Source organism: Nitrospira tepida (assembly GCF_947241125.1).
GTDB lineage: Bacteria > Nitrospirota > Nitrospiria > Nitrospirales > Nitrospiraceae > Nitrospira_G > Nitrospira_G tepida.
Genome location: NZ_OX365700.1, coordinates 2,346,305 through 2,460,305, shown reverse-complemented (window position 1 = coordinate 2,460,305; position 114,001 = coordinate 2,346,305). Strand labels below are relative to the sequence as shown.

The 114,001-nt window shown below is 61.4% G+C and carries 106 protein-coding genes, 3 tRNA genes and 2 pseudogenes (2 of these 111 cut by a window edge); 46 read left to right on the top strand and 65 right to left on the bottom strand.

The features are described 5' to 3' along the window. On the bottom strand, window positions 1–875 hold the 5' portion of the coding sequence (locus QWI75_RS11680; RefSeq protein ID WP_289268750.1) for a Gfo/Idh/MocA family protein. The gene continues 109 nt to the left of window position 1, outside the view; only the first 875 of its 984 coding nucleotides appear in the window; the start codon lies at window positions 873–875; its stop codon lies beyond the left edge, outside the window. 206 nt (window positions 876–1,081) lie between these two features. On the opposite strand from QWI75_RS11680, the gene QWI75_RS11675 reads away from it, so the two are divergent. Both QWI75_RS11675 and QWI75_RS11670 read left to right on the top strand, forming a co-directional pair. Beyond that, complete coding sequence (locus tag QWI75_RS11675; RefSeq protein WP_289268749.1) at window positions 1,082–1,876, top strand: dienelactone hydrolase family protein; 795 nt, start codon at window positions 1,082–1,084, stop codon at window positions 1,874–1,876. Window positions 1,877–1,984: 108 nt separating this feature from the next. After that, a complete protein-coding gene (locus tag QWI75_RS11670; protein ID WP_289268748.1) occupies window positions 1,985–3,175 on the top strand; it encodes a hypothetical protein in 1,191 nt (396 codons plus the stop codon). 23 nt (window positions 3,176–3,198) lie between these two features. Here the strand turns inward: QWI75_RS11670 and QWI75_RS11665 are convergent, their stop codons facing one another. Next, a complete protein-coding gene (locus QWI75_RS11665; RefSeq protein WP_289268747.1) occupies window positions 3,199–3,594 on the bottom strand; it encodes a DUF423 domain-containing protein in 396 nt (131 codons plus the stop codon). Window positions 3,595–3,643: 49 nt separating this feature from the next. Between QWI75_RS11665 and QWI75_RS11660 the strand changes: the two genes are divergently transcribed. Continuing rightward, complete coding sequence (locus QWI75_RS11660) at window positions 3,644–4,192, top strand: hypothetical protein (RefSeq protein ID WP_289268746.1); 549 nt, start codon at window positions 3,644–3,646, stop codon at window positions 4,190–4,192. Window positions 4,193–4,224: 32 nt separating this feature from the next. Continuing rightward, on the top strand, window positions 4,225–4,542 hold the full coding sequence (locus tag QWI75_RS11655; protein WP_289268745.1) for a PilZ domain-containing protein: 318 nt from the start codon (window positions 4,225–4,227) through the stop codon (window positions 4,540–4,542). A 71-nt stretch (window positions 4,543–4,613) separates the two neighbouring features. Here QWI75_RS11655 and QWI75_RS11650 read toward each other — a convergent pair whose 3' ends face one another. From QWI75_RS11650 to QWI75_RS11635, 4 genes are all read right to left on the bottom strand, one after another. Next, window positions 4,614–5,381, bottom strand: a complete 768-nt coding sequence (locus QWI75_RS11650) for a hypothetical protein (RefSeq protein WP_289268744.1) — start codon at window positions 5,379–5,381, stop codon at window positions 4,614–4,616. A gap of 179 nt (window positions 5,382–5,560) precedes the next feature. After that, complete coding sequence (locus QWI75_RS11645) at window positions 5,561–5,926, bottom strand: response regulator (protein ID WP_289268743.1); 366 nt, start codon at window positions 5,924–5,926, stop codon at window positions 5,561–5,563. Between the two features lie 28 nt (window positions 5,927–5,954). After that, window positions 5,955–6,043: transfer RNA gene (locus QWI75_RS11640), tRNA-Leu, on the bottom strand. A 144-nt stretch (window positions 6,044–6,187) separates the two neighbouring features. Further along, window positions 6,188–6,439 carry a hypothetical protein gene (locus QWI75_RS11635; RefSeq protein WP_289268742.1) on the bottom strand — a complete coding sequence of 84 codons (252 nt, stop codon included), beginning with the start codon at window positions 6,437–6,439 and terminating at the stop codon, window positions 6,188–6,190. Window positions 6,440–6,800: 361 nt separating this feature from the next. Between QWI75_RS11635 and lgt the strand changes: the two genes are divergently transcribed. After that, complete coding sequence (gene lgt, locus QWI75_RS11630; RefSeq protein WP_289268741.1) at window positions 6,801–7,628, top strand: prolipoprotein diacylglyceryl transferase; 828 nt, start codon at window positions 6,801–6,803, stop codon at window positions 7,626–7,628. Window positions 7,629–7,661: 33 nt separating this feature from the next. Here the strand turns inward: lgt and QWI75_RS11625 are convergent, their stop codons facing one another. The 4 genes from QWI75_RS11625 to QWI75_RS11610 form a co-directional block, all read right to left on the bottom strand. Further along, the gene (locus QWI75_RS11625; protein ID WP_289268740.1) at window positions 7,662–11,123 is read right to left on the bottom strand and encodes a UvrD-helicase domain-containing protein; all 3,462 of its coding nucleotides are present in this window, start codon (window positions 11,121–11,123) and stop codon (window positions 7,662–7,664) included. Next, window positions 11,120–14,413: a PD-(D/E)XK nuclease family protein gene (locus QWI75_RS11620; RefSeq protein ID WP_289268739.1), complete on the bottom strand. Its 3,294-nt coding sequence runs from the start codon at window positions 14,411–14,413 to the stop codon at window positions 11,120–11,122. Before QWI75_RS11620 ends, QWI75_RS11625 begins: the two co-directional genes overlap by 4 nt. Window positions 14,414–14,514: 101 nt before the next feature. Further along, entirely contained in the window at window positions 14,515–14,673 is a 159-nt protein-coding gene (locus tag QWI75_RS11615) for a hypothetical protein (RefSeq protein WP_289268738.1), read from the bottom strand. Window positions 14,674–14,733: 60 nt separating this feature from the next. Further along, window positions 14,734–15,000, bottom strand: coding sequence for a glutaredoxin family protein (locus tag QWI75_RS11610; protein WP_289268737.1), 267 nt, complete (start codon window positions 14,998–15,000; stop codon window positions 14,734–14,736). Window positions 15,001–15,181: 181 nt separating this feature from the next. Here QWI75_RS11610 and QWI75_RS11605 point away from each other — a divergent pair, with 181 nt between their 5' ends. Next, window positions 15,182–15,343: a hypothetical protein gene (locus QWI75_RS11605; protein ID WP_289268736.1), complete on the top strand. Its 162-nt coding sequence runs from the start codon at window positions 15,182–15,184 to the stop codon at window positions 15,341–15,343. Here the strand turns inward: QWI75_RS11605 and QWI75_RS11600 are convergent. The 8 genes from QWI75_RS11600 to QWI75_RS11565 form a co-directional block, all read right to left on the bottom strand. Further along, the gene (locus QWI75_RS11600; protein WP_289268735.1) at window positions 15,334–16,191 is read right to left on the bottom strand and encodes a DUF6279 family lipoprotein; all 858 of its coding nucleotides are present in this window, start codon (window positions 16,189–16,191) and stop codon (window positions 15,334–15,336) included. The two genes, QWI75_RS11605 and QWI75_RS11600, sit on opposite strands and share 10 nt — an antisense overlap. Window positions 16,192–16,886: 695 nt before the next feature. Further along, window positions 16,887–17,288: a hypothetical protein gene (locus QWI75_RS11595; protein ID WP_289268734.1), complete on the bottom strand. Its 402-nt coding sequence runs from the start codon at window positions 17,286–17,288 to the stop codon at window positions 16,887–16,889. A 186-nt stretch (window positions 17,289–17,474) separates the two neighbouring features. Next, window positions 17,475–17,924: a hypothetical protein gene (locus QWI75_RS11590; RefSeq protein ID WP_289268733.1), complete on the bottom strand. Its 450-nt coding sequence runs from the start codon at window positions 17,922–17,924 to the stop codon at window positions 17,475–17,477. A gap of 158 nt (window positions 17,925–18,082) precedes the next feature. Further along, window positions 18,083–18,586 carry a hemerythrin domain-containing protein gene (locus QWI75_RS11585; protein WP_289268732.1) on the bottom strand — a complete coding sequence of 168 codons (504 nt, stop codon included), beginning with the start codon at window positions 18,584–18,586 and terminating at the stop codon, window positions 18,083–18,085. A gap of 113 nt (window positions 18,587–18,699) precedes the next feature. Further along, window positions 18,700–19,122 carry a hypothetical protein gene (locus tag QWI75_RS11580; RefSeq protein ID WP_289268731.1) on the bottom strand — a complete coding sequence of 141 codons (423 nt, stop codon included), beginning with the start codon at window positions 19,120–19,122 and terminating at the stop codon, window positions 18,700–18,702. 66 nt (window positions 19,123–19,188) lie between these two features. Continuing rightward, complete coding sequence (locus QWI75_RS11575; protein ID WP_289268730.1) at window positions 19,189–19,551, bottom strand: hypothetical protein; 363 nt, start codon at window positions 19,549–19,551, stop codon at window positions 19,189–19,191. Window positions 19,552–19,650: 99 nt separating this feature from the next. After that, the gene (locus QWI75_RS11570; RefSeq protein ID WP_289268729.1) at window positions 19,651–20,757 is read right to left on the bottom strand and encodes a DNA topoisomerase IV subunit A; all 1,107 of its coding nucleotides are present in this window, start codon (window positions 20,755–20,757) and stop codon (window positions 19,651–19,653) included. Window positions 20,758–20,764: 7 nt separating this feature from the next. Next, window positions 20,765–22,909 carry a DNA topoisomerase VI subunit B gene (locus tag QWI75_RS11565; protein ID WP_289268728.1) on the bottom strand — a complete coding sequence of 715 codons (2,145 nt, stop codon included), beginning with the start codon at window positions 22,907–22,909 and terminating at the stop codon, window positions 20,765–20,767. A 525-nt stretch (window positions 22,910–23,434) separates the two neighbouring features. Between QWI75_RS11565 and QWI75_RS11560 the strand changes: the two genes are divergently transcribed. Next, a complete protein-coding gene (locus QWI75_RS11560) occupies window positions 23,435–23,743 on the top strand; it encodes a GYD domain-containing protein (RefSeq protein WP_289268727.1) in 309 nt (102 codons plus the stop codon). 136 nt (window positions 23,744–23,879) lie between these two features. Here QWI75_RS11560 and QWI75_RS11555 read toward each other — a convergent pair whose 3' ends face one another. The 8 genes from QWI75_RS11555 to bamE form a co-directional block, all read right to left on the bottom strand. Then, window positions 23,880–25,472, bottom strand: coding sequence for a PAS domain S-box protein (locus QWI75_RS11555; RefSeq protein WP_289268726.1), 1,593 nt, complete (start codon window positions 25,470–25,472; stop codon window positions 23,880–23,882). Window positions 25,473–25,842: 370 nt separating this feature from the next. After that, window positions 25,843–26,019 carry a hypothetical protein gene (locus tag QWI75_RS11550; RefSeq protein WP_289268725.1) on the bottom strand — a complete coding sequence of 59 codons (177 nt, stop codon included), beginning with the start codon at window positions 26,017–26,019 and terminating at the stop codon, window positions 25,843–25,845. A 52-nt stretch (window positions 26,020–26,071) separates the two neighbouring features. Continuing rightward, the gene (locus QWI75_RS11545) at window positions 26,072–26,242 is read right to left on the bottom strand and encodes a hypothetical protein (RefSeq protein ID WP_289268724.1); all 171 of its coding nucleotides are present in this window, start codon (window positions 26,240–26,242) and stop codon (window positions 26,072–26,074) included. After that, a complete protein-coding gene (locus tag QWI75_RS11540; RefSeq protein ID WP_289268723.1) occupies window positions 26,239–26,475 on the bottom strand; it encodes a hypothetical protein in 237 nt (78 codons plus the stop codon). The genes QWI75_RS11545 and QWI75_RS11540 overlap by 4 nt, the downstream gene beginning before the upstream one ends. Before the next feature lie 367 nt (window positions 26,476–26,842). Then, a complete protein-coding gene (locus tag QWI75_RS11535; RefSeq protein WP_289268722.1) occupies window positions 26,843–27,406 on the bottom strand; it encodes a hypothetical protein in 564 nt (187 codons plus the stop codon). Window positions 27,407–27,464: 58 nt separating this feature from the next. Further along, window positions 27,465–27,911 (bottom strand): hypothetical protein, encoded by a 447-nt coding sequence (locus tag QWI75_RS11530; protein ID WP_289268721.1) that lies wholly within the window; start codon window positions 27,909–27,911, stop codon window positions 27,465–27,467. A gap of 21 nt (window positions 27,912–27,932) precedes the next feature. Next, entirely contained in the window at window positions 27,933–28,583 is a 651-nt protein-coding gene (locus QWI75_RS11525; protein WP_289268720.1) for a hypothetical protein, read from the bottom strand. Next, window positions 28,558–28,965 carry an outer membrane protein assembly factor BamE domain-containing protein gene (gene bamE / locus QWI75_RS11520; protein WP_289268719.1) on the bottom strand — a complete coding sequence of 136 codons (408 nt, stop codon included), beginning with the start codon at window positions 28,963–28,965 and terminating at the stop codon, window positions 28,558–28,560. The genes QWI75_RS11525 and bamE overlap by 26 nt, the downstream gene beginning before the upstream one ends. 301 nt (window positions 28,966–29,266) lie before the next feature. On the opposite strand from bamE, the gene QWI75_RS11515 reads away from it, so the two are divergent. Then, on the top strand, window positions 29,267–29,881 hold the full coding sequence (locus tag QWI75_RS11515; RefSeq protein WP_289268718.1) for a hypothetical protein: 615 nt from the start codon (window positions 29,267–29,269) through the stop codon (window positions 29,879–29,881). A 33-nt stretch (window positions 29,882–29,914) separates the two neighbouring features. Here the strand turns inward: QWI75_RS11515 and QWI75_RS11510 are convergent, their stop codons facing one another. Then, window positions 29,915–31,693 carry a TIGR03545 family protein gene (locus tag QWI75_RS11510; RefSeq protein ID WP_289268717.1) on the bottom strand — a complete coding sequence of 593 codons (1,779 nt, stop codon included), beginning with the start codon at window positions 31,691–31,693 and terminating at the stop codon, window positions 29,915–29,917. Between the two features lie 2 nt (window positions 31,694–31,695). Then, window positions 31,696–32,211, bottom strand: coding sequence for a TIGR03546 family protein (locus QWI75_RS11505; RefSeq protein WP_289268716.1), 516 nt, complete (start codon window positions 32,209–32,211; stop codon window positions 31,696–31,698). Window positions 32,212–32,480: 269 nt separating this feature from the next. On the opposite strand from QWI75_RS11505, the gene QWI75_RS11500 reads away from it, so the two are divergent. The 4 genes from QWI75_RS11500 (at window position 32,481) to QWI75_RS11485 (ending at window position 33,991) form a co-directional block, all read left to right on the top strand. Next, a complete protein-coding gene (locus QWI75_RS11500) occupies window positions 32,481–32,741 on the top strand; it encodes a pyridoxamine 5'-phosphate oxidase family protein (protein ID WP_289268715.1) in 261 nt (86 codons plus the stop codon). Window positions 32,742–32,747: 6 nt separating this feature from the next. Beyond that, the gene (locus tag QWI75_RS11495) at window positions 32,748–32,990 is read left to right on the top strand and encodes a hypothetical protein (RefSeq protein ID WP_289268714.1); all 243 of its coding nucleotides are present in this window, start codon (window positions 32,748–32,750) and stop codon (window positions 32,988–32,990) included. Between the two features lie 216 nt (window positions 32,991–33,206). Then, complete coding sequence (locus QWI75_RS11490) at window positions 33,207–33,647, top strand: VanZ family protein (protein ID WP_289268713.1); 441 nt, start codon at window positions 33,207–33,209, stop codon at window positions 33,645–33,647. Next, entirely contained in the window at window positions 33,644–33,991 is a 348-nt protein-coding gene (locus tag QWI75_RS11485; protein ID WP_289268712.1) for a PilZ domain-containing protein, read from the top strand. The genes QWI75_RS11490 and QWI75_RS11485 overlap by 4 nt, the downstream gene beginning before the upstream one ends. On the opposite strand, the gene QWI75_RS11480 is transcribed toward QWI75_RS11485, so the two are convergent. The 3 genes from QWI75_RS11480 to QWI75_RS11470 are packed head-to-tail and all read right to left on the bottom strand — an operon-like array spanning window position 33,988 to window position 36,287. Further along, complete coding sequence (locus tag QWI75_RS11480; protein WP_289268711.1) at window positions 33,988–34,650, bottom strand: TPM domain-containing protein; 663 nt, start codon at window positions 34,648–34,650, stop codon at window positions 33,988–33,990. The genes QWI75_RS11485 and QWI75_RS11480 overlap by 4 nt on opposite strands. Window positions 34,651–34,668: 18 nt before the next feature. Continuing rightward, the gene (locus tag QWI75_RS11475) at window positions 34,669–35,655 is read right to left on the bottom strand and encodes a TPM domain-containing protein (RefSeq protein ID WP_289268710.1); all 987 of its coding nucleotides are present in this window, start codon (window positions 35,653–35,655) and stop codon (window positions 34,669–34,671) included. Between the two features lie 29 nt (window positions 35,656–35,684). Further along, a complete protein-coding gene (locus tag QWI75_RS11470) occupies window positions 35,685–36,287 on the bottom strand; it encodes a LemA family protein (RefSeq protein WP_289268709.1) in 603 nt (200 codons plus the stop codon). 133 nt (window positions 36,288–36,420) lie between these two features. Here QWI75_RS11470 and QWI75_RS11465 point away from each other — a divergent pair, with 133 nt between their 5' ends. The 7 genes from QWI75_RS11465 to QWI75_RS11435 all read left to right on the top strand — a co-directional run bounded on the left by QWI75_RS11465 (window position 36,421) and on the right by QWI75_RS11435 (window position 45,652). Further along, window positions 36,421–36,807: a hypothetical protein gene (locus tag QWI75_RS11465; protein WP_289268708.1), complete on the top strand. Its 387-nt coding sequence runs from the start codon at window positions 36,421–36,423 to the stop codon at window positions 36,805–36,807. Window positions 36,808–36,909: 102 nt separating this feature from the next. After that, on the top strand, window positions 36,910–38,547 hold the full coding sequence (gene lnt, locus QWI75_RS11460; protein WP_289268707.1) for an apolipoprotein N-acyltransferase: 1,638 nt from the start codon (window positions 36,910–36,912) through the stop codon (window positions 38,545–38,547). A gap of 36 nt (window positions 38,548–38,583) precedes the next feature. After that, window positions 38,584–39,691 (top strand): peptide chain release factor 2 gene (gene prfB, locus QWI75_RS11455; protein ID WP_289268706.1). Its coding sequence is split into 2 segments (ribosomal slippage): window positions 38,584–38,652 and window positions 38,654–39,691, totalling 1,107 coding nucleotides; the frame shifts between segments, so codons are not numbered across the junction. Between the two features lie 58 nt (window positions 39,692–39,749). After that, the gene (gene lysS / locus QWI75_RS11450; RefSeq protein ID WP_289268705.1) at window positions 39,750–41,240 is read left to right on the top strand and encodes a lysine--tRNA ligase; all 1,491 of its coding nucleotides are present in this window, start codon (window positions 39,750–39,752) and stop codon (window positions 41,238–41,240) included. A gap of 2 nt (window positions 41,241–41,242) precedes the next feature. After that, window positions 41,243–42,514: a lipoprotein-releasing ABC transporter permease subunit gene (locus tag QWI75_RS11445; RefSeq protein WP_289268704.1), complete on the top strand. Its 1,272-nt coding sequence runs from the start codon at window positions 41,243–41,245 to the stop codon at window positions 42,512–42,514. 75 nt (window positions 42,515–42,589) lie between these two features. Next, window positions 42,590–43,273, top strand: coding sequence for an ABC transporter ATP-binding protein (locus QWI75_RS11440; RefSeq protein ID WP_289268703.1), 684 nt, complete (start codon window positions 42,590–42,592; stop codon window positions 43,271–43,273). Between the two features lie 930 nt (window positions 43,274–44,203). Beyond that, entirely contained in the window at window positions 44,204–45,652 is a 1,449-nt protein-coding gene (locus QWI75_RS11435) for a vanadium-dependent haloperoxidase (protein WP_289268702.1), read from the top strand. Between the two features lie 304 nt (window positions 45,653–45,956). On the opposite strand, the gene trpA is transcribed toward QWI75_RS11435, so the two are convergent. From trpA to QWI75_RS11390, 9 genes are all read right to left on the bottom strand, one after another. Next, window positions 45,957–46,769 (bottom strand): tryptophan synthase subunit alpha, encoded by an 813-nt coding sequence (gene trpA, locus QWI75_RS11430; protein WP_289268701.1) that lies wholly within the window; start codon window positions 46,767–46,769, stop codon window positions 45,957–45,959. A gap of 96 nt (window positions 46,770–46,865) precedes the next feature. Beyond that, on the bottom strand, window positions 46,866–48,059 hold the full coding sequence (gene trpB, locus QWI75_RS11425) for a tryptophan synthase subunit beta (RefSeq protein WP_289268700.1): 1,194 nt from the start codon (window positions 48,057–48,059) through the stop codon (window positions 46,866–46,868). Window positions 48,060–48,107: 48 nt separating this feature from the next. Continuing rightward, window positions 48,108–48,743: a phosphoribosylanthranilate isomerase gene (locus tag QWI75_RS11420; RefSeq protein WP_289268699.1), complete on the bottom strand. Its 636-nt coding sequence runs from the start codon at window positions 48,741–48,743 to the stop codon at window positions 48,108–48,110. An 18-nt stretch (window positions 48,744–48,761) separates the two neighbouring features. Further along, window positions 48,762–49,058 (bottom strand): hypothetical protein, encoded by a 297-nt coding sequence (locus tag QWI75_RS11415; RefSeq protein WP_289268698.1) that lies wholly within the window; start codon window positions 49,056–49,058, stop codon window positions 48,762–48,764. 61 nt (window positions 49,059–49,119) lie between these two features. After that, window positions 49,120–49,944: an indole-3-glycerol phosphate synthase TrpC gene (gene trpC / locus QWI75_RS11410; RefSeq protein ID WP_289268697.1), complete on the bottom strand. Its 825-nt coding sequence runs from the start codon at window positions 49,942–49,944 to the stop codon at window positions 49,120–49,122. A gap of 106 nt (window positions 49,945–50,050) precedes the next feature. Then, window positions 50,051–51,064 (bottom strand): anthranilate phosphoribosyltransferase, encoded by a 1,014-nt coding sequence (trpD, locus tag QWI75_RS11405; protein ID WP_289268696.1) that lies wholly within the window; start codon window positions 51,062–51,064, stop codon window positions 50,051–50,053. A gap of 38 nt (window positions 51,065–51,102) precedes the next feature. Further along, on the bottom strand, window positions 51,103–51,666 hold the full coding sequence (locus QWI75_RS11400; RefSeq protein WP_289268695.1) for an anthranilate synthase component II: 564 nt from the start codon (window positions 51,664–51,666) through the stop codon (window positions 51,103–51,105). A gap of 99 nt (window positions 51,667–51,765) precedes the next feature. Then, a complete protein-coding gene (gene trpE, locus QWI75_RS11395) occupies window positions 51,766–53,262 on the bottom strand; it encodes an anthranilate synthase component I (protein WP_289268694.1) in 1,497 nt (498 codons plus the stop codon). Between the two features lie 25 nt (window positions 53,263–53,287). After that, complete coding sequence (locus QWI75_RS11390; protein ID WP_289268693.1) at window positions 53,288–53,896, bottom strand: LysM peptidoglycan-binding domain-containing protein; 609 nt, start codon at window positions 53,894–53,896, stop codon at window positions 53,288–53,290. A 197-nt stretch (window positions 53,897–54,093) separates the two neighbouring features. Between QWI75_RS11390 and QWI75_RS11385 the strand changes: the two genes are divergently transcribed. From QWI75_RS11385 to ligA, 3 genes are read left to right on the top strand one after another with little or no spacing between them, the layout of a single operon-like run. Further along, window positions 54,094–55,035 carry an AAA family ATPase gene (locus QWI75_RS11385; RefSeq protein ID WP_289268692.1) on the top strand — a complete coding sequence of 314 codons (942 nt, stop codon included), beginning with the start codon at window positions 54,094–54,096 and terminating at the stop codon, window positions 55,033–55,035. Window positions 55,036–55,045: 10 nt separating this feature from the next. Beyond that, window positions 55,046–57,067, top strand: a complete 2,022-nt coding sequence (locus QWI75_RS11380) for a hypothetical protein (RefSeq protein WP_289268691.1) — start codon at window positions 55,046–55,048, stop codon at window positions 57,065–57,067. A gap of 2 nt (window positions 57,068–57,069) precedes the next feature. Further along, window positions 57,070–59,100, top strand: a complete 2,031-nt coding sequence (ligA, locus tag QWI75_RS11375) for an NAD-dependent DNA ligase LigA (protein WP_370693637.1) — start codon at window positions 57,070–57,072, stop codon at window positions 59,098–59,100. Here the strand turns inward: ligA and QWI75_RS11370 are convergent. The 9 genes from QWI75_RS11370 to QWI75_RS11330 all read right to left on the bottom strand — a co-directional run bounded on the left by QWI75_RS11370 (window position 59,097) and on the right by QWI75_RS11330 (window position 70,497). After that, window positions 59,097–60,392: a hemolysin family protein gene (locus tag QWI75_RS11370; RefSeq protein ID WP_289268689.1), complete on the bottom strand. Its 1,296-nt coding sequence runs from the start codon at window positions 60,390–60,392 to the stop codon at window positions 59,097–59,099. The genes ligA and QWI75_RS11370 overlap by 4 nt on opposite strands. Window positions 60,393–60,701: 309 nt before the next feature. Continuing rightward, complete coding sequence (locus QWI75_RS11365; RefSeq protein WP_289266904.1) at window positions 60,702–61,652, bottom strand: IS110 family RNA-guided transposase; 951 nt, start codon at window positions 61,650–61,652, stop codon at window positions 60,702–60,704. A gap of 195 nt (window positions 61,653–61,847) precedes the next feature. Then, entirely contained in the window at window positions 61,848–62,426 is a 579-nt protein-coding gene (locus QWI75_RS11360) for a septal ring lytic transglycosylase RlpA family protein (RefSeq protein ID WP_289268688.1), read from the bottom strand. 199 nt (window positions 62,427–62,625) lie between these two features. Further along, window positions 62,626–63,036 carry an ACT domain-containing protein gene (locus QWI75_RS11355; protein WP_289268687.1) on the bottom strand — a complete coding sequence of 137 codons (411 nt, stop codon included), beginning with the start codon at window positions 63,034–63,036 and terminating at the stop codon, window positions 62,626–62,628. A 2-nt stretch (window positions 63,037–63,038) separates the two neighbouring features. Continuing rightward, window positions 63,039–63,332 carry a cupin domain-containing protein gene (locus QWI75_RS11350; protein ID WP_289268686.1) on the bottom strand — a complete coding sequence of 98 codons (294 nt, stop codon included), beginning with the start codon at window positions 63,330–63,332 and terminating at the stop codon, window positions 63,039–63,041. Between the two features lie 143 nt (window positions 63,333–63,475). Further along, window positions 63,476–63,904, bottom strand: coding sequence for a hypothetical protein (locus QWI75_RS11345; RefSeq protein ID WP_289268685.1), 429 nt, complete (start codon window positions 63,902–63,904; stop codon window positions 63,476–63,478). 77 nt (window positions 63,905–63,981) lie between these two features. Continuing rightward, window positions 63,982–64,863, bottom strand: coding sequence for a universal stress protein (locus QWI75_RS11340; protein WP_289268684.1), 882 nt, complete (start codon window positions 64,861–64,863; stop codon window positions 63,982–63,984). A 25-nt stretch (window positions 64,864–64,888) separates the two neighbouring features. After that, window positions 64,889–65,383, bottom strand: a complete 495-nt coding sequence (locus tag QWI75_RS11335) for a hypothetical protein (protein WP_289268683.1) — start codon at window positions 65,381–65,383, stop codon at window positions 64,889–64,891. Window positions 65,384–65,853: 470 nt separating this feature from the next. Then, complete coding sequence (locus QWI75_RS11330; RefSeq protein ID WP_289268682.1) at window positions 65,854–70,497, bottom strand: adenosylcobalamin-dependent ribonucleoside-diphosphate reductase; 4,644 nt, start codon at window positions 70,495–70,497, stop codon at window positions 65,854–65,856. Between the two features lie 470 nt (window positions 70,498–70,967). On the opposite strand from QWI75_RS11330, the gene QWI75_RS11325 reads away from it, so the two are divergent. Beyond that, entirely contained in the window at window positions 70,968–71,261 is a 294-nt protein-coding gene (locus QWI75_RS11325) for a hypothetical protein (protein WP_289268681.1), read from the top strand. Window positions 71,262–71,280: 19 nt separating this feature from the next. Here QWI75_RS11325 and QWI75_RS11320 read toward each other — a convergent pair whose 3' ends face one another. Together QWI75_RS11320 and QWI75_RS11315 are read right to left on the bottom strand one after the other, a co-directional pair. Continuing rightward, window positions 71,281–72,528, bottom strand: a complete 1,248-nt coding sequence (locus QWI75_RS11320) for an AmpG family muropeptide MFS transporter (protein ID WP_289268680.1) — start codon at window positions 72,526–72,528, stop codon at window positions 71,281–71,283. A 146-nt stretch (window positions 72,529–72,674) separates the two neighbouring features. Then, window positions 72,675–73,076 carry a hypothetical protein gene (locus QWI75_RS11315; RefSeq protein ID WP_289268679.1) on the bottom strand — a complete coding sequence of 134 codons (402 nt, stop codon included), beginning with the start codon at window positions 73,074–73,076 and terminating at the stop codon, window positions 72,675–72,677. Between the two features lie 204 nt (window positions 73,077–73,280). Here QWI75_RS11315 and mtaB point away from each other — a divergent pair, with 204 nt between their 5' ends. From mtaB to QWI75_RS11300, 3 genes are all read left to right on the top strand, one after another. Then, complete coding sequence (mtaB, locus tag QWI75_RS11310) at window positions 73,281–74,618, top strand: tRNA (N(6)-L-threonylcarbamoyladenosine(37)-C(2))-methylthiotransferase MtaB (RefSeq protein WP_289268678.1); 1,338 nt, start codon at window positions 73,281–73,283, stop codon at window positions 74,616–74,618. A 13-nt stretch (window positions 74,619–74,631) separates the two neighbouring features. Then, window positions 74,632–75,981: a tRNA (N6-isopentenyl adenosine(37)-C2)-methylthiotransferase MiaB gene (gene miaB, locus QWI75_RS11305; RefSeq protein ID WP_289268677.1), complete on the top strand. Its 1,350-nt coding sequence runs from the start codon at window positions 74,632–74,634 to the stop codon at window positions 75,979–75,981. 595 nt (window positions 75,982–76,576) lie between these two features. Next, a complete protein-coding gene (locus tag QWI75_RS11300) occupies window positions 76,577–77,566 on the top strand; it encodes a hypothetical protein (RefSeq protein ID WP_289268676.1) in 990 nt (329 codons plus the stop codon). Between the two features lie 8 nt (window positions 77,567–77,574). Here QWI75_RS11300 and QWI75_RS11295 read toward each other — a convergent pair whose 3' ends face one another. The 4 genes from QWI75_RS11295 to QWI75_RS11280 all read right to left on the bottom strand — a co-directional run bounded on the left by QWI75_RS11295 (window position 77,575) and on the right by QWI75_RS11280 (window position 80,271). Further along, on the bottom strand, window positions 77,575–78,279 hold the full coding sequence (locus tag QWI75_RS11295; protein WP_289268675.1) for a 3'-5' exonuclease: 705 nt from the start codon (window positions 78,277–78,279) through the stop codon (window positions 77,575–77,577). Window positions 78,280–78,364: 85 nt separating this feature from the next. Continuing rightward, a complete protein-coding gene (mutT, locus tag QWI75_RS11290; protein ID WP_289268674.1) occupies window positions 78,365–78,778 on the bottom strand; it encodes an 8-oxo-dGTP diphosphatase MutT in 414 nt (137 codons plus the stop codon). Then, window positions 78,775–79,611, bottom strand: coding sequence for an A/G-specific adenine glycosylase (locus QWI75_RS11285; protein WP_289268673.1), 837 nt, complete (start codon window positions 79,609–79,611; stop codon window positions 78,775–78,777). The genes mutT and QWI75_RS11285 overlap by 4 nt, the downstream gene beginning before the upstream one ends. A 123-nt stretch (window positions 79,612–79,734) precedes the next feature. After that, window positions 79,735–80,271: an NUDIX hydrolase gene (locus tag QWI75_RS11280; RefSeq protein ID WP_370693636.1), complete on the bottom strand. Its 537-nt coding sequence runs from the start codon at window positions 80,269–80,271 to the stop codon at window positions 79,735–79,737. 33 nt (window positions 80,272–80,304) lie between these two features. Here QWI75_RS11280 and QWI75_RS11275 point away from each other — a divergent pair, with 33 nt between their 5' ends. Further along, window positions 80,305–82,341 (top strand): hypothetical protein, encoded by a 2,037-nt coding sequence (locus QWI75_RS11275; RefSeq protein WP_289268671.1) that lies wholly within the window; start codon window positions 80,305–80,307, stop codon window positions 82,339–82,341. 159 nt (window positions 82,342–82,500) lie between these two features. After that, on the top strand, window positions 82,501–84,900 hold the full coding sequence (gene lon / locus QWI75_RS11270) for an endopeptidase La (RefSeq protein WP_289268670.1): 2,400 nt from the start codon (window positions 82,501–82,503) through the stop codon (window positions 84,898–84,900). A 103-nt stretch (window positions 84,901–85,003) separates the two neighbouring features. Here the strand turns inward: lon and QWI75_RS11265 are convergent, their stop codons facing one another. Next, complete coding sequence (locus QWI75_RS11265; protein ID WP_289268669.1) at window positions 85,004–85,525, bottom strand: DUF4112 domain-containing protein; 522 nt, start codon at window positions 85,523–85,525, stop codon at window positions 85,004–85,006. A 102-nt stretch (window positions 85,526–85,627) separates the two neighbouring features. On the opposite strand from QWI75_RS11265, the gene msrB reads away from it, so the two are divergent. Next, window positions 85,628–86,038, top strand: coding sequence for a peptide-methionine (R)-S-oxide reductase MsrB (msrB, locus tag QWI75_RS11260; protein WP_289268668.1), 411 nt, complete (start codon window positions 85,628–85,630; stop codon window positions 86,036–86,038). Window positions 86,039–86,128: 90 nt separating this feature from the next. Here msrB and QWI75_RS11255 read toward each other — a convergent pair whose 3' ends face one another. The 3 genes from QWI75_RS11255 to QWI75_RS11245 all read right to left on the bottom strand — a co-directional run bounded on the left by QWI75_RS11255 (window position 86,129) and on the right by QWI75_RS11245 (window position 89,315). Continuing rightward, window positions 86,129–87,268, bottom strand: a complete 1,140-nt coding sequence (locus tag QWI75_RS11255; protein ID WP_289268667.1) for an alpha/beta hydrolase — start codon at window positions 87,266–87,268, stop codon at window positions 86,129–86,131. A 349-nt stretch (window positions 87,269–87,617) separates the two neighbouring features. After that, window positions 87,618–88,496, bottom strand: coding sequence for an NAD(P)-dependent oxidoreductase (locus QWI75_RS11250; protein ID WP_289268666.1), 879 nt, complete (start codon window positions 88,494–88,496; stop codon window positions 87,618–87,620). A gap of 12 nt (window positions 88,497–88,508) precedes the next feature. Then, window positions 88,509–89,315, bottom strand: coding sequence for a cyclase family protein (locus QWI75_RS11245; protein ID WP_289268665.1), 807 nt, complete (start codon window positions 89,313–89,315; stop codon window positions 88,509–88,511). 93 nt (window positions 89,316–89,408) lie between these two features. Between QWI75_RS11245 and QWI75_RS11240 the strand changes: the two genes are divergently transcribed. Together QWI75_RS11240 and QWI75_RS11235 are read left to right on the top strand one after the other, a co-directional pair. After that, window positions 89,409–90,584 (top strand): RuBisCO large subunit C-terminal-like domain-containing protein, encoded by a 1,176-nt coding sequence (locus QWI75_RS11240; protein ID WP_289268664.1) that lies wholly within the window; start codon window positions 89,409–89,411, stop codon window positions 90,582–90,584. 84 nt (window positions 90,585–90,668) lie between these two features. Further along, window positions 90,669–92,852 carry a B12-binding domain-containing radical SAM protein gene (locus tag QWI75_RS11235; protein WP_289268663.1) on the top strand — a complete coding sequence of 728 codons (2,184 nt, stop codon included), beginning with the start codon at window positions 90,669–90,671 and terminating at the stop codon, window positions 92,850–92,852. Window positions 92,853–92,950: 98 nt separating this feature from the next. On the opposite strand, the gene QWI75_RS11230 is transcribed toward QWI75_RS11235, so the two are convergent. Beyond that, a complete protein-coding gene (locus QWI75_RS11230) occupies window positions 92,951–93,586 on the bottom strand; it encodes a peroxiredoxin (protein WP_289268662.1) in 636 nt (211 codons plus the stop codon). Between the two features lie 206 nt (window positions 93,587–93,792). Between QWI75_RS11230 and QWI75_RS11225 the strand changes: the two genes are divergently transcribed. From QWI75_RS11225 to QWI75_RS11195, 7 genes are all read left to right on the top strand, one after another. After that, window positions 93,793–95,439 carry a tetratricopeptide repeat protein gene (locus tag QWI75_RS11225; protein WP_289268661.1) on the top strand — a complete coding sequence of 549 codons (1,647 nt, stop codon included), beginning with the start codon at window positions 93,793–93,795 and terminating at the stop codon, window positions 95,437–95,439. Between the two features lie 16 nt (window positions 95,440–95,455). Then, window positions 95,456–98,317, top strand: coding sequence for a sigma 54-interacting transcriptional regulator (locus QWI75_RS11220; protein ID WP_289268660.1), 2,862 nt, complete (start codon window positions 95,456–95,458; stop codon window positions 98,315–98,317). Window positions 98,318–98,744: 427 nt separating this feature from the next. Then, window positions 98,745–99,599: an OmpA family protein gene (locus QWI75_RS11215; RefSeq protein ID WP_289268659.1), complete on the top strand. Its 855-nt coding sequence runs from the start codon at window positions 98,745–98,747 to the stop codon at window positions 99,597–99,599. Between the two features lie 94 nt (window positions 99,600–99,693). Then, entirely contained in the window at window positions 99,694–100,224 is a 531-nt protein-coding gene (locus tag QWI75_RS11210; RefSeq protein WP_289268658.1) for a VIT domain-containing protein, read from the top strand. Beyond that, window positions 100,149–101,822 carry a marine proteobacterial sortase target protein gene (locus QWI75_RS11205; protein ID WP_306417609.1) on the top strand — a complete coding sequence of 558 codons (1,674 nt, stop codon included), beginning with the start codon at window positions 100,149–100,151 and terminating at the stop codon, window positions 101,820–101,822. The genes QWI75_RS11210 and QWI75_RS11205 overlap by 76 nt, the downstream gene beginning before the upstream one ends. Then, entirely contained in the window at window positions 101,819–102,403 is a 585-nt protein-coding gene (locus QWI75_RS11200) for a class GN sortase (RefSeq protein ID WP_289268657.1), read from the top strand. The genes QWI75_RS11205 and QWI75_RS11200 overlap by 4 nt, the downstream gene beginning before the upstream one ends. A 125-nt stretch (window positions 102,404–102,528) precedes the next feature. Next, window positions 102,529–102,891 carry a pentapeptide repeat-containing protein gene (locus tag QWI75_RS11195; protein ID WP_289268656.1) on the top strand — a complete coding sequence of 121 codons (363 nt, stop codon included), beginning with the start codon at window positions 102,529–102,531 and terminating at the stop codon, window positions 102,889–102,891. A gap of 377 nt (window positions 102,892–103,268) precedes the next feature. On the opposite strand, the pseudogene QWI75_RS11190 reads toward QWI75_RS11195, so the two are convergent. Then, a pseudogene (locus tag QWI75_RS11190) lies at window positions 103,269–104,612 on the bottom strand (IS1182 family transposase); the annotation flags it as partial. A 211-nt stretch (window positions 104,613–104,823) separates the two neighbouring features. On the opposite strand from QWI75_RS11190, the gene QWI75_RS22825 reads away from it, so the two are divergent. The 5 genes from QWI75_RS22825 to QWI75_RS11170 all read left to right on the top strand — a co-directional run bounded on the left by QWI75_RS22825 (window position 104,824) and on the right by QWI75_RS11170 (window position 108,134). Beyond that, entirely contained in the window at window positions 104,824–105,033 is a 210-nt protein-coding gene (locus tag QWI75_RS22825) for a BrnT family toxin (protein WP_370693635.1), read from the top strand. Window positions 105,034–105,103: 70 nt separating this feature from the next. Next, window positions 105,104–105,235 (top strand): hypothetical protein, encoded by a 132-nt coding sequence (locus tag QWI75_RS11185; RefSeq protein WP_289268655.1) that lies wholly within the window; start codon window positions 105,104–105,106, stop codon window positions 105,233–105,235. A gap of 347 nt (window positions 105,236–105,582) precedes the next feature. After that, a complete protein-coding gene (locus QWI75_RS11180) occupies window positions 105,583–105,765 on the top strand; it encodes a DUF1059 domain-containing protein (protein ID WP_289268654.1) in 183 nt (60 codons plus the stop codon). A 919-nt stretch (window positions 105,766–106,684) separates the two neighbouring features. Further along, on the top strand, window positions 106,685–106,936 hold the full coding sequence (locus tag QWI75_RS11175; protein WP_289268653.1) for a hypothetical protein: 252 nt from the start codon (window positions 106,685–106,687) through the stop codon (window positions 106,934–106,936). 610 nt (window positions 106,937–107,546) lie between these two features. Continuing rightward, a complete protein-coding gene (locus QWI75_RS11170) occupies window positions 107,547–108,134 on the top strand; it encodes a DUF8453 domain-containing protein (protein WP_289268652.1) in 588 nt (195 codons plus the stop codon). Window positions 108,135–108,440: 306 nt separating this feature from the next. Here QWI75_RS11170 and QWI75_RS11165 read toward each other — a convergent pair. Both QWI75_RS11165 and QWI75_RS11160 read right to left on the bottom strand, forming a co-directional pair. After that, window positions 108,441–108,517 (bottom strand) — tRNA-Arg (locus QWI75_RS11165). 484 nt (window positions 108,518–109,001) lie between these two features. Beyond that, window positions 109,002–109,078: transfer RNA gene (locus QWI75_RS11160), tRNA-Pro, on the bottom strand. Window positions 109,079–109,342: 264 nt separating this feature from the next. On the opposite strand from QWI75_RS11160, the gene QWI75_RS11155 reads away from it, so the two are divergent. Then, the gene (locus QWI75_RS11155; RefSeq protein WP_289268651.1) at window positions 109,343–110,017 is read left to right on the top strand and encodes a hypothetical protein; all 675 of its coding nucleotides are present in this window, start codon (window positions 109,343–109,345) and stop codon (window positions 110,015–110,017) included. On the opposite strand, the gene istB is transcribed toward QWI75_RS11155, so the two are convergent. Then, window positions 109,945–110,727, bottom strand: a complete 783-nt coding sequence (gene istB, locus QWI75_RS11150) for an IS21-like element helper ATPase IstB (RefSeq protein WP_289266911.1) — start codon at window positions 110,725–110,727, stop codon at window positions 109,945–109,947. The two genes, QWI75_RS11155 and istB, sit on opposite strands and share 73 nt — an antisense overlap. Further along, a complete protein-coding gene (istA, locus tag QWI75_RS11145) occupies window positions 110,724–112,061 on the bottom strand; it encodes an IS21 family transposase (protein WP_289266912.1) in 1,338 nt (445 codons plus the stop codon). The genes istB and istA overlap by 4 nt, the downstream gene beginning before the upstream one ends. A gap of 88 nt (window positions 112,062–112,149) precedes the next feature. Here istA and QWI75_RS11140 point away from each other — a divergent pair. Beyond that, window positions 112,150–112,986, top strand: a pseudogene (locus QWI75_RS11140) (transposase); the annotation flags it as partial. Window positions 112,987–113,650: 664 nt separating this feature from the next. Continuing rightward, window positions 113,651–114,001 carry the 5' end (the start) of a GSU2403 family nucleotidyltransferase fold protein gene (locus tag QWI75_RS11135; protein WP_289268650.1) on the top strand. It continues 723 nt past the right edge of the window, so 351 of the gene's 1,074 nt are visible here — the first part of the coding sequence; its start codon is at window positions 113,651–113,653; its stop codon lies beyond the right edge, outside the window.

Sequence of the window (114,001 nt, the reverse complement as noted above, 5' to 3'; positions counted from 1 at the left end):
GGTTTGTTGCAGGCGATGGCCTCCAGAAACGCCGAAAGAACTGCCGCAATCGTCGGCTGCTCCGGCTCGCTCCATGCGACCGGAGCCTGTCCGTCTTGCCGGACGATCAGATGATGCTTGACCCAGTCAACGGACAAACAGCCTGTTGGCCCCGAGGCCTCGGCTGTGCCAATTCGTTCCGATTGCGACCAGGCGACCAGCAGGTTCATGGTCAATCCCTCGGCTGTCGAAAGCCGGATGTCGGCCCTGGTCTCAAATCCGGCCAGCGGCAAACGATCCAATACACAGGCCTCGACCCTCGGACGAGAACCCGTCAAGTATCGAGCGAGATCCAGGACATGAATACCCAGGTCGAGCAGAACTCCCTTGCCACCAAATCCTGGATTGCCGGGCGGTCGTGGTCTGGTCGGCACGGCGAGCGTCATCATGAGGGTATGGATCGTCCCAAGCTCCGGCAGGCGGCCACGAAAGGCTTCCAGCGCGCGGTTGAAGCGGAGGGTCTGGGCGACCATCAACGGAACACCGGCCTTGCGAGCCCTGTCGACCATGTCCGCCCCATCTGTTTCGGTCGTGGCGAGAGGTTTTTCAACCAAGAGCGGCTTGCCCGCTGCGACGGCGGCCCGACAGATCAGGGGGGACAGTTGAGGTGGTGCGGCTGAGACCACCACCTCGACAGAGGGATGCTGCGCCAGGTCTGCCACCTGGTCCATGACTGCAATGGGATCGGGAGCTGAAAGCGGAAACCCTTGGCTCGCATCCTTGCGGCAGACGGCAACCAAACGGGCACCGGGCACATCCTCCAACAGATGGCGCGCATAGCGGAGCCCCTGCCGTCCCAGCCCGATCAAACCGACCCCGACCGGTGCCTGTTTCATCAGAGTCCTTTGCTGATGAGTCGTGGCCTCATCCGACATCCTCACCCATGGACTACACGGCCTGAATCCCACGGGCCTTCCGTTGACACCCTCCGAAACAGATCTTTATAGTACCGTCGGCCTGTCGCAAGGTCCCCCATAGGGATTCCCACAGGCGACGACGAACAGAACGACAACCATTACATGAACCCAGCAAGGATCCACCCATGACTGCCCATGTCTCGCCCTTCACTCCCCAGCAGATTGGCACAGGCGCCATACGCTTTCCAAGCGGCGCCACGATTCCGACGTACGCCGATGCGGCGGTCGATCCCTATTTCAAGACCCGGGTTCCCAAGGACATCCAGGTCGAGGCCATTTACTACTGGCCGCAGGAAAAAGGCGTGTACCCTGGCATCGTCCTGCTGCATGAGTGGTGGGGCCTGACCAGCCAGATCAAGGACGTCGCGCTCCGGCTGGCCTGCGAGGGGTATGGCGTGCTGATTCCCAACCTCTATACCAGATTGGGTGGAATGGTTACCGCCAGCGAAGAGGTCGCGGAAGCGCTCATGGGTCGGTTGAACGAGGCCGGCGTGTTGCAGGATATCAATTCCTGTTGCGAGTATTTCAACACGCGGGAATTCCTGAAGCGAAACATCCACGCCGTCGTCGGATTCGGAATGGGGGGCTCGCTGGCTATTCGTTTCGCCTGTCAACGCAAGCGGCTGCGAGCGGCCGTGGCTTATTATGGCCTGCTCAGAGGAGTCCAGAACCGCGTGTCCGAGCTGTACTGTCCGCTGCTCTATCACCAAGCTGGGGCCGACGCGCTGGTGCCGGCCGACGAGGTTGACCAGCTCCGCCGCACCGCCGCGTCTCATGGCAAGTCGGTGGAGATCAAGCAATATCCCGGGGCTGCTCACGGATTCAGCAACGAAATGCGGAAAGATGTTTTTCACTCCGATGCTTCGCAGCAGGCATGGGACGCCACGCTTGCCTTTCTTGCCGACCATCTCCGAGCCTGAACCGTCCCTTTCATCCAGTCGTGATCGTTCAGCGGATAGGCGCTGCCGGCGACCTGACCTTGCGATAGGTCTGGGGTTGTCGGACAATACACCATGGTAGGAACCGTCATGAGTCGGCATCGTTTCCCCTCCATCCTGTTTGCCCTGTGTATGGCCGGGAGCCTGTCTCCATGGGCTCCACCCCGGCTCGAAGCCGGCGAGCCGATCGAGGCAAATCAAGCCGGATCGTCGCTTCCCGATTTCCAACGCCTCCTCATCGATCTCGATAGCTCGCTCGCCGGGCTGACTTCTGCGCAAGAGATGGCCAAGGTCTTCGTGACGGCCGTGGCACCCAGGCTTGGGGTGAACGATGTGGCCCTGCTCCTCAGAGCCGGCGAACGGGCCCTCCCCCCTGGCGCAGGCCTGTCGCATCAGGACCTTCAAGCTTCGGCGATTCGCTTAGTTGGCGAGTTGAACCGCTGGCGCCTTGCATCCGGGCTTCGCGCCGTCGCCGAAGGAGACCATCAGAAGCCCCTGCAGGAATCCCTGGCGCCTCTCCTGGATCAGCTTCGAAAGCAGGCGTCGTTCGAGAAGGCCGCCACCAACGGAGACGCGACACTTCGGTTGATTGCCCTGACTGACACACTGCTCGCTGGTGCGGCTCTGCCTCAAGCACAGGATCGGCTCGCTCCATACGAGCACTATCAAGCGACAGTGGAGCAACGGTATCCTTTCATCGAGAATGGACGGATGGCATGGCCGCTCATCGAGGAGAAAGGCGCCGAGGCCCTTCGCACCAGATTGTTCGACAGCGATTTGATGCCCACGGTCGCCGAAGACGTTCGCGCGCAACTGGCCGGGCAGTATTTCGTCAATCGGTTGCTGCCGTATCTCCTGGCCCGGCTTGCGAAGGAAGCGGCGGCGGTTGAGCAGGCGGCCTCGCTCGCCGTGATACGGGAATGGGCCTGGGAAAAGGGGGTTCGCGACAGAGTGCGGGAGACCATCGGCCTCAAGCGGCTCTGCGGAACCTGGCAGTGGGTGGTGCACAACCACCGCAATCACTCGGACAGCAAGAGCGTCCTGACATTCGGTCCCGCAGGGCCGGATGGCTCGGATGCGGTCAAACCAGCCGAGGTGGTGGTGCTGGGGGATAGCGTCTATTTGCGATGGGAGTTCGGTGGCTCACAACAACAGGAAGACAGCCTGTTGTTCGTGGGGGAGGGACAGAGGCTGGAGGGATCGTTCGTCAACACGGCTGGCTCATGGGGCAGCATCACGGGCAAGCGGCTCAAGGCCTGCAAGCCGGAATCAACCCGATAGGCGGGCGCAACCCGTTTATGCACTTAACTAGGTCCCTTGCGAGCCGGCCCCCGGCGCGACCACGTATCCCAAGCGAGAGAGGCCCAGCCGCCGAGAAAACAGATCCCTCCGAGAGGCGTGAGGGCGCCCAGCCATCGGATCCCTGTCAGGGCCAGCATGAAGAGGCTTCCGGAAAAGACGACGATGCCGGCGGCAAAAAGGACGGCGGCCCGGTTCAAGTGACCAGACCAATCCTGCCGGCCCAAGAGCCCGACGGCCAGAAGCCCGAAGGCGTGATACAGTTGATATCTCACCCCGACTTCAAAGACCTGGAGCGATTCGGAGGTCAGGATCCCCTTCAGGGCATGGGCGCCGAAGGCTCCGGCTGCTACCCCGAGGAGAGCCAAGCAAGAGCCAAGCGGGAGTGCGAATCGTCTCATACGGTGTCGCCAGGCTATACTCTCTATCGAGCGAAGGGCCGTCAAGTCAATGGCTATTGAGTGTCCCCGTTGTCTGCTGAGCCATGAGGACCATACCTTGCGCTGTTCCTGCGGGTACGACCTCACGCTGCTGTTCGGACGGCAACGTTCGGCCCGGTCGTCCGGCTCCTCACCCCGAGCGGAGGAGACGAAAGAGATGGGGCGTGTGCCCTTTCTCATCGGGGTCGGGCTGATCTGGGGCCTGTTGGTAGCCGGGGAATGGTTTCGGGTGACCGGTTCCAACTTCGGCGCCATTGGATTTGAGGACATGCGATCGGTCCTCTTCTGGGCCTCGACCAGCATGGCAGGGGCGGTGGTAGTCGGCATGATCGGCTGGTTTATCGTGTGGATCTTTCGTTCCTACGAAGGGTTGGAACGGCGGCCCTGCGCCAAACGAATGACCTTGCTGGTCACGGGGATTGCCGCCTGCATGATGTTCCTCATCCGGTTTTTGAGCCCGACCACCATTGCCGGCTACCTGGTCCCCACCCTGTCCATCATCCTTGTCTCGGTGGTCTTCTATTTGGCCGGCACCAAGCATTGGCTGGGCCGGTGGTAAACTTACAGTCCAACCACCGGAACAGGACCACCATGTTCAAAAAACAGATCGATTTCCGTCACAACCCTCGCCATGAGGTCCACCTATCGGTTGAATTTACGGGCGATCAGGTCACGGGCAAGGGCTTGGTTTGCAATCTCTCGCGGTCCGGCTGCGGCATTAAGGGACAGACGCGGGTGCCCGTCGGAGCTTTCGTGGAGTTGATCATCAGCCTGCCTAGCGGGCTGGCGCCGTTGATGATCGATCTTGGCGTGGTTCGGTGGTCGGCGGGGGAGCGATTCGGAATCGACTTTCTTCAAATGCAGGAGCCCGAGACGCAGCGGTTGAAGCAGTTCCTCTCGACGCTCTGAACGCTCGGAATCTACCGCCCCATAAACCTACAGCCCTCAGGTGCTGTTCCAACCCGCTGTCGCGAAATGGATCATGCCGCCGCAGGCGAACCGGAGGGGAGGACCTTGGTGAGCCGGGCTTTTTTGAGCGACATCAAGCCCCGTTGGATTTCCGTCGGATACAACGGCCCGGTCTTCTTCTTCGCATAACGTTTCTCGAACTGGTCGATCACCGCCAAGGCGTCGCTGTGCCGGCGTTGAGCAATCAACAAGTCGGCCATCCTCATGAAGGAGGGCAACACACATTGAAGATCGCGGACCTGCTTGGCATGGTCGATGACATAGCGATAGCCCATAATGGACGTGTCGGGATTGCTCAGCTCATAGGACAGGGCTTCCAGCATATGGACCGAAATGCGGTCGGTTTCCGCGCTCACGCTCTGCTCCCAAGGCCCGTTGATCAGCCGCAACAACTCCTCATCATTTAATTTCACGGGCTTTCGTTTAGCCGTCCGGAGCCGCTCGACCAGGTGACGGCCTTCGGGCCAAGCCCCATACAATCCGATCAAGAGACAGCGGCATCCGCCAGGGTTGGTGCAATGGCCCTGCGACGGATTGCTCAGCCGTTTCGCGACCATGCTGGGAAGGAAGACCCGGCCGTGAAGGTCCTGGCAACCGGCACAGGTATCGTTGTTGGAAGGAGCGACATGGATATACATGCGGATGCCGGATCGATCAAAAATATCGACGGCCTGAATCCGCCCCTTCAGCACCAGGATCTGGTGATACTCCCAGACCACGAGAAGAGCTAGAAGACCCGCCAAGTACGGGACGATTTCCGGGACGATCACCCCACCCATCACTGCACGCCTCCGTTCTGATGCAGCCGGATACGTGAGGAAGTATAGCACCAGGCCTATGGGGACCCCTTGAAAAGGAGCTGCGACAGATTGAGAACGTGGGCACAGAAACCGGACGGAGAGAGGGTCTCAGATAGGCGGTCGAACGCCGTTTCACGGAGCCGGGGGCGGATCGTCCTTTAGGCAGGCTTCAAGACTTCCCGGATCGCCTGGAGGAGCTCTTCCATTGGGAAGGGCTTTTGGAGCACCTTCTGGGCGCCGAAGAGCTTGGCCACATCAAGAAAGTTGGTCTTCCCGCTGGCCCCTGTCATGGCGATGATCTTGGCGTCCGGATACTCTCGGGCGAGTACCAAGGTGGCTTCCAGCCCATCCGTGTCGGGCATCAAAATGTCGGTGACCACCACATCCGTGGGCGCCTGGCGATACAGCTCCAACGCTTCGCGCCCCCCTCTGGCTTCTTTCACCTGATAGCCGGCAGCCTCAAGGTTCAGGCGCAAGGCGGTCCGGACACCTTCGTCGTCATCGGTCAGCAAGATTGAAAACATCGTGTCTCCTTGATCCCTCCCCATGCAGTGGTGCCGGAGACCGGGATCGAACCGGTACACCCCTTTCGGGGTGAGGGATTTTAAGTCCCTTGCGTCTGCCTATTCCGCCACTCCGGCGTCAGCTACGCCGTAAGTAGAAACTGTAACATTGACGGGTATTTGAATCAAGACAAAGGGGAGGAATCGCGCCCGGGTCGAGACTCGGCCGTCTCGGACCCGGGTTCAAAAGGGAAGGAAACCGGTAACGAAGGAGAGGGTCCGCTAGGCCGCCTCTCCCATCTTGTGGGACTCGCGCCTGTCGGCCAGGGATTTTCCGACCTCCTGCGCGCCGGTCTTGAGCGCCCGTCCGACGCGGATGGCCTCGATCTGCACCCGCTTGGCGTACCGTACCATCGCTCGCCTGCTGTCAGTGCCTGCCTGCGGAGCCAGTAGCAGTCCCGCCCCGACACCGACCAACGCCCCCCCTGCAAACCACCCGGCCAGCTTGGCTGCTTCACGACCATTGAAAGACATGGGATGGCCCTCCTTGAAACAACAACAGGGTGAATAACCGAGCCTGTGCAAACCGTTCTGATCGGGCGCCCGAATCGCCGAGTACTCGCCCGTTGGCTCAGCATCATTCGTGCCACTTCCGGTTCCATGCGACTTTCAAGAATTCAGCGGAGTTCGTCTCGCATCGCTGAAGTCCCTGGCTTGAGGCTGGTCACATTTTCACCACAAGTGTGGCGACAGGGTTGCAAAAAATAGACAGGTGCCTTCAACCTCGGCAAAGCCGCTTCCTTGGCCGGTTGGCCGGCGTTGCAAGTCATCGGGCAATCACCTATGATGCGCCCATCACCTGCAACCAGCTCTAACCATCGTTTCAGATCACATCATGATCCCCTATCCCAATATCAGCCCGATTATTGTGCAAATCGGACCATTGGCCTTGCGCTGGTACGGACTGATGTACCTCATCGGTCTGACCAGCGCCTATTTTTTCATCCGCAACAGGGTGACGAAGCGGGAGCTTCCGATGACCGCCGATCATGTGTACGACATGATCGTGTTCGGCGCCCTGGGGGTCTTCCTGGGAGGGAGGCTCGGCTACGTGTTGTTCTACAATCTCCCGTACTACCTTCAAAACCCCTTGAAGATCGTGGCGGTCTGGGAAGGGGGCATGTCGTTCCACGGAGGCTTGATCGGGGTCTTGGCTGCCCTGATCTTCTTCAGCTACCGCCGAGGAATCCCCTTCATCACGATCGCCGACCTGGCGGCTGCGGCCACCCCGATCGGGCTGGGCTTCGGTCGGCTGGGCAATTTCATCAACGGCGAGTTGTTTGGCCGGCCGACTGATGTCCCCTGGTGCATGGTGTTTCCGGCAGGCGGCCCGGAGTGCCGACATCCATCTCAACTCTATGAGGCCATGCTGGAAGGCGCCCTCCTCTTCACCCTGCTCTGGTTGATCAGCCGGCGTCCCGTTCCTCCCGGAACCCTCTGCGGAAGCTTTCTCGCTGGTTACGGACTCTGTCGGGTCACGGTCGAATTCTTTCGGGAGCCCGACCCTCAGATGGGATTTATCTTTGACCAGATCTCAATGGGACAAGTGCTCAGCACCCCAATGATCCTGATTGGCATCGGGATCATCTGGTGGGCCTATTGGCGCCAGGGTCGTGGCCAATCCTCGATCGCCTCCGAGAGGAGCCGTGCACGACGCGCGTAACGTTTCCGGCCGGACACAGGCGCCCAGCCGCTGTCACCCTGCGATCATCAGCCCCTGCCGGAGAAAAATGAACTGAAAGCCCACCTGCTCAACGGCGAGGGCCTGTCGCACTGCAGCTCGATAGACCTGGGCCTGCCAGGCATAGCGGCCAGCCAGTTCCGGCAACTCGTGGTTCTCCGCCGCATCGGTCTTGTAGTCCGCGACCCAGACCTGTCCGTCCAGGCGATAGACCACGTCGATCGTCCCCGTCATCACCTGCAGCGAGGGCCGGTCCGTTCTTGATGCTCGGCCCTCTCCTGGTGCCCAGGGAATCGAGAACGGCACCTCGCGGCCGAGCAGTTCGGCCCTCTGTAACGACCGATAGGGCTCGGAACGGCCAAACGCCTCGAAAAGCCCCTCCAGTTCAGCCTGAATCTGCGTTCGATCCGCTTCGCAATCAGGGGGAAGCTGGGACCGGCAGAGGGTTGCGATCACGGAAGGGAACTCATCTAGGCTTGCCCCAAAATCCCATTGTTCGAGAAGGTAATGGGCCAACTGCCCGATCACCTGGCTGATCCGCCGGCTCCGCCCTTGGCCGCTCCCTCCTCCTTTCCATGGCCGGCTGACGCTCATGGCCTCCGTCATGCCGGATGGGGTCAGAAAACGAGGCCGTCCCTGAGCTGCACGCCATCGTTCCGTGCGGCCGGTCCAGCTTTCGATGACCGGTGAATCGCGATCGGCTGGTTTCAGCCCTCCGGTCCAGCCGACCCTCGGCAACTGGCCCGACGCCTGCGCGGGCGCGACCGTCTGCCCGATCACCGCATCGCCGATCGTGAGGCGAGAGACCGCGGGATCGCCGAGGCCGGATTCCACAATCTCCCTCAACAGGGAGAGCGTCGTATCCTGTCCGGTCCGGCGGGTCACCCCTCCCGACAAGACCAGTCGATCCTTCGCCCTCGTCATCCCGACGTACAATACGCGCCGCTGCTCCGCCTCTTCCCGTGCCTGCTGTTTGGACTGCACGAGCACACTGCCAAGGGTCTGGGCCCTACCGTCGGCCAGCCACAAACCATAGAGGCCGCTGGACCAATCATGGCCGATCAAGCGCGACCGGCCCTGGCCTCTTGCGCCCTGATGCAGGCCGGGCAAGATCACGACGGGAAATTCCAATCCCTTCGCCTTATGGATCGTCAGCACGTGGACTGAGTCGGGGGAATCCTCGGCCAGCGCGCTTTCCGATTCCTGGGGCTGCTCCTCCAGCCGTTTGATCATTTCTTCGACGAACCCGTTCAGGGTCAGGGATGGGCGATCGGAGAGCGAAGCCGCCATTTGTTGTACCTTCAAGAGATTGGCGACCGCCTGTTCTCCGTGCAAGGACGCCGCCGCCAGCTCGAGCAAGGGAAGGCGGGCAAAGACCTGTGCCACGGCTTCGGAGAGCGGCAGCCTCGGCGACTCGCGGTGCAACTGCCGCAGCTCGTGATACAACCGGCGAATCGCCTCGACGTGGGAACTGTCCCAGGAGTCCAATCGATCCGCCAGGCGATAGTCCAACGCCCGGCGGGAACCGAGTTCATAGAGGTCCCGGTCCGACAGGCCGCCGATGGACGACCGCAGCAGGCCGACCATCGCAATCGCATCGTTGGGGTTCTCGATCACGCGCAAGACATTCACCAAGTCGATCACTTCCTGACGCCGGTAGAAATGTTTTTCTCCATCGGTGACGTAGGAGATTCCGTGCCGGCGCAGGGCATCGAGATAGTCCTGCGCCTGGGTGAGCTTGCGAAAGAGGATCGCGACATGCCCCGGCTTCAGCGGACTTGCGGTCCCCCGTTCGTCCATGCACTGCTCCCGCGGCAGCAAGTCCTCCGCGATCCACCGGGCCAAGGACTCGGCCTCGGCCCTTGTGGCGGCGGCCGAGTCGAATTCTTCTTCCACTCCCTGCCCGGTGACCAGATGAAGTTCGACCCCCGGCTGTCCGACCAAGGGCGAGCGGTTCGGTTTGACGTTTAACCGCACGGGCGAGGGTTGCAGATGCGGTTGCGGGACGAAGGCTCGCTCGAACAGTTCGTTTACGACCGACAGCACCGAGCCGTGGCTGCGGAAGTTCGTGGTGAGGGTGTGCCGCTCCCCTCCTCCGCTCTCCAGCATCTCCACCACCCGGTCGAACGCCTCGATGTCGGCCCGCCGGAACGCATAGATGGATTGCTTGGGATCGCCGACGATGAAGAGCTTGCCCGGCTCCAACTCGATGTCCTGCCAAGCGCGGGCCTGTTGTCCGAGCTGCTCGGCAAGGTACAGGACCAGTTCATATTGCGCCGGGTCCGTATCTTGGAACTCATCGACCAGCAGGGCGCGATAGTCCCGCTTGAGCCTCTCGCGGACGAATGGATGGTCGCGGAGCAGGGCGCGCGCGCGGGCCGTCAACCCATCGAACGACAGCCAACCGGATTCGACAAACGACCGGCGGACCTCCCTGGAAAAGGGCGCCAACAACGCCATCACCGTCCCGGCGAGGTCGGTCTCGACCGTCAGGCAAGCCTTTGCGGCCCTGATTACGATCGCCGCAGTCTCGAAGGCCTGCTCGCCCATGCCCTTGGGGCGGCCGCCGATGTCGCGGTCCAGTTGTGCTCGATCCGGCTCCCCGAGGTGGCGAAGGCCGTCGGTTCCATGAGCCAGGAGCAGCCTGAACAATGAAGCCGACGCCTGAAGCATCTCATCGATCTTGAGCATCCTGGATCCCGCCCGTTCCGCCACAAGCGCCTCTGCGATCCGCGTAAAATCGGCAAGCCACTGTCGCAAGGGTTCAGGAAGTTGCGGACTGCGCACCTGGGCGATCAGCTCATCCAGCGAGACGAGTTCGCTACAGAGTTCACGCGCCAGCTCCTGCATTTGATCCAGCCGGAGTCGACCCAACACGAACTTCCACTGCTCATGCTGCGTTCCCTCCACTCCAAGTTCTCGATCAATCCAGACTCGCCAACAGGTGGTCACATGCTCGTCGAACCGCAGGCCGTCATCCTCCTGGAACAGAGGCGGGACCATACTTTCGAGCGGGTAGAGCCGGAGCAGATGGGCGGCGAAACTGTGGAGGGTTCCGATTTGGGCCTTTTCGATATCCTGAAGGGCGGCCTCCGCCCGGCGGACGATCTCATCCTCGGACAACCTGTACCGTGCCCGCAACTCGTCCACCTGACGGGCTGTTTCATTCTGCCCGGCTTCCGGTCGCGGCGCGGGAGCCTGCCATGGCAATCTGGCATTGGCGGCCGACGACACCAGCGCGTGCAGCCGGTTGCGCAACCGAATCTTCATCTCGGTCGCGGCCTTGTTTGAAAAGGTCAAGGCCACGATCTTGGTGATCGGGATCGAACCGGGCTCCCGCAACAGCAGATGCAGAAACCGATTCACCAGCAGGGTAGTCTTGCCGGTCCCGGCTCCCGCCTCCACGACAATGTTCCGGTCGAAGGTGGTTTCCGCCGCTGCGCGGGCCTCCGCATCGGATAACAACGGCTCGCTCATTCCGGCACCTTCTGCTTCCGCAGCGCCCGCATGGTCCGACCCTGGATCGAATGAAAGGCCCGGCTCCAGGTCGGTCCGTGTTGGAGGCGGCAGGCCGAGGCCAGCTCGCAATGCTCGCAGTAAGAGTCCGGCAGGATCACGAATTGTCCTTCGCGGATACCGCGGAGCCAGGTCTGAATCGTCCGCTGCAAGAGAGAACCGGCGGCTGATGTCCAAAGGGCCGCCGGGAAGGACGAGCGATCGATCCTGGGAGTCCAGTGAGGGGCCAGAAAGAGAAACTCCACGAGGTCCGGATACGAGAGACTGTCATCGGAGGCGCCGGTCTGGCTTTGAACCGGGATGCTCATTCGAGCATAGAGTGGTGGCTGCAACCGAGCACCGCGCAGGGCGGCGGTCGCGAGGTCCCGATCCTCTTTTTTCTGATTGAACCCCTGTTTGTACTTGTAATCGACGATGCGCAGGCTTGCATCCTGTTGCCGCTGATCCACGCGGTCCAAGCGGCCTCGAATCTTGATCACGGGCGTCTCCGGCGTCTCGCAGGCGGTGAGCCTCCCCTCGACCTCCAACTCAAACGCGACGGGACGATAGCCGGTTTGAAGGCAATCTTCCCGATCGGACAGAATCGCCTCCTGCACCAGGTCCCTGACAAGGTCCCATGCGAGGTTCCAGAGGAGCTGATATCCCGTGGCCATGCTCGCTTCATGGGCGTCAAAGACCTCATGGACTGCCGTGCGGATGATACCGGCCAGCGCGCTGCCGTCGCCAAGGGCATCGGGCCATCCCGCTGCCGTCAGCCGTTCGTAGCAGAGGCGCAGCGCATCATGGCAGAGGGTGCCGATAAGCCTGGGCGCCGGACCTTCTTCACGGTCCGGACGTACGGATTTGAGCCGCAGGACCTGCCTTCCAAAGTACTGGAAGGGACAGCGAGCATAGGATTCCAGCGCGCTCGGCGAGAATCCCGCCTCGAGCGCCCTCTTCCAATGGTCCGCCAGCGGACCGGTGAGCCCGTCATAGTCTCCGACCTGACTTGAACCGAATTCCAGCGGACGCAACGAGGCATAGCCCTGTTGAAACAGCTCCACGGGTCGTTCCATCGCCTGCAACAGATCGCCCGGATCCTGCTGTCGAAGAATCCGGTGAAGGATCACGGTCTGGATCGGGAGCAATCGGATCACCGATGGACGCCGATTCACGAGTTCCGTGAGCTGTCTGGGAACCGCTTCGTCCTGCTCCGCCGACAAGCCGTATCGACGGCGCGCCTCTTCCAGAAAGGTGGAGGAGGCGAGAAGCCGCCCTTCGACATCGGCCCGCTGATAAAACAACAACAACCGCGAGGTCGCCGCCTGACAGAGCAGCGAGAAGAGCAGGCGCTCCTCGTCATAGCCGGCCAGCTTTTCATCGATCTTGTAGCCCAACGTCGCGTCGAGCACCCGCCGAGACCGGTCGCGCAAGAAGGCATCTTCCCGGATCATACGGGGAAACACCTTTTCGTTCAGCCCGATCAGGCAGAGAGCCTTGAACGGCAACCCGCGGGCCGACATGGCGTCCAACACCTGCACACCCTCATGGTCGGCCTCTCCGATCGGGATCACTCCTCGTTCGAACACCTGCTGCAAGAGGACGGTCCATTCCTCCCACGTCCGCTCCAGTCCCAGGCGATCGAGTTGGCGCAATCGGTCAAACGCCTCCTGGAGGGCCGCTGCGACGGATGTCGCATGCTGATCCTTGAGCGTTTTCCCGTCCGACAGCTCGCCGTCCTCGGTCAATCCAGGGATGGAAAGGTGTCGGACAGCGAGCTCAAGAAACCGATTCGTCAGCTCCGCAACAGTCCCTCGATCCGGCAGCGAACGGCAATCCTCGATCAGCCGCGAAACCAATCGCCATAGGTGGTCATATTCACGACGGCCGACCTTGACCGGCGCCCGATCCTCCTCATCCGAATCCTGATCTCGTTCGTCCTCTTCGCCCCCGCTCAGCGGGTTGGCATTGCTCTCGTTCGTCTCCTGGCCGGCCTCGACCAAACGCCGCCACTCTTGTTCGCCCTTGGTGATACCCAGTTCCTGAATTGCCAGCCGCCAGAGATCCGGCCGCCACTCGAAGGCTGTAAGACCCGAGCCGTCGGTTCGATAGTAGGGTGAGCTCAACAGATCCAACAGGGTCGTGGCGTAGAAACCAGAGTTCCTCAATGAGGCCAATTGCCAGAGGGTCTTGGTCACAGGCTCGGCAAAGAGCAATCGGACCGCCGTGGATGTGAAGGGAATACGGTGCTGCTCGAACAGCCGCGACAGCAGCGGGGCATAGGGCTCCAATGTTCGGGCGACGACCCCGATTTCATCAAATCGATAGCCGTGCGTTTCGACGAGCGCGAGAATTTCCCGGCAGACGGCGGCCAGTTCCTCCTCCGGCCCGACCGTGTGTGTGATCTCTACGTCCAGGCTGTCTTGCCTATTCACAGTTCCCTGCCCCGTTCCCCCGGCGTTCGGAAGATCCGTGACCGGAGAGAAGGCCGTGGAAGCAGCCAGCGGCAGGAGACGCCGCTCATAAAACCTCAATGCAAACTTGAATTCCGATGTTTGAACAAGTGGAAAATAGACGGTGGTTTCCGTTCTTTGTGCGATGCGCTCCAGCAGAGACAGTTGGACCTGCGAAAGGTCGTAGAAACCGTAGTAGATGGCCTGCCTGAGGTGAGCCAGAAACGGGGAGTGGGGGATCCAAGGAAGAACGTCGGCCGCCAGGTCGTCGGCTGAGCCGATGCCAAGGACCCTGCTTCCCTCCAGGACTCCGGCATAGAGGGTGAACAGGGCCTCCAGCCAGGGACAGTCTTCCGAATCAAACTGCCCTTCCCGAACGGCCTGGATGGCGGCGGCAGGATCGACCGCGCCGTCCTTCATGTCGCGCAGGGTGGCCCAGAGCGCGGCCCAGGTGCCGGCGGCGGTCCCGAGCTGCTCCAGGGGTTCCATGCCGGACAATGGTCTCTCCAACACGATATGCCGCGCCAACTGCTCGAAACAGAAGTCGTCCACCGATGCCGGCGGCCGGGTCTCGGAATCATCGAAGGCTCGTTCCGACGTCAACTTCAGCACCAATTGATGGAAGGTCAGAAAGTGGACATTCAGCAGAGGCAACCGTGCGTCCAGCACGAGCAACCGCCGCAGCCGATCGATAAGCAACTGCGAGGGAACGATGATGGCGAGAGGGGCCAGGGGCTCGCCTGTCTTCAGGCGGCGCACGTCCTCGACGAGGGCTGATTCAAGCGTGGGATGGAAGGGGCCGGTGCAAACGCGGAGCATTGCGCGCGTGTTTCGTGAGGCGCGAAACGTGAAACGGAGAGGGCGGGTTCAGGCAGCGCCCTTGCTCGCCACGCTTCACGGGCGGCGAAGCACGTGAACGGCTACCCGGTCTCCGGGCCAAGCAGCTCGCCGTTGCAATCCACGCAGGCCCAGTCGCCGTCGATGAAAGACATGGGATCTCCGCAAATCGGGCAGTCGGGAGGCGGCCCCTTGTCAATCCGAGGGAGAATCGGCAACTCGATATCGTCTTCTTCGACCATGAGGACTCCTGTTCCCGTGGGGCGTCTGAAGGGTTTTGCGCCAGGTCCGGACGCTCTCCGTCAGCCCTGGCGCTGTTTGATTTTCTGTTCCAGCGCCTTTTCAGCGCTTTGCCGGCTGGGCACTCCGATAAAGGTCAGCCGCCCGTCAATGATCGTGGCCGGCACGGCCCGGATGGCATGGCGTTCGGCCAGCTCCTGTCCGTCCGGGGTGGTGATGTCCACCTCGCGGTAGCTGAAGCTGTATTTCACCCGCAATTCCTTCCAGAGGCTCTTGGCCGAGGGGCACGCGCCGCAGGAGGGAGAGACCAATAGGGTAATGTTCGGCATAGGGCGATTCCTTGATGAACGAGAGGGAAAATCTTAACACCCCGGAAAAAGCAGGCGCAAGGGCGACGCCGAGTCTATGCGATGGAAGCGGCGCGCTATACTGGTCATGACGGCGCCGTTGAGTCGCCGCGATGGAACGAGGGACAGGAAGCCCCTCGCAGGCGGGAGCCAAGGAGGGATCATGGGACAAACTGCCGCTTATTGCAGCGACTGCTATAACAAGGTCGCACGCTCCGAGGACGCGGGAGTCAAGGCTGCGGAGAACGAAGGCAAGACCCCGATGACCAAACAGGGGTCCTGCGCGAAATGCGGCAAGGCCGCAGTCGTCGTGTATTACGAGTGAGTCTCCGTCTCGAGGGCACGGATCTGCTCGATCAGTTCTTGGAGGCGGTGCGACACATGGTCCCGTTGGCGTGGCGTCAAGATCCTATCGATCCGAAGAGCCAGGGTCTTGACGCCGGCGCGCCAGTCGAGAACGGCGTCACGATACCAGGCGGGAGCCGTGTGAAGCTGGTGGATCAGGACCTCCCGCCACTCTCCGGTTGCCGTCGCGGACGTGAGGGGGCGGCGCAACAGCGCAAGCCATCTCTGTTGTTGTTCTTTCCGATAGCGAAACCACAGGGGCTCACTGTCGGGTAATACGCGGCTCCAGGCGCGAATCTGCGACCGTTGCTCCTTGGACAGGGACCCCGTCCAGTCCTGTACAAGCTCAACGGTCTGCTCACCTCGCTTCCGAATGCGATCCTCCACCGGCCCTTCGGCCAGACGGGCGGCCTTCTCGTTCTCACGCAATAAGACCGACTCCAGATGCCCCACTTGCGAAGGCGCCATCGAAACCAGCAACGGGCTGCCATCGGCCACCACCCGTTCCATGAGGTCGGCCCGCATCCGTTCGAGCACCTCGTAGAACCAGTCAATATCGTCGCCGGTCAATCCCCGTTCCACCCTGCTTCTGACCTCGGCCAGGAAACGTTCGTACTCCGGCAAGGCCTCTCGGCGATGACGAGACAGAACCGACTTGAGGCGGGTAATGAGTTCCGATCGTTGCTCGGAGGTCAGGTTGAAATAGTGATCGGCCTGCCAAGCAATCAGGGAATCTGCATGGCGATAGGCAAAGGGAATCGCCGCGCAACCGGCCGTGACTGCCACAACGCAGGCGACGATCCATCGTTTTAGATAACGAAATCCCACGCGGCCTCTGTGCAGACCATGGGAGGAGGATTCTCGTTCGTACTGCAGGAACGGGCTTCGATCATCTCACAGACCCCGCGTGGATGCCACCGGGCCGAGACGGAAGGGCCGGGACACGGCCTTTTCCGTCGGCTCGGGCGATCCGGACTGCCGCACAGGGCCACCAATCTCACCGGCATCATGCTCGGCCGTGGCGACCTTGAATCGATCGCTCAGCCAGTCGATGCCGTTGCTCACGGAGATGCGGCGGGCGCATGCGGCGGGTCCGGAATCGGCCGCGCAGGAGGCACGGTTGGCGGCGGAGCGTTCTTCTGCGAGAGTGGCTCGTCAAAAGGCAGTTCCGGCGCCGGTTGATCCGGCGGAACGCTGGCCTTGGGATTTGGAATGGTCTGCGGGTGAGATCTCATCTCCGGACGGACCCCCGGTGGTGGAGGAAGCGGCATAGCCGGCGGCGTTGTGCCGGAGTCTTCCCTTACATCGGGAGGCGGCGGCGGCATCATGTCGGCGGCCCATGACGGTTGAGATGCGGCCAGGAGCCATCCGGCCATGACGGCTATACGCGCCACGCCCCTGATGCCGTTCGAACAGGGCGAGCGGCCGGTCATACGTACTGTTTTGTCCTCCATGAGCCGACAATACCATCGGCCTGACGGCTGCCCCACTAGGGCGACCCCCAGCCTGCCTACAGCCTGTTGCTAACGCCTTGGTGTACCGGGAGGGACCGGCGTCGGCGGCGCTGGAACGGGGTCGGGCGGAACAGGATCAGAAGGACCGGGATGGGGAGTTGGTTGCGGGACCGGAGAATCTTTCAACGGCTCCCTGGTCGCGGGATTGATGGCCATATCAGGATCGACCTGGGGTGGAGGGACCACCGATTCGGGATTCGGAATGGTTTCAGGATACTGTTGAATGCCGGGATCGATCTCGGGCGGCGGCAGCGGCGGCATCAAGCCCGGTTGTTGAAGTGGTTCGCTCTGACGGCCAGGTCCTGACGATTGGGCGGACTTGCCTTTCCCTTCCGCGCCCGCATCCTGCGGCGAAAAGCCCAGCAGGCCCACGCTGAACGACAGAACGAACACCACTGGAACAACGGCCATCTTAACACCTCGCTCCGGATCAAGGTTTCCGACCATACGATTCACGGCCTCCCAGATTCTCTAAATACAGCCTACCCTTTAACCGAGATCCGCCCCACTGGGGTGCTCCCTAGCCAGGCGCGGAATCGGTTTATTGGCAGGATCGCTTCGGATGAGTTTGAACGAAAGCGGGTGGTTCGAACCGGCCTACTCGCAGCGACAGTTGGCTTTGTAGTCCGTGCAGATAGGGCCGAAGGACCGCTCGCAATCGCAACTGCACTTGGGTGTTTGTCCGGCCGGACAGGTGATCTTGCAGGTCTGTTTGATGCCCATTCCGCAAGAGATGATTTCGCATCCGTTAGAACCTTCCGCCATGAGCAGCGGCGGTTCGGCGGCACAGACTTTCGCCCCGATCACCCGCTCTCCGGTTTCATCCATTAACGGCAGGCGGACGGATGTGCTTCCGTTCGCAGCGGGGATACGGACAATGAGATTCTGCTCCCAAGGAGAGAGCCCGAGCGGCAAGCGGCTCGGGGCGGCAGCATGAGGCTCGATTGAAAAACTCTGAGCCACGCCAATGGAGGGATGAAGCGGCATGGTCAGGAGCAAGGCAAGCGATAGGAGAATCGCCAAGCGAGAGGCTGGACCGGACTGCATCGGCATTCCCCTCCCGGTGAGCAGCGGGCACCAGGATAGGCGCAATCCTGTACGAAATCAAGCGGAGCCTACAGGGCGGTGCCGGTTCAATGGAACTGAGACCGACACCGCCAAGGTCGCTGCCGGCCGATCATGCCGCATCAGGCAGCCGCCGTCCGTCACGACCGACTCTTGCGCTTCCCCCCTCCCCGTGCCGAGGCATCTGTTTTGGAGAATAACTGCTCCCGCCGCTTCATGACCTTGGCTCCGAGAACGTCCCAATCGATGTCGGCCTCCTCGGCCTGAGGCAACATTTCACCTTCCTCTTCCTTAATGTGATGCTTGACCAGCTCCCCGAGCACCTTGAACTTGGCGTCGAATTTCGCATCACCAGGCTTGAGCTTCTTGAGCTCTTTGATCGACACATGGACCAGATGATGTTCCTCGATCGCTTCGTTCATTAGCGCATCGTCGTCAATCGCCTCGCGAACAGCGGGATAGATGAGCTTCTCCTCCAGTTCCGCATGCACCTCCAGGTCCTGAAGCGCGGTTTCGGCGATATCCTGCTTTCGGCTGGAGTCGGCCTCCTCATACTCCGCGAACAATCCCTTGACCTTTTCATGGTCCTCCTTGAGCAGCTCGACCACGGAGTTGGCGACCGCCTGTGATGGTGTGTGGGCCATAGATCCTCCTTCAACTTGGAACATGGATAAAAGGGTGATGGAGCCCACACGGTACCATCAGGTCCTGGCGAGACAAGCTGGACGAACCCCTAGCGTGTGAACTTGGGCTAGCGTCAACAGGGAATGTCGAGAGCCGGATCGCAAAAGAGCGGACCGATCACAAGAGGACGCATATATTTGGAGGAAGGATCCTGCGCGCCGTTCGGCGAGGTCAGGGGAGGCCCGCCCGGCATGCCTGGCAGGCCCTGCCCAACCGTGCCGAACGACTTACGGTCGCTGGAACTCCCGGTGGTGCCGACTGTGGGAGCGGGGGCCGGTTGCGCGCTGGGCGTGATCCCGCCAGCCCCGGTCACAACCGGTTGCAAGGCCGGTTGGAGACTCGGTGTCGATGGAGCCGGCGTTGGAGAAGGGGCGGGAGACACCTGCGCGCCGCAAGGAAAGGCAAACGCAAGCAGGCCGATGGCCGTCAGCGCATGAACCCAGGAACAGCCTCTCATGCCGACTCTCTCTTCAATTCCCATCAATCCTATCTTCATCTTGCCCATCTTCATCTTTGCCCCTCTGGCGGCGATGCGAAGCACTGATCCAGACAGCCGCAAAGATTACTCCCAGCCTTGAATCTGATACCCGCGCGCTGCGAGGCACCGTTCAATGGCTTCTCGATAAGCAGACTGGGAGGACCAGACTCGATGCGGTGGCGCGACGGTGCCGAGCACCACCGTACCGACCGGGCTGCCGACCGTGCCGATCGGCGGAAGGCCCAAGGGTTGGATCGTCAAGGGCGCTTCCTGGTTCACCTCATGACGACAAGCCTGAAGATCCTGTTTTGCATCGTGCGCGTCCGCCGCTCCAAGCTCGGCTCGGTACAGCATGATCGGTTGGGGGATTGGACGGTCCGGCTGGCAGGCCGTAAGAGCAGCACAGGCTAAGGTCAGCGATACGAAATTAAGAATGAGAGGTTTCATACAACCCCCTTAAGAAGATTGTACGCCTCCAGGCTTGGCTCAGCAAACCCGCTCTTGCCGAACCGCAGACTCCAATCGGTGCATCGATGCCGAGTCAGGCTAATCTAGCCAATCCTTCTCCTTGAGCTTTCTGGGAAGATATTTCTTCGTCAGGTATTGAAAGTCCTTGTTGGCCAGCGCATCCAGCTCGTATTTGAGCCCGCTCGTAAGCATCCGCTTGATTTCCTGTTGCCAGGCCGGTTTCTGGAACCAGGGGTAGTTCATCAGTTCGCGCGCCCTGGTCGTGTCCTTGTCGTTGAGCTTGATGCCGACATTCCGCGGCAGCTCATACCGTTCCGGATCGGCGCTGGAGAGGCCGATGAACTTGGCCTTCGGGATCGCCATGCGCTGGCTTTCGAAGGCCAGATTGATCGAACCCTGTTTGATCACCGAGTAGATATAGTAACCCCAAGGATCGTTATCCACGAGCACATAGACTGGCAGCCGGTGCTCTTCGTGGAGCCGCCGGGCCAACCGGCGGACGCCGCGCGGGGGCTGCCCGTTGCCGGTCAGCAGCACGCAGTTATACCGCCGCCAAAACTTGTCCTCCGAGAGCCGGTTCCATTGGGTGCCCTTTTCGACCAGCAGCACGAAGTCGGCGGTGCAACGCCGGATCTCCAAATACTCCGGCTCGACGATCGAGGGCACGGAATAGCCGCCCTTCCCGAGCTTCGCGCAATCCACCCGGTCTCCGTCGTCCCCCAGCACCAGCGGTCCGACGACGCTGCCGCCGTTCTCCGCGCGCACGTGCAGCTCTTCGCGCAGGGCCGTAAGCGACACTTCCAGGTCCTCGATGATCGGGTCCGATTCATCCTGGGTGTCGAACGTGTTCTCGTGCGAGTTCTTGATCGTGTGCTTGGTCCGATAATAGATCTCTCTGAGCGAGGTTGTCAGGTCCGCCCGTTGGAGCTCGGACAGCGCGTCGGCCACCAGCATGGTCTGCATGAACTTCTTGGCCATGCCGACGTTGAAAAACGAGCGAGCCTGTTTCTTGTGGCCCATCTCGATCAAGCCCTTCCGTTCGTTGAACGAGACGTTCGAAAGCGCGCGGATCGGAATCGCAAACGTCGGGTCCTTGGACCGATCCGCGGCGGCGATGACCACATCGGCCAGGCCGACAAGTTTCTTCTCCACCACTTCGTTCTTCTTTTGCTTCGTTGGTGCCATGCGATTCCTACTTCCCTTTGCGCGGAGACCGATTGGCTCCGCGAGTCTTGCCGGATTTGCCGGTTGCGAGGCTAGTCCGTTTGCCGGTCTGTCCGTCGCCGGAGAAGAGAGGCAATTGCGCTGCCTTGCCCTTCAGCTTTGCGGCCTTCTTGTCCCTACCCGGGACGGGGTTTGCACCCTTCCGGCTTGTCTTTGGCTGCGACACTTCCGTCGCAGCTTCCTCTTCATCTGGGCCGACCTCGGTAGATGGGCCAGGGGAGCCTGATGGGGCCGGTTCCGTCGCCGCAGCCGCTTCGTCCACCACGGAGAGTTCCCCTTCCACCCCTTCCGCCGTCACGACGATCGAGTGGGGCAACCCTTCTGGTCCGGCGCCGGTCTTACCGAGGACCTCATCGGTCTTGGTTCCACCGGTGCGAGACGTGGCGATCTTCTGGAGCTGAGCTTTGAGTTTCTCCTTGGGCAGCTTCCCGCCTTTGAGCCGGTTACAGGCTTCGACGACTTCCTCGATATAGAGTTCGAAGATGTTGCGCCGCCGGAATTCGCTCTCGGCCCGATCCCGGCGCCGCATGAACAAGCCGAGCCGCCGGCCGCATTCGCGCAGGGCCAGCGTGATTTCCTTCCTGATCTCGTCGTAATCGGCGATCGCCTCTTTGGATTCGCTGGTAAACGGGACCCACACTGAGGCCATGTGGACGAAGATCACCATCGGCCCGGCTGGGAGCGCCCCGCGGGACTGAGGGATGCCGTAGTTGCGCCAGGTCGTGTCGAGCACTGCCTTGAAGGTGGCGCAGGCCGACTGTTGATAGAGCAATGGCACGCGGTTGGCGTACCGGATCACCCGGGCCAGTTCCTGGTCCTCGTCCTGATGCTCCCCTTCCGCGCGCGGCTGCTCGACGGCCTTCTGGGCCTTGGCTGCTTCTTCCGGTCCCCGCCCATAGGCCAAGCCCGCTTCGATGATGAAGGGATTGCCCCGGTACACGGCCGGCGGCCGGCTGACCGCCGTATAGAACTCGCCCTTGATCTGCTTATACAGGCCAGACAGAATCGCCTTCTCGCCGATAGGCGAGAGGCAGTTGGTCGGCGGCGCCATGATCTTGGTCGTCTGAATCGTCTTGTACAGAATTTCCGCCGCATGGCCGTGAATGGACCGGGGCTTGGCGTCGGGCGAGACCTTCGCCGTCTTGCAGATCTCCTCGGCCAGCGCGGGCGACACCCGGCAGAAATCGCTCGCGAGAAAGCCGGCCACCGAATGGCTTTTGGTGTCGTGGAGCATCTTCAGCATCATCCCGAACTCGATGCCGTAGGGATGCGGCTTGATCTCGCGGGGCGAGGGCGGCAATTCGTGATACGTCCGGGGATAGGTTTTCGACTCCCCTTCCGGCGTCAGATATGTGAGCTTCACGTGTGGGTTGGCGATGATCGTCTGCTCCACATATTCATCGACCGACGCCCGTCCCTTTTGGTAGCGGCCTTCGACCTCCAACGTGACCTGCGTGCCGCGGGGCTGGTCCCAGTCAATCTGCTTTTTCTCCAGAATCAGCGGCTCGTTCTTCTTGGTGTCGATCTGCACTTCGAAATAATGCGCGGTCGAACGAGGGCTGGTGCGGGAGATGATCTTGACCGGCTTCCCGGTGGTCAATTGTCCGTACATGCCGGCCGCGGAGATGCCGATGCCCTGCTGGCCCCGGCTCATGCGCAGGCGGTGGAACTTCGAGCCGTAGAGCAGCTTGGCGAAAATTTTTGGGATCTGCTCGCGGACGATGCCCGGCCCATTGTCAGCGACGGTGATCCGAAACCGAGTGGCTTGGCTGGCCGGCGGCGGCGGTTCCCCGTGCGAGGCCACTTCGATCTTCACCAGCACGTCGGGAAGAATCCCCGCTTCCTCGCAGGCGTCCAGCGCATTATCGACGGCTTCCTTCACGCAGGTCAGCAAGGCCTTGCGCGGGTTGTCAAATCCCAGCAGGTGCCGATTCTTCGTAAAGAACTCGGAAACGGAAATCTCGCGCTGCCGCGATCCCATCTCCACCGCCGTCACGGCCTGGGCCGTTCGGCTCGCGGCTGGCGCGGACTTCTTGGCAGCGGTTGGGGCAATCGGAGATGTGGATATCGATGCGGAGGCGGAGGGTGATGCGGGCGGCTTGCTCTTGGCCATTTAACCTCTCATGGGTTCGGACAGATTGCGTCCCTTCCGCTTCCTGAGCGGGTCAGTGGGACGCTCTCCGATTGGTCACGGTGGACACGAAGGATGGTACAACCAGCGTCACACACCAGATGCAGCGATGCGGTTAAGGTGGGAGGAGGACGCACCTACCGAGAGCTTGTAGGTACGGCGGAGATCTTGGTGAGACATTAGGCTTCCCAGTCGAAGCTGGGCTTGCACACCGTCCTCAGCGCTCGACCCCCTGGTGATCCATATTCCCTCGGGGCGTTAACTCCTCCCACGCGGGTACGATATGCCCCTCGCGCGCGCGAGTCAAGAGAGTCGTCATACCGAGCAGGCAACCTTCGTCGACGATCGGCGCCGATCGTCTGGAGCCCGGTGTACATGGTCGCGGTTGAGCCGTTCTTCCTCCCGTTTCGACTCTCTCCCCACTTGTGACATTTTCTTAAACGGCCTAAGATGTTTCCGGACTTACATCACCATGCCGTTGCTCCTCACTCGCCAAGGAGGTGCGCCATGCCGACCTACGTCAGTCTCGTGAAGTTCACGCAGCACGGGCTCCAATCCATGAAGGACAAGGGCGTCGAGCGGGCCGAGATGGTCAAGAAAAATGCGCAGGCGCTCGGCGGCAAACTGGTCCAGGCCTATTATTGTCTCGGCGAGTATGACGTGGTCGCCATCTGGGACTTCCCTGACAACAAGACCGCCATGAAGGCGGCGGTGCTTAACGCGTCGCTCGGCCATATCCAGATCAAGACGATGCCGGCGGTCAACCGCGACGACTGGAAGAAGCTCTTGCAGGAAACGATCGGCAAGCTTAAGTAACGAGCCCGCGACAGACCGGTGTTCGAGGCCCGCTACAGGAAGGGGGCTGGATTCCTGTCTGGTCTTTTGCGGGTGTTGTCCGGCGCCTATCTTCGGCGAGCGGGCCGGCAGCGAACAGGGACCGGAGCGGTCACAATCACGGCGGCATGGAGCCGTCCCCACATCCACTCTGGTTTCCGGCCCGCGGAATGATGCGGACGATTGAGGCGGCAACCTGGAATCCCTCGGCCGTGGCCAAGGGAGCTAAGCCGATCTCGACGGGAAACTCGGTGCCATCTTTTCGCAATCCCATCAGCACACGGTCGCGGCCCATCCGACGCTCGCCGGGATGGGCGAAAAACGCCCGCCGGTGCTCGGCGTGCTCGGCTCGGACCCGCTCGGGAACGAGCAGGTCGACGGACTGGCCGAGCAGTTCCCGCTCGTCGTAGCCGAACAGCTCGGCCAGAGCGGCGTTGGCGAACACGATCTGTCCCTCCCGATTGACCAGCGCGATCCCGCCCGGCGAAGACTCCGCAAGAATTCTGAGGCATTCCTCGCTGGCTTGCAGGGCCGCTTCCGACCGTTTCCGATCCGTAATGTCCTGGGCAAAGACCAGGACACCGAGCACCGTTCCGTCGGCATCGCGATAGGGGACCTTGTCGGTCTGCACCCAGCGCTTTTCCCCCGATCCCGTTCGGTATAACTCAACGATCCCGAGCTTCGGTTTGCCCGAAACGATCACCTCCAGATCATCCTGGTGATACTTCTCCGCTTCGTCCGGGTAGAGGTCGTAGGTGGATTGGCCTTCGATCTCGGCCACCGTTTTGTTGATGGATTCGGCCGCGCGGCGGTTGGCCCGCAGAATCCGGTTATGCGCGTCCTTGTACCAGACCATCGCGGGGATCAAATCCAAAAGCGCCTGCTGCTCAATTTGTTGGCGGCGGAGATCTGCCTCCGCCGCCTCACGGGCGGTCACATCCCGAAGAATGCCGCAGAAAAAGCGCTGGTCGTGAGACGTCCAACTGCTCAATGAGAGTTCAATGGGAAATTCCCGGCCGTCCTTCCGCAGCCCACGCATCTTGATCGCCGTCCCCTTGTACCGCAGCTCGCCGGTCACCCGAACATGCTCCAAGGCACGCAGATGATCGTCACGATAGCGCGCCGGCATGATCATGGTGAGCGGTTGGCCGATGACGGCGGCTGCCGGATAGCCGAAGAGCGACTCGGCCGCGGCGTTCCAGGACAGAATCCGGCCCTCCGCATCGGCCAAGACAATGGCGTCAGGCGCGGTCTCCACGACCTCTCGAAACCGCTCCTCGCTGGCCGTGAGCGCCTGTTTCGCCGCGGCGGCCTCACCGGAGAGATGCTTGACGCTGACGGCCCGCCGAACGAGGGCTTTCAATTCTTCCGTGTCGTAGGGCTTCGCCAAGTACCCGAAAGCCCCTTCGCTCAACGCTCCGTGTTTGGTCGAGACGTCGGCCACCGCGGTCACCATGATGACCGGCAGGGTGGGATCGATGCCTCGAAGCAGAGGCAGCACGACGAGCCCGTCCATATCCGGAAGCATGATATCCAGCACGACCACATCGAAATTCCTGGATCGAGCTTTGGCTACGGCCTCGGCGCCCGTGTGCGCCACCTCCACCTGATAGCCGACGTGGGCGAGCAGGTCGTGCAAGACCAACGCGATATCGACATCATCGTCAACGATCAAGACGGAAGGCGACTGCACCGACGACGGGTGGGGCATGATCTTAGGTGCTCCGGAACATGGCCGCGGCCAAGATGCGCGCATGCCATTCGGCGGCCGGTTCGGCAGGAGGGGCAGAGGCAAACACCGCGACAGGCATCACCACTGCGAGTACCTCATCAGGAGAAGAGGGGGAGATGTCGTATAGTCTACGACAAGGTCTGGCCCGAAGAAAAGGCCGTGGCCTCTGGGACTGGACCGTTTCAAGTCCGGCCGAGAGCCGGCGAATGCGGCTGAGGTTACCAGCCCTGTGGTATGACGGAGAGACTGCGTAGATCATCCTGCCGCGGTTCACCAGGATCGTCCGAATCGTGTTGACTTCACTCGGCGAAGACCGGAGACCCATCGCCGCCGTGACCGGCGCGCACAGTCACTTTTTCCGATAGACGTTCAGCCCGACTTTCTCCTGTCGGTTCGGAATCGTCACGTTCCCCTCGGTCGACGCAATAATGATAGTCTTCCCGGAGGCCGACGGACCAAACTCCTTCGACAAATCCACCTTGATCGTCAGCATCGTCCCTTCCACGGCCATCTCGACATTCTTCATGGTCTGATCCTCTCAATTTTCTCGACGTAGAAACCCTTCGCGTGTCCCCGGATCACGGCTCTTCCTCCTCGATGGCTTCAATCGACTGCTTGAGCGATGCGACGAAGGCCGCCGGGTCTGCCAGGTCCTGTTCGGTCAGTTGGAACTCCGAGACCAGCGCGCCGTCCTTGTCCACCACTATCAAGCGATACCCAGCTTGCACCGTGAGTCCCTTTCTCGTCACGCCCACAACTTGAGCCAGACATAGGGCGTCAGACAGTAGGCCAAGGCTGACACCATCACCGCCAGGGCGACTCCCAACAATCCCATGATCGAAAGCCCGACGAACGGGAGCAAGAAGACGATCAGGATCATCACGATCGCAATGGGTTTGTGGTCCTCATAGAATTCCCGGCGGACGTCACTCTTCAGGGAATCAACGAAGGACAATTCGGACGATTCCGAACGACGCGCCATCAGAAAAGTATAGTCCGATCGCGAAACGGAGATAGCAGGTGAGCGAAGCCGCTTTGGCACACTGGCATCCTAACGCCGAACGAGCGGTCTAGAACCGTTACATTACCTTCCGGGAAACACCAGCCTGACTCCGGCATCACTCGGGATGCCACTGTTTTCCTCTGGTGGCTCTGAATTTGATTCGTCCTTCCTTCACCTTCCCTCAGACGCGATAGACCGGCAGGCATGAACGAGTCTCGGGAAAACATCCCTGCCACAGGTGTCGGCTTCGGTGATCATCATGAATCCGGGCTCCAGCATACCTACTTTCACGTAACGGGACAACGGGGCTGATCGGATGGGTGTGGAACAGCGGAACCGGACAGGGCTACCGCAGCATCTGTCCCTGAACGAAGAGCGATTGCCCCAGAGTCCGGAAGAACTGTTGGTAGGGTTCGGGGGTTTCAACGGCCCGGAGATAGAACTGAGCGCTGGCCCGCACCACGAGTTGGGATTGGTCCCGCGCGCGTACCGTGACGGTGAGCCGCACAAGATCGCTGCGGTGCCAGAAGGGCCCCCAGGTACGGTAGTTTCTGGTCAGAAACAGCAGCGTATCAGGACGGTAGAGCAGGTAGGACGGGTCCGGCCCGATTTGGGACCGTTCGAGTTCGACGTATTTCTTGCCCGAGACGACGCCCAGCACTTCGTCCAAGACCTCGACCTTGAAATCCAGGTCCTGCATGGTGGCCACGATCGCTTGCAACAGCTTGGTGCGGTCCGTCGTCTCGAATACACGGGTTTGCGCGGCCCGTACCTTGACCTGGCTCGCTTCCGACAGCCAGATCTGCTCGCGCGAATTCCACTGGTTCTCGTGCCGCCATTCGTAGGGCGAACAGCCTTGGGCCAGCAGCGCCGCAAGAAGGATCTGCGCGGCGATCAGGCCTCGGGCCATCTGGCATGATCTCGTCGCCCGTTCCGTCGGTTGGACCGCCATCGCCGGTTCGCTCGCGTTATTTCCGCTCTTCCCGGCCGAGGAATAACGACCGTTCCAGCGACGCAAAGAAATTCTGATAGACCTTGGGATCTTCGATCGGCCGGTTGTTGTAGATGGCGTTGGCCCGGATCATCATACGCTCCGCCCCATCCTGTCGCACCGTGACGGTCACGCTCACGACATCGTAATAGTTCGGCTCGGCAAAGCGCGCCGCCGTTACCAACCCCAGCGGTTCGTTAGCGCGCTCGATGATGAAGCCCAAATCCTGTAGCGCGGCGATCACCCCGCGAATGGCGAGGTTCCGGTCCTTCGTCTCAAACGACCGAGACTGGAGGCTCCGGATTTTCATCTGCGCCTCGGTCGGGGCCAACAGCTCCGGCTTGGGTTGCGGTGTTTCGCACCCGTACAATAGGAGGCTTCCCACGAGAATCACTGCGGCTCGGACGACGCGATTGCGGCTCATGCGGTCTCTTGAGTTCGGTTGCTATATGGCAAAGGGTTCGAGGAAGACGGCCTTGGACAGTTTGGCGAAAAACTGCTGATAGATCTCCGGATCCCGGATCATCTCCATATATTGCTCGCCGGGAGGAATGTATTGCCGGTCGGCCTGCCCGTCGCCCTTCCACACGACACGATAAAACATGATGCGCACTTCCTGTCTGGTCGCCTCGCTATTCAGGGGCCTCGTGATCAAGGAGGCGGCGATCTTCTGGTGCAGATCGACCGGCATGTGCAGATGCCCCAGCGACAACAGCAAGAACAGCGCTCGCTGGATGTCCTGCCCATACTCGCGGGCGCTCCGCTCCTTCGTCGCACGAAGAAACCCGACTTCCCGGACGCTTTCCTCCACTTGAAACCCGAGGTCCTGGAGCACGGCGGCCGAGGCCGAGAGCAATTCCTGTTCGTTGGACGTTTCGAAGAACCGGGTTTGCATCGCGCGGTTTCTGGGGATCTCCGGCGACAGGGCAAAGAGGTCCGGCGGCTGCGTCTCGGGAACGCAGCCGGCGGCCATGATCAGCAGCAAGCCGAGCGAAGCCGGAAGCCCCCAACCCCGATCCGCCCGCCTGGCAGGGACCCGGCTCCGGCGCGCCGGACGGTTGCGGGCAGGACTAGAACTGCGTGGCGTTGTAGGCAAAGTCCCGGACCTGCTTGTCTTCGTCGTACTTGATGATGATGGTGAGCGTGCGTTGGCGTTGTGAGCTGGAGCTGTCCTGAGAACTGGTCCCCAGGATGATCAGGCTGGCGAAGGAGGAACTGCGGGTATCGACGCGGTCCGTGGAGACCTTGTCGTAAATCCAGACTTCGCGGCGTTTATCGTCGGTTGTCACGATGTTCGGTGAACCCAGCAGCTCCGCAACCTGCGCGGCGGACATGCCGACCTTGATCTCCCCCTGGACCTTCCCGACGGTTAACCGGTCTTCCTTGATTTCAGCCCGGTCCGATCCGCAGCCTGCCAACCCTCCGAATAGCCCGACCGACAGACACCATCCCAGCACGATCTTGCTCGATTTCATCATGCCTTCCTTTCTGGGCGCGTTCCCTCCGTCCTGCTGCGGCCAGAGAGGAAATACGCTGTTTCGTTCTTGAAATCAACAAGACTTCCAGGCCCCTTCCTCCAAGGCCGCCCACCTGGTCCGTTGCCATCACCGTTGTTCCACAATCGGACGCCGCCGTACCCAGACTTTTCGGGCATTCCCCCTTCTTCTGTGCTCTTTCCGATCCCGGCCGGACCACCCTATGCTCTAGCAACGGTTTCACGGGACCGCCTCTCACCCTCGGCATACGCGAGTTCCAGGGCACGATTCAGGGAGGTTGCACATGACCCGCACCTACGTACAGGCACTCGGGCTTCCAAGCATGATCGCCCTCAGTTCCATCCTCAGCGGATGTCTGTCTACTGCGCCCGCCTCGCCCCCTCCCTCCACGGTCGTCAAGGTGGTGGCCCAGCAGATTCCGGACAAGGGCACAAGGGTCATTGTCTGGGATGTGGCGAATCCTCATCGAGGAGCCGCCTCGGATGCCGCGCAGGCGGCCATCTTTGAACTGTTGGCCAAGGAGATGATCGTGACGGAGCGGGCCGAGATCGAACGCCTGTTGCATGTTCAACAATTCTCATTGACACATGGAGCCGAGGACACGATTCTTCGAGTCGGGCGTTTGATGAATGCGCAACAGGTCGTGTTCGTGAAGCAGGAAGAGGGCCGCGTCCATCTCAGGGGAGTCGATGCCGAGAGCGGACGCATTCTCTGGACCGGAGAGGGCTGGACCGTCGTTCCTCGTTATTATCGATACGGGCACAGGTGGCAGGACCGGTGGGGCGACGAAGGCGCCAAGATCACCCACGCCATTCTCGCGGAACTATGGAAGCAGGATGATCGGTTGTTCCCGCAAACTGCCGTTTCATCGGATCTGAGCCTGTCCGCTCAGCGATAGGTCGAGGATGACCGGGGTCTTCCGGTCCAAGAGCTAGAACGGCAGGTGAAGGCCTGACTTGCCTCCGATCCCACCCGTGCCCAACTTCAGGATGTCCTTCCCCAGATTGAGGCGACCGACCAAGTCCTGAAGGATCGGATCGAAGCCGCCAAGGTTTCTCCGCACGTCGCTCAGCTTCGCCTCGACCTTCTCATCAATAGCCACCCGTAGTTGTCCTTCGAGCTTGGCGATCTGAGCCTTGGCCTGTCGGCCGACCGCATCCTTCAAGACCTGATCGAGGTCAGAATCGAGCCGGACCTCATACTGTTCCCGGACTCCAGCGATCTCGGCGTTGACCCGAAAGGTTTGGATATCCGCAAGCGCTCCGGCGATCGCCTCCCCGACTGGCCCGGCGCCCAGTTTTCCTCCCACAGCCATTTGCACGGACCGAACCCGCGAACCGACCGTCGCATCGATCCTACGGCCTTCAAGGGAGGCCTTCACATCAAGATCGGCCAGGCCCTGCTTCAACGTCACCGGCGCGCCCTCACCGCCCAGCCCCAGATGCTCGAGCCGATAGGCCGCCACCTTCACCTGTGCCGTATCCTTGGGCTTGGCCCGGTTCACCCGATTGACGGTCCCGTCGAGCGTCACGGATTCCAGCCCCTTAAGCTGCTCCCCCGCAAAGGAGAAGGTCATCGGCGATCCGAGAATCGGTTGATCGGGTGTAATGTTCTTGACCGTTCCCCTGATCATCCCGGCGGGAACTTCCACGGACGCGCGAGCGGTTCGGACCAAAAAATCCGGGAGCGGCGCCCGCTCCTTGAACCGAACATCCACGCCCTTTCCACGGAGCGGCTTCACCACCTCCACCTCGATCGCCTCTGCCTTGCCTTCAGTCGATCGCGAAAGCAGGGGCTCCAACCGCTGATGCCACCGAAGGGCCGTCTCGACATAACCGGCCAGTGGCCCGGCGAACAAGGCACGGGTGAGATTGGCCAGACCCTGGCCGGAGAGAGAGTATCGCTCCATCAGACGCTTCACATCTTCCTGCGGGGTCTTGGCAATGTCGCCGGCTCGTTGCTTGAGCGACGCCACCGTCTGTTCGAGATCCTTCTTGGCGCCAGTGAGCCGATCCAGATCGCGTTTCAGCTCCTCCTGGATCTTTTGGACTTCTGCGACACCGCCCAAGATCTCGCCCAGTCCGCCTTTCCCCGAGGACTTCAAGCCTTCGATCCGTTTCTTGTACTCGTCAAGCTTGGCCCTGTCCGGCAATTCGGCGATCCGTTGTTTCCATTTCTCCTTCTCGGTTTCGACTTCCGCGCGGAGCTGATCCGCCAGACTCAGGGACTTCAACCCATCCAGTTCCTTCGCGAGGATATCCTTGGGGTCATGCAACCGGATGTCCGGCAGGGCAAACAACTCGCCGGTCTTGGATGGGATACCGTCCGGCTGCTTCGGCTGCTCGGTAAGGGCCCCGGATGTGGTGCGTTGCGTGTGAAACCGTACTCCGTCCAGGGCCACTTCTTCGATGATCACCTTGCGGCGCAGCAGATTGAGCCCATCGAGCGAGCCGGCGATCCGCGCGATCTCGACGGCATTGGTCATCGGCTCGTCAGGATTGGTGACCTGGAGGCGCGAGAGCGTGACCCCCAGTGGAATGAGCGTAATGTCGGCCTGGTCCAATTCGACCTTGGCACCGACGGCGGCCGTGCCGGCCTGTTCGATGAGCCGCTCCACCGCCCGGTCCACCAGCAGGAACCACACGGCGGCAACAAGGCCGGCCACCACCACAAAGGCGACTACACCCTGCCACCTGATCCACCTGCCCACGCTCAGCCCCCCCAGCCGGACACGGATTGGTAATAGCCGTAGAGCTTGCTGGCCTGAAAGGCCTGCATGAGACGGGATCTCAGGACCCATTGCATCACATGATCGCGATATTGCCGCACGAGCAGATTCCCCATCACGACAACCGGTGCGAACAAGGCCAGCGAAACCGTGAGGCTCCCCATCACGATGGAATTGTTGAACCGTTCCAGCCGCCAGAGGGTCGAGTTATAGAGCGTGGTCCAGAGAGCTTCGAGCGCCGGCGCCGTGAGGAGAGCAAGTCCCAGGCGATGGAAGAGCGGATCAAGGGCAAAGGCCAGCGTCGAAAATAGGGCCAGACCCAACAGGAAGGATGCCAGGTTCACCCGGAGCACGAGCACAAGAAACAACACGATCAGATTATGCAGGCTCATCAGGGGCGTGAAGCCCGCAACCATGGCAAAGGCAAACCCCAGGCTGATCTGGCCCGGCGCTGCATCGGAGTTAAGAATCTTGAGGAACTTCGCAATTGTCTTGAGCATGGGAATGTTCGTGAAGGATCGGTTCCCGCTCTATGCCGACCGAATTCACATCAGATTACCCTCTCTCAGAAGGAGTGGAAAGCGAATGTCCACTTCCTGTCTTTCTCCTTTCATTTCCCCATCCATGCCGATTGTCCAGCAGGCTTGATTCGATCGGTTCCCCCGTTCATCCATGCATGAAAGCGGCGGCTTGGATTAATTCCGTTCCCGCCGCTAGAATGCCGTCACCGAGCCCAGCCATTCTTTCCCGAGGAGCTTGCGGCCTGTCGATGCCTTCCTCCTTACCGATCGAACAGATCCAGAGCGAATGGAGGAACCTGGCGCAACAGATCCGGACCGCCGTGTTGTTGACGCTGCGTCAAGGCAGGCCCTTTGGTTCGCACGCGCCGTACATCTTCGGCGACGACTGGACCAGAGCCTATCTTCACCTGAGCGACCTGGCGCTGCACAGCCGCCATCTGCGCGACGATCCCCGTGTGGGGCTCTTTCTGTCGGAGCCGGATCAGCCGGGGAAAAATCCTCTGGCGTAGAAACGCATGAACCTGCAAGGGGACGCCGCGCTGTTGTCCGACCAGCGGCCGGAGCATGAGCGGATCAAACAGTGCTATCTCGATCGCTTTCCCCAGTCGGCAATGCTGTTCGGGCTGGGCGACTTTCACCTCTGGGAACTCCGCCTGCGCGAGGCCCATCTGATTCTTGGCTTCGGCCAGGCCTATCTCGCTGACGACCGAGCCCCGGGTCAGTGGGTGCACCAGGTGCCGGACCGCAAGCCAGGCTGACCGTCGTTCCCTGTTTCGCTCCACGCGCTCGTTTTGCTCTTTCGCAGGTCCGATGCTTCCGCCTCTTCTCCTTTCCGCTCTGCGCCGTTGATCGTCGTCCCTCCAAAGCAGGGACTCACCTACCAATGCCCGATGGTTGGCAAGCGGTCAATTTCGATACCCTGACGCAGCTTTTCAGCGGACGCCCATCGAATTGATGACTTCCTCGAATCCCTGATGTTGCGACTGGCGATAACGGCGGCGAGTTATATGGGATTGTTGACGCTGTTGGCCGTCGCCTCGCCCGGCGTCGGGCTGATCGGCTCCGGCATCACGATTGTGCCGGATGAGCTTCGAGGGTGGTCTCATGTCCCGCTGTACGGGGGCCTCGCTTGGTTGGTTATCCATTCCTTTCAAGTCCGTGGTTGGCCCACCGCGGCAGCGGTGATGGTCGGGGCCTCCTTTTCGATGTTGTTCGGGCTGGGGACGGAGCTGGCCCAGATCTCGGCGCCCGGCCGAGAGCCTTCGAGCGAAGATCTCTTGTTCGACGGCCTGGGCATCACCATGGCTGCGGCGCGGTTGTCCCTGAGGGCTGTCACGTGGCGCGCCGTTGGACCGACGACTTCTACTTCACGGTTCAGACCCTCTGCTCTTTATCTTGATAGGAGCGCGCGATGACTTCTCATTTTTTCCAGCGCACGGGCAAGCGCACCAACCTCCGCTGCGCGGTGTACTATTCCAACGAGCGATTCCACGCGAGCGGCAGGACGGGCAACCTCTCCCGAACAGGAGGCTGTGTCGAAGGGACCGAGCCGGTCCGGCCCGGCATGAGACTCTCCGTCCTGGTCATCCCGCCTGATCCCCACGATTCGATCTGGGTACGGGGTGCGACGGTTCGATGGTGCAGGGGCACAAGGTTCGGCGTTGAATTGACCGATCTGCCGCTGGATACGACCATGCGTCTCGCTCGTCTGGTGGCCTCCCAAGTCCCGAGTCTCTGGGCCAGCTTCACAGAAGCCTAATGTTCTTCGCGCAGTTGATCCGGCAGTTCGTTGGGATTGTCGCCCGGTCGGGACGGCGCCACTTCGGCCAGGAAGGCTCCGCAGCGCACGATGGCCTCGCAGATGGCGTCTGTGGCACGCCCGTGATGGATGCCGTCGATAATCCCCCGCACGAGGTTGTCCCAGGTGCCGGAGGGCACCCGTTCGTTGATCCCGCGGTCGGCCAGCACCTGCACGTGCCGTTCCAACAGCGAGACCAAAATCAGGATGCCGGTGCCCGCCCTGGTGTGATGCAGACTCTGCTGATAGAAAAGCTGCTCGGCGCGCAGCCGGACTTTCTGCGCCATTCGGTCTCCCGACACGACCAGGCGGATAACCGAGGGAAAACGGCCCAGCCATTCGCCGATCCCATAGGCGAGGATCACGCCCAGCAACAGCAAGCCCGCGTTGCCCGCGTGCCAGCCCCAAGGCAGCCAGGAGATCTCCACGGTCAGCAAAATCGCGAGCGTCAGCCAGGCCAGGATCAGCCCGGTCCGAAAACCGGCCTCGCGATAGCGGGCAGAGGCGGCCACGACCATCGGTACGATCTCGCCGGAGGTGCCTGCCTCCGCCTGCTCGACCGCCTGTTTGATGCGTTCACGATCGGCATCGGTAAACATGAGCATGCGCTCGGTTCTCATAGTCAACGATCCACTCTGTTACCAACTCCCGGAGGCGCCTCCGCCGCCAGCATCGCCTCCGCCGCCGGAAAAACTGTCGCCCCCTCCAAATCCACCGCCGAATCCGCCGCTCGCTCCTCCGGGCCAGCCGCTCTCGATTCCGCCGGGAAACCAGCGGAGGTCTGAATCCCGTCGAAGTCTCCGACGGCCTCCGCCCCCGATACCAGCTCCGCTCAGGATCAGCGCGATCAGCAGCGATGTGACCACGGCAGCTCCCAACCCGGCCAATAGGCTTGCGGCCTGTGCGATTAAAAAGGCCAGGAGGCTGCCGAAGAAGGCCCGCATCTGCTGCCGCCCCTGACTCAGGATGAGCCCGGCCAAGGTCCCCACGAGGACGCCGAGCAGGACGTATTCAAGAACCGCAGGCATCTCGCCGGATGACGCCGGCCGTCGAAGATGGTCCGCCGCCCGATAGGTTCCCTCGATCGTCTGAAGAATCGCCTCCACCCCGGCGGTGATCCCGCCGGGAAGATCGCCCGCTTGGAAACGAGGCACGATCTCGTTCCGAATGATTTGCGCGGATCGGATGTCGGTCAGCGTCCCTTCCAGCCCATACCCGACCTCGATGCGAACCTTGCGGTCCTTGATCGCCACGAGGAGCAGGGCGCCATTGTCCGTGCCCTTTTGTCCCAGCTTCCAGGTCGTGATCACCCGATGGGCATAAGGCTCCAACGGCTCTCCCTCAAGCGACGGGAGAATGAGTACGGCCACCTGATTGCCCGTCGCCTCTTCGTGAGCCTTGAGTAAGGCGGTCAGGTTGGCGGCGGTCTGCGGCGGCAGAAGCGCGGCACGATCAACGATGCGACCGGTCAGGGGAGGAACGTCCAACGCGAAGGCGTAGAGGACCGCCGATCCCATCGATCCCCATAGGAGCGAAGCCACAAGCAGGACGGAAGCCAGGCGGCCGGCGAAGACCTGTATCGGAACCGGCGCCGGAAGCCCCTGTTGGTGCGCCAGAGGAATCACAGGGTTCTCGTGGGCAACGAGGCGCGGAGTTAGAATTTCACCTCCGGCGGCTTGGCGACGGCCTGTTCATCGGCAACCGTGAAGTTGGGCCGCTCGTCCAGATGAAGGAGATACTTCGCCGTCAAATTGGTGGGAAAGAACCGCACGCCCTTGTTGTACTCGGCGACCTTGTCGATATAACGTTTGCGGGCCACGGCAATTCGATTCTCCGTGCCTTCAAGCTGCGCCTGCAGATCACGGAAATTCTGATCGGCCTTCAGGTTCGGATAATTTTCTGCAATCGCAATCAACCGGCCCAAGGCCGACGAGACGCCGGCTTGTGCCTGTTGGAACTGTTCGAAGGCGGCTGGATCACTTAAGGTCTGTGGGGAAACCTGAATGCTGGTCGCCTTGGCGCGCGCCGAGACCACGCTTTCCAGCGTCTCCTTTTCGTGCGCGGCATACCCCTTGACCGTCGCCACCAAGTTGGGAATCAGGTCCGCCCGACGCTGATATTGGTTCACCACCTCGCTCCAAGCCGCCTTCGTTTCTTCATCCAACCCCTGCAGGTCGTTATAGCCGCATCCCATGACCAGGCTGAGCAACATTGCCAGCGCGACGGCCAAGATACCGGTTGACGATCTCCCTCTCATCGACGCCCTCCTTGATGGTGGTTCCACACCTTGTGTTTGTGGCAATGTGGGTGTCACCATTATGCCATGACAGTGCTACAATTGTTGTATGGCGGTGTCCCATGGCTCTCAGGCTCCTCATTTCCAGGATCAGATGCGGCGCAAGATCGGCGCGCTGCGCCGCGCCCTGCTGGAATTACACAAGGCGCTCATCGAAGCGGAGCGCGTCACCTACGAGCGCATCCACGGCCGGGTCGATTCGACCGGTCAGCTCCTCCAACTCGTCCTGCACGACGGCTGGTTTACCTGGCTCCATCCGCTCTCCCAATTGGTCGTCCGGATCGATGAGATGCTGGACGGCAAGGAACAGGACGCGATCATCGACATCGATCTCCTGTTAGCCGAGATCAAGGTCCTGCTCCGCCCCTCCGTGGAGGGCGACGGTTTCGCACGCAGCTATTACGAAGCCCTGCAGCGAGCCCCCGATGTGGTCCTTGCCCATTCACAGGTGAAGCAACTGCTCACCGCCGCTTCCCGCTAGCCGGCAGCAAGCTCCGCCCCGCCGCTGCCAGAAACGGCCCGCCGCAGACCTGCTCGCTTCCTCGCTTGCATCGTCGCGCACCTTTTCGCTATTCTCCGCGCGATGACCGAACGTCTCGCGCTTCAGGTCCTGCTTGCCGGCGCGAGCGGACTCCTTCTCCCCTTCTGTTTCCCTGACCAGCATCTGTTTCAGCTCGCGTGGGTCGCGCTGATTCCCCTCCACCTGGCCGTGGAGCGGGCCAAGCCCAAGCGCGCGTTTTTCGTGTCCTGGTTTGCCGGCACCTTGGCCTTTCTCGGCATCATGGTGTGGGTGGTTACCGCCATGCATATCTACGGCAAGGTGCCGCTCCTGCCCAGCTATGGGGTGTTGCTCCTGTTCGCCCTCTACCTCGGCCTCTATGTCGCCTTCTACGGATGGGGCGTCGCCCGCGTCGCCCAAGGCCATCCTGGCCTGATGTGGCTGGCGGCGCCGTCGCTGTGGGTCCTGCTGGAGCTGGTACGTACCTATTTTCTCACCGGCATCCCCTGGGCGCTCCTGGCCTATTCGCAAACGACCTGGCTGCCGATCATTCAAATTGCCGACCTCACCGGAGTCTACGGAGTATCGGGGCTCATCGTGCTCGGCAACGTCGGCCTGTTGACCGTTCTGCGTCTCTTTTCCAAGCGAGGCCGCCAACTATTGGGACGGTCCGCCTGGGTCGCGCCGGTGATGGCGGCATTCGCCCTGGTCGGCGCATGGACCTATGGAGCGCAACGGCTTGCTGATCCCATCGCGCCGATCGCATCCGAGCAAGCACCGGTCGGCGATCCTCGCCTCGTCACGATCGGGCTTGTGCAGGCCAACATCGATCAAGGACAAAAATGGGACGAGCGCTTCCGCCAAGAAACGATGGATCGCTATGTGCGCCTGACCCGCGCGGCCGGCCGGGACGTGGACCTGATCGTCTGGCCGGAGGCCGCCACTCCGTTCGTCTATGAAATGGAAGGGGGCTATCAAAAAGCCGTGAGCGGCCTGATTCAGCAACTCGATACCCCGCTGCTCTTCGGGAGCCCGGCGGTGCGCCGCTATCCGGACGGACGCCCGTACCTCTTGAACAGCGCCTACCTGTTGTCGCCGGTCGGCAACATCGTCGGGCGCTACGACAAGCAACATCTCGTGCCGTTCGGCGAATACATTCCCTTTCACCATTCGCTGCTCTTTTTCCTCGACAAGTTGGTGGAAGGCATCGGGGATTTCGAGGCGGGCGCCGACCCGACGGTGCTCGCCGTGCCTCAGCGGATCCCGCGCCCCAGCGAGGTACCGGGCCGTCCGGTTCCGATGGAGAAGGGCGCCTTCGGCGTCGTGATCTGTTACGAGGTCATCTTTCCCGAATTGGTCCGGCAATTCGCCCAGCAAGGAGCGGATTTCATGGTGACCATCACCAACGACGCCTGGTTCGGCCATTCGGCCGCGCCCTACCAGCACTTCGACATGGTCGTGTTCCGGGCGGTGGAGAACCGGCGCGCCTTTGCCCGCGCCGCCAACACGGGCGTGTCGGGCTTCATCGATCCCTACGGGCGGGTGCTCCAGGCCAGTCCCATCTTCACCGAGCAGACTCTGACCGGCAGCCTTCCTCTGGTCCGCGCCAAGACCTTCTATACAGAACATGGTGATCTCTTTGCCTATGCCTGTGTTATAATCGCCGGACTGTGCCTCTTGATGAGCCGGCCTCAATCACCGGCCGCCCGTCGCGGCTGGTGAGGCTGCCGCCTACACCCACATAACAAAGGACCCAGCATGTTGGAAGAAAGCCGCGGGCGCGTGAAGCGCATTGCCGAACAGGTAGCGGAGCTACGAGGGCATCTTTGACCTCCCGAAACTGACCGCCGACCTTCAAGACCTCGAACGTCAAACCGAACAGGCCGATTTCTGGAAAGACACCCGCACAGCGGCCCGCGTCAGCCGGAAGAAAGCTTCCCTCGAACGGGAGCTGCGTCAGTGGGAAGCGTTGGAGCAGAAGCATGGGGACCTCCAGGCCATGCTGGAGCTGGCCGAAGAATCCGGCGACGCCGACATCGAGCGCGAACTGGCCGCGGAGGTCGTTAAGTTCGAACAGGCTATCGATCAGCTCCGGATCGAACTGTTGCTCTCGGGCGAGCGCGACGACAGCAACGCGATCCTCGCCATCCATCCAGGCGCCGGAGGGACCGAATCTCAGGACTGGGCGCAGATGCTGCTCCGCATGTACGCGCGCTGGGCCGAGCACAAGGGCTACAAGGTGGAGACGCTGGACCTCCAGGCCGGCGACGAAGCCGGCATCAAGAGCGCGACGGTTTCGATCACCGGCCCCTATGCCTATGGCTACCTCAAGGCGGAAGCGGGCGTGCATCGGCTGGTGCGGATCTCCCCGTTCGACTCGAACAAGCGCCGGCACACGTCCTTCGCCTCCGTGTTCGTGTATCCGGAGCTGGAGGATGACGTGGAAGTCGTCATCGATGACAAGGACCTCCGCATCGACACGTTCCGGGCCGGCGGAGCCGGCGGGCAAAACGTCAACAAGGTCGAGACCGCCATCCGCATCACGCACCTGCCGACTGGCCTCGTGGTGCAATGTCAGAACGAACGGTCACAATTGCAAAACCGGATGGGCGCCATGAAAATTTTGAAAGCGCGCCTGTTCGAGCTGGAGCAGCAAAAGAAGGAAGCGGAGTTCAACGCCATCGTCGGGGAGAAAAAGGACATCGCCTGGGGCAGCCAGATCCGTTCCTACGTGTTCCAGCCCTACCAAATGGTGAAGGACCACCGCACCGGCGTAGAATCAGGAAACATTCAAGCGGTGATGGACGGGGAGCTGGATGCCTTTATCGAAGGGTATCTGACAAAACAGATCACGGCCAACAAATAAGCCCGCCTCCGTCGCCGCCCGCTGGCAGGACGGACGGGCCATCGGAGCCGTACCGCACATGGACGAACTGAACGATCAGCGACAGCAACGCATCAAGAAACTGGACCGGCTCCGCGCACTGGGCGTGGCGCCCTACGGCACCAAATTCGCCTGGAAGGACCGAGCCGGTGTGCTCATCAGGCAGCACGGTTCCAAGCCGAAGGAACAGCTCGAACAGGAACAGGTCGCCTGTACACTCGCTGGCCGCATCGTCGGGCTGCGGCGCTTCGGCAAGGCGGCGTTCGCCGTGCTGCAGGACGGGGCGGACCGGTTGCAGGTCTATCTCAAGAAGGATCTGTTGGGAGAACAGGGCTCGCGAATCTCCGAGGAGTTGGATTTGGGCGACTGGATCGGCGTGGAGGGTGTGTTGTTCCGCACCAAGACCAACGAATTCACGGTCGAGGTCAGGCAGCTCACGTTTCTCAGCAAAGCCCTGCGTCCGCTCCCCGAGAAGTGGCACGGCCTCACCGACGTGGAAACCCGCTACCGCCAGCGCTACGTCGACCTGATCGCGAACCCGGACGTCCATGCGATTTTCGTCACGCGGAGCCGGATCATCGGCGCGATCCGCAACTTCCTGGTCGGCAAAGGCTTTCTCGAAGTCGAAACCCCGATGATGCAGCCGATCCCCGGCGGGGCGGCCGCCCGTCCCTTCGTCACCCACCACAATGCGCTCGGCGTGGATCTCTATCTGCGGATCGCGCCGGAACTGTACCTGAAGCGGCTCATCGTCGGCGGCTTTCCGCGCGTGTTCGAGATCAACCGTAATTTCCGGAATGAAGGCATCTCCACGATCCACAATCCTGAATTCACGATGCTGGAATTCTACGTGGCCTATGCCGACTACCAGGATCTGATCCTTCTCACCGAAGAACTCTTCGCCTACCTGGCCTCCGAGGTGCTGGGAACCACCGAGATCGAATACCAAGGGCATAAGATCAACCTGGCCGGACCCTGGCGCCGCTGGTCCTATCACCAGGCGGTCCTGGAGGTCAACCATCTCCCACCGGAGTCCATCGCCACCGAGCAGACGGCGAGGGACACGGCGCAACGCTTGGGCCTCTCCGTCGATCCCAAGGCCACCCTCCCCTTCATTGTCAATGAGATCTTCGAAGAGACCGTGGAGCCGAAGCTGATTCAGCCGACCTTCATCACCGACTATCCGATCGAGCTGTCGCCGCTGGCCCGGCGCAAGGACCACGATCCGTCGCTGACCGACCGGTTCGAACTCTACATCGCCGGCCGGGAGATCGCGAACGCCTTCTCCGAATTGAATGATCCGCTCGATCAGCGCCAACGATTCGAGCAGCAAACGGCTCAGCGGGACGCCGGCGACGAGGAGGCCCACTATCTCGACGAGGACTTTCTCCGCGCGCTGGAGTATGCCATGCCGCCGACCGCCGGCGAAGGGATCGGGATTGACCGCCTGGTCATGCTGCTCACGAATCAGGCCTCTATCCGAGACGTGATTCTGTTTCCGCAACTGCGGCCCGAGAAGCCGGAGAAATAGCCGTGCAGCTCCCTTACGAAGTCTATATCGGGCTCCGGTATTTGCGCGCCAAGCGTCGCCAACGGACGATCTCGCTCAATACCTTCGTATCGGTCACCGGCATCACGCTCGGCGTTGCCGCCCTGATCGGCACGCTCGGCATCATGACAGGGTTCAAGGAGGACGTGCAGGCCAAGATCATCGGCACCACCTCCCATATCATCGTGCAGGACCGCACCAAGGACGGGATCGAAGGCTATGCGGCGCAGGTGCAGCAGGTGGAGCAGGTGCCCCGCGTCGTCTCCGCAACCCCCTTCGTCTACAAACAGGTCTTGCTCAGCAGCCAGGCCGGGGTGCAAGGGATCATCCTGCGAGGCGTCGACCCAGAGCGGGAAGCCAGGGTCACGGAGTTGGCAAAGAACATGAAAATGGGGCGGCTGGATGATCTGCTGAAGCCCGTGCCCGTCACCGTCCCGACCGGGACCGACAATCAAACGGAGAAGGCGCTGAGGCCTGGCATCATTTTGGGCAAGGAATTGTCGTTTCGGCTGGGAGCCTTCGTCGGCGACGCCATCAACGTCGTCTCTCCGGTCGGGCCGGTCAGCGCAGTCAGCATCACTCCCAAAATCCGCACCTTCGCCGTCGTCGGCATTTTTGAATCAGGCATGTATGAGTACGACTCGTCGCTGGCCTACATCTCGATCGACGAGGCGCAGAAGTTTTTCAACATGGGGCAAACCGTCACGGGGATCGAGGTCAAGGTCGAAGACATCTTTCAAGCCGGCGACATCGCCAAGGACATCGAACACGCGCTGGGGTTCCCGTTTTCGGCCAGGGATTGGATGCAGCTCAACCGCAACCTGTTCTCGGCGTTGAAGCTGGAAAAGACCATGATGTTCCTGCTGCTCGTCTTGATCACGATCGTCGCCTCCTTCAACATCGTCAGCACGCTGACCATGATCGTGACCGAGAAGCAGCGAGAGATCGCCATCCTGAAGGCGATGGGCGCGACACGCAAGGCCATCATGCGCATCTTCATGTTGAACGGGCTGATCATCGGCTTGACCGGCACGGTGATCGGCATCCCGCTCGGGTACGCGTTTCTGTGGCTGATCGAGCATTACTGGACCTTCGATCCGACGGTGTACTATATCTCTCACATTCCGGTGCACGTGCAGGCCGTGGACGTGGTTCTCGTGTCCGCCACCGTGCTCTCGATCAGCTTGGCCGCCACGCTCTACCCATCCTGGCAGGCTTCCAAGCTCGAACCGGCCTCGGCGCTGCGGTACGAATAACGTCATGCGTCAAGCCTCGCTCGTGAATCGTACAGGGCCGGACCAGGATGCTTTCTCAAACATGGCGACTGACACATGCCGCATAACGGTGCCTTCGTGATCAAGGTCGTCAACCTCACCAAATCCTTTCCCATGAACGGCCGGGAGCTGGTGATCCTCCGCGGCATCAACCTGGAAATCGCGCGGGGGGAGTTCATCGCCATCGTCGGGGCCTCAGGAGCCGGCAAGAGCACGCTCATGCACATCCTCGGCACCTTGGACCGGCCGACGCAGGGAACCGTGTATTTTGAAGGGCAGGATCTCTTTCGCTTGCCCGAGCAGGAGCAGGCCGAGTTTCGGAACCGCAAGATCGGGTTTGTCTTCCAGTTTCACCACCTGCTGCCCGAGTTCACGGCGCTGGAGAACGCCTGCATGCCGGCCTTGATCCAGCACCGGCCGAGGGAACAGGCGGAAGCCGAAGCCACCGGCCTGCTCCAAGAGGTCGGATTGGGCGAGCGCCTCCACCACAAGTCCGGCGAGCTGTCAGGCGGCGAACAGCAGCGGGTTGCGATCGCCCGAGCCCTGATCCAGCGGCCGGAACTCGTGCTGGCCGACGAGCCGACGGGCAACCTTGATACCCATACCGGCGACGACGTCTTCGGTTTGATGCGCACGCTCAATCGCAGCCGCGGCACCACTTTCATTATCGTCACCCACAACGAAAAGCTCTCCGCCCAGGCAGACCGCATCCTGCGCATGGAAGACGGCCTGATCGTCTGACAGGCTCCTAACCCGCATTGTTCATGAACGCTTCTGTTGCTTGGGCCCATTGCAACAGAAGCGCAAGGGGCACCCCGATTCGCCGCGGGGCACCCGTTGCTCCCAGATTTCAACGGGTCCCTGGCCAGCATGCGAAGTCGAAGGCAACGTGCCTCTCCGCCGCGATGTGATCGAACGCGGCGGCTCAAGCGCAGCTTGGTATGGCGGGCGTGCTCGCCGCTCAGGTCCGGCCGTCTCACCGACTCGGCGGCGCGCACAGACGTGGCGATCTTTATTCATCGCGCCGTGCGCCCCTCGACGTACTGTTTCAAGTACGCCTTGGTCCTTCGCGGCTGTGCCTGGGGGCACCCATTGCCGGGGGGCCCCGTTGCGGGTTGCTCCATGCAACGGGTCGAACATGCAATGGGTCCAACGTCTGGCGACTGCCGGGGACCCGTTGCTCTTTCACTGCAACGGGTGCGACGCCACGAATCGTCATGCATAATGCGGGCTAACAAGCCCGCTGTTGTCTTCTCTTGGTGCAATGGGCTCATGCGCAGAGGCTCGACCGTGAAGGTTTTTCTGCGCTCGTCAAGACCAATTTGAAAGACGAATGAATCATACGAGGGGGAGGCAACAAGAGATCCATCCTGTTTCTCAGGATTCCGCTTTTAGTCCTGTTTCTGGTATCGAATCAGATACAACGATGTATCCAATCGGATTCACTATCTTCTCTTCCATTTGTGCTTCCCACCTGTTCTGTATGCTCCACGCCAAGTAATCTGTTTACATTCCTCACGGTCTGTCCGCATTCCTTCGCGGCATAGTCAATGCATTTCCTTCGCCGCAAATGAACGGCACGATTGGAGGCTGCGTCCGAGTCTCTTCCTGCCCAAAGCTCCGCGAGCCGGCTCCGGATTTCACTTATACGTCACCGAAAGGAGATTCAGAATGCAAGACCCCATACTGTTCTGGAACGAAGTCGCTCTGGAAGCCAATCGACTTGACCATACTGGCGCCATGGAAGCCGAACATCAGCGCGGGCCGACCCTGAGTTCCCGTGCACTCGCAATTGTCCACTTGGCGATGCACGACGCCTTCTTTAGCGTAGCCGGTGTTGCGGCTATCCCAGGTCCTGGCCCGTCACCTAAAAATCTGTATCTGCTTTCTCCGCCCGCTTGGTCTGGAGGAAACTCCCCGGTCCATCGGAGTGCTGCCGTGGGCGGCGCCGCGTCGACAGCGCTCTGTACCCTCTACTCAGGTATGCGGGCACGGATAGAGGAAAAACTCGCTGAGATCAGCGCGAACAATGGCACAGACGACGCGGCCTTCAGCTTTGGGCGACGTGTCGCACTTGCAATGCTTGACACTCGAAAGGATGATGAGAAGGTCATACCGAAAGACGCGGATCATGTCTCGTCCCCCGGTCAACTCCGCCATCGAGTAGACCCTTGCAACACGACCCAAGGCTATCTGGGAGTTGGCTATGGCAAAACCCCTGGCTTCGCGGTTACGACCTGGCAACCACTCGATCCTCCGCCCGCGAAGACCGACCCCAGGTATAAGGACGATTACAAAGAAGTGTATGAACGGGGTGGCGCGCCGGAACTCAATACAACGGCACGCAGCCCCGAGCAAACGGCCATTGGCCTCTATTGGGCTTATGATGGCGCGAATAAGATTGGAACTCCTCCCCGCCTCTACAATCAAATCGTCCGGGAGGTGGTCAAAGCAAAGGGCAATACCACCGAACAAAACGCGCGGCTCTTTGCACTGATCAATTGCGCCATGGGTGACGCAGGCATTCACGCTTGGCACTGGAAATACTGCTTCGATCTCTGGCGTCCTGTCGTCGGTATCCGTGAAGACGATAAAGCCACCGGACCAGCCGCGACACCGGATAAGAAAATCACGCCGCCGTGCGATCCATTTTGGAAGCCGCTTGGCGCCCCGCGTTCCAATGAATTGAAATCGGGCTTTACGCCGCCTTTTCCAGCTTACCCAAGCGGACACGCCACGTTCGGCGCAGCCACGTTTGAGATGGTGCGATTGTTCTACGGGCACACCGACCGGAAAACCGAAGATACTATCGGGTTTACGCTCGTCTCCGACGAACTCAATGGTATCACCACGGAGAAGGATGGATCTGTCCGTACACGTCACGCACGCCACTATGACAGCATGGCGGAAGCGATGTATGACAATTCCGTCAGTCGCATCTACCTGGGGGTACATTGGCGGTTTGACGGGACCAGTGGAGAAAGCGTGCGCAAAATGCTCCAAGCCTCCGATAACATCGGTGGGGTGCCACTCGGTCGGGCGATAGCCAAGAACATCATCGACACCGGCATGAGGCAACAGGCTAGCCCCCCGACCCCGCCCACGAGTACCTGCATATAGCCATCTGTACCACCACCCGGCGCGCATACCGCGCCGGGTGGCATCCGATGAAAAGACACCGCTGACTTCCCTGTCTCTCCCGCCACAATTGTGCTGACTAAAGACTAATCTCGTGCTTCACGAACAGTGGCTATTGCCGTCCGGATAAATTCGAGCCACAGGTCGGTGATCCTTAATCCACGCGTGGGTTTTCGGGGCTACCTCAACTTGACCCCTTCGCGTCAGGAAGATTCCGGATCAATCTCTATCACCCGACGAGCCGATAGAAACGAAGGGCGAAAGAAGTCAAACGACTTTGGAGGAATCAGCCGACGGCCGCTGGGTTCAGCATCGCCTGCTTGAGGGAGGAGACGAAGGTTCCGACCGTTGTCACGAGGGAGGGATCCTGTTGATGCGCGGCAATCTGCTTGATGATCGCGCTTCCGACAATGACCCCGTCGGCCACCGCCGCAATGCGCGCCGCATCCTCGGGAGTGGCCACGCCGAACCCGACCGAGATCGGCACGCGGGTCACCTTGCGAATCCGTTTCACATTGTCTTCGACGTTGCCCAGATCGGTCAGCTTGGCGCCGGTGATGCCGGTCAGCGAGACATAGTAGATGAAGCCCTTGGAGGCCTTGGCCACCGCCGCCCGTCTCGCGGGAGTGCTGGTCGGAGCCAATAAGAAGATCAAGTCGAGCCCTGCCTCCTCGGCCCGGTCTTTCAACGGTCCTGATTCCTCCATCGGCATATCCGGAACGATCAGTCCGTCCACCCCTGCCTGAGCCGCATCCCGGCAAAAGCCCTGCTCGCCGTAGGCATGGATCGTGTTGTAGTAGGTCATCAGGACGAGCGGAATTTGTGTCTGACGACGCAACCCGGCGACCATCGTCAGAATACGCCGTAACGACGTCCCGCTCCGCAGCGCACGCTCGGCCGCCTGTTGAATGACCGGCCCATCTGCAATAGGATCGGAAAAGGGCACCCCGAGCTCGATGACGTCCGCGCCGGACCGCTCCAACCCCAACACGAGCTGTTCGGTATCCTGAAGGGACGGATCTCCCGCCATGATATAGGCGATGAGCGCCTTCTCGCCTTTGCCCTTGAGCCGCTGAAATGTCGCGTCGAGCCGATTCATCGGTTCGTCACTCGTTCAATGTTGACCGTTAATCGCTAGACCAGTCTGACTCAGTGTGGGATCGTTTCACGATTCACGTTTTGCGATCCACGCGCGTCACAGCGTTACCCCTCGCAACCGTGCCACTTGCTGCACGTCCTTGTCGCCCCGGCCAGACAGGTTCACGACCACGATCTGGCTCTTCTTGAGCTTCGGCGCCACCTTCACAGTCTCGGCGAGGGCATGGGCGCTTTCCAGCGCCGGCACGATGCCTTCTTCGCGGGCCAGCAGATCGAACGCGGCCAAGGCCTCCTCATCCGTTGCCGACGTGTACTGGATGCGCTGCGCGTCATGATAAAACGCATGTTCCGGCCCCACGGCCGCATAGTCCAACCCGGCGGAAACCGAATGGGTCAGGTTAATCTGTCCGTTGTCATCCTGGAGCAGATAGGTCATGGTCCCTTGCAGGACGCCCGGCTTGCCGCCTGAAAACCGCGCCGCATGTTTGCCGCTGGACAGCCCTTCTCCTCCGGCCTCCACCCCGATCATCTTGACGCGCCGGTCGCCGAGAAAGGGATGGAACAGGCCAATCGAATTGCTCCCACCCCCCACGCAGGCGATCAAATAGTCCGGCAGGCGTTTTTCCACGGCCAGAATCTGCTTCCTCGCCTCCCGGCCGATCACCGCCTGAAAATCACGGATCATCATCGGATAGGGATGGGCGCCGAGAACAGACCCGAGGATGTAGTGGGTCGTCCGGACGTTGGTGGTCCAATCCCGCATGGCTTCGCTGATCGCGTCCTTGAGCGTTCGGCTGCCTGTGTCCACGCCGGTAACCGTGGCCCCGAGGAGGCGCATCCGAAAAACGTTGAGCGCCTGCCGCTGCATGTCTTCCGTGCCCATGTAGATTTCACATTGGAGCCCGAACATGGCTGCGACGGTCGCAGTCGCGACCCCATGCTGGCCGGCTCCTGTCTCGGCAATGACCCGAGGCTTCTTCATGCGCCTGGCCAGCAGCCCCTGGCCGATCGCGTTGTTGATCTTGTGAGCGCCCGTGTGGCAGAGGTCCTCCCGCTTCAGGTAGATCTTGGCCCCGCCCAATTTCCTGGTGAGCCGGCCGGCGAAGTACAACGGCGTCGGACGGCCGACGTACTCCTTAAGATACTGTTGGAACTCGGCTTGAAAGCGCCGGTCGCGCTTGGCCCGTTCATACTCGGCCTCGAGTTCCAGCAAGGCCGGCATCAGGGTTTCAGGCACGTACCGTCCACCGTAAGGTCCGAATCGGCCGCGTGGATCAGGCAACGTAGGCATGGATCGTCCCGTTCAATTCATAAGGTAACGAAAGTATAGACGGGCCCTTTAGACGGAAACAAGCCGCACGGCCTGCACGAAGGCGCGGAGGCGTCCGTGGTCCTTCTTGCCCGGCGATGTTTCGACCCCGCTGCTGACATCGACGCCGTAAGGCCGGACCGTCCTGATCGCATCCGCCACATTCTCCGGCGTCAAGCCCCCCGCCAGCAGGATCGGGCAGGTCTTGGCGAGCGCCGCCGCCAGATTCCAATCGGCGAGGAGACCGGTTCCGCCATAAGCTTGACTCGAACAGGCATCGAGCACGAACCCCCGCACCCCGGCCCGTCCCTGGTACTCTGCAACGGCCAGGGCGGAAATCCGATCCTTCGCGCGGAGCGCCTTCAAGACCGGCCGGCCCAGCAGCTCGCAGTAGGAACTCGATTCGTCGCCGTGCAGTTGAGCCAAAGCCAGCCCGCAGGCATCTATTGTGTCACGCACCGTCTCCACGTTTTCATTGACGAACACGCCGACCGGCAGGACAAGAGGAGGCAAGGCCCGTACAATCGCGCGGACGGTGCCCAACTCGACGTAGCGAGGACTCTTCCGGTACAGCACGAAGCCGACCGCGTCGGCCCCGGCCTCCGCGGCGGCCAGCGCGTCGTCCAGATTGGTCAGCCCGCAGATTTTAACCTTCGTCCGTTCCATCAGCGTCTCGATCAGTGATCAGTGGGGGCACAGGGCCCTGCTGCGATGTTGGCCGTAGAAGTCACGATACTCCCATTGGCAGGCCAGCCCGTTCTGGTCGAACGCGATGACCATGCTTTCCATTCTGCCGCCTTCTCCCTGCTGGCTCCATTCGCAGACCTCCGCTCCATCCCGGAACGAATAGCATCGGGTCGGCAGGCCCATTTCGCGGACCCGGTCGTCTTTGTGAGTGCCCAGCCATTTGTCCCACCTGGCGCTCGCCTCCTTGATGTCGCCGCCGGCACAGCCAAAGAGGAGCAGAACCAGGATTCCCATTATGGTACTCATCATGGGTCGTGCAGTGGGTCCCGTCATGGGCGAGCCGCTCCTTTCCTCGTCAGGTTTCCTGCGGAGGTCCGTCCACCCCCAACAGCTCCTTCACCTTGGCGCCTGTATCGTCCGCCCGAATCAAGGACTCCCCCACGAGCATCGCATGCACCCCGGTTTCAACCAGGCGCAGCACGTCGTCGCGCTTGTGGATGCCGCTCTCGCTGACGATCAGCTTGCCGGGGGGCACCCGCTTCGCCAAGCGGAAGGTCACGGCCAGGTCGGTTGAAAAGGTCCGCAGGTCCCGGTTGTTGATCCCGATCAGCCTGGCTTCCGGAACCCATTCCAACACCGTATCCAACTCCCGCTCATGATGGGTTTCGAACAGGACATCCAAACTCAGTTCGCTGGCCAGCGCGTGAAAGTCAATAAGTTGCCGCCGGTCGAGGGCGGCGACGATCAGGAGCACCGCATCCGCCCCGTAGGCGCGCGCCTCGTAAAACTGCACGTCGCCCACCATGAACTCCTTGTTCAGCGTCGGCAGCCCAACCTTCTCCTTGACGGACCGGAGATAGTCCAAGCTGCCTTGAAAAAACTCCTTGTCGGTCAAGACGGAGAGCGCGGCGGCTCCGTGGCGCCGGTAGGCATCGGCGATGGTGACCGGCTCAAACTGTTGCTCGAACTCAGGTCGCAGCAGACCCAGGCTCGGCGAGGCCTTCTTCACCTCCGCAATCAATGCCGGACTTGCGGCGGTCTTTCTGGCGTCCAGCGTATCGGCAAAGCCCAACGGGGGGGCGGCGTCGCGAATGCGCGCCTTCAGCTCAGACAGGTAGCCCCGGCTTTGCTTGTGCCGAAGCTCCGCCCGCTTGTGTTCCAGAATTCGATCGAGGATCATCGTTGCCCGTCAACCGTCATTCGTCAACCGTCATTCGTCAACCGCAACTGAAAGGACAATCCCAAGTTTTCTAACGGGAGCGACCATCGGCGAACGCCTCGCGACACTATTTGTTGTTTGTGAACTGGATCAGCTTTTCCAGCTTTTCCGCGGCCGCGCCGCTGTCGATGACTTTGCCCGCCTGCTGGTACCCGTCGTGGAGCGTCTTGGCGAGCCCTCCCGCGACGAAGGCCGGCGCCGCATTCAGACAGACCACATCGCGCTTGGGGCCGCGCCTCCCTTGCAGAATGTCACGAATGATCTGTGCGTTGTCCTCGGCCACCCCGCCGACCAATTCCTTGAGCGGCACTCGGGCCAACGCAAAATCCTTCGGCTCGATGAAATAACTCGACACGATGCCCTGTTTGCCTTCGGCCACCCTGGTCCGGTCCGTCAGGGTGATTTCGTCCAGCCCGTCCATGCCGTGGACGACGAAGCAATGTTGCGCGCCGAGATGCACCAGCACGCGACAGAGCATGTCCGTAAGCCGTGCGTCGAACACCCCGACGACCTGAAGCGCCGCACCGGCGGGATTCGTCAGAGGGCCCAGGATATTCAACAACGTCCTGATGCCCAACTCCTGCCGCGGCCCGGCGCAATGTTTCATGGCTCCGTGGTAGAGGGGCGCGAACAGGAAACCGATACCCACCTCATCGATGCAATCGGAGACTCGTTCCGGAGGAAGATCGATCTTGATGCCCAGCGCCGTCAGCACATCCGCACTGCCACATCGAGACGACATCGAGCGGTTGCCGTGCTTGGCCACAGTGAGTCCGGCTCCGGCCGCCACGAAGGCGGCCGTGGTGGAGATATTGAATGTATGCGAACGGTCGCCCCCCGTGCCGCAGGTATCCAGCACCCATTTGGCCCCGACCCGGATCCGCGTGGCCTTGGCCCTCATCGCGCGCACCGCCCCGGCGATCTCCTCCATCGTTTCGCCCTTGACGCGGAGCCCCATCAGAAATGCCGAGACCTGGGCCGGGGTCGCCTGCCCCTCCATGATCTCCAGCATGACTTCCTCCGTTTCCTTTTCCGAGAGGTCGCCACGGTCCGCGAGCTTTGCGATGGCTTCTTTGATCATGCCTGGTTCACCGGCCGGGAAGATGACATGGGGCGGGATTACAATTTCAGAAAATTGCGTAGGAGGTCCTTGCCGGAGGTCGTGAGGATCGATTCCGGATGAAACTGCACTCCCTCGACCCCCAGCGTCTTATGCCGCATCCCCATGATTTCTCCCTCGTCGGTTTCGGCGGTGATTTCAAAACAAGCCGGCAGGTTGGCCCGATTCACGATAAGGGAATGATAACGGGTGGCTTCAAATGGATTGGGAAGGCCGCGGTAAATCGTCTTTCCGTCATGCTGCACCATCGACGTCTTGCCATGCATCAGCCGCGGGGCTCGGATGACCTCGCCTCCATACGCGACCGCCAAGGATTGATGGCCCAGACAGACGCCCAGCAGCGGCACCTTGCCGGAGAACCGGCGGATGGTTTCGACCGACACGCCCGCCTCCTTCGGCGTGCAAGGACCGGGCGAAATGACGATCCGCGTGGGCTTGAGCTTCTCGATCTCGTCCACCGTGATCTTGTCGTTCCGATAGACCTGGACCTCCTCGCCCAGCTCGCCGAAGTACTGCACGAGGTTATAGGTGAAGGAATCGTAGTTGTCGATCATGAGCAACATACAGTAGCCCTGTTAGGAGTGAGAAGTAAGGTGTGAGGAGAGGGCGAGAGGCGAGGCTCGCTGGCTCCTGTCGCCTTCACTTCTCACTTTTCACTTCGCTTATTCCAGTCCCCGCTCCGCCATCTCGATCGCCTTCATCATGGCCCGCGCCTTGTTGCAGGTTTCCTGATACTCGTGCTCCGGCTGCGAGTCGGCTACGATGCCCGCCCCGGCCTGGATATAGGCCTGGTGGCCTTTCAGCACCACGGTGCGGATGTTGATGCACATGTCCATGTTCCCGCCGAAGCTGAAATAGCCGACGGCCCCGGCATAGGGGCCGCGCCTGGTCGGCTCGAGTTCCTCAATGATCTGCATGGCCCGGATCTTGGGCGCGCCGGACACGGTTCCGGCCGGGAAGCAGGCGCGGAAGACATCGTAGGCGTCCTTTCCGTCCTGAAGCTGCCCCCGCACGTGCGACACGATATGCATGACGTGGGAGTACCGTTCCACCTGCATCAGCGATTCCACGGTCACCGAGCCTTGGACCGCGACACGCCCGACATCGTTCCGGCCAAGGTCCACGAGCATGACATGCTCGGCCCGCTCCTTTTCGTCCCGCAGCAGCTCCCGCTCAAGCTCGCGGTCCTCCTCCGAGGACTTGCCCCTGCGCCTCGTTCCGGCAATGGGCCGGACGGCGATGTGTCCGTCTTCGCAGCGCACCAGGATTTCCGGCGATGAACCGACCAACTGCACCCCGCCGATGCGCAGATAGTACATGTAGGGCGAGGGATTGATCGCGCGCAGCGCGCGGTACAGCTCGGAGGGCTTGGTCTGCAGATTGGTTTCCCACCGTTGCGACACGACGGCCTGCACGATGTCGCCGGCCGTAATGTAGTCCTTGGTGCGGACCACCATTTTCTCAAAGTCGGCCCGGCTCATGTTGGGCGTGAACGTGATCGGGGTGCGGCGGGATTTGGGGCGCTCCCGCTTCAGCGGACGCCGGAGCCGCGCGATGATCTGCTCGATTCGATCGGTCGCGTCCTTGTAGGCGGCCCGCACGGCCGGTTCCTTGGCCGAATCCACGTGAGCGTTCGCCACCACCTTAATCGTCTGGGTGACCCGGTCGAAGATGACCAGGGTGTCCGTGATCAGAAAGGCGAAGTCGGGAACCCCGATGCCTTCCTTGCGCCTGAACCCGATGTCTTCGAAGCAACGGACGGTGTCGTAGCCGATATAGCCCACGGCGCCCCCCACGAACCGGGGCAACCCTGACACGGTCACGGGATGATAGCCGGCCATGTGTTCCCGCAACCTGGCGAGCGGATCTCCCTTGGCCGGAATGCGGCGCATCTGTTTGCCCTGCCGTATGATCAGGTCATCGCGATCCTGGACGATGGTGACGGGCGAGCCTGACCCGAGAAACGAATAGCGCCCCCAATGCTCGCCTCCCTCCACGCTCTCCAGCAGATAGGCGGACGGACCATGGTCGATCTTGGCAAAGGCCGAGACGGGAGTCTCGTAATCGGCGAGAATCTCCCGGTAGAGGGGAATCAGGTTGCCCTGACGCGCCAAGGTCCGGAATTCGTCGAGACTGAGCGAATAGGGAACGGTCCGCATAGGTCGACCAACCGATCTCACCATGCTATTCCATGCCGACGATGAGTTTCTGGCCGACTTCAATGATGTCGTCCTGAAGCCGGTTCCATTCGCGGATCTTGGCGACCGAGGTCCCGTATTTGCGGCTCAGGCGGAATATCGTGTCGCCGGGCTTGACTACGTGCTGAACTGTTCTGCGGTCCAAAGGGACCGGCGTGCTGTCGCCCATCAAGGGGTCCGGCACCTCCGGAGCCTTGGCGATGGATTCCTGCAAGGGAGGCAGCAGCTCGGATGGCTTGGTCTTGCTCGGCGCCGGTGGCGTGATCCGCTTCATTTGCATTTGCGCTTTTTCCTGCAAGGCCATCGCCTCCCGCAGGGAATCCGCCTCTTCCTGACTCCGGGCCAACTGTTCGCGGACCGCCTGCACCTGGGCGCTCAGCTCTCGGTTGCGAGCCTCGTAATCGGCCGCATCCCGTTTGACCCGCTTGACCTCGCTGTCGAGCTCGGCCGTCCGCTTTTCCTCCTGGGCCAGCAACCGCTGAAAATTCAGGCTGCGCGCCTTCTCCGCCTCGTAGGTTTCCTTGAACACGCAACCGGTGGTCGCCAGACACAGACCAGCCACCATCAGGGCGCATCCGATCTTGATTGCTGTCATGCGGGCACCTGTCCTTTCTCCAATGTCCTCGGCCCGTCTCGGCTGAGAGGATCGGTACAGAATAGTAGCCGGACCACAGAAAGTCAAAGCTGTGAAGGTGGTTTACGCCGCGGTCTGAGACGGTTTGACCCATCACAGTCGCTGTGTTACGGTCCCACCCGTAGGCACCCGGTCTCGCTCCGAATCGCTCCTGACCCATGGCCACATCAGCCGACCGCACAAGAATCGTGGAGGGCGTGACCCTTCATCTGGCCCAGCCACTGCTCCGCGAGCAACAGTGGATCGGCGAGCGGGAGATCCTGAAGCAACTGCTGGCCTGTTGGCTCGTCGTGGATGCGAGAGACTTGCCGCTTTCCCCCCGGCTGACGGGACCGCCCGGCATCGGCAAGACCACGCTCGCCATGAGCGCGGCCAAAGAACGCAAGCAGCAGGTCTACGTGTACCAGTGTACGGCCGATACGAGGCCGGAGGACCTGTTGGTGACCCCGGTCCTGGCGGAATCGGGCGCGATCGCCTACCACGCCTCTCCGCTCGTGACGGCCATGCTCACCGGCTCGGTCTGCGTGTTGGACGAAGGCAACCGGATGAATGAAAAGAGCTGGGCCTCGCTTGCGCCTCTGCTCGACCATCGACGCTGCGTCGAGTCGATCGTCGCAGGGATCCTGATCCCGGCGCACGACGACTTCCGCTGTTGCGTGACGATGAACGAGGACGCGTCCACCTATGAGGTGCCCGACTATATCCTCTCCCGCCTGCAGCCGACGTTGCGCCTGGGATTTCCTCGACGCGACGATGAGCTGGCCATTCTCCGGTATCACCTGCCGTTCGCGCCGGCCGAACTGCTCGCCATGACCGTGGATTTCCTGCAGCAGGCCCACCAGTTGAATCTGGACTATTCGGTCCGGGACGGCATTCACCTGTTGCAATACGCGATCAAGCGTTTGGCGCAGGACCCGGGCCATCCCCTGTCCAAGGACGAAGCCTGGAGCGAGGCCCTCGTGATGGTATTGGGAGAGGAAGCCCGAGACCTGGAAGGGCAGGCCAAACGGCGGCACCGTGCGCTCGGAGCGCAACCGCTGCCCCGTGGCATGGGAGACTTCTTCTTCGAGAGCGACGACCCCCTGCATCCAGACCGATAAAGTCCGTCCGATGTCCTTCGCGAGCGACACGACCGAACGGGCGTTGCGCCTCTCTCCCAAGATCACGCTGCTCCCCATCGTGCATGGGAGCGGCGACATGGCCCAGGAGGTCCGCGAAACGCTCATCTCGGGCCGGTGGGACTGCCTGGCGGTTCCGCTCCCCCCTTCTGCAGCTCGAGCGGTGGAGACCGGGCTTTCCGAACTGCCTGCCATTCACGCCGCGGTGATCCAAGAACCTCCCGAAGCTGCCGGAGAAGCTGGAGAACAGGGCGACTCGGGGCTGGTCGTGAGCTTCATCCCGATCGACCCTTGCCAGGCTGTCATCATGGGGCTTCGCGTGGCGATCGGCGAAGGGATTGCCTGTGCCTACATCGATCAAGAAGTGGAAGTCTTTGAGCCCTCATCGATCGCGGCTCCGGACCCCTATGCCCTCAAGACCGTGTCTCTTGCCGCCTATGCCGCCTCGCTGGTGGCGGTTTCACCTGGGCCGGAGCCAGACAGCCAGCGGGAACAGCGGATCGCCTGGATGGCCTTTCGCCTCCACGAGCTGGAACTCGAGTACAGCGAGATTCTCTGTCTCTGCCACGCGGCCGACTGGCCCTGGCTGCGGCAGGCCTATCTGGACCGGAGCCCCTATCTCCCACCGGAAAAACCGACGGCGATCTGGACGGTGCAGCCTGTGTCGCAGGACACCTTGTATTTTGTCCTCGGCGAACTGCCCTTTCTCACCGAATTGTACGAGCGGCGCAGGGCCGGCCTCTTGTCCGACCGGCACGTCACGATCGATGGGCTCAAAGAACTCTTGCTGGAAACCAGGAGCAACTGGATGGCCTCACGGCCGGCCGGAGTCGAGACGGTCAGGAATTGGGTCACGCCGCAACTCCTTCAGGTCTATCTGCAATATGTCCGCAACCTAGCCTTGCTGGATCGACGATTGACGCCGGACCTCTATACTCTCGTCCTCGCGGCCAAGCAGATCGCCGGCGACGACTTCGCGATCCAATTGTTGGAGACGGCCAAGCGCTATGAGTTCCAATCGAATTCCGTCACAGGGTGGCGCGGCAGCATCGAAGCCGGTATCGACCGGCTCGTGCTGCCGGACGGGCGTCTTGCCCAGGCCAAGAATCGTCTGGCAGGGATGCCGTTGGTCTGGCGAAGCCTGTCGCTTCGGCCTTCCCCCAAGCAGATCGACAGCCGACGCTGGAGCCTGCGCTGGGACCCCTTTCGCCAATGTTCCTGGCCTCCGGAGGACCAGAAGATCGAGAGTTTCGCGAGCCATGTCCGTGAGCAGGCCAGGGCGCTGATGGGAGCCGACCTGGCGAAGGTCGAGAAGTTCACCACGTCATTGAAGGACGGCATCGATCTCCGGGAGAGCTTGCGGAACTGGACCAGCCGCCGCCGTGCCGTTGGCGCCGGGGCCCTGGGTTCTCAGGTAAGCCGAGGCTCCCTGCAGCCGCCTTCCGGTCTGTCCATGTCACGGGTACAGACGGAAGCGCGACCGCCTCGAATGGATATATACGTCAAGGAAGTGCCTCCGGCTCGCAGCCAGGTGGAAATCGTCGTCTTCCTGTTCGAGACGCCGGCAGATCCCGAGGTCTATACCTGGCGGGCGACCTGGTATGCCGAGCATCAGGAAGAATCCACGCTCTGTTTTTTCGCCACCGACTTTCTTGAGCACATGATCGGCCCCGGCATTGCCCAGTCGAAATATGGCGGGGCCCTGTTCCTCTACCCGCCCCGCCCGATCCCGGACATCTGGACCGATCGCCGGCTCGACGGCACGTCCACCCTGGAGGAACGGCTGATCGCGGCAGCCGCCATGCACTCGCAGGAATCCCACATTGCGCTCGTCTCCCCGATCCCTCCCCTGGCCCGCTGGCGTGGGATCACCCGGCGCTTCGACCGCCGGCTGCTTCCGATTCCATTGAGCCGTTTCAGCGCGCAGACGATCGACCGCCTGCGCTGTTTTCACGTGCTCAACGGCCATGAAGTTCGGAGTTACGCCGCCCGCTTCATCAGGGAGATGCGATGACAATGCCGCCCGACATCCTCGCCCGGGTCGAATCGCTCCGGAACGACATCCGCCGGCACGACTACCTCTACTATGTGAAAGACCGCCCGGTTATTTCGGACACGGAATACGACCGGCTGTTTCGCGAACTCCAGGAGCTGGAAGCGACCTACCCGGAGCTAATCACGCCAGACTCCCCCACCCAGCGGGTCGGCGGCCAGCCGCAGGCCGAGCTCCAGAAGGTGTCGCACGAGCGCCCGATGCTGAGTCTGGACTCCATCGCCGCCGTGGAGGAGGTCTATGCGTTCGATCGGAGGGTCAAACGAGAACTCGGCCTCGAGCAGGTGGAGTACACGGCCGAACCGAAGTTCGACGGGCTGTCGATCGAGCTGGTCTATCGCGAGGGGCGTTTTGTCAGGGGCGCCACCAGGGGCGACGGGACAACCGGCGAGGACGTGACCGCCAACCTGCGAACCCTCCGGTCGGTGCCGCTCCAGTTGCGGACCGAGGCCCATCCGCCGGCCCATCTGGTGGTGCGCGGCGAGGTCTACATGCGCCTCGACGACTTCCAATCCTTGAACCGCCGGATCACGGAACGGGGGGAAGAGGCCTTCGCCAACCCCCGCAACGCCGCAGCCGGCTCGCTACGGCAGCTCGATTCCCGCAAGACGGCGGAACGCCCCTTGGTCCTCACCTGTTACGAGATCATGGTTCAAACCGGCGGTCTTCCTTCGACCCACTGGGACGAGCTGGATCGATTGGCGGACTGGGGGTTGCCGATCCCCTTCCAGCGGCGACGCTGCGCGACGATCGACGAGGTGATCTTGTTTCACCGGGAGATGGAGGAACAACGGGACGCGCTGCCCTTTGAGATCGACGGCATGGTCGTGAAGCTCGATCGACGCACCTGGCAGGAGGCGCTGGGCGTCAAGTCCCGCAGCCCTAGGTGGGCGATCGCCTTCAAGTTCCCCGCGAGAAGAGAGATCACGGTCGTGCAGGACATCGTGGTGTCGGTCGGCCGCACTGGCACCTTGACCCCCTTGGCCCTGCTCAAACCGGTCGAAGTCGGTGGGGTCACGATCAGCCGCGCGACCCTGCACAACGCCGACGAGGTCTCCCGTAAAGACATCCGCGTGGGCGATACGGTCAAGGTGGAGCGGGCCGGAGACGTCATTCCCGCCATCGCCGAGCGGGTGCCGGTGCCGGGAGAACAGCGGTCGGTCCCCTTTGCAATGCCGAACCATTGTCCGGTCTGCGGCTCTTCCGTCGCCCGCGAAGGGGCCTACTATTACTGCACCGGTCAGGCCGTCTGCGAAGCTCAATTGAAGGGCTCGATTCAGCACTTTGCCGCCAAGGGGGCCGTGGACATTGATGGACTCGGCGAGAAAACGGTCGCGCAGTTGATCGACAAGGGTTTGGTCCATGACATCGCGGACCTCTACCGGCTGACCAGGGAGCAGGTGCTCACGCTGGACGGTTTCGCGGATCGCTCCGCCTCGCTCCTGCTCGGCGCGATCGAGCGGCGCCGGACCATTCCCCTCGACCGGTTCCTGATGGGGCTCGGCATCCGCCAAGTGGGCCAACATATCGCCCGCGTCCTGGCCAATTATTTCGGGAACCTGGAAGACCTGATGGCCGCCGCGCCGGAGCGTCTCTTGGAGATTCATGAGGTCGGTCCGGAGATCTCACGGAGCGTCGCCTCGTTTTTCCAGGAGGAGCGGAACCGGGCGGTTATCCGGAAACTCCAGGACCTGGGCGTCCGCATCGAGGCCAAGCCCCGGAAGGATTTCGAGAAAGCCGGTGACCTCCCGTTCAAGCAAAAGACCGTGGTCTTCACCGGAGGGCTTGAACGGTGGAGCAGAGAAGCGGCCAAACGGCGGGTCGAGGAACTCGGCGGGCGGGTCAGCTCCAGCGTCAGCAAGAAGACCGACTATGTCGTCGCCGGCAGCGAGGCAGGATCCAAACTGGCCGACGCCCGGCGGTTGGGGGTGCGCATCCTGACAGAGGACGAATTCGAGGAGTTGGCCGGAAAGCCGGAGTCGCCGGAACGTTAAGAGGCCTGGATGTTGGCCGGATCGAGGGCTGGAACCGGTTTCTCTTCCTTGATGATCTGCACCCGCTTGATCGACCGCTGATCTGCCTCCTGTACGATCAGCCGGCAGTCGTTGAGCACGACTTCTTCCCCCGCCGCCGGAATCCGGCCCAGGTGGTCTTGGATCAGCCCGCTGATCGTATTGGCCTCCTCGTCCAGATCCAGCTTGAGGAATTCGTTGATCCGGCGCACCTCCGTGCGGCCATGGACCAGGAGCTGGTTTTTGGCCACCCGCTTGATCAGTTCTTCGCTTTGATCGGTTTCGTCCAGGATGTCGCCCACCACCTCTTCGAGAATATCCTCCAGCGTCACAACCCCGGCGAACCCGCCGAACTCGTTGACCACGATCGCCATGTGCCGTTTTTCCTGCTGAAACTGCTTCATCAGTTCGTCGGCGGTCTTCCTGGTCGGCACAAACAGCGGCGGCTGGGCGATATCCTTCAGGCGAAGCTGCGAGTTGCCCTTAGCCAACTCGGTCAGGGCCTTGCTCTTGTAGATCATGCCGATGATGTTATCCAAGTTGCCGTCGTAGAGGGGGATCCGCGAATACTTCGACCGGAAGAGCTGTTCCTGCACTTCCGCCAGTCTCACGTTGGCATCCAGCGCGAACACGAACTGTCGCGGGGTCATGGCATGTTCGGCCGTCAGGTCGTTGAGTTGGAACACGCGGTTGATCATCCTGGCTTCGTGGCTCTCGATCATGCCCGATTTGCTGCCGACATCCAGCATGATCTTGAGCTCTTCCTCGGTCACGAAGGGGACGGTGAGCCCCTTGCCCCCGGTGACCTTATCGATGATCGGTTCGAGCACATAGAGCAGCGGCTTGAGGCCCTGCTGGATCCAGTAGACCGGATAGGCCATGTTGAGGGCCACATGAACCGCGTACTTCGCGGCCAGGGTCTTGGGGACCACATCCCCGAAGATCATCAAGATGAACGTCAAAGCCCCCAAAGCCACCGCGAGGGCCTGCGTCAGCCCCTCGACAAAGCCGCCGAAGGCTTGAGCGTCGAACATCCTGATAATCAACAGGGTCGTATAGGAGGGGACCAGGGCATTGACCAGGTTGTCCCCGATCATGATCGTGGACAGGAGCCTCTGAGGGTTCTGCCTGAGGTGCAGGGCCATGCGGGCCCGCTTGCTTCCGGCCTCGTCCATGGCCCGCAGGCGGGTTTCATTGACCGCGAAAAAGCCGATTTCCGCCGCGGAAATAATGGCCGACAACAGAATAAGAACGAGCAGAACAAGCGCATCCATCAGAAATTACTCAGCTTTAGATTGAGAACCCACCATGGCGCACGACTGAGCTGGCATCAAACCAAGAGATCCCAAGTCGCCGGTGGAGTTGGTAGAGGATAGAGAGATTGCGGAGCGAAGCTGGATCAAGATAGTAGGTCTTTCGGCCTATATCATCCATTAACCCCTCTTTATGTAGCATAGACAGCCATGGCCATCAAGGGATTTAACCATTGGGACTGTGAAATCAAATCCTAATTTATCAACTACTTATGATATCTGTGCCCAGTAAGGCCTCAAGGACTCTCGGCCGAGCAACTGTCTTGAATGTCAAGCTCTCCGTGCAGCGGCCGGTTGCCATGGAGTCCCATGATGTACCATCGCATTGAGAATGGTCAGCAGCTTGCGCATCGCGGCGACCAGCGCGACCTTGGATGCTTTGCCGGCGGTACGCAGTCGCTGGTAGAACTGCCGGATGACGGGGTTCCAGCGCGTCGCCACCAAGGTCGCCATGTACAGCGCGGTGCGGACGGGGGCCCGCCCACCCCAGATGGTGCGTCGGCCGCGCAGCCGCCCACTGTCCCGATTGAAGGGCGCGACGCCCACCAAGGCCGCAATTTGCTTGCGATTCAGCAAGCCCAACTCCGGCAGCTCGGCCAAGACCGTGCGACTCATTACCGGTCCGATGCCGGGCACGCTCTGCAACAAATCTTCGCGTGCACGCCAGATGGGGCTCTCTTCAATCATGTCATCGAGGTCCTCGTCGAGCCGGGCCAGTTCGGTGCGCAACCAGCGCAGATGGGCTTCAATCCGCTTCCGCACGCGGGCTGGAGCTCGGTCCAACCGGTTCTGCTCGGCCCGCTGCATCGCCAGCACTTGGCGGCGTCGCGCCAACAGGGCCGCCAGTTCCGCGGTCTGCGGATCGGGGAGCGCCCGCACTTCCGGTTGGATGACCTCTGCGAAGCGGGCCAACACCTGCGCGTCCAGCGTATCGGTCTTCGCCAACCGGCCCGTCGCTTTGGCAAAGTCCCGGACCTGGCGCGGATTGACCGCGATCACGGGCAAGGCGGCGTCCACCAGCGCCCGCAGCAACGGCCGTTCCAAGCCCCCGGTGGCTTCCACGACAATCCGTATCGGCGATACCTGGCTCAGCCGTGCGATCACCGTGCTGATTCCCTGGGCATCATACGGGACGCTCAGCGGCGTGCCAGCCGGCCGCATGGCGACGTCCAGCTGCGCTTTCGAGATATCAATTCCGACACACACCGACGATGTCTGCATCGCCTCCTCCTTGGTGAAGCCCGTCCTTGTCTTGATGCGGGCTCGGTGGCCCAGGCAACTGTGCGGGCTTATGGAATAGGGAATGTGACGACCCGGCTCGGCCGCGGTCTCTTCGGACCGGAGGCGTATCGATCTGTCACATTCCGTATGTCTCATGTACCACAATTCCAAGATACAAGGCTTACTCAATGGTTGTCAGAGGATTTCATCTCTGACGATCAGGGGGTCGACCTGAAGCTCAGCCCCTACCCTGGTCGCAACGGTTTCCGCCTCCTGCTCCGATTGATATCGTCCCACCTGAACCCGATACCGCTTTCCTTCCGGCAGGGTGACGACCAGGATCCGGCCGTCATAATGGAGGGCACGGACTCGACCAAGCAGCGCTTGGGCCAGCGACGCATCGGCAAATGAGCCGACCTGGATCCTCAGATAACCCAATGGCCCGGCAGGTCCCTGAAAATCGATCACGCGAAGCTCGACCTCATCCGTGCCGGATCCCACCATCCCGATCGCCCTGGCTCCGGCGTAAGACAGGTCCAGGACCCGCCCCTTTGCAAAGGGACCCCGGTCGTTGATCCGGACCGTGACCTCCCGGCCGCTGGTCAACGATCGGACCAAGGCGACCGACCCCAGCGGCAAGGTGCGGTGGGCGGCGGTCAATTGATTCATGTCATACCGCTCGCCGTTGGCGGTCTTGTTTCCGTGAAAGCCCGGCCCGTACCAGGACGCAATGCCACGCTCGATATAGCCGACGGGATACCCGGGCGGATACATTGCCCTTGTGAGCCTGGGTGAACTTCCGCAACCGTGGAGAGTCGAGAGAAGAAGGAGCGACACCAAGGCAGAGCAGAGACGAAACGGATACAACCAATCAGGAGGAGTGAAGAGGGACGTGGTTCTCCGTCGGGGCTTCACAACCGGGATCGGGTGAAGACGGTTGGTATGGAGAATCGGTGCTTGGCTTGAAGGCCGATCAAAATTCGTCGAGGGATTGCCCCCGAAGCAGGCCCAACGCCTTGGACGTATTGGAAACCGTCAGCACCACGATGGCCCTGCTGCCCTCGCGGGACGGCGTGCAATAGCCGCATTTGATGTTGATCCGGGCTTTCTTGAGCAGGTCGGCCACATCGGAGAGTGCGCCGGGTTTGTTTTCCAAGCTGAGCACGAGGGCCGTTTCTTCCCGGAACTTCACCTTGGCCGCCCTCAATGCCGCCCGCGCCTGATCGACATCTGACACCAACAGCCGCAGATTCCCCTTGCCGGTGACCTCAGGGGCGGAAAAGGCCTTGATATTGACCTTGGCGCCGGCGAGCACCGAAACCACTTGGGCGAGCACTCCCGGCTTGCTTTGGCCTGTAATGACGATCTGACTTGCGACTGGCATCCCTATTCTCCCTCCCCTATCTCTCTATACCCGTACAACCACCGGGCCTCGCCCCCGCCGACATTGCGCACCGTATGGAACTGATGCGCGGGGATGAAGCATTCATCCCCCGCGGAAAGGCGCTTCGTTTCTCCGCCGACCTCCACTTCGAGGTTTCCTTGCAGCACGAGAACGAGTTCGTCGACCGAGTGCACGTAATCCTCCCATACTTGCCCGGGAGGATCAACCCACAGCCCGCAACTGAACCCCCGTTCCCGCCAATCGCGCTCGATCGCCCGTCGATCTGGGACCGCCATGAATATGACGTCCGGACAATGTACCGGTCAGTTGGACCAGTTTTATATATGGGGAACCCATCGCGGTCAAGATCAAGCGACTTCAAGGCCGGAGCCGGTCTTCGTCGGGTAGGAACCATTGGAACGACGGCGATCGGCGTGGCTTACGGCGCCGGGGTCAGGTTGACCGCATAGTCATTTCCGTCGTGGCTCCGAGCCCGAATCTTCAGCAGCCGGCGGTCTCCTGCACGGAACAGGGTTCCCGCAATCGTTCCCCTTTCACTCTCGGCCTTCAGCCGTCCCTCGACCAACGAGAACCTGCCCTCTCCCTTGAAGACTCCGATGGTTCGGTAGGTGGCGAACTGATAGACCCCGTCCTCCGAAATCACCACCTTCACCCAATCATCCACGTTCTCCGGCACTCGTTTCAGCACCCCCTGCCATTTTCCACTGACGGCCTCCATCCCGGTGATCGGTTCAAACTGCCACGGTACCTGCTCATGCTTCTCGGGTCCACCGGCGCAAGACAGCAGGCCGATCACCGAGCACAGGATTATCCATCCCCTCATTCCCATCCGATACGACTGCCCCATCGCAACACAATCCTTTCTTCGCCGTTACCACGATGATGTGAGCCGAATAAGAGCCGGAGTCCCTGCTCCCCTTCGCGTCACCCTTCGCAGCCGGCGTCGCTCTGCAGGGCGGCCGCCATCCAGCTTGCCGCAGGGATCGCCAGCAGCGGACAGGAGGCCCCGCGCAGCACCCGCTCCGTCTGGCTTCCGCGTAGCGCATCGAGGAAGCCGTTTCGCCCTTCGGTGGACATGACGATCAGGTCGGCCGTTCGTTCGCTCGCCGTCTCCAGAATGACATCCGTCACATCGCCTTGCTTGGTCAACCGCTCCCATTCCCACCCGGGGACATCCGGTAGCGGCACCTCCGGCCCCTGCCCTTCCTCTCCGACGTGCAGGAGCGTGAAGGCCCCTGCCGGGCAATTCAGTTGAAGCACGATTCGAACGGCGGCTTGAACCGCCGGCAGCGGGTCCGGCTGTGCGTCGATCGGGATCAGGATATGGCGAAGCGAGACCGACCCGTCGTCCAGAGACACAAATCCTTTCACACCATGCGGGATGAACAGGGTCATCAGCCTGGACTTGAGCGCCACGGGCGTCGCGACCGATTTCTCCAGCCATTGCATCCGACCCTTATTCTGATTGGTCGCGAGAACGAGCAGATCGGCGGCATGATTGCCGAGATAGCCGACGACCGCCTCCACCGGATCGGCCTGGCGGGTGATGACTTTTTTCACATCGATGCCGAGTTTCGGGACGGCGTTCCTGGGACTATTCGGCGGCAGCAGGCCCCACCGTTCAAGCGTTTCCCGCACGCCGGGAAACCCATCCCACTCAAGCTCTTCACCTCCGGCCACGTGCAGCATCGTCAGATCGGCCTTGGCAACCAGGGCTGCCTTGAGCGCGTGGGCGAAGGCTGTGGCGCTGGCCTCGCTGAAATCGGAAGGATGAAACACATGCTGCAACAGTGGGCCGGATATCATATGTATGGACCAATTCCCTTCCTGGTCAGAAGACTGCGGCTTCCTGCGCGCTCACAATGAACTGTTGAATACAGTTCCTCATGGCGGTCTTGATCATGACTTCAATCACGCCTTCGTTGTGACGGGCTTCGCAGGCGAACGCTTGTTGCGTTCCGTCTCCTTTGGTCGCCGTGAACGAGGCGGCTACTTCAAACACTCCCGGTTCCAGCAGAGCGTATTTTTCCACCACACCGGAGATCACCGGTGTCGCAGGCTGCGCCTGACCCTCCCCTTCCATTTGATTCACCTGATATCCCGAGTGCGTCAGCTCGCGCTTCATCGCGTCCGTGAACACCGTGCCGATCTCGCTGGATAGGAAGATGCGGCCGATCCCCTCCGACGGCACGCCAACTTCCCTTGGCCTCACCGCACCCTGCGTGGCCGGGCGATAGATGAAGTCCCGCACCTGTACAGGGCCCTGCCCCTTGACGTTGTTCGAGGGAACGTAGTCGAGCGAAATGATCAGTGGGCACCCGGACATGCACAGGCTCAGGACCACCAAAAGCCCTCGTCCGCGCAGGCCACGGAGAAGATCCGCTTTCAGAAAGGACTGTGCACGTAAGGACCTCAAGACACCTTCTCCAGAGGCGCCTCCACTGAACGGAGTCTTCCAGCATTTATTTGGCGGGAACACACGCTCAAGGACCGTTCACGCCAGAACCGGGAACTCGCGAGCGGCCAACCTATCAATGGCCCGTGACCGAGTCAAGGTTAAGCGACCGTTTTCACCCTCTCGCCGTATCGGGCCACTCCAACACCTGCTTGGCCTTCAAGATGATGACCGCCCGAAAATAGCGCCTTCAAAGGATGAAGGAGAGATTACCGCACCTGTCGGCCAGAGGCTGCCTCAGGGTCGGAGGACAAAGGAGATTGGGATTCCATGTATGCCTCGTGGCGGGCCTGCTGCCCGCCACGGGGAGCCCTGAGGAGTTGGACCAGGTGCTCTTGTTCTTACGAACAGCCGCTCGTGGCGCCGCAGCCCATGCACTTCAGACAGGTCCCGTTGCGGACCATCATGAACTGCTTGCATTCCGGGCAGGGATCGCCTTCATAGCCCTTTTGCCTGGCCTCCTGACGGACGGAGGTCACGGTCAGCGTCTCCCGCTTGAGCTCCAACTTATGGGCCACGCTGCCGTGCCCGTTCCCATGGCCATGTCCGTTCCCATGCAGCCCGTTCCTCCGCACCGGCAGGTGTTCGGTCAGGATTGAGGCCTTGGCCAGGGCCGACATGTCCGCTTCTTCCGCCTCACATTCCGGGTCCTGCTCGTCCTTCTTCATCGAATCCATCCGCAGGTCTTCCTCCTGGACCTGGGACAGGTCGGAGCGCTCCAAATAGGTGATGGCGAGCTCGCGGAAGATGTAGTCGATGATCGAGGTGGCCATCTTGATCCGGTCGTTCAGCTTCACCGGCCCGTTCGGCTCGAACCGAGTAAACACGAAGGCCTCGACGAATTCCTCCAGCGGCACTCCATGTTGCAGCCCCAATGAAATCGCGATCGCGAAATTGTTCATCAAGCTGCGGAAGGCGGCTCCTTCCTTGTGCATGTCCAGGAAGATTTCGCCCAAGGTCCCGTCCTCGTATTCACCGGTGCGCAGGTAAAGCTTGTGGCCTCCGATGATGGCCTTCTGCGTATAGCCGTTGCGGCGCGCCGGCAAGGGACGCCGCTTGGCCAGGTATCGGACCAGCACGCGTTCCGCCGCCTTCTCTGCGACGGTCATGACGGTGGGCGTTGCCTCCACTGCCTTGCCGCTGTCCGATGAGGCGTTCAAGGGTTGGCTCAGCTTCGATCCGTCCCGGTAAAGAGCGACGGCCTTGACCATGCTCTTCCAGGCAAATAGATAGGCTGCCTTCACGTCCTCCAACGTCGCGTCGGCCGGCATGTTGATCGTCTTGCTGATCGCCCCGCTGATGAAGGGCTGCGCCGCCGCCATCATGCGGATATGGGCATCGACCGCGATGTACCGTTGGCCGAGGCGCCCGCAGCGGTTCGCGCAATCAAAGATCGGCAGATGCTCCGGTTTCAGGTGCGGAGCCCCTTCGATCGTCATGGTGCCGCAACAATAGTCGTTGGCCGCGACCACATCCTCCTGGGTAAAGCCCAAGGCCTTCAACATATTGAAGGTCGGATCGGCCAACTGCGCCTCGGTGAGGCCCAGCTTTTCTCGGCAGAAGTCCTCGCCCAACGTGAACTTGTTGAACGCGAACTGGATTTCAAAGGCCTGGGCCAAGGAGCCTTCCAACCGTTCCAGCGCCGCATCATCGAACCCCTTCTGCCGCAGGCTCTCGTGGTTGACGCTCGGCGCGCCCTTGAGAGTTTGCCGGCCGACACAGTAGGACACGATGTCCTGGATCTGCGCGTCGCTATAGCCCAGAGCCGCGAGCGCCGGGGGCAGGCTCTGGTTGATAATCTTGAAGTAGCCGCCGCCCGCCAGCTTCTTGAACTTGACCAGGGCGAAGTCCGGCTCGATCCCGGTCGTATCGCAATCCATGACCAGCCCGATCGTCCCGGTCGGTGCAATGACCGTCACCTGGGCATTGCGGAAGCCGTAGGCCGTGCCGAGCTCCAGGGCCCGGTCCCAGGCGCGCCGTGCCGCCAATAGGATCTCCGGCGGGCAGTGCTCGGGTTGGATTGCCATCGGCTTGATCGTCAAGCCTTCATACTCACCAGCCGGCGCCCCATAGGCGGCCCGGCGGTGGTTGCGGATCACCCGCAGCATGGCCTCCCGGTTGCGCGCGTAACCGGGAAAGGGCGAGAGCTCCGCCGCCATTTCCGCGGATGCGGCGTAGGATTCGCCGGTCATGATGGCCGTGATTGCGCCGCAAATCGCCAGGGCCTTGGGCGAATCGTAGGGAATGCTCTGCCGCATCAAAATGGTCCCGAGGTTCGCGTAACCGAGGCCCAGCGTCCGGAACTCGTAGCTCTTCTGAGCAATGGCCCGGCTCGGGAAGGAGGCCATCAGCACGCTGATCTCCAGCGCGATCGTCCAGAGGCGCACGGCATGCCGGAAGGATTCCAAATCGAATTCCCCTTCGGCGTTGTAGAACTTGGCCAAGTTGAGCGAGGCCAGGTTGCAGGCCGTGTCGTCGAGGAACATGTACTCCGAGCAGGGATTGGAGGCGTTGATACGCCCATCTTCCGGGCAGGTATGCCACTCGTTGATCGTCGTGTCGTACTGCGTGCCGGGATCGGCGCAGATCCAAGCCGCCCAGGCGATCTTGTCCCAGAGGTCTCGCGCCTTGACCGTCTTGCTGACCTTGCCGTCGATCCGGCGCCGCAGCTCCCAGTCGCCGTCCCGCTCCAGGGCCTCGAAGAACCCGTTGGGAATGCGCACGCTGTTGTTGGAATTCTGACCCGACACGGTCTGATAGGCCTTGCCGTCCCAGTTGGTGTCGTACTCGTAGAAGACAAAATGCGTATAGCCCTGTCTGGCATAATCGAACATCCGCTGAATGTAGGCTTCCGGCACCATGTCGCGCCGGGCCGCGGACACCGCCTCGCGCAGGGCCGCATTCTTCTTCATGTCGAGTTCGACCTGACCCTGCCCCTCGCCGCCGGCCACCGTGCAGGCCTTCAAGACGGCGTTCAACCGCTGGGCGCAAATCTTCGAGCCGGTCACCATCGCGGCGACCTTCTGCTCTTCGACGACCTTCCAATCGATGAACTCCTCGATGTCCGGATGGTCGAGGTCGAGGCAGACCATCTTGGCCGCCCGCCTGGTCGTTCCGCCCGATTTGATCGCCCCTGCCGCGCGGTCGCCGATCTTCAGGAACGACATGAGCCCGGAGGACCGGCCGCCGCCGGACAAAGGCTCCCCGTCGCCCCGCAACCGGGAGAAGTTCGTCCCGGTCCCCGATCCGTATTTGAAGAGCCGCGCCTCACGGACCCACAGGTCCATGATGCCGTTCTCGTTGACCAGATCGTCTTCGATGGACTGGATGAAACAATTGTGCACGACCACGTTGTTGCACAGGTACTGACCGCTGGACGTCTGAATGTCGTAGACGGGCAGCACACCCAAGGCCTCGATTCGAGCGATGGTTTCTTCCCGCAAGCTCGGGAGAGCCTTGCCGGCAAAGTCGTGTGAGCAGGCGCGATCCAGCTTGCCCCGCTTGTCCTCCGAGACGAATCCGATGATGCTGCGAAACCGTTCCCGGGCCTGGGCATAGCCGATGGATACAAAATACGGGACCCGGCGATTCTCGCGCGTCTCGACGCCGCGCTGGACCCTGGCATAGATGCCGAGATTGAGGAGGAGCGCCTGGACATCGCGGGCCAACTGCTGGGACACCGTCGTCAGCACCACATCGGAGGTGCGGAAACGACGTGATCGCAGCCGAACCGTCCCGTCGGCCTGAAACAACGCCCTCAGATACGCGGCCTGCACCTCGCGGCCCCCTCTCCTCAACCCGCCGGCAATGCGCAGCTCTTCCTTGGGACCGCGCAGGAGGTCATATTGCTCCACGAAGGGGCGGAGGGCCTCCCCATACAGCCTGATCCGGCGCACATCCAGGCCGGGAGTCTGCGTGTCGACGGTCCGAACATGGTAGTGCACGTCCGGAAACACGCGCTGAATGCGATCCTGGACGAAGTGAAACTCATCCTTGTCGATCGTCAGAAATTCCAGCGTCAGGCTTCGATTGGTGCCGTGCTCGTATTGTCCGACGAAGCCATCACCATGAAGCCAGCCGACGAGGGCCGCCTCATCTTCCGCCCGTGAATCAGGCCGACTGTCCACGGCGGTGACGGTCGAGAGTTCCAATCGCATCCCTGGTGCAAGGGCGTTGACCCGAAGCCATTCGCCCCCGCTCCGTCGCTCCGATTTCGCCCACACCAGATGATCCGCTGTCGCATCGACGCAGATCCCGTTCTTGAGAACGATCCGGAACACGGGCTTCTGTCCATTGTCCTTCACGGCCACCACTTGCGCTGTGCCCCTCCCCTCCAGACGGCCATCGAACACCGTCAGGCCGACGAGCCCGCGAGCCACGATCTCTCCGATGGGAATGGGTCCGTCCGGCGTGGAGATCAGCGCATCGTACGGCTGGCAAGCATGAGGTTGCGGGTGCTCGAAGGCGTTGGCCGCCTTGACCACTTCACCGACCGTCGGATCGAAATAGTAGTGACCCTGTGCCGGTCCGGTCAGCCCATAGGCATAATGCAGCCCGGTATTGAACCACTGCGGCGAATTGGGCGCTGCCATCTGGCAGGCCAGCATGTAGCACATCTCGTCATGGAAGGCGGTCGCATCCTCGGCCGTCTTGAAGTACCCGTGGCCCTTTCCCCAATGGGTCCAGCAACCGGCCAACCGTTCGAACACCTGACGCGCATCCCGTTCGCCCCCGAGCACCGGCCTCCCGTCGGCGCCCGTCATCGGCTTGCCCTCTGCATCCACCTGGGGCACACCGGCCTTCCGGAAGTACTTCTGGGCGAGGATATCGATGGCCAACTGCGACCAGGATTCCGGCACATCGATGTTGTCCAGTTTGAAGACCGTGGACCCGTCCGGGTTCCGGATCTCGGACGACCGTTTCACGAACGTGATGCCCTCGTACGGGCCATGGCCGCGCTTTGTGAACCGACGTTCAATTCTCACGACTCCCTCCTTGGAGGTCACCGAGTGGGTGGATGGTGGTTGGGCTGAACCGCCGGAAACCAGGCTGTCGCGAACTGGAGATTCGGGGTTGTCGAACTGACCGCTGTTAGTCGTATGCTACATATAGCGATCTCTACATTTTGTCAACACTAAATGTTGTGGATTCACTGTGAATAGGAGGGAAATCCTGTGAATAGCGCCAAAGGCCCTCCAGACATGCTTTCGGCGATGATCCTGAGCGGTTATCCACATGGGTGAATTGGCAAAATCGGAGCATTTTTTCCTTCACCTGAGTCCATATTTCCAGGCGATACAGGGAGACTTTTCCCTACTCACCCGGTGCCATAGGGGAGTTTGACAATCCCACAGCCGCTCAGTAGCCTACCGCCCTCGCGATTCTTGGCTGTGCTCTGTGCAACAGCCTGTCCCGCCCTTCATTGCTCAATCCTGCTGAACGAGAGGAGGCCTTCATGTACGTGTGGAGCAAACAACTGGTCATGGCACTGCTTGGGATCTTTCTCCTGTTGCTTGGCCTGTTCCTGTTACAGGGTCCTGAAGAAGCAAGCAGCGGCTTGAAAGTCCATACGACCCAATGGATGTCGTTGAACTACGCAGGGCTCGTGATCTGGGTTTTCGTGTGGATGATCGATCAGGCCCGTGTGCGGGGGAAGAACGTGTGGCTCTGGCTGGTTCCGTTTCTCCTGGCTCCTTTGCCAACGTTGATGTTGTTCGTGTTGTTTCTCCAACGGCGGGTCAAGGCGTGACCACCCAGAACTTGCCGGTTCAGTCGATTGGGGAGGCGCCATTCGCCGTTCCCTCATAACGAGCAAGATTCTCCCGCAGGTGCCAGAGCAATAGAAGCCCCGGCAAGGCAGCGATGAAGGTAACGACAAAATAGGGAGCCCAGCCGATTGCCTCGACCAGTTGCGCCGAAGGACGCCCCAACAAGACCCGCCCCAATGCTTCAATTGAAGACAGCAGGGCGAACTGGGTCGCCGTGTACTTGTGGTGACAGAGCGCCATCACCAGAGCCACAAAGGCCGAGGTTCCCATGCCGCCGGAGAGATTTTCGCAAGCAATCGCGAAGACCAGCAGCGGGTAGCTCTTCCCTCCCCAGGCCAGCAGGACAAACGCCAGGTTCGAGACAGCCTGTAGCAGACCGAAGGCCAGCAGGGCCCGCACGAGTCCCAAGCGGGTCATGGCAAGCCCGCCGATCAAGGCGCCGGCCAAGGTGAGCCCCAGGCCCAGCCCCTTCATGACGCCGACGTCGGTCGCGGTGAACCCGACTCCCTTGATGAGAAACGCCGTGAGCAGGGTCCCGGCGAAGGCATCGCCGAGTTTGTACAGCGCGACCAAGCCCAGCAGAGTCCCGGCCTCTGTCCGTGAGAAGAATTCCTCCAACGGCCCGAGCACGGCTTCCCGCAACGACGAGGGCACCTGCTGCGAGGAGGTCGGTTCCTCTGCAGTCCCTACGGCCCAGAGCCCGACCAGCATGACAAACGCCATACAGGTATAGGTCGCAGGCCAACCGACCTGATCGGCCAGCACCAAGGCCAAGGAGCCGGCGACCAACAACGCGAAGCGGTAGCCGTTCACCCAGACCGCGGCGCCCAGCCCCCGTTCTTGCGGCCTGAGCGTCTCGGTCCGATAGGCATCGAAGACAATGTCCTGGGATGCCGACATGAATGCGACCGACAGGGCCACGATGCCCAGCAACCAGGGCCATTGGGAGGGATCAATCAGCGCCATGGCCAGAACGCCGACGATCAAGGAGGCCTGCGTGAGAACCATCCAGCCCCTCCGGCGGCCCAGCCAGGGCGGCACATAACGGTCCATCAACGGAGCCCAAAGAAACTTCAGCGTGTAGGGCAGGCCGACCAGCGTAAACACGCCGATCGTGCGCAGGTCGACTCCCGCGACGGTCAGCCAAGCTTGAAGCGTCCCGGAGGTCAAGGCGAGCGGAAGCCCCGACGCAAACCCCAAGGGCAGCATAAGCCCGATGCGACGATTCGCGAGTTGGCTGATTCGCATGAAACCTGGATGGTCAGGGCACGCAGGTGAAGCGAGGGCAGGATATCACTCTCTGCACGGGGACCGTACAAAATTACGGGAACCGGAGGACAGGACGGATGACGCTCAGCCAGGCGCGCTGTCGAAACCGGCGAGGAGAACCCGCGCTAACAGGCCTGACCGTTGAACAGGCAGGGTTTGTAGCGGCTGCGGTCAAACTCGACGTTTTCCTGATACACGCGCTCGTTGCCGTTGACCCCATCCTGCTCCGGATCATTCCACATCGTATGGTTCCACCAATAGAACAGCGGGAAGGACTCGGTGTTGTACACGGGGTTGCCGTAGTTGCTGCGGCTGTAATCCTGCACCATCCGTCCGGTGATGTAGTCCACCTCCCCATCGCCCTTCAGCGAGTAGAGGATGAGAAAGAGCCTGGCTTCGTGGTCATAGAGCTCATCGACCCGGGAATTCAATTCCGGCTCGGGTGGCAGGCTGCCGCTCGCCCAGCCGAGTTGATGCGGAGCAGCGAGGACCGCAGCCGCGACAATCAACCAACGCCATGCTTTCATGGAGATCGCTCCTCTCCGTTGTAGGAAGGACCAGCCAAGTGACGCACATCGTACCATGGGTCTTCAGGTCGTTCAACGCAACTGGGATAAGCCCGAGTCGATACGGATCCGTGAGCGGAATCGAAGCGACGGTTGCAGTGCATCGGCTTGTAGACCGACCGGTGCTTCCTTATAATCCGCTTTCCCATGAACGGCCTCGATACAATGAAACGCGCGACCCTCCATACGCTGGGTTGCCGGTTGAATCAGACTGAAACGGCGCACCTGGCCAGCCGCCTGATCAGCAAAGGCTACAGGCTGGTCGAATTCGGCGAACCGACTGATCTGCTGATCCTCAATACCTGCTCCGTCACGCAGGACGCAGAACGGGACTCTCGGCGGGCGGTCCGGAGCACCCTGCGCCATTCGCCCCGGGCCTTCGTCGCCGTGACCGGCTGCTATGCCCAGACCGGCATGGAGGCGTTGCGAGGGATGGACGGGATCGACATGGTCGTCGGGTCCCAGTTCAAGATGGCCTTGCCCGATCTTCTCCCCTCGCCGGACGCACTTTCGAAGCTGCCGTCATCTCGTATCCTCCATACAAGGCGGATTGCACGGGAGGAATTCGTCCTTGATGGGACCGCCGACTTCGACTGCACGAGGGCGACCCTCAAGGTTCAGGATGGCTGCGATGTCATGTGTACCTTCTGCATCATTCCGTTCGCGAGGGGCCGGTCCCGCAGCAGATCGCTCACCGACGTCCTGCGTGAAGCGGGCGAGTTGGCGGCCAAGGGCCATAAGGAATTGGTGCTCTCCGGCGTGAACATCGGGGAATACGAATCCGGCGGAGCAAAGCTGGTCGATCTCATCAAACTGTTGGAACTCCTCCCCGGCATCGAGCGGATCAGAATCTCCTCGATCGAGCCGACGACCGTGACCGACGAACTGCTCGACCACATGGCCAAATCGAACCGCCTCTGCCGGCACCTTCATGTCCCGCTGCAAAGCGGCAGCGATGTCATGCTCAAGGCCATGAACCGGCCCTACGGCGTCGAATATTACACCCGGCTCATCGAGCGGGCGGCCCGGCTCATTCCTGATGTCTGCATCGGCACGGATCTTCTGGTGGGTTTTCCGGGCGAACAGCCCGAACAGCATGAAGCCACCGTCTCGTTGGTTTCGGCCCTTCCGATCGCCTATTGTCACGTGTTCCCCTACTCGGCCCGACCGGGTACGCCGGCCGCCAAGATGGCCGGACAGGTCCCGGCCGCCACCGTCGCCGAGCGGACGGCCAACTTGACCGGCCTCTCCCGAGCCAAGCGACTGACCTACTATCGGCGATTCATCGGGCGCAGCCTGCCGGTGCTCTTCGAGCGGCCCGGCAAGGATTCGGAACGTACGGGCCTGACGGACAATTACCTCCGCGTGAGGATCTCGAGCGACGAAGATCTCGCCAATACCATCCGACCTGTCGAGATCACCGCCGCTCTGGATGGACTCGCATTGGGACACCTGCTATCTTCAACCCCGAGCGGCACGATGCCGCTGCCGCTGTTTGCATGAACCATCACTCACGATGAGCCATCCGCGCGTCCATATCGAAACGTTCGGCTGCCAGATGAACGAGTACGATTCGGAACTCGTCCGGTCGTTGCTCAAGCAGGAGGGGTTCCTCTTCACGGACGAGCAGGAAGCCGCCGACGTTATCCTGATGAACACCTGCGCGATCAGGGAACATGCCCACACCAGAGTCTACGGGCACCTCGCCGAACTGAAGACCATCAAGCGGCAACGGCCTCTGGTGGTCGGCGTCCTCGGGTGCATGGCGCAAAACCTGAAAAAGGAACTCACGGACTCCCAGCCTCTTGTGGACCTCATTGTCGGGCCTGACAGCTACCGCCAGCTTCCGGGGATGCTGAAGAAGGCCTGGCAGGGGTTGGCGGAGGGTGATGCGGGCCGCCAGATGGCGGTGGACCTGTCGGAGTATGAGACCTACGAAGGCATCCTGCCGGACCGGACGCCGGGGGTCAACGCCTGGATCGCCGTCATGCGCGGGTGCGACAATTTTTGCACCTTTTGCGTCGTGCCCTACACGCGGGGTCGCGAACGGTCGCGGGAGCCGGAGAGCATCTTGCACGAGACCCGTATCCTTGCGGAGCAAGGGCATAAGCAGGTCACCCTGCTCGGCCAGAACGTGAATTCCTATCGATACGACGGGTGGGATTTCGCAAGGCTGATCACTTCAGTCGCCGATGTCCCCGGGATCGAGCGGGTCCGGTTCACCTCACCCCACCCGAAAGACTTTCCCGTCCCGCTGCTGGAAGCCATCGCCTACCATCCCCGCATCTGCAAACACGTCCATCTGCCGCTTCAGGCGGGCAGTGACCGCATCCTCGCCTTGATGGATCGGACCTACACGAGACGGGAATATCTGGATCTGGTCGAGCGCATCAGGACGGCCAACCAGGGCATCGCCCTGACGACCGACCTCATTTGCGGGTTTTGCAGCGAATCGGAGGACGAGTTCCACGACACCCTGTCGGCGGTTGGAGCGGTGCGTTTTCATTCGGCGTTTATTTTCAAGTATTCGGAGCGCAAGAACACGATCGCGGCAAGGAAGTATCCGGACGATGTGCCGGAACCGGTCAAAGGAGAGCGCGTCAGCCGGCTCGTCGAGGTCCAGAGGCGAATCTCGTTGGCCCTCAACCAATCCAGAATCGGGCAAACCGTTTCCGTCCTGGTCGAAGGTGACGCAAAGAAATCGTCCTCCCAGTGGATGGGCAAGACGGATGATAACCTGACAGTGGTCTGGGACAAGGGCCAGGCAACCGGGACGGCGCCGGGCCAGCTCCGGTCGATCTTCATCGAAGGGGCAACCGCCGCCACCCTCTTCGGCCGCGAGGTTTCCACACGCGCGTCTACCTGACGACCAACCACTATCCGCGACTCCGACCGGAACCTCCACCTCAAGCCTCCAGCATCTTAACCGTGCACAAATTTCGACCTCTACGCACATATTGCGTACACTTCCTTCGCCGGGAACATCCGACCTGTACCAAGCACTTGCAATGGACCGGAAGATGACGCCGCAAGCCTGCAAACGCCGACCGTCACAGGCATCCGGCAAATCGGCCACAAATAGCGTCGGGATATCAATTTGTTAGCGCAACGCGCCACTATGAGTTTGTATTTCATGCATCCGGGTTTCCTTCAGAACTGCGGCTGGAAGACACTCGGTCAGACGATGAGTTGGCGGCAGGCACCTTATCGGGAAACCCAGGCATATCGCTTGCTTTACAAGGTTGCCCGAAGGCAACGACAACGTTGACTCTTTCACAAAGGATCACGGAACAGACATGAGTCTTGAAGCAGTCATCTCAATCGGACTGGTGGGCTGGATGGCACTGGGCTTTATCCTTATGGGCCTGGGCATCTGGTAGTCCTGCGAGTCTGACCGCACCTCCCCGTTCTCTGCGCTCCTGTCATGACCGTCAATCCCATCCTCATTCCCGAGGTGTCCCATGTGGAACCGAAAGCGGTATCGCGCTCCACGTCCGGCCGTTCAAGTCTCCGTCATGACGGTTCTGAGTCTGCTTCTATCGGCCGGTTGCTCCGGAGTCTCTCAAAACCCTAGCCAGTCTCAAGCCGACGCCCAAGGAACGGTCTCGTTCGAGGAGGTGGTCGACTGGTCCTTCGAGGCGAGCCATCCGATCACCATCAATCAGGATGCACTCAATCGAATGCTCCATGGAATTCGGGTCGGGACCCAGGCTTCGCCTGTGCTCACGGACAAGGATGTCGAGTTCCTGGCTCCCGCGCTGTCTTCGGCTTTGACGAAAGCCACCCCGGAGCAGGTCGTGGTCTTCCAGGTTTTCTCTCAGACCGGTTCCATCCCGGAAGCGACCGGAGGAACGATCTACGCCAAGGGGCCATCGATCTATCTCACCCTGACCCAATTCCGATCCAAACCGATCAGAACCGGCTTCTGGTCCTGGGTCTCCGGCAAGCCTTCGCCTTCGCAAGAGCTGACGGCCGGGACCCTCTCCTTCGTGCCTGAGTCAGCGGCGCGGACGCAGCGGGCCGCGCCTGAAACTGCCATGAACTACGGCAACCTTTCCACCTTGGTCATCGACCATCTCACCTTGGCTCGGCTGGCCGAACAGGAGCGCCTGGCTGCAACGGTGAAACCTCAGACCATTCCCGCACAGACAATCGACCCAAGCCATCGGCCGCCTGTCCAGTCTCAAGGAGGAACCACCGTCCTCGTACCGGCCAAGCCGCAGGCTCAGGCCCAGGAGAACACCGGACGGACGCCACAGGATCGACCGAGTTTTGTTCCGGCCGTCCAGGCTCCTCTGATCACGCCTCCATCCGGAACGACGAAAACTCCAGCCAACTCCCAACCGGCGCGCGAGACCCAGACCAAACCGAGCAAGCCGGTCAAAAGCAAGAAACCGTCGAAGCCGACTCAGGCGACTGTGAAGAAAGCTCCGCAGGCGGAAGCTCGGTAGCAGACAGACTACGAGGTAGGACAGAACTCGCTGTGCAGCAGGACCACGTCGCGAGACAGCGGCGTTCGGAAGGTCATCCTCGAATAACAGGCGTAGGTCACGTACACATCCTGGAGGCAATAGAGCGCCACCTCCTTTTCCTCTCCCCGTTCCCACATCGCCAGCACCTGCTGCCCGCTGCCCGATTTGGTATCCACCTGCAGCGCGCGAGCCAGGACATCCAACTTGATCCAGCCCCTCGTTTCCCAATTGCTCCAGACCGCCATCGTGTCATAGACGGGCTCGGTCCGAAACCGGGCGAGGTTGATCTCGACGGGAGGCTTCACCTGATGGATGATCGAACGCTTTTTAATGAAGGGCAGGTCGAACCCGAGCCCGTTGTGAGTGATATAGAGCGAGGGCCGTTCCCGCCCGATCCGCTGCCAGAACTGCTGGAGCAGCATCCGTTCGTCATTGCCGTACCAGGCGACCGCTCCCCTGGGCTCCATGTCGTCGCTGAACAGCACCAGGCCGATACAGACAATGCGGCTGAATGTCGCATCGAAACAGGACCGCTCGTACAGCTCATCCTCCGTCTTGCGCTGGGCCTCGGCATCCGCCAGCGCGAACAGATCCTCCGCCGGCGAGCCGGAATCGTGCAATACGCGCCCGGCCAATCTGGCCCATTCCTCCCGAGGCGCGGGAATCGTTTCAATGTCGAGCACCACCTTCATCGCTTACCGTGCTTAACTACCGGACGTTCACCAACGAGAAATTCACCCTGCCGCAGTTGCGCCAGCCCGGCCTGACGATCGCCGGTCACGGGAACGGCAAGGGCTCCGATCGAAGTTGCTCAATCAGGACGTGATCGGCCGGAGGAAACGCAAAGTCCGACAATTCTCCCGGCGTGACCCAGCGAAGCTCCGAGCAGCCCAGGGGCCTCGCTTCGCCCTCCTCGATCCGGCATCGAAAAAAATGCAGCTCCACGCGCCGCTCCGGATACTCGTGATTGACCACACAGAGGGGGATGGGCGTGCCGATCCGGACCGCCAACTCTTCCCACAGTTCCCGCTTTACACAATCGGCCGGAGCCTCGCCCGGGTCACACTTGCCGCCCGGGAATTCCCACAGGCCTCCCAAGTGGGCGTCCGCCTTTCTTCTCGCGATGAGATACCGCCCCCCTTGGCTGATCACTCCCGCCGCAACCCTGGTCACGGGCAGCGAGTCGCTCATATGGAACGGCCGTCGCAGGGATAGCTCTTGCAGAAGTTCTTCATGGGGCACAGCAGACAATAGGGGTCACGCGCCGTGCAGACCAACGCCCCGAAATCCATCACGGCCTGGTTGAAATCGTAGCCCTTCCCTTTGGGAATCAGCGCCTCGGACAGCGACCAGAGCAGGGATCTGTTCGACTTGGGGTCCCCCTGCCCGAGAAACACCCGCTGCAACACCCGCATCACGTTCGTGTCGAGGATCGGGGCATCCTGATTGAAGGCAAAGGCACGGATGGCGCCGGCCGTATACCGGCCGATCCCCTTGAAGGACAGCAGCTCGTCGGCCTCGCTGGGCAATTGACCTCCGTAGCGCGCCACCGTTTCTCTGGCGATGCTGTGCAACCGATAGGGCCGCACGTTGTACCCGAGGGGGTACCAGGTCGCGCGCACCTCCTCCGGCGGCGCCTTGGCCAGCGCGTCGAAGGTCGGAAAGCGATCGAGGAATTCATAGTACTTGGGAATCACCCGATCGACCTGCGTCTGCTGGAGCATGACTTCCGAGACCAAAATCTTGTACGGATCGGAGGTTCGCCGCCAGGGCAGATCGCGGCCGTATTCCCCATACCACTTCAACAGGGCCTGCGCAAAGCGCCGTTTTTCCGCCGCGCCGACCGGAACCGTTTGTTTGCCGCGACCGCGCGGGGAATTCCGCGGGGACGATGCCTTGCGCTGGCGGGATGGGCGTGTCTTGGCCATAAGAGTAAGAAGAAAGAGTGGGGCCGGATTGTAGAAATCTCCCGGCAGAAAGTAAACATCGGCCACTCTGACTTTGAGCAGGAGCCGATATTGCAATTCCGGGGGAGTCCTCCCTATTCTGAGGTAAGATGACAGTATCGGGTCGCGAAGCGTACCGAAGGACGCGAGACATGACCGGGAGCATCGATTGGCTCGGCCGGTCGCGCCAACAGCGCCGTTCTACTTAGATGGTCCGAGGCTGGCCACATAGAGCGGAAAGACGCCGGTCCGCGCGTCCGACACGTAACGGGCCAGCACATCGCGAATTACGGGAAAGGCCAGAGAATCCCAGGGAATTCGATCATGCACGAACAGGTCCACTTCCAAGCTCTCGGGGCCGGGACGATAGTCCGGCGCAGCCAATTGCCCTCGAAACACCATATAGACCTGCCCGATGTGGGGCATGCTCACGACCGCATACAATTGGCACGCCTGCACGATCGCCTGCGCCTCCTCCAGCGTTTCCCGGCAAGCCGCTTCCTCCGTCCCCTCGCCAAGTTCCATGAAGCCGGCCGGAAAGGTCCAGAATCCCATTCGCGGATCGATCGCTCGTCGACACAACAGGACGCTGTCCTCCCATTCCACGATGCAGCCCGCGACGATTTTGGGATTTTCGTACAGGATCGTCTCGCACAGATCGCACACCAGTCTCTGCAAGTGATCGCCGGGCGGGATTTTCCTGCCGAGGGGCGCCGCGCACTGGGGGCAAAACTTCATGGGTGCCGGTGACATCGCACGAGTTGTTGTTCCATGCATAGCATAGAGGCACGGCGCTTTGCACCAGGCAGGCGACTGTTCATCTTGGTTGCGCTTGTCTTCCTGGGAGCCTGCCGGTCCTCCCTGCCGGAATTGCCCATCATGCCCATCGAGCCCCCGCTGCCGCCAGGACTCAGCGTCGAGCCGGCGGTCGGGCGCCTGGCTCGCCAGGTTGTGCCCTTCCTTGAGTCCAACGTGGGCGCGCAAAATAAAGCGACCCTCTTGGCCCTCACCGGCGCGCGCACCTTTCCCGCCATCGGCAAGCGCGGCGACGCGCTGGATATCCTGCTGGACCCCTGGCAGGGCATGGCGCAACTGGAATCCTACGGGCTCCTTGTCAGCGCCCTCTCCAAACACGGGGTCGAGGGCCTGGACGACCTGTTGTTGACGCTTGAGAAGAGCCGGGTCAAGCCGGATCATGAAATTCTCGCGACCAAGCGGCTCGGCGGCGGCGAGAAGGCCCCAGGCGACACCCTGGCCGCCTTGCTCGAACAGGTGAAGCACCATTGCGATCGTGCCATGCGGCGTCTGTCGACGGAAGATCGACAGTTTCTCTTCGATCATGCGATGAAGTTTCTCGATGACTTCAGCCCTCAGTTTGCGGACCCAGACAGCCAGACGAAATTCCTGCTCTACAGCAACCGGCGCTATATCCAACTGATCCAGGAATATGTCGAGTACGATGCGCTGGTCACAGCCGCCCAGCTCGCGACGAAACTCGGCAGCATGGATCTGCTGCGCGATTTGAACGAGGCCCTCCGCACGGCGCCCAAGATCAAGAAACCGCCGGAAGGCGTGAAGGGGGACGTGCTGCTCGTCCGGGAGACCTCGGCCGGCACGATCGTGGTGGGAGGACCCGGCCCCAATACCTACCAGCTCGACGGTCGGATCGCCTTGATCATCGATCTCGGCGGCGACGACATCTACCGGGGCGCCGTCGCGGCGCCCGGCCATGTGGACCAGTCGGTCCATATCGTGATCGATCTGGCCGGCAATGATGCCTACTCTCCAAGCATGCCCCTCGGCCTTGCGACGGGACGCGGAGGCATCGGACTCCTCATCGACAAATCCGGCAACGACAGTTACGAGTTGCTCGAAGGGTCCGGAGGAACCGGGTTTGCGGGCATCGGCCTCCTGTACGACGAAAAGGGCAACGACATCTATACAGGCTCCAAATTCACCCAAGGTGCCGCGATCGGCGGGTTGGGCCTGCTCGTGGATGTCGAAGGGGACGATCAATATCACAGCTTCGGTTATGCCATCGGATTTGCCGGCCCGGGCGGCATCGGCGTCGCCGCCGACCTGTCAGGCCACGATAATTACCAATGCGGCGGCAAGTACCCGAGTGTCTACAATGTTGTTGATGTTCCGGACGGAGATCCGAACAATCCCCTGTATCAATTCGAGTGCTTCGGCGTCGGGGTCGGATCGGGCATCCGCATCCTGTCCAAGAACCAGGACGACCTGGCCTACGCCCTCGCGGGCGGTCTTGGGATGTTGCTCGACCTGGAAGGGGACGACCATTACCAGACGGCCAACTTTTCTCAAGGGACCGGCTATTTCTTCGGCATCGGGGTCAAGCTGGATCTGGGAGGAAACGACGACCACTTGGCCGCCCGCTACGGCCTGGCAGCCGGCGCGCACTATGGAGCCGGCCTCTTCATCGACTACCGGGGGGCGGACTACTACGACTCGACCGGTCCCCATTACAACGCGGGAGCAGCCTGGGATGTGAGCGTCATGCTCGGCATCGACGCCGGCACGGATGACGACACCTACTCATTCGAACGTTCCAACGGTCTGGGGGTCGGCCACCACAATGCCTGGAGCGCCTTCATCGAAGAAGGAGGGAAGGATCGCTACCTTGTCCCGCGCGGGCTCGGCCTGGCCGAAGGCGGCAGCGTGGCGAGCTTCTTCGACCTGGCAGGCGCCGACTACTATGCCCGCAATTTTCCCAACGGCAGCGGCAGGCGCAGCAACCAAGACACGGTCTCGGATAGTCCCGGGTCCCTGTTCATGGATCGACAGTGAGCGCCGGTCGGACAACTCCTCGAAAAGCTTGAGCTTGCGCCTCCGGCCGCTCCGCTTCTCCCCTCGCCCGGCCTCCGATTGCTTGACTTCGTTCCGCCCGTGCCTATCTACAGTTACGTGCCGATGCCTGTCTGCGGCCCGTAAAGGAGAAGATAGACCATGAGCGACGAGACCAATCTCACGACCCTGCCGATCGTGCCGGTCAAACGAACCGTCCTGTTTCCCGGTGTCATGATGCCGGTGACGATCGGCCGGCCACGGTCGATCGCGGCGGTTGAAGCCGCTTCCAAGTCCGAGGACAAGACACTCCTCATCGTGGCCCAGCGTCAGCCGGACCTCGAACAGCCGACGCAGACCGATCTCTATGCGATCGGAACCAAAGCCATCATCAAGCAGATCGGCCGCACGCCCGACGGCCAATTGCACACGCTCGTGCAGGGAGTGGACCGTCAGGTGCTGATCAAGCTCGAGCGGCTGGATCCCTTCCTGGAAGGGCGAGTGCGGCCCCTGTCGCTGGAGGGCGAGAGCGGAGCGGAGGCCGACGCGCTGCATCGGGCCATCATCGATTTGACGGGCGAGTTGACCAAGCTGGTGCAGACCAGCGGCGTGACCGAAGCGTTGCTCTCCCTGGGCATGGACCCGGACCCGATTTCCCTGGCCTATCGCGTGGCCTCGTTGTTGAACTTGACGCTGGCCGAGGAGCAGGCCTTGCTCGAAGCCTCCACGCGCGAGGACCTTCTCCGCAACGTCTACGCGGCCTTGGCCCGCGAGGTCCAGATTCTCCAGCTTCGCAACAAGATCGCGAGCGACGCGCAGGAGAAAATCGGAAAGACCCAGCGCGAGTACATCCTCCGCGAACAACTGAAAGCGATTCAGCGGGAACTCGGCGAGGACGAGGACGAGGAAGGCGATGTGGCCGAACTGCGGCGTCGCATCCGCGAGGCCGACCTTCCCGAATCGGTCAAGAAGGACGCGGAGCGGGAGCTTGCCCGCCTGGCCAAGCTGCCCCCGTCGGCCGGGGACCATCAGGTCATCCGCAATTATCTCGAGCTGGTGCTCGAATTGCCTTGGAAGAAGTCCTCGGAGGACAGCCTGGAGCTGGCCCGAGTGCGCCAGGTGCTGGACGAGGACCACTACGGGATCAAGGAAGTCAAGGAGCGGATCGTCGAGCATCTGGCAGTCTTGAAGCTCAACCCGACCGCGAAGGCGCCGATCCTGTGTCTCGTCGGGCCTCCCGGCGTCGGCAAGACGAGTCTCGGCCAATCCGTCGCGCGCGCGCTCGGCCGCAAGTTTGAGCGGGTGAGTTTGGGCGGAGTGCATGACGAGGCGGAACTGCGGGGCCACCGGCGGACCTACGTGGGCGCCATGCCCGGCAGCATCATCCAGGCGTTGCGGCGCGCGGGGGTGAATAACCCGGTCGTGATGCTGGACGAAGTGGACAAGGTGGGCCGTGATTTCCGGGGCGATCCGGCCGCGGCCCTGTTGGAAATTCTCGATCCGGCGCAGAACCACACGTTTCGGGATCACTATCTGGATCTGCCGTTCGATCTCTCCAAGATCATGTTCATCACGACGGCGAACACGTTGGATCCCATTTCGCAGCCGCTCCTGGACCGGATGGAGGTCATCCGGCTTCCGGGCTACAGCGAGCAGGAGAAGTTCGAGATCGCGCAGCGCTACCTCTGGCCCCGGCGGGTTCAAGAGGCCGGCCTCAAGCGGGAGTTGGTCCGGCTCTCGCCGGAACTCCTGACGTTGGTCATCGCCCGCTACACCAGAGAGGCGGGGGTGCGTCAGCTCGAACAACAGCTCGGCAAGCTCGCCCGCAAGATCGCGCTGAAGATCGCCGAATCGCCGGCTGAGCAAGCGGAGTCGGCGATCGAGATCACGAAGGAGGAGGTGCAGGAATGGCTGGGGACCGAACGGTTCCAGCCGGAGGAGATCCGGAAGGAACTGCCTCCCGGCGTGGCGACCGGCTTGGCCTGGACGCCGACCGGGGGCGATGTCCTCTACGTGGAGACCAGTCTCCTGCCTGGCAGCCACGACCTGACCTTGACGGGACAACTCGGAGAGGTGATGCAGGAATCGGCGCGGGCGGCGCGGAGCTACCTCTGGTCCCACGCCGAAGGCATGGGGCTCGACATCTCCCGCTTCAAGCGGAACGGGCTGCACATCCACGTTCCGTCGGGCGCCATCCCCAAGGACGGCCCATCCGCCGGGGTCACGATGGCGACGGCCTTGGCTTCGGCCTACACGGGGGTGCCGGTGCGGCGGGATACGGCCATGACCGGAGAGATCAGCCTGAGCGGCCTGGTTCTGCCGGTGGGAGGGATCAAGGAAAAGGTGCTGGCGGCTCACAGGGCCGGCATCACCCGCGTCATCCTTCCCAAGGCCAACGAGAAGGATCTCAAGGAGGTGCCGGAAGAGGTGCACAAGGCCGTGCAGTTCATCCTTGCCGAGCGGATCGACGACGTGCTGCGCGCGGCTATCGAAGAAACCGGCGAGGCGGCAGCAAAAAAGACCGGTCAGGCCGCTGCTGCCGAGACGGTCGAAGTCCTGTAGGCTGATCGGTTGCACGAAGGGGGCCGGCCACTTGGCCGGCCCCTTTTTTTTTTTTTGCACCAGCGGCAAGAAGGGCTGGCAGAAATCTGAAGGACCGTCTCGGTTATCCGCCCGAGGCCAGCCTCCAGAGGGCGGAGATCCCCCACAGCACCAGCACAATCGCCCCGATGATGACAAGCAGGGTGGCGGTTCCCAGAGACAGGACGAAGAGCCAGTCTTGAAGGGTCGAAGGTCGCCGCTCCGCCGCCGCATGCCGGCGCAGCAGCTCGGCGTTCCGGACGTTGCTGCGGAACCAGACGGAGAATGCATCCCCCACGAGCGGCACCGCGCCGACGATCGCATTGATCGCCATGTTGGAAGACATTCGAACCAGGACGATGCGCGGGACTTGAAGCTTGGCGGCAAGAATGAGGATCGTGGACCCGATCAGGCTTGCCACCGCATCGCCCGCCCCAGGCAGGAGGCCGAGCAGCGGATCAAGTCCGAACCTGATGCCGGTGCCAGGAATCTGAAACGACGTGTCCAGGATTCGCGCGATCAGGTCGGCGAACCGGCGCAGATCCTCCCGTTGATCCTGGCTCAGATCCGGTTCCCGTTCAACAGGCCGGCGGGCTGATTGTTTCATCGCCATCCTTATGAGAGACTGGTGTTGGTCGTCGAGGTCTGGCCGAGCCGGTGAACCGGAAGCCGGCGCATCGGCGGTCCATTCCAAGCAGGAGGACGAACCATGGACATCCCCGCAACTATCGTGAAGGTCGTCAAGACCGATGAGCAGTGGCGACAATCACTGACGCCGGAGCAGTACCAGGTCCTGCGGAAGGAAGCCACTGAACGGGCCTTTTTCAACGCCTATCATGACAACAAGCAGGCCGGTCTCTATCTCTGCGCCGGATGCGAGCTTCCACTCTGGTCATCCGAGCACAAATATGACAGCGGCACAGGCTGGCCGAGCTTCTGGCAGCCGGTCGCCTCTCATGTGATCGGCACCAAGACCGATTTCCACCTGCTGTATCCCCGTACGGAAGTCCATTGCGCGCGATGCGAGGGCCATCAAGGCCACATCTTCAAGGACGGCCCGAGGCCGACGGGACTACGGTATTGCATCAACTCGGCCGCGATCAAGTTCGTCGCGTCCTAGCATTTGCGTCTCCCCTCTCCCTGCCCTCTCTCATGATACGTTGCAACGGGAGAGCAACGGGCACCTCGGAGAGGAGGCCGTGAGTCCACATTACGTGGACCGCATCTCCCACTGATTGCCCATCACCCCGACCCGGTTGCGGTGGCGTCTCAGGTCGTCGTGCTGCATCCCGTCGATGCTCATGCGGATATCCGCATTGACGTTGCCCACCAGATAGTAACTGTGCTCCACCAGACCCTTGACAATGCTTGTGCAGTCGATCTGATGCACCTTGTTATGCACCAGCGTCGGCCGGGCCGGCCCGTTCGATCCGAGGCGGTCGGGATTGCCTTTGGTGTAATCCGACACGACCAATGCCGCATCGCCTCGATTATGATAGACGCTGACGCTCCTGGCCAATTCGTGCAGCCGCCCCAACGGTTGCCCCTCCTCCAGCGCCGTGTCATCCACGTCGGGGGAGCAGAGGAAGATATGTTCGAACAGACGGGGCAAGGCGTTGCCCGGCGTGAAGGCGTCGCACCGTTCGAGCGCGTTCTGCAAGAGATAGTTGCCCATGGAATGGCACAAGAGATGAAGATCCTGCTTGCAGAGCTGTTCATCCGCGCGGCGGAGGCTCGCGAGAAAATCCCGCACCTTCAGAATGCCGCGGCCGACAGCGTTGCCGGACCCGGCCGCTTCGGACCGGTCCGACTTGTAGGAGACGAACGGCAGCGCCATCCCGTCTGACGGCCAACTGAAGAGCACCACCTGCACGTGCTGTTTGGGGTCCCCCTCGGGGCAGTGGTTCAGCATTTCCTGAAGCGACAGGGCCGAGCCGACCGCGTCGACCCAGGAGACGTTGAAGCCGTGGATATAGATCAGCACGTCCGTATTTTTGAACATGATCGCTTGAAGATCGGCAAACGCGGCCTGTGATCCCAGCTTGATGTTCTCCTGTTGGTCCTCGGCGACCGACCGGTTGATCTTTTCCCGATAGGCCACGATGTCGGCGGACTCGGCGCATTTCGACAGGTACTTGATCAGGCCTTCGCCGTCCCCCTGTCCCATCGTTTCGCAGTCCTTATCCAGATACCTGGCCATCTTGGACTCGTCGGCTTCCAGCGTCAGCCTGCCGAAGCGGAGATTCTCGACCCCGTCGTCGCTGAATTTCTTGCCGTAGCCGTCGGGGCGCCATCGATCCTTGCCGAGATGGTTGCGGTTGGTCGCGTAGAACAGTCGTAACTCGGTCATGCTCATGGCTCCTTGTCGGTTCTCGTGAGGTGCGGTGATCGACGCCGGTGCGCCAGGCGCGCATTATTCATGAACGCTTCTACTGCAATTGCGGCCTCGCTGCTGCGACAAGCTGGCATGCGACTTACTGGCATGCCAGCGGGCGGGCTCGCCTCTCACGGCCTCAACATACTGTTTCAAGTATGCCTCGGCCCCTCGAGGCTCCACGCGCCCGTCTCGCAACGCGACTCCGCAATTTCGCAACGAACCGTTATGAATAATGCGCGCTAGCGGGATGTGAATATCGGCTTCGGCGGATGAAGTCAAGAACGGGCCGCCGGTTCCGCGTTCGGAAGCAATCGAAGCTGGCTTATCCTTCCGGTTGAATGGGCGAGATCACTTCGAACAGAGCGGAATAGTCAGCGTCGCCCCAGCCTTGGCGGACAGTTTCCGCCACCAGCGCTCGCACCCCGTCCAACCCGCCGGTCTGGACATTCAGTCGCGCAGCCGTTTCGCGGCAGAGGTCGATGTCCTTCAGCAGGTGCCGGGCGGAGAAATTCGGATGGTCATAGCGCCGGTCGAGCAATCGCGGCAATTTCTTGTCGAACATGGGGGCGAACAGGGCGCTCTCCCGCAACAGCGCCATGAACGATTCCACCGGAACGCCGGACCGCTGGATTAATCCCAGACTGAGCGACAGGGCCGCGATGTGCGACGCGATCAATTGGTTGAGCGCCAGCTTGACCAGGGCCGCCTGCCCGACCGTGCCGAGGTGCCGCGGATCAGGACCGAAACAGGCCAACAGCTCCCGCCATTCGGCGAACTGCTCGGGCTTCGCTCCCACCATCACCAACAGACGACCCTCCTTCGCCTCGGCAAGGCTTCCCAGAACCGGCGCTTCCAGATAGTCGCCGCCAAGCGTCACGATCCTCCGCTCGCAAGCCCGGCTTTCCTCGGGACTGATGGTCCCCATCTGGATCACGGTCTTTCCCTCGAAGGGGAACTTGCCGTCCAATTGATCCAACACCGCATGGATAGCTGGCGCATCGGCCAGCATGAGAATGACCACCCTTGCGGCTTCGATCGCCTGCATGGGGTGGCTAGCCACCAATATCCCTTGCCGTCCCAGGTCCTCGACCTTCCGGCTCGTCCGGTTGTAAAGCCGCAGGTCGTGGCCGCAGGCCTTGAGACGCAAAGCCATCGGTCTTCCCATCAACCCTCCGCCCAGGACAGCGATCGTCAATGACACGGCAGCCTCCCTCTATCTCTTGATCTCCTGCGGCAACAGTGCGATCACGCGAACCGGCCCTCCGCTCCCGCCCTTGATCTTCATCGGCAACAGGATCAGCGTCGCACCTTTCTGCGGGAGCTGATCCAGATTGGCCAGGTTCTCCAGACCATAGAGGTTCGCTCCATTGACAATCTGATGGACGATGAAATCCCGGGACGGCCCATGGTCCATGCTGGCCGTATCGATGCCGATGCCGTCGATCCGGCGTCCGCTGGTCAGATAGACCGCCGCTTCCTTCGAAAAGCCCGGAAAGTGCAGTGTTGCGGCATCGTCCGGAGTCTGGCTGCCCAAATAGGCTTTGCGGTCCGGCCAGAACTGTCCCCAGCCGGTCCTCATCAAGACGATCGCCCCATCAGGAATCCTTCCGTAAGCCTTTTCCCAACCCTGGATGTCGGCGACCGTCATGCGATAGTCCCGGTCTTGCTTTGCCGCCTCAGACACATCGATCACGACCGCCGGCCCGATCAGCTTCTGAAGCGGGATTTCATCCAAGGTCAGGCCATCCTTGGCAAAGTGGATCGGAGCGTCCAGATGCGTCCCTCCATGTTCCGCGGTGCAGAACTGTCCCGATGCGTACCAATAGCCCCCGGACGAAGGCCCCCATGAAGTCTGCTCCCAGGCGAAGGGTTTGTTGTGGGGCCAATAGATCGTGTGTTCATCGAAAGGATACGTCAGGTCGATGATGCTCCGGTCATCAAGCTCGGCTTGAGCCGAAGAGGTAAGGACGACCCACGCCGCCATGCTCAAGAGAACCGACTTGCCGTTCATTCGCGCCATGCTGGCTCCTTTTGTTGCCGTGCTCAAGGTCCCGTTCATCAGGACCGGCGGGGCTGGCAGCAGCCCGATCGCCTATGCTACTTCTCTTCCATTGTGGATGTCTCGCCCTCCGCATCCCTTTCGGATTCTCTCTCCGGCCTCAGGCTGCCGGTCACGTATTGCATCATCGGCGACGAACGCCAAGCACGACGGCAGGCCGACCTGATCTGCATCGACCAAACTGTGGAGGCGGCAGAGGAGATTATTCCCGACGGGCCCATCCGGGACCAGTTGCTCGGCCGGATCGAATCGTTTGAAGCAGCCGGAGCCGGCTCATGGATCGCCAGGATCAGCTTCCCGGTCGAGCTGGCTCAGGCCAGCTCCGTGGATCTGCTCCATCTGGTTTACGGCACGACCAGCCTCAAGCGCGGCATCCGCGTGACAAGGATTGACCTGCCGGAACAGGGACTCGACGGCTGGACCGGTCCGCGTTTCGGGCAAGCGGGCCTCAGGACCCTCCTGGGAATTTCCCATCGCCCGCTGGTCTGTGCCGTGCTCAAGCCGCTGGGCCTGTCCGTGCGGGACCTCGCCGACCTTGCCTATCAATTCGCCTCTGCGGGCATCGATCTAGTCAAGGACGATCAAGGGCTCAACGATCAGCCCTTTTGCCGCTTCGAAGATCGGGTACGGGCCTGCGCGGAGGCGGTGACCCACGCCAATCGTGAAACCGGACAGCACTGCCTCTACGCCCCGCATATCGGTTCGGCCCTCCCGGCAGCGCGAGATCGCGCCCTGTTCGCAAAGACCGCTGGAGCCGGCGCCCTGCTCGTCTGTCCCGGGCTTGCGGGCTATGAGACCTTGCGTCTGCTGGCAAGCGACCAGGAGCTGAAACTTCCGATCCTGAGTCACCCCGCTCTGCTGGGCACCTACGCGGTCAACCGCGAAACCGGTATCGCTCCTGCCCTTCTCTACGGCCAGCTCCCGCGGTTGATGGGAGCGGACATCAGCCTCTATCCGACCTATGGCGGCGACTATGTCATGACCAGAGAGGACTGCCTGGCGATCGCGCGCACGACGTCGGAGCCGTTCGGCGGAACGAGATCGATGTTTCCCAGCGCCGCCGGCCGGATGGGCTTCGAGCAGATTGCGGAGATGACATCAGTGTACGGAGCGAACGTAGTCTATATTCTGGGGAGCCGAATTCAGAAACATCCGGACGGACTTGTGAACGGCTGCCGGCAATTCATCCAAGAGATCAGCCGGTCCCTGTCCTCAAACCGACAGTCCTGACCCATGGCCCTGATCGCACCTTCGGCCACCCCACCCAACAGTGAGAATCTTGTCCAGACCCAAGGGATAGGACGCCCCAGGGTCTTGCTGATCATTCCGCCCCTGACCCAGCTCAACACGCCCTATCCTTCGACCGCTTATCTGACCGGATTTCTGCGCTCCCGCGGCTATGAGACGTTTCAAGCAGACCTCGGCATTGAGCTGGTCCTCTCTCTGTTCTCCAAGAAGGGGTTGCAGGAGGTCTTCGAGACCATCAGGCCACAGTCGGATAACCTTCCGGGCGAGGCCAGACAGATGTTGGCCCTCGAACAGGCCTATGTCCACTCGATCGATGAAGTGGTTGCCTTCCTCCAGGGCAGAGATCCATCCCTGGCCACGCGCATCTGTCAGGGCCGATTCCTTCCTCAGGGTCCCAGATTTGCGCGCCTCCTGGATTCGGACAAGCGTTCAGGCACTTTGTCCACCTTGGATCAGGCCAAACATCTGGCCACGCTTTATCTCGAAGACATTGCGGACCTGATCCAAGCAACTGTCGCTCCTCAGTTTGCCTTGAGCCGTTATGCCGAGCATGTGGGCACCTCCGCTTCATCGTTCGATCAAGTTCTTCAATCGCTATCCGCCACCCCGTCGCTGACCGATCGCCTGATGCTTGAGGCGCTGGCTCGACATATGACAGCCGTTCGAGCTTCGTTAGTCGGCCTCACCGTGCCCTTTCCGGGGAACCTCTACGGAGCCTTTCGGATCGCTCAATGGCTCAAGGCGACTGATCCAACCGTGACCGTCGCGCTGGGCGGCGGCTATGCCAACACGGAACTTCGTCGGTTGCAAGACCCCAGAGTCTTCAACTATGTGGACTTTGTCACCTTGGACGATGGAGAACGGCCGCTGCTCTGCCTCGCGGAATACCTGTCCAGTCGGAGGTCAGTGACCTCGCTGTGCCGAACCTATTTTCGCCAGCAGAACAGCGTGGTCTTTACGTCCGCCGCCTCGGAATCGGACTTTTCGATACAGGAGATCGGCACGCCGACCTACGACGGCCTTCCGCTTGATCGCTACCTCTCGATCCTTGACACGACCAATGCAATGCATCGCCTCTGGTCCGACGGTCATTGGAACAAACTGACCGTCGCCCACGGCTGCTACTGGAAGCGCTGCACCTTTTGCGATGTCGGGCTGGATTACATCGGCAACTATGAAGCTGCGGCCACGGAGGTCTTGCTCGGACGCATCGAGACATTGATCCAGGAAACAGGCCGGCGCGGGTTCCACTTTGTCGATGAGGCCGCCCCTCCGGCCTCGCTCAAATCGCTGGCGCTGCGGCTGTTGGAAAAGGGCTTGACGATCTCCTGGTGGGGCAACATCCGTTTCGAGGAAGCCTTCACGCCGGATCTCTGCCGGCTCTTGGCCGCATCAGGCTGCATCGCCGTCAGCGCCGGCCTTGAAGTAGCGTCCGATCGCCTGCTGGCCAAAATGGACAAGGGCATCACGGTGGATCAAACCGTTCGGGTCGCTTCGGCCTTTCGGCAGGCCGGCGTGCTTATCCATGCGTACCTGATGTATGGATTCCCGAGCGAGACGATCCAAGAAACGGTCGACAGCCTCGAACGGGTCCGGCAACTCTTCGCCGCGGATCTGATTCAATCCGCGTTCTGGCACAAATTCGTCGCCACCGCCCACAGCCCAATCGGCCTCGACCCCGGCCGCCACGGCATCGGGATTCTTGGACCGGCGTTTCAAGGGTTTGCGGAAAACGATCTGGTCCATGAAGACCGGTCGGCCAGGGTTCCCGATTGGCTGGGGCTCGGCCTTCGCACCGCGCTCTCAGCCTATATGGAACGGCAAGGATTTGAGAGGCCGGTCCATCGCTGGTTTACCCACCGCGCGCCTGTAACGACCGTCCCGCGCGATTGGATCGCACGCGCCGTAAAACCATCGAAGCCTGCCGGCCGCTCCCTCGCCGATCACAACAGGCAACTGGTCTGGATCGGAGGGCAGCCGGTCATCGAACAGACCGACAGGCAGCGCTGTACGGTCATTCTCCCGAACGAAACGGAGGATCGTCGCATCCGCCTCGACAAGCCACAGGCGCAATGGTTGCTGGAACTGATCGCGGCCGCTAATACTCGGAACAAACAATCACCGCCGGCTTACCGGAGATTGGCAGAGATGCGAGAGACCTATCCGTTCGGCGGCCCCTCGGCGTTCGACTCCTGGTCACGGAAGAGCGCCTGGCGAACAGTCAAACAAGCGGGCCTGCTATTGGTGTAGCCGCTCGAACAGAAACGATCATCTCGGACCTCTCAGGAGCCGAAAAAAGAAGAGCCGCTCGAAAGCGGCTCTTCTCCGTTCAGACCGGCCCCAGGCCCTTACTTATTCGGCTGCGGGGTGTAGCGGAGATAGGGCTTGATGGTCTTGAAGCCCTTCGGGAAGAGCTGCTTGGCCTCTTCGTCGTTGACCGCCGGGGTGATGATGCAGTCCTGCCCTTCCCTCCAGTTCACCGGGGTGGCCACCTTATAGTTCGCGGTCAGTTGCAGCGAATCGATGACCCTCAGCAATTCGTCGAAGTTCCTGCCGCAGGAGGCTGGGTAGGTCAGGGTAAGCTTGATCTTCTTGTCCGGTCCGATCACGAACACGGACCGGACGGTCATATTGTCGAGCGCGTTCGGGTGGATCATGTCGTAGAGCGTCGCGACCTTCTTGTCCGGGTCGGCGATCAGCGGATAGTTCACGGTGCAGTTTTGCGTTTCATTGATGTCGTTGATCCATCCCTTATGGGCATCGAGCGGGTCGACGCTCACGGCAAGAATCTTGACGTTCCGTTTTTTGAACTCGTTCGCGATCTTCGCCATGTAGCCCAGCTCGGTGGTGCAGACGGGCGTAAAGTCCTTGGGGTGCGAGAAGAGAATGCCCCATCCGTTGCCCAGCCACTCGTGAAAGTTGATCTTGCCCTCGGTCGTATCGGCCGTAAAATTGGGGGCTTCATCGCCTAGTCGCAATGGCATGGTATTCCTCCTTTGTAGAAGATTTATAAGGATGTAAGACGACAGCTCCGGAGGGTTGCTCGTCCGGCGGACCGTATCGTTCGACTACGTTACAGCGGCAGCCTCACCATGTTCAAGAGCGGAAGGATGAGTCAGGCCGAAGATGTAACGGAGACGGTCTGATTGCTATAATGGGAATCGCGTGACTGCGTGCCGAGCGAAATACCATGAAACTCCTGCTCAGATTGGTCCTCCTCTGGTTCCTTGCGCTCGAAGCCGATGGCTCCGCCCCGTTTGCGCAACCGGTCATTGAAGGCCCTTCGCAGCCCGCTTCGACCGAATCCGCCCCTCCCTCCGGCCCTCAAGGTTCCGGTCCGGAAGGCAACCAAGCTTCCGAACCTCAGAGCAACCGCGATTCGGATTCCTCCCTCGCCGCGCCGCCCGACCTGACCAGCCCCGGCTCCGGCACGGCTGCCCAGCCGCAACCTCGCCCGGATCTCCCACCGGAACTCACCCTGCCGACTCCGCAAGTGGAAGAGAGTCCCCTTCCCTCGCCGCACGTCCCGGCTCCCGCCGCCACCGTGCCTCCTCCGGCGGAAGGAGCACCTCCTCCTGAACCGGTCGTTCAGGAGCCGGCGCCCGGCCAAGAAACAGCGGAAACAGCAGAAACTGCGGAAACAGCTCCTCCGACGCAGCCGGCGCCTGAGGCAGCCACGCTTCCCGCCAACCCATTGGATGAGGCGAAGGCTCTCTTGCACAGGGGTGAATACCTGGACGCCGCAACCAAGTTTCGCGAAACGGTCCGCGACTACCCGGATTTGATCGATGCCCGGCTTGAGCTTGGAGAGGCGCTCGCCGGGCTGGGCGACATGGACGGGGCGCTTGAGGAATACCGCCGCGTGATCCAGCGCGATCCGCAGGTCACCCTGGCCCATCTCAAGATCGCCATGTTGTTGATGGCCAAACGTCATTGGAAGGAAGCACAGGCCGCCTTGAATACCGCCGTCGCCCAGCAGCCCTCCTGGCCCCAGGTACACTATGCGCTGGGCCTGGTGCGCTACAGCCTCGGCGATACGGCCGGGGCCATCGAGGCCTTCCGCCGCGTCGTGGAGTTGAAGCCTGATTCGGCGGACGCCCATTACCAACTGGGGCTGTTGTTGAAATTGACCAAGCGGACAAGGGACGCCGCCGTCGAATTTGCGACGGCGGCCGCCGCGGGCCATCCCCGAGCCCAATATTTTATCGGCGCCGCCTATGCCTCCGGCAGCGGGATCGAGAAACAGATGGGAACCGCCGTGCAATGGTGGATGGCGGCGGAGGATCAAGGCGTGCAGGAAGCCCATGATGCCCTGGCGCGTCTTCGCCGGGCCATATATAAATGGCCGGACAGTCCGGAGGGCATCAAGGCCGCGCAGGCCTTCGCCGCCTATCGCGAGGCGCTCTGGAAGGAGTTTCCCTCGATCAGCCGCAACGACAACGAAGACAGCCTCGGCGGCCACCTGCTGGCCCTCAACCACATCGGGGAGGCCATCCCCGTGCTGATCAGGGAAGCCAGTGCCATGGATACCCTGGCCGGCTCGCAATTGGCCCTCATCTACGAGAAGGGAGCGGACCCAATCGTGCCGCCCTTCGACCCCCGCATTTTGCGTTACTTCGAATCGGCGGCCGCAGACGGAGTGCCCCAGGCCAAGTTGACGCTGGCGCGCATCCGCGCCCTCGGCCTCGGCGTTCCGGCGGACAGACAGAGCGCCCTGGGCCTCCTCAAGGGGCTGCACGGAATCAAGGCGGACCAATTGCTCAATGACTGGGCCGCCGCCGCCAACGGCGCGACGCCACCGGCCGACCAAGCCAAACAGGCCGGCACGGCACCGTAGCCGAACCATCATACAGATGCACATCCCGTCGATGGCCCTCGGTCAAACCGCCGCAGACTTCTTGGCGCGCCGGACCCGTTCGTCGCGTCTGATCCAGGCGGCGGTGATCGGCGGACTCTCGGCGATCCTGAGCACGGGACTTTTCTCCGCCGGGGGATCAGTCACGACCCTGCTCGACCGGGCCCTGTATGATTGGTGGGCGACCCGGCAGGCCCCGCCCGCTGTTGAGAGCATCGTGATCGTCGGCAGCGGGAACGAGACCCAGGCAACCGAGGCCGGGCTGCGGCGGGAACAGATCGCGAGGATGGTCGATGCGTTGGAGCAGGCCGGCGCGCGGGCCATAGGCCTGCTCGACCCGCTGACCACGCCAAGCTCCCCGGAACAGGGCGGAGCCGCCGGCGATACGCTGTTGGCCGAATTGATTGCCCAGAGCGGCCGAGTCGTGATCCCCCTGGCCCTGATTCAGAGCGGACCTCAGTCCCAATCCCAGGGAGACCAAGAGAGCGGTGCCAACCTGACGCACAGACAATGGCTGTCGGTCGTCGATCCTCGCTATTCAGGTGCGCCTGAGACGCTCCTCCTGTCCCCGCCGTTCGGCTCGTTGCTGGAAGCCTCAGCCAACGCGGGGCATCAGATCGTCTCACCGGAGCGGGATGGAACGGTCCGGCAGATACCGCTGTTCGTTCGGTTGAATGATCGGCTGGTCCCGGCCTTTGGGCTCGCGGCCTTCATGACCGCCTCCGACCTCTCCGCCTCGGACCTCACGTTCCGGTCCGGTTCTTCCTTGAGAATTCGCGGCACCGGTTCCGTCGCTTCAACCGCACAGGACTTGGTGCTGCCGCTCGACAAGACAGAACAGTTGATGGTCCCGGCATTGCTGACCCCCCTCCCGTCTTCCGCGAACCTCATCCGGCCCGAAGAACTGTGGCGCCTGATCGAGGCCAAAGAGTTTGACCAACTCCGCACCCGATTCGCGAACAGGATCGTCCTGCTCGACAACAGAGATCGGGAGAAAGCGGCCTGGCGCATCAATAGACCGCCCCTGACGGACTATCATGTGCTGGCGTCACTGTTGATCGGACGCTGGGCGAGGCCGGCGTCACGACCGGTTGCCATCGTAGTCTCCTGGTTGCTCCCGGCCCTCGCAACCTGGCTCTTTCTGACCTGGAAACCAGGACGAGCGACGATCGGGATCGTCCTCACCATCCCGGCCTATCTGGGCCTGGTCTTCGGTTCCCTGTCTATCTCCCATCTGGTCTTGCCGCTGTTTATTCCCCTCTGCGGCCTGTTGCTCGCGACCGCCGGTACGCTGCTGTGGAAACAGGCGGCCGCCGGCGTCCAGATCAGGGTGCTTGAACAGGATGTCCAGCGGGTGCAGGCCCACCTGACCGCGGTGCGGGAAGCTGTCGCCTCCCAGGAATCCCTCGTTGAGCGACTCAAGGAAGATCTGGAAGCGGCTCAAGCCGGGATGGCGGAATCCGCCATGAAGGCCCGTTCGCTCGAATCCTCCGCCCAACAGATGCAGCGGGCGATTGAAGAGGCCACAGCCAAGGAAATCGAAGCGCGGCGGCGTCTGATTGAGCTGGAGGCGGATCTCGCGGGCCTCAGGGCCGCCTCTGTCCCGGACGACTGCTTGCCGCAGGCCGACCTGGAGGTCCTTCGCGAGGAATGCCGGCAATTTGGCATCCTCTCGCGCAATGAGACCGTGCTCAAGGTGTTCCGCGAGGTGAAAAAGGCCGCGCGCACGCCGATCCCCATTTTGATTCTTGGGGAATCGGGGACCGGCAAGGAACTCTTTGCCCGCGCGATCCATCTGCTCAGCCCACGGGCCTCTCAGCCGTTCGTCGCGGTCAACATGGCCGCAATCTCGCCGGAGCTGTTCGAGAGCGAATTGTTCGGGCATGTCCGCGGGAGCTTCAGCGGCGCGACCCAGGACCGCCCGGGCTATTTCGAGCTGGCGAATCGAGGTACGCTCTTCCTCGATGAAATCGGCGATCTCCGGCCCGACCACCAGGGCAAGCTCCTGCGCGCGCTCCAGGAACGGACGTTCTATCGCGTGGGCGCCACCAAACTCTCGACCGTGGATGTCCGCGTCATCGCCGCGACCAACCGAGACCTGACACAGGGAGTCACAGAGGGTTGGTTTCGCCCCGATCTCTACGCCAGGCTTCGCGGTTTGGTCGTGACCCTGCCGCCGTTGCGCGACCGCCGTGAGGACATTCCGCTCCTGGCGGAACATGTTCTGAAAAAGGCGGCGGCCGCGATGGCCAAGCCCGCTCTCAAGTTCTCCGAAGAGGCCCTGAAGGCGTTGCAGGATCATGCCTGGCCGCACAACGTCCGCGAGTTGCAGCAATGTATCGAGCAGGCGGTCGCCCTCACGGACAGGTCCCTCCTGGGCGTCGACGATCTCCGGCTTGCCCTGCCCTTCCCACCTCGATCCGCTCGCAGCGGTGGCGATTCGGCTTCCATTCCCGACGTGACGGGAGACAGGGCGGTGCTGGCATGCCTCCGCAATCACCGGTTCGACATGCAGGCCACGGCAAGGGCCCTGGGGTGGGACCGAAGCACCGTCACCCAACGGCTGAAGGGCCTCTGCTTCCAAGCCCTGGCCGAGACAGGAGGGGATAAGACCCTGGCCGCGACCTCCCTTGCCCAGGACCCTGCCCTGGTTCGCACCGTCGAGCTGAAGCTCATCGAGTACACGGACCACCTGTTCCAAGTGGCCCGGAACTATCCCTCCACTTCGGAAGCCATCGAGGCCTGTCGAAAACGGTTCAAGAATCTGCCCGATCGCCACTTCAAGGCGGTGGAAGTGCTTATCCGACGAGAGTTCGATCAGCTCGGCCGCGCCAGCCGGCTTCCCTCTCAGACCAAGTAGACTGTCTCCCCGTACCACTCCGGTTGCCCGACATGCCTGCGGGGCTATCCCCGCATTCCCTCACTGGTCCCAATATCCCCGCAAGGCACGCACCAGCCCACCTTTCTTAAGAGCCCGTTTTTACAGACCTTTGTCACCTCATTTCCATTCGACAGCGCGGCACCTCTGTTGCTGAGTTCCCCGGCCCAACGGACTCCCTCGGGATGACGGTCCAGAGCGAAAGGAGGTGACATCAGGCAGAGCCCGTCGGAGCAACGGACGAACAGGCAAATAACAGATCACCCCCTCACCGCCTCCTCTCCTGGGTGTCCGTTGCTCCGGGACCCATTGCGCGTTGCGAATGCAATGGGTGCTCGGCAACCGGCCATGGGAGACGACAAGGGAGAGGGGGCGTAACAGTGGGAGATCAAAGAAAGGAGTTCGATCCATGAGCAAAGGTGCACAACAGGCAGTCTATGCCGCCGACACAACACCCGATAGCGTGGCCCCAGGTAGTCAGACGTCGGATCGCGGCATGAAGGAAGTCATGATCGTGAGCGGAACCGTGCTCGTGCTGGCCATCGGGATCGGGATTGCCTGGATGGTGGCCTCGCAACCGGAACAGATGACGCCGGCATCCTCGGTTTCTTTCCCTTCATCGCCCGTTGCGATACTGGACAATTCGACAACTGCTACTCGAACGGCTGAGACAGCCGTCCAGCCGACACACCTGACTTCCGTTTCAACTCAGGCCCTCCCGACCCAACTCACCGAATCGCTTCACGCCGACATCTCGTTTGACTTTGGGAAAAATCGTCTCACTGACGAAGCCAAGGTCTATCTCAACGAGCATGCGGCCTTCATGACCAGGAATCCCGACTACGGCCTTGTGATCCAAGGCTATACGGACGCCCGTGGTTCGAGCCTGTACAACCGGGCGCTGGGACTCAAGCGGGCTGAAGCAGTGAAAGCTCATCTGATCGCTCTTGGGGTTCCCGAGCATCGGATCAAAACGGCGAGCCTCGGGGAAGAGGGAGTCCTCTGCCTCGACGACAGCCCGGACTGCCTCACGCTCAACCGACGCGCCCATCTGGAGTTCATCAAGGTCGGCGCCTCGCATCTGGTGCCGCCCGTGGAGCCGGCGACTGCGGAGAGCATGACCGCTCCCGCGGAGACCGCCACGGTTGAACAGGCCACAGAGCCGGCGATGGATTCAGCCGAGACTTCCCTTCCGACGCAACCGCTCGAATCCCGCGAGGGTGAGAGCCCCATCACATCAGACGAGCAAGGCGTCACCCCTTGACGCTTCTGTCAAGCCGGAGGCCGGATGAGCCGGCCTCCGGCCTTCCCAATACCAACAGTCGTCTTGAACCCTTTGCCCCAAGGAGTCAGTCCCTATGCCCGATTTCGCATCCCCTCATCACGCCCGGCTGATGCTCCTCCTGATCCCGCTCGCGATGGTTTTGACCGTGGGCCAATGGATGACCTCTTTGTATGGGATCGCGTTTGCCTCGGACCAAACCCCTGGGATGTCCTTGCAAGAGATCACCAGCGGCTCGCTCCTATTGAAGACCGACCAACCCGGTGTGCTGATCCCCGCACCGACTCTCCACACCGGTATCACCATCTCGGTCACCGGTCTCATCGCCCGTGCCAAGGTCCGCCAGCAGTTTTCCAACCCCAACGAGAGCTGGATGGAAGGCATCTACGCCTTTCCCCTGCCGGAACGGGCCGCCGTAGACCATCTCCGGATGAGAATCGGCGAACGGCTCATCGAAGGCCAGATCAAGGAACGGGGTGGGGCGAAGAAAACCTACGAACGGGCTAAGTCGGAGGGCAAGCGCACGAGAGTCTGGTCGAGCAGGAACGGCCCAACCTGTTCACGGCCTCGGTCGCCAACATCGGACCCAAGGAAACCGTTCAGATAGAGATCGAATATCAGGACAGGATCCGGTTCGACCAGGGAACCTCTCATCTGCGATTTCCGATGGTAATCGGGCCGCGCTATATTCCTGGTCGTCCGCTCCCAGCCCCCTCGACGGAATCGCCTTCCTCGTCGAATCCCGATGCTCAAGGTCCAGGCTGGGCGCCTGAGACCGATCAAGTGCCGGACGCCTCCCGGATCACCCCTCCTGTGCTGCATCCCTCCAAAGGCCCCATCAATCCGGTCACCCTCTCGATCGACCTCATGCCGGGCTTTCCGATCTCGCAGGTCGATTCTCCCTTCCATGCTATCGAGGCGACGGCCGAGGCGCCCACGCACTGGCACGTCAGGCTTTCGGATGAGTCGGTACCGGCCGATCGCAACTTCGAATTGATCTGGCGGCCGCAGCCCGGTTCCATGCCGACTACAGCCCTCTTCACCGAATCACGCGAAGACTCCCAATACTCCCTGCTCATGATCACGCCGCCGGAGGTCGCTCAGGACGAAACTATCGGCCTGCCCCGCGAAGTCCTCTTTGTCATCGACACGTCCGGATCCATGTATGGACCGTCGCTCGATCAGGCCAAGGACGCGCTGCGTCTCGCCCTCACCCGCCTGCGCCCGAAGGACCGGTTCAACATCATCCAGTTCAACAGCGTCACGCACCGGTTGTTTGCCTCTCCTCAGCCGGCCGTTCAAGCCCAGTTCGATCAGGCGCTTCACTATGTCAACGCGCTCCGGGCCACCGGGGGAACGGAGATGCTCCCGGCCTTCGCGCTCGGCCTGGATGGAGCCGTGCAACCGGATCGACTGCGCCAGGTGATCTTTTTGACCGACGGGCAGATCGGCAACGAAACGGAATTGTTCGCGACGATCGAGAAGCGGCTGGGCGATTCCCGCCTGTTCACGGTCGGCATCAGCTCGGCGCCCAACAGCTATTTCATGCGGCGGGCGGCTGAGATCGGCCGCGGCTCCTTTACCTATATCGGGAAGATCGACCAGGTGCGCGAACGGATGACGGGCCTGTTCCAGAAGCTGGAGCACCCGGTCCTGACCGATCTCGCGATCGCGGGCGAGGGCTGGACCCAGACAGACCTGCTGCCGGTGCGAATTCCTGATCTCTATACGGGAGAACCGATTCTGATCACGCTCAAGGCGCCGTCGTTTCCAAACCGGATCAGGCTCGCGGGACGGATCGGTTCTCGCCCTTGGCAGGCCGAGTTCTACTTGACCGATCGTCAAGCGCGGGAGGGCATTGCCGTCCTGTGGGCCAGAGAGGCGATTCACGCGCTCACAGAACGTCTCGCCCATAGCTCCGACCAGGCCTCGCTCCGGAACCAGATCGTCGAGGTTGCGCTCCGGCATCATTTGGTCAGCCGTTTCACGAGCCTCGTCGCCGTCGACGTCACGCCTGTTAGGCCTGCCGCAGAGCCGCTGCGCACGAAGCCGCTTCCGACCGACCTCCCTCACGGCCAGGATTACGAACACATTTTCGGATTGCCGCAGACTGCGACCTCCGCTCTTCTGCACCTGGCCATGGGCTGGCTTGCGCTGTTGCTGATGCTGCTGTTCGCGGCTCGTCTCAGAGGTTCAACACAATGAGACTGTCCGGACGGCTCTCTACCGGCTTGGTCATCGGCATCATCGGCAGTTTCGGCCTGTGGGAATTGTTTCAAGGAGGGTGGATCCACATGAAGGCCCTATTGGCGCAACGGTTGCTGCGGCAGGCCTGGGAAGAGACGATTGAACGACGGACTACCGTCAAACCCTGGCCCTGGGCCGATACGGTCCCCATCGCCAGGCTCATCGTGCCTCGCCTCCGGATCGACGAGATCGTGCTGTCCGGCGCGAACGGACGGACGCTGGCCTTCGGCCCGGCCTACTATGAAGGCAGCGCGAGACCGGGCATGATAGGCGTGAGCGTTATCACAGGGCATCGGGATACCCATTTCGGGTTTCTTCGGCGGCTGGAACCGGACGATAGAATCAACGTGCAGACTGCCCAGGACGCCCTGGTCGGCTACCGGGTCCTTGGCAGCAGCGTGAGCGACGGCAGACTGCCGTTCCATGTTTCGGAAGAGGACGGTCATACGCTGCTTCCGGTCACCTGCTACCCATTTGACGCCTTGGTGCCTGGCGGGCCGCTCCGGTATGTCGTCATGGCGGAGATGAGTGATGGGTGACCCATGTGCAGCCAAGGGGACAGGCTCCGCCGTCTGCAGCGGTGCCTGTCCCCGTCCTGGTTCAGCAGCGGGATTCAAGTTTGTGCGACGGCGTCCGAGAAAAGAACAGAAGGAGGCGATAGTCTATGGGCGTCACCAAGCCGCATGCCTCACGCCTGCGCATCTCCAACGATCCCCTTTATCAGCTCTTGCGCGACGGAGCGATCGCCGAGTTCAACGCGAAGAAGGCCTCGGGCCAGACGGTGGACCTCCGCAACTGCGACCTGCGGGGGCTCGACCTGCGTGGGTTGGATGCGGACGGGTTGGATTTCAGCGACAGCTATTTTCGACAAGCAGACCTGCGTGGGGTGGATTTCCGCCGGGCGAACCTCGAAGGAGCCAGCATCAACAACGCCCAGATCTCAGGCGCCTACTTTCCCGCCGAACTTTCCCCGGAAGAGATCACCCTGTCCCTCACCCACGGGACCCGGATGCGGTATCGGAAGTAGTCCAATACGACCTCCCTCCGTCGTAGTTAAATCAATTTCAAGGATCAGGGGAACGCACTCATTCGCCGGTTGCGCCGCAGCCAACTGCCACCTGTCAAAGAAAGGGGCGTTGGCTCCTCACGCCACACCCACCGAATCGCAAATGCCGCAATCTTTCCTTGGCCGGTTGAATCTAGGAGCCTGTCCGACATTGACCTGAGAGAACCATGCTCTTGACCGCTGATTCAGTTCGTACTCGGCTGCGCATGGGTTGGCACGGTGCCCTTTCACTGTTCCCGCCCTCTCCGGTTCGCCTTCCGGCCGCTGCCCAGTGCCCACAGCCCCTCGCCGGGGCGCCTGCCCGCGCTCCGGCAGGCGGGTCGGCGTCGACGTCGCCAGGCGGTCCAGAGCTTCAGCATATTGTGGGTCGTACAGATGAGCGCCCACTCCCCGCGAACCTTCCTCATCCCGCGCAGCAAGAACTGCCGGAAGCCGCGGCCCTGCTTGATCTGACCAAACACCGGCTCGACGATTGCTTTCCGCCGGGCATAGAGCCGTCGCCCGCGCTTTGTGCGGAGCGTGCGGCGCATCCGGTCGGCCACCGACAATCCGATAGGGGGCCGGCCCCGGGGCACAGCCGGCACGGGTTGTCCATGGAGTTGCCGATCCGGCGGAATCAGGGGCTCACACCCCAGCGCGGCCACGGCCCCGACGTTCGCCTCGCTGAAGTATCCCGCATCCATGCTGACAGTCCGGGGAACCTGCTCCGTGTTGACCAGCACCTGCGTCAGCAACGGCTGGGCTTGCTGCTTGTCATTGGGCTCATCCGTGACCTCCGCCGCGACAATGATCTGCGCCGTCGCATCGACGGCGGCCTGGCAGTTGTACCCTTGGATCACGCTGCCCTTCGCCCCGGGGGCGGGCATGATCCGGCTCTCCGGGTCGGTGAAGTTCCGCTGGGCTTTCGGGTGGGGAACCGGGCTGGGCGGCTGCGACGGCCGACCCCGGCGCGGCCCTTCCGTCTCACGAGCCTCGCGGGCCGCCTGCTGCACCGCGGCCGCCGCCTGCGCCTCGTGTTCCAGCACGACCTTGGCGGCGCGAATGGTCGCCAGGCGCTGTTCCCGGCGCGCCAGCTCGGCGGGCCACTCATCGCCGCGCCGGTCAGGGCCATAGGCCGCATCATCCCGGGCATCCGCCGCCTCGGCCTGCTTGAGCAAGGCCTCGACCTCCGCCTTGAGCCGCACCTCCTCCGTCACCATCCGGCTGTAGCTCATCGCCTTGTGCTTCGACGCATTCGCCTTCACCTTGGTCCCATCCAAGGCGATGTGCCCCAGCTTCACCAAGCCGGCCCGCTGGCAGAGCTTGAGCACGTCGACGAACAACTTGGCCAACGCCGTCAGATGCTGTTTGCGAAAGTCGCTGATCGTCCGGAAATCCGGCCGCTGGTTCGCGGCCAGCACCCGAAAGGCCACATCCTCTTCCAGTTCCCGCGCAATCTGCCGCGACGCCGGCAGGCCCACCGCGTACGCATAGAGCAGCACCGTCACCAGCATCTGGGGATGATACGGCACCGTGCCGCGCGTCACCCCCCGATAGGGCTCCAGGATCGGCGTCAGATCCAATTCGTCGACCAGATCCGACAGGAAGTACGCCAGGTGATCCTCCGGCAGCCAGTCGCGCGGCGACGGCGGCAACAGCCACAGCTCCTCGGGGTCATAGGGGCGAAAGGTGCGGGTGGTCATGACAACGCCTCCTCTCTCGTAGTTAGGTATGAATGCCTATACACGAGTCGGAGGGCTCGAACAAGATGTTTCTGAGGCTAATGTCGGACAGGCTCCTAGTATGAAATAATTGGCCGGTGGGCAACCGGTTTCAGTATCACTTCGGGTGGGATCACGCTAAAGCCCGGCAGAATCTTCGAAAGCATGGGATTACTTCGAGCGAGCTGCCACGATCTTTCTCGATCCAGATGCCCTTTCAGAATTTGACGAGCCCCATAGTGAACGGGAGGAGCGATGGATTACGATGGGGATGGACACCATGGGCGCTATACTCGTCGCCAGCCATACTTTTCGAGAAACAGCCCATGACACAGCGACTATTCGATTGATATCGGCTCGAAAAGCCACCAAAAACGAATTGAAGCAATACCGGAGGACGTAGCATGAGACGCGAGTACGATTTCTCGAAAGGGGTTCGGGGAAAATTTTTCAGGAAAGGAGCCGAGCTGAATTTGCCGATCTACCTCGACAACGCAACGCGCAGACGGTTGGAGCGCATCGCCAAGAGGAGCGGCAAACCGGTGACAGAACTCGTCAATCAACTTCTGAAAAAAGATGTTGAACTGCTCGAAGCGTTGACGTGAGCCTCTTCATCGACCCGGTCCGTTAGATTTCAGCAGCCTACCTCCCGCGAGGCACTCTGCGCGGCATCAGCTTCCCGACCACCAAGCCTGAAGGAGCCAGGATCAACAACGCCCAGATCTCAGGCGCCTATTTCCCTCTGGAACTCTCCCCGGAAGAAATCACCCTCTCTCTGACTCACGGGACACGGATGCGGTACCGGAAGTAAACCTCCGCACCCGCCTGCCATCCAACCTGTCCTTGCCTACGGCTTCCCGCCCGCTATATTCTGTAATCTGCCAATCGCACATCTTCTAGCGGGTTCATCTTCCCGAACCTCGAGCCCCCGGCTCGAAGAGGAGGATCCACCATGGGTAAAGTCGTCGAGTGTGCCAAGGTTGATCCGTCGTCCGGATGCACGCATGTCGTTCGGGGGAAGACTGATGAGGAAGTCCTGAAGAACGCCATGGAACATGCGAAGCAGCATGGGATTCGGGAGGTGACGCCCGACCTCATAGCGAAAGTGAAGGCAGCGATCCGGGACGAGAAGTAAGAGCCACGATCCCAACATTCACGGCCTAACAACCGGCTGAAGCAGGCTGCGCGGGAGGTGGGCGGCTGTGCCCAAGTGTGCATGTGTGATGAACCGAACATTCACGGCCGATTCACCATCCACCGCCACGGCACGGCGAAAGTAACCTTCGAGGTCCCCCGCATCGCACAAGAATCTGGGACCACGGCATCAGAATCAGCCGATTCCCCACCCCGGCTGAGGTAGACGATCCGCCGATCAATCCTCCAGAGCAATTCCCTTGATGTCATCCGCCAATGGAGAAAGGCAAATTCCGCCATCCGCTTCGTAAATCGCCTCGGACGATACGGCCTCGAAGCCTTTTGATGAGGGTTTGAGAACTGCTTTGCGTCAAATTTCCGTTATCCGTGGCGAATCGCTTTAGGACTCACCGACTGGTCACCAGGAAGGGCGGATTCGCTGAAAGCGAATTTGAGAGGGCGATATTGTAAAACAAACCTGTAGAAAGATCAACGTACGTGATGCCTTTTCGAGAGCGCCTGAAACGTTAGCGTTGACAAAAAACGGCATCTGCATACAATGGACACTTGTGGACGGTTCGTAGCGCGCAGCACGTCGAACTTTCGTCTGCGCATTTGTATGAGTGGAGGATATCTGTGACGCCGGAAGTAGCCGTCGCGCTTTAAGCTCACGTACGCGATGGCCTTAACAACAACGAGGGCCAACACTCTTTCCTTGCAGGGTCAGGAGTGTCGGCCCCCGGTGAGCACCGTAGCCAACGTAGACAATGGTGCCGTGCGGGGAAGCTACACCCCTCAAGTTCGGCCTGTCAAGCATTCCTCTCCTTGCTGCAGGGCGCGGTCCCTCAACATTTAGTGTTGCTGTAAGACAATCGCACAGACGATCGCCTTACTAGCGATAGCTTTAAGGAGATTGGATCATGGCCAATCTGTATCTGATCGCGTATGATCTCCGCAAGCCCGGGCAGAACTATCAGAATCTTTGGGACGCCTTGGGGCGCTTGCGAGCGAAGAAGGCCCTTGAATCGACCTGGATCGTGCGCTCAGAGAGTGATGCACCAACCATTCGCGAATATCTCCGGCGGTACATCGATCAGAATGATGGCTTGCTGGTGACCGGGATGAACGGTTGGGCATCATTCAACACGATTACCCAAATCGCTCAGGCCTAGCCAGTAAGGACAGGCGCCGGTGTGTTACCTCCGCCGGCGCCCCATTAATTGGCTTGCCATTCCCTCTTAACTTTCAAAGGACAACTATCGATATCGTCAATTTCCAACGCGAAACATAAGCCCACCTTGCCAAGTACGCGAACAGCGACGACAAAGGATCAAGAACCTGGTGGAGGCTGTTCATGAATTGGCACAGGCCGTGGAGGAGCTTGGACGGAAAATCGACCACTTACAGTATTCCTAAGTCAAAAAGAAATATAGGGAAAAGAAGAAGGACTTGAAATAGTATTCGATGAGGCGCTTGAAGCCCTCATCCACCCAAAATCGAATGAGCCGAAAAAGAAAGAAACGAAGACACAAGCGAGTAAAACAAAAACTAAAAGCCTTACAGATGGGTCAACTAGAACCACCAAAACCACCTCCCGCAGAGCCAAAGAGCAGTGAATGGATAAGTAATCCACAGACTCAGCAAGCGGAGCCCCAAGAGGGCCACACAATTCAATCTTCGCATCCAGTCGAACGGACCAAGCAATTGAACACAAAGAGCAGCCCACCCCGCGACCAACAAAATCGGCAACAAAAGAATCATCCAAACATAACGGACTGGATCATGGCTTGCGCTACATTGGTCATAACAGGCGCTACGGTAGTCAATGTGTGGGTTGCGAGTCAGCAATGGCAGTCGATGCAAGATACTTTGACCGAGACTAGAAGAGCGTCGGATGCTGCTGCAGCTTCCACTAGTGCCTTGATTGCGGTTGAGCGTTTTGTAATAAAAAGCATTGAGAAAGATGGGGTTGTGTTTGATATTACCTTCAAGAATATTGGCCAAACCCCCGCTCTTGAGGCCAAAGCTGGTTTTGAATTTGAGTTCATCGGCGGTCCTCCTAACGACTTTACGGGAATTCCCCAATATGACTCTTACCAATGCCCCAAGACGAATGTAAATCTTGGGATACTCCCGCCAAACAAAACTTGGGGAACCACCCTTCCTACCGGCAGTGGGAAAATGTCTGCCGAGGAAATCCAGATGATTAAAAATAGAACTGCCAAGATCTTCATTCATGCGTGCGCCAAGTATCGGGATGTACTCACGGAGAGGGAGAGAATTACCGAAGTTGGGGCGTACTATCCCGGCACTTTCGATCCTACCGACCTGGGCGTAGCTATTTACGGTCCCTACAGCCGAATGAAATAGAGCCATAGCAATGACGCCATTTGATTCCAGCCTTTTCCAGTGGGTCTCCAGTTTGACAATCACTGGCGGTGTTTCTCCGCCGGCGCAATCAAGAGGGCTACGCCCGGTGAGCCGCCGGTACACGCACACCCCAAGCAAGGGTCAAATCACTTGAGGTGTTTCTCCGGTGGCGTCAATTGGGAGAGGCTTCGCCTGAAGAGCCGGCGCTACACTTCCAAGAAGGATAAAATCACTTGAGGTGTTTATCCGCCGGCGCAAAGAAGAGGGCTTCGCCCGATGAGCCGGCGGTACACGCCAAGCATGGGATGGTGCGCCCGGCTGGAATCGAACCAGCGACCCACAGCTTAGAAGGCTGTTGCTCTATCCAACTGAGCTACGGGCGCAACCGGAAGTGCTGAGTGCTAAGTTCTGAGTGCTGAGTAGAGAGAAAGCACTTGAGGTGTTTCTCCGGCGACATCTGAAAAAAAGAACGGAACCACATAGGGTGCTTCTCCGCCGGCCTAGTTACAATACGACGATGAATAGCCGGCGGGTCAAGCGAAGCTTGGTATAGAGGGGCTGCGCCCGATGAGCCGGCGGTACCAAAAACCCACCGCAAGCAATAACAAAAACCGCTTGAGGTGTCTCTCCGGAGGCGTCAATGAAGAAGGCTACGCCTGAAGAGCCCGCGGTACACACATACAACAAGAGAAAGCCCACGCACTTGAGGTGTTTCTCCGCCGGCGCAAGGAAGAGGGCTGCGCCTGAAGAGCCCGCGGTACACGCCAAGTCATCAAAGATGAGACCAAGATTGCTTGAGGTGTTTCTCCGCCGGCGCAATGAAGAGGGCTGCGCCCGACGAGCCGGCGGTACACGCCAAGCATGGGATGGTCGGGGCGAGAGGATTTGAACCTCCGACATCCTGCTCCCAAAGCAGGCGCGCTACCAGGCTGCGCTACGCCCCGACGATTTCAGACTACGTGCCATGACCCGACTCGGCAACCATTTTCATGGGAAGGCTCCGCTCCCAGCCCTACTCGCGTCAGACATTTATACAGCAACACCCAAAGAGAGTCTAGGTAAGGCTTCTCTCCCCTATTCTCCGGCTAAGCTCCCAACCGTGATGGACACGGAATCGGTCTGGACGCATGAGCAGCAGGCGACCGCATGGCATCAGCCTTGCGAGGTGATTCACCCAATGGGTGATTCGCCAACCAAGGAGGAGGTTGATGCCTGAGAAGCCGTTTGCGAGTCCTCGGCTGCCGTTCGAGATTGACGACCGCATTGATCCCCGTCTGGTCACCGCGCATGCGGGCGTGCCCTTGGTGATCGAGCTGTTTCGCCGCGTCGGAGCGGCGCAGGTCGTCGATGAGCAGGTCCGGATCAAACAGCGGCAGCGCGGCGTGACGTCGGCGCAGTGGGTGGAGACGCTGATCGCGCTGTGGGCGGCGGGCGGGGACCGCTGCCAGGACCTCACGACCCTGCGCGCCGATGCCGCACTGGCCGCCCTGCTGGGCTATGAGCTGCCCGCGGCCACCACGATGCGCGACTTCTTGGAGGCGTGTCATGTCGAGGATCTCCCGTTGCTGCGTGCTGGCGAGCAGACGGCCGTGCCCGAGGAGTCGGCGCCCTTGGCGGGCGTGGGGGCCGCGAACCGGCGCATCCTCGCCGCGGTGCAGCAGCAGATGCCGCAGCGCACCGCCACGCTGGATGTGGATGCCACGATCCTGGAAGCCCACAAGCGCACGGCGACGGTGACGTACGAGGGCACGTCGTGTCAAGGGTCACCCAAATTTCCCCAGTTATGGTCATCGAAAACTCCCCACCCTGGTTACGTGGTCGTGGCGGCTTCTTCGACGCGCACCAAACCGGCTTTAAGTTTCTCCTTGAGCCGGTACGAATGACCACGGATATTGATGGTGATGGCGTGGTGCAGGACCCGATCCAGGATCGCGGTCGCCAGCACCCGGTCCCCGAAGACCTCCCCCCAGGCCCCGAAACTCTGGTTACTGGTGAGAATCATCGGCCCCTTCTCGTAGCGACGCGAGATGAGTTGGAAAAACAAGTTGGCCCCGGTGCGGTCAATGGGCAGATAGCCGATCTCATCGATGATCAGTAACCGCGGGATCGTGTAGAGCTTCAGCTTGTCCTCCAGCCGATTCTCCGTCAGGGCTCGAGTCAGTGTGGCGATCATGGCGGCGGCCGTCGTGAACAACACCCGATAGCCTCGCTCGATCGCTTTGAGCCCCAGCCCGATGGCCAGGTGGCTTTTGCCGACCCCGGGCGGCCCCAAGATCACGAGATTCTCGCCGTGCTCGATGAAGTGGCAGGTGGCCACTTGCTGGATCTGCTTCTTATCCAGCGACGGCTGGTAGGCGAAGTCGAAGACCTCCAGACTCTTCACAAACGGAAACCGCGCGAGACTGGTGCGCATCGTAATGTTCTTCTCCGCTTTGGCGGTCACTTCTTCACTGAGGACCTGATCGAGGAAGTCCGCATACGACAGGTCCTTGGCCGCCGCCTCCTGTAAGAGGGCGTCGAGCCGCTCGCGGCTCTTCAGGAGCCGCAGCCGCGTCAGCTGTTCACGGAGCCGTTCCAGTTGCGCCGGGTTCATGGCTGCACCTCGTGCGCCGCCGCGCTCCCGCACACCGCCTCGTAGCACGCCAGATCCCGCACTTCGACCTCCGGGACCGCACCGGGGTGAGTGGCCAGTTCGCTCAGGGTTGACCGGCGCTGGCGCGCAATGCGGGCACTGGCGCCGGGGCCGTGCTCCGGCAGAATGCGGAATTGGTGGCGGCCGGGTAACACGGGATGGGTGGCCACCTCGCGGTCGCGATGGAAGATATGGATGGTGTCGCCCCGCCGTTGCGCCTCAACCCGTTGCCCAATCAGGCGGAAGGGCACGGAATACCGATTCGTGTCGAAGCTGACCAGATAGTCTTCAGCCACGATCCGCGAGACCCGCGCCTCCTGCTGGAAGCCGCGCTGGCCCGCCAGTGGCACGAGGTGCTCGCGTTCTCGCTCAAACCGCGCGATCGGTCGCTCATGAGTCGTGCCGTGCAGGCGCTGGTCGGCGATCGTCACGTTCCATTCGTCGAGCTGGGCCTGGAAGTCCACCACGTCGACAAACGTCCGCCCGGGCAGAAAGTTCCGCTTCACATACTTCACGCCCGATTCCACTTTGCCTTTGGTCTGCGCCCGGTAGGGCCGACACACGCGGGGCTCAAAGCCCCAATAGTCGGCAAAGGCTTTGAACGTGGGATTCCAGAGGCGTCGGCCGGTCTCATCCGCATAGCACACGGTGCGCGGACGATCATAGAGATGCTCGCGGGTGTGCCCGCCGAAATGGGCAAAGGCCCGTTCATGGGCCTCCAGAAATTGCGCCAGGCGCTCATCGGCACACGCGTGATAGAAGCCGCGGCGACTGAACCCTAAGGTGAGCACGAACACGTGCACCACGACGGGACCGGTGCGGAAGGGCACGGTGGCCTGGCCCCAATCAATCTGACTTTGCTGCCCCGGCGGGGTCTCAAAGCGGAGGAGGGCCCGCTCCGCTTGCAGCTGGACCTCGCGCAGCGGCGCCACACACCGCTTCACCGTCTCATAACTGCCGGTGTAGCTCCGGCTCGCCCGCAGTTCCTGGTAGAGAATCCGCGCCGAGTACCCCACCTGCGGGGCGCGGGTCCGCACAAAGTCGGCATGGGCGGTGAGCAGCGTCTCCGCCACCGCTGCCCGGCGATAGGGGTGCCACGTCGTCTGCCGCAGACTGCGCCGGACCGTCTTGCGATCCAGATCCAACCGCCGCCCAATCGCTGAAATGGACACCCGCTCCTCGTGAAACAACCGTCGAATCTCCGCCCATCGCTCCTGATCCACCATGCATGCCTCCCCAGATTGGTCCCCCTGGGCACGCATGATCGCCGACGCTCCCGTCTCGTCAAGTCCCATCTCCCTCCTCCTTCAGTTAGGAGGGTGGGGAAAATTCAATGACCACACCTGGGGATTATTGGATGACCGCTGACACACGTCGGGCTATCAACCCGTCGTGGTCGTCTGGGCCGAGCAGGACCTGGTCGTCCACGACGAATTCCGGGATGGGAACGTGCCGGCGGGCTGCGGCAACGTGCGCATCCTGGAGCGGGCCGTGGCGGCGTTGCCAGCCGGCGTGGAGCAGCTCTTCGTCCGGGGCGACAGCGCCCTGTATGAACAGGAGGTGCTGGCGTGGTGCGAGGAGCCGGCGCGAGGGATCGGCTACGCAATCAGCGCGGACATGAGCCCGCCGTTGCGGGCCGAGATCGAGCGGCTGCCGGGGACCGCCTGGCAACCAGACCGCGACGAGCCGGATATGATCCGCGAGTGGGCCGAGGTGCCCTCTGTCCCCGATGATAAGGACTACCGGAAGGGTCGGCCTTGCGCGCGGCGCTACTTGGCGATTCGCGTGCGACACCGCCAAGGCGAGCTGTTCGCGGATGGCAGCACCGCGAAACACTTCGCGATCGTGACCAACCGGGAGGGCGACGGTCGCTCCCTGATCCGCTGGCACCGAGAGAAGGCCGGGACGGTGGAGCATGTGCATCATGTCCTCAAGAACGAGTTGGCGGCAGAGGCCCTGCCCAGTGGGAAGTTTGGCGCCAATGCCGCCTGGTTCCGGCTCAACGTGCTCACGTATAACCTGCTCAGCGCGTTGAAGCGCCTCGCGCTACCCGGAGATTTCTCCGACGCCCGGCCGAAGCGGCTGCGGTTTCTGGTGTTCAATACGGTCGGCACAGTCATCCATCATGCCCGCCGCACGCTCTTGCGCCTCACAGCAGCGGTCCAACAGACCCTTTTGGCCTTGGCGCGAAGCAAAATCCTGGCGCTCAGCCCTGCTTAGCCGGAGAATAGGGTCTCTGCGCCGCGTAACCAGCCGCCGATGCCCCCTCACTTAACCCGCATTATTCATGGGCACTTCTGCTGCTTTGGCCCATTGCAACCGAGGAGCAACGGGCGCCCCGATTCGCCGCTGCGACAGAGCCTACATGAGAAGTCGAAGGCAACGTACCTCTCCGCCGCGATGTGATCGAACGCGGCGGCTCAAGCGAAGCTTGGTATGGCGGGCGTGCTCGCCGCTCAGGTCCGGCCGCCTCACCAACTCGGCGGCGCGCACAGACATGGCGCTCTTTATTCATCGCGCCGTGCGCCCCTCGACGTACTGTTTCAAGTACGCCTTGGTCCTTCGCGGCTGTGCTTGGGGGTACCCATTGCCGGGGGACCCGTTGCGGGTTGCTCCATGCAACGGGTCGAACATGCAATGGGTCCAACGCCTGGCGACTGCCGGGTACCCGTTGCGTCTCTCATGCAACGGGTGGAACGCCACGAATCGTCATGAATAATGCGGGCTAATGGTTATCGCTGTTGGCAGCGATATACGGTTTCAGGTCCGTCGTTTATTGAATCGCTCACGCGAGCAATGAGGATATCCGTCGCTCTCCGGTCTGTTGAGTTATACGCAGCTTCAGGGTATCCTGCGGATAACTCGGAGAGTCGGCTGCCGCGCCATGCAACGCCTTCCGCTCGAAACGCAAACGCTCTATGCCGAATTCTTGGCGCAACTCCTGGCAACGGCACGTCACCGTTCCCTTGGTCTCGCTCCAGGCTGTTTCACCACCAAACGTGTCAAAGGGGAGACCTACTACTACTTCCAATATTCAGACCCCGGCGGACGGACTCGGCAGGCATACGTCGGAAAGAAGTCACCTGCGCTCGACAGGGTCGTCGAGCGCTTTTTGCACGAACGGGCCGATATCGAAGGTGACGCCGCCCGAATTCAGCGGCTCTCCGCCCAACTGCGCATCGGCGGCGCGTTGTCCACCGATGCGGCGCCGGCACGCATTCTGAAGGCCTTCGCT

Coding starts and splice junctions, on each gene's coding strand:
- QWI75_RS11675 (WP_289268749.1), top strand. CDS start 1,082: ATGACTGCCCATGTCTCGCCCTTCACTCCCCAGCAGATTGGCACAGGC.
- QWI75_RS11670 (WP_289268748.1), top strand. CDS start 1,985: ATGAGTCGGCATCGTTTCCCCTCCATCCTGTTTGCCCTGTGTATGGCC.
- QWI75_RS11665 (WP_289268747.1), bottom strand. CDS start 3,594: ATGAGACGATTCGCACTCCCGCTTGGCTCTTGCTTGGCTCTCCTCGGG.
- QWI75_RS11660 (WP_289268746.1), top strand. CDS start 3,644: ATGGCTATTGAGTGTCCCCGTTGTCTGCTGAGCCATGAGGACCATACC.
- QWI75_RS11655 (WP_289268745.1), top strand. CDS start 4,225: ATGTTCAAAAAACAGATCGATTTCCGTCACAACCCTCGCCATGAGGTC.
- QWI75_RS11650 (WP_289268744.1), bottom strand. CDS start 5,381: ATGGGTGGGGTGATCGTCCCGGAAATCGTCCCGTACTTGGCGGGTCTT.
- QWI75_RS11645 (WP_289268743.1), bottom strand. CDS start 5,926: ATGTTTTCAATCTTGCTGACCGATGACGACGAAGGTGTCCGGACCGCC.
- QWI75_RS11635 (WP_289268742.1), bottom strand. CDS start 6,439: ATGTCTTTCAATGGTCGTGAAGCAGCCAAGCTGGCCGGGTGGTTTGCA.
- lgt (WP_289268741.1), top strand. CDS start 6,801: ATGATCCCCTATCCCAATATCAGCCCGATTATTGTGCAAATCGGACCA.
- QWI75_RS11625 (WP_289268740.1), bottom strand. CDS start 11,123: ATGAGCGAGCCGTTGTTATCCGATGCGGAGGCCCGCGCAGCGGCGGAA.
- QWI75_RS11620 (WP_289268739.1), bottom strand. CDS start 14,413: ATGCTCCGCGTTTGCACCGGCCCCTTCCATCCCACGCTTGAATCAGCC.
- QWI75_RS11615 (WP_289268738.1), bottom strand. CDS start 14,673: ATGGTCGAAGAAGACGATATCGAGTTGCCGATTCTCCCTCGGATTGAC.
- QWI75_RS11610 (WP_289268737.1), bottom strand. CDS start 15,000: ATGCCGAACATTACCCTATTGGTCTCTCCCTCCTGCGGCGCGTGCCCC.
- QWI75_RS11605 (WP_289268736.1), top strand. CDS start 15,182: ATGGGACAAACTGCCGCTTATTGCAGCGACTGCTATAACAAGGTCGCA.
- QWI75_RS11595 (WP_289268734.1), bottom strand. CDS start 17,288: ATGGCCGTTGTTCCAGTGGTGTTCGTTCTGTCGTTCAGCGTGGGCCTG.
- QWI75_RS11590 (WP_289268733.1), bottom strand. CDS start 17,924: ATGCAGTCCGGTCCAGCCTCTCGCTTGGCGATTCTCCTATCGCTTGCC.
- QWI75_RS11585 (WP_289268732.1), bottom strand. CDS start 18,586: ATGGCCCACACACCATCACAGGCGGTCGCCAACTCCGTGGTCGAGCTG.
- QWI75_RS11580 (WP_289268731.1), bottom strand. CDS start 19,122: ATGAAGATAGGATTGATGGGAATTGAAGAGAGAGTCGGCATGAGAGGC.
- QWI75_RS11575 (WP_289268730.1), bottom strand. CDS start 19,551: ATGAAACCTCTCATTCTTAATTTCGTATCGCTGACCTTAGCCTGTGCT.
- QWI75_RS11570 (WP_289268729.1), bottom strand. CDS start 20,757: ATGGCACCAACGAAGCAAAAGAAGAACGAAGTGGTGGAGAAGAAACTT.
- QWI75_RS11565 (WP_289268728.1), bottom strand. CDS start 22,909: ATGGCCAAGAGCAAGCCGCCCGCATCACCCTCCGCCTCCGCATCGATA.
- QWI75_RS11560 (WP_289268727.1), top strand. CDS start 23,435: ATGCCGACCTACGTCAGTCTCGTGAAGTTCACGCAGCACGGGCTCCAA.
- QWI75_RS11555 (WP_289268726.1), bottom strand. CDS start 25,472: ATGCCCCACCCGTCGTCGGTGCAGTCGCCTTCCGTCTTGATCGTTGAC.
- QWI75_RS11550 (WP_289268725.1), bottom strand. CDS start 26,019: ATGAAGAATGTCGAGATGGCCGTGGAAGGGACGATGCTGACGATCAAG.
- QWI75_RS11540 (WP_289268723.1), bottom strand. CDS start 26,475: ATGGCGCGTCGTTCGGAATCGTCCGAATTGTCCTTCGTTGATTCCCTG.
- QWI75_RS11535 (WP_289268722.1), bottom strand. CDS start 27,406: ATGGCCCGAGGCCTGATCGCCGCGCAGATCCTTCTTGCGGCGCTGCTG.
- QWI75_RS11530 (WP_289268721.1), bottom strand. CDS start 27,911: ATGAGCCGCAATCGCGTCGTCCGAGCCGCAGTGATTCTCGTGGGAAGC.
- bamE (WP_289268719.1), bottom strand. CDS start 28,965: ATGATGAAATCGAGCAAGATCGTGCTGGGATGGTGTCTGTCGGTCGGG.
- QWI75_RS11515 (WP_289268718.1), top strand. CDS start 29,267: ATGACCCGCACCTACGTACAGGCACTCGGGCTTCCAAGCATGATCGCC.
- QWI75_RS11505 (WP_289268716.1), bottom strand. CDS start 32,211: ATGCTCAAGACAATTGCGAAGTTCCTCAAGATTCTTAACTCCGATGCA.
- QWI75_RS11500 (WP_289268715.1), top strand. CDS start 32,481: ATGCCTTCCTCCTTACCGATCGAACAGATCCAGAGCGAATGGAGGAAC.
- QWI75_RS11495 (WP_289268714.1), top strand. CDS start 32,748: ATGAACCTGCAAGGGGACGCCGCGCTGTTGTCCGACCAGCGGCCGGAG.
- QWI75_RS11490 (WP_289268713.1), top strand. CDS start 33,207: ATGTTGCGACTGGCGATAACGGCGGCGAGTTATATGGGATTGTTGACG.
- QWI75_RS11485 (WP_289268712.1), top strand. CDS start 33,644: ATGACTTCTCATTTTTTCCAGCGCACGGGCAAGCGCACCAACCTCCGC.
- QWI75_RS11480 (WP_289268711.1), bottom strand. CDS start 34,650: ATGAGAACCGAGCGCATGCTCATGTTTACCGATGCCGATCGTGAACGC.
- QWI75_RS11470 (WP_289268709.1), bottom strand. CDS start 36,287: ATGAGAGGGAGATCGTCAACCGGTATCTTGGCCGTCGCGCTGGCAATG.
- QWI75_RS11465 (WP_289268708.1), top strand. CDS start 36,421: ATGCGGCGCAAGATCGGCGCGCTGCGCCGCGCCCTGCTGGAATTACAC.
- lnt (WP_289268707.1), top strand. CDS start 36,910: ATGACCGAACGTCTCGCGCTTCAGGTCCTGCTTGCCGGCGCGAGCGGA.
- lysS (WP_289268705.1), top strand. CDS start 39,750: ATGGACGAACTGAACGATCAGCGACAGCAACGCATCAAGAAACTGGAC.
- QWI75_RS11440 (WP_289268703.1), top strand. CDS start 42,590: ATGCCGCATAACGGTGCCTTCGTGATCAAGGTCGTCAACCTCACCAAA.
- QWI75_RS11435 (WP_289268702.1), top strand. CDS start 44,204: ATGCAAGACCCCATACTGTTCTGGAACGAAGTCGCTCTGGAAGCCAAT.
- trpA (WP_289268701.1), bottom strand. CDS start 46,769: ATGAATCGGCTCGACGCGACATTTCAGCGGCTCAAGGGCAAAGGCGAG.
- trpB (WP_289268700.1), bottom strand. CDS start 48,059: ATGCCTACGTTGCCTGATCCACGCGGCCGATTCGGACCTTACGGTGGA.
- QWI75_RS11420 (WP_289268699.1), bottom strand. CDS start 48,743: ATGGAACGGACGAAGGTTAAAATCTGCGGGCTGACCAATCTGGACGAC.
- QWI75_RS11415 (WP_289268698.1), bottom strand. CDS start 49,058: ATGGGAATCCTGGTTCTGCTCCTCTTTGGCTGTGCCGGCGGCGACATC.
- trpC (WP_289268697.1), bottom strand. CDS start 49,944: ATGATCCTCGATCGAATTCTGGAACACAAGCGGGCGGAGCTTCGGCAC.
- trpD (WP_289268696.1), bottom strand. CDS start 51,064: ATGATCAAAGAAGCCATCGCAAAGCTCGCGGACCGTGGCGACCTCTCG.
- QWI75_RS11400 (WP_289268695.1), bottom strand. CDS start 51,666: ATGTTGCTCATGATCGACAACTACGATTCCTTCACCTATAACCTCGTG.
- trpE (WP_289268694.1), bottom strand. CDS start 53,262: ATGCGGACCGTTCCCTATTCGCTCAGTCTCGACGAATTCCGGACCTTG.
- QWI75_RS11390 (WP_289268693.1), bottom strand. CDS start 53,896: ATGACAGCAATCAAGATCGGATGCGCCCTGATGGTGGCTGGTCTGTGT.
- QWI75_RS11385 (WP_289268692.1), top strand. CDS start 54,094: ATGGCCACATCAGCCGACCGCACAAGAATCGTGGAGGGCGTGACCCTT.
- QWI75_RS11380 (WP_289268691.1), top strand. CDS start 55,046: ATGTCCTTCGCGAGCGACACGACCGAACGGGCGTTGCGCCTCTCTCCC.
- ligA (WP_370693637.1), top strand. CDS start 57,070: ATGCCGCCCGACATCCTCGCCCGGGTCGAATCGCTCCGGAACGACATC.
- QWI75_RS11370 (WP_289268689.1), bottom strand. CDS start 60,392: ATGGATGCGCTTGTTCTGCTCGTTCTTATTCTGTTGTCGGCCATTATT.
- QWI75_RS11365 (WP_289266904.1), bottom strand. CDS start 61,652: ATGCAGACATCGTCGGTGTGTGTCGGAATTGATATCTCGAAAGCGCAG.
- QWI75_RS11360 (WP_289268688.1), bottom strand. CDS start 62,426: ATGTATCCGCCCGGGTATCCCGTCGGCTATATCGAGCGTGGCATTGCG.
- QWI75_RS11355 (WP_289268687.1), bottom strand. CDS start 63,036: ATGCCAGTCGCAAGTCAGATCGTCATTACAGGCCAAAGCAAGCCGGGA.
- QWI75_RS11350 (WP_289268686.1), bottom strand. CDS start 63,332: ATGGCGGTCCCAGATCGACGGGCGATCGAGCGCGATTGGCGGGAACGG.
- QWI75_RS11345 (WP_289268685.1), bottom strand. CDS start 63,904: ATGGGGCAGTCGTATCGGATGGGAATGAGGGGATGGATAATCCTGTGC.
- QWI75_RS11340 (WP_289268684.1), bottom strand. CDS start 64,863: ATGATATCCGGCCCACTGTTGCAGCATGTGTTTCATCCTTCCGATTTC.
- QWI75_RS11335 (WP_289268683.1), bottom strand. CDS start 65,383: ATGTCCGGGTGCCCACTGATCATTTCGCTCGACTACGTTCCCTCGAAC.
- QWI75_RS11325 (WP_289268681.1), top strand. CDS start 70,968: ATGTACGTGTGGAGCAAACAACTGGTCATGGCACTGCTTGGGATCTTT.
- QWI75_RS11320 (WP_289268680.1), bottom strand. CDS start 72,528: ATGCGAATCAGCCAACTCGCGAATCGTCGCATCGGGCTTATGCTGCCC.
- QWI75_RS11315 (WP_289268679.1), bottom strand. CDS start 73,076: ATGAAAGCATGGCGTTGGTTGATTGTCGCGGCTGCGGTCCTCGCTGCT.
- mtaB (WP_289268678.1), top strand. CDS start 73,281: ATGAAACGCGCGACCCTCCATACGCTGGGTTGCCGGTTGAATCAGACT.
- miaB (WP_289268677.1), top strand. CDS start 74,632: ATGAGCCATCCGCGCGTCCATATCGAAACGTTCGGCTGCCAGATGAAC.
- QWI75_RS11300 (WP_289268676.1), top strand. CDS start 76,577: ATGTGGAACCGAAAGCGGTATCGCGCTCCACGTCCGGCCGTTCAAGTC.
- QWI75_RS11295 (WP_289268675.1), bottom strand. CDS start 78,279: ATGAAGGTGGTGCTCGACATTGAAACGATTCCCGCGCCTCGGGAGGAA.
- mutT (WP_289268674.1), bottom strand. CDS start 78,778: ATGAGCGACTCGCTGCCCGTGACCAGGGTTGCGGCGGGAGTGATCAGC.
- QWI75_RS11280 (WP_370693636.1), bottom strand. CDS start 80,271: ATGAAGTTTTGCCCCCAGTGCGCGGCGCCCCTCGGCAGGAAAATCCCG.
- QWI75_RS11275 (WP_289268671.1), top strand. CDS start 80,305: ATGCATAGCATAGAGGCACGGCGCTTTGCACCAGGCAGGCGACTGTTC.
- lon (WP_289268670.1), top strand. CDS start 82,501: ATGAGCGACGAGACCAATCTCACGACCCTGCCGATCGTGCCGGTCAAA.
- QWI75_RS11265 (WP_289268669.1), bottom strand. CDS start 85,525: ATGAAACAATCAGCCCGCCGGCCTGTTGAACGGGAACCGGATCTGAGC.
- msrB (WP_289268668.1), top strand. CDS start 85,628: ATGGACATCCCCGCAACTATCGTGAAGGTCGTCAAGACCGATGAGCAG.
- QWI75_RS11255 (WP_289268667.1), bottom strand. CDS start 87,268: ATGACCGAGTTACGACTGTTCTACGCGACCAACCGCAACCATCTCGGC.
- QWI75_RS11245 (WP_289268665.1), bottom strand. CDS start 89,315: ATGGCGCGAATGAACGGCAAGTCGGTTCTCTTGAGCATGGCGGCGTGG.
- QWI75_RS11230 (WP_289268662.1), bottom strand. CDS start 93,586: ATGCCATTGCGACTAGGCGATGAAGCCCCCAATTTTACGGCCGATACG.
- QWI75_RS11225 (WP_289268661.1), top strand. CDS start 93,793: ATGAAACTCCTGCTCAGATTGGTCCTCCTCTGGTTCCTTGCGCTCGAA.
- QWI75_RS11220 (WP_289268660.1), top strand. CDS start 95,456: ATGCACATCCCGTCGATGGCCCTCGGTCAAACCGCCGCAGACTTCTTG.
- QWI75_RS11215 (WP_289268659.1), top strand. CDS start 98,745: ATGAGCAAAGGTGCACAACAGGCAGTCTATGCCGCCGACACAACACCC.
- QWI75_RS11210 (WP_289268658.1), top strand. CDS start 99,694: ATGCCCGATTTCGCATCCCCTCATCACGCCCGGCTGATGCTCCTCCTG.
- QWI75_RS11200 (WP_289268657.1), top strand. CDS start 101,819: ATGAGACTGTCCGGACGGCTCTCTACCGGCTTGGTCATCGGCATCATC.
- QWI75_RS11195 (WP_289268656.1), top strand. CDS start 102,529: ATGGGCGTCACCAAGCCGCATGCCTCACGCCTGCGCATCTCCAACGAT.
- QWI75_RS11180 (WP_289268654.1), top strand. CDS start 105,583: ATGGGTAAAGTCGTCGAGTGTGCCAAGGTTGATCCGTCGTCCGGATGC.
- QWI75_RS11175 (WP_289268653.1), top strand. CDS start 106,685: ATGGCCAATCTGTATCTGATCGCGTATGATCTCCGCAAGCCCGGGCAG.
- QWI75_RS11170 (WP_289268652.1), top strand. CDS start 107,547: ATGGCTTGCGCTACATTGGTCATAACAGGCGCTACGGTAGTCAATGTG.
- QWI75_RS11155 (WP_289268651.1), top strand. CDS start 109,343: ATGCCTGAGAAGCCGTTTGCGAGTCCTCGGCTGCCGTTCGAGATTGAC.
- istB (WP_289266911.1), bottom strand. CDS start 110,727: ATGAACCCGGCGCAACTGGAACGGCTCCGTGAACAGCTGACGCGGCTG.
- istA (WP_289266912.1), bottom strand. CDS start 112,061: ATGGGACTTGACGAGACGGGAGCGTCGGCGATCATGCGTGCCCAGGGG.